Genomic DNA, 111,156 nt, shown 5'->3' on the forward strand with positions numbered 1-111,156 from the left:
TTCATCGTGCCGGGCAGGTATTGCAGGGCCCCCGGCTCCAGTTGCAGGCCAAGGCCCAGCGACAGCGCAATCGCAAAGATCACCATGTTGCGGCGGTTCCAGGTCACGTCCGACAGCATCGAGATACCGGCGGCCACGACCATGCCGAACATCACGATCACACCGCCGCCCAGCACCTCGATCGGGATCGAGGAGATGATCGCGCCGATCTTGGGCACCAGCCCGCACAGGATCAGGAACACCGCGCCGATGGTCACCACATGGCGGCTCATCACGCCGGTCATGGCGATCAGCCCGACGTTCTGGCTGAACGAGGTGTTGGGCAGTGCGCCGAACAGGCCCGAGATCGCCGTGCCGATCCCGTCGGCAAAGGTCGCGCCCTGGATCTCCTTGTCCGTCGCCTCACGCCCCGCGCCGCCCTTGGTGATACCCGACACGTCGCCCACGGTTTCCACCGCCGACACAAAGGACATGGCGCAAAAGCCCACAATCGCCGCGACAGAGAACTCCAGCCCAAAGTGCAGCGGGTTGGGCAGCGCAAAGCTGGCCGCGCGGCCGACGTTGCCCAGGTTGACCTGACCCAGGGCAAAGGCCAGCCCATAGCCGACCAGCAGGCCGATCAGCACCGCCGACACCGACAACATCCCCCGGGCGAAGAACTTCAGCCCCAGCGTCACGATGATCACCGTCCCGGCCATCAGCCAGTTCAGCCCCGAGCCGTATTCCGGCGTGCCGATGGCAGGAACGCCCCCGGCGGCGTACTGGATGCCGACCTTGACCAGCGCCAGGCCGATCATCGTCACCACCAGCCCCGTCACCAGCGGCGGCAGCGCAAAGCGGATCTTGCCGATGAACAGGCCAAGGACCGCGTGGAACAGACCGCCCACGAGGATGCCGCCCATCAGCACGGCGATGGCGTCCACCCCCTTGCCCGCCACCAGCGGGATCATGATCGGGATAAAGGCAAACGATGTCCCCTGCACAATCGGCAGCCGCGCCCCCACCGGCCCCACGCCGATGGTCTGGAACAGCGTCGCGATGCCGGCAAAGAACATCGACATCTGGATCATGTAGATCATCTGCGGAAAGTCGGGCGAGTTCGAGCCAAAGCCGAACCCCGCCGCGCCGCAGACGATGATCGCCGGTGTGACGTTCGAGACGAACATCGCCAGAACGTGCTGGATGCCCAGCGGCACCGCCTTGATCAGTGGCGGCGTGTAATTCGGATCGCGCAGTTGCTCTGGCGTCCCGATGCTTGTGTCAGCCATGATTGGTCCCCTGTTGTTGTCTTTTTTGCGCGCGCCGCCTTATCCCGCCGCGCGGTCGTGTCCTTCGATCAGATACGGGTGGTCGAAAAAATGCTCTTGCAGGTTGGGGCCCGCGCCGATCCGGTCGACCACCGCAAACAGCCCCGGCGCGGCCAGCGGCGCCAGCACCCCGTGCCAGACGCCGCGGTGATAGTTCACCCCCTGCCCCGGCGCGGTGACAAAGGCGATGGGCTGTCCCGGCGCGCCATCCGCGTCCGGGGCCACAACCACCAGGAACGGCTCCAGGCTCATCGGCAGGAACGCCTGGCTGCCCTCGGGGTGACGTTCCATCATGTCCAGCACCAGCGGCAGCGCGCGCGGCTCTGCCTTGAACAGGCTGATCCCGGCGCGGCCCTCGGCAAACTCCAGCACCGCGCGGTCGTGATAGCGTCCGCACAGCCCCTGGTTGATGATCTTGTCCGCATCGCCACTGACGTCCAGCACATCGCCGAACGGGGCAAAGCCCTGCGCCGTCAGCGGCTGCACCGTGATCCGCGCGCTCATGCGCCCAGCTTTTCGATCAGCCGCAGCTCGGCGATGCGCTCGACCTGGCGGCAGGCCTCGGCGAATTCGGTGTCGCGGTCGCTGTCGAGACGGCGCTGGAACGCCGCCATGATCGACGCCTTGGTGTGGTCACGCACCGCGATGATGAAGGGAAAGCCGAACCGGGCGGTATAGGCGTCGTTCAGCGCGACAAAGGCCGCGCGCTCCGCGTCGGTCAGCAGGTCCAGCCCCGCGCCCGCCTGTTCCGCCGTGCTCTCGGCGGTCAGCCGCTTGGCCTCTGCCAGCTTGCCCGCCAGGTCCGGGTGCGCCGTCAGCACGCCCAGTCGCTGTTCCTCGCTGGCAGAGCGGAACACCCGCGCCAGCGCCGAATGCACCCCCGCCGCCGTGTCATGCGCAGGCCCCAGTTCCAGATCATGCGCTCCTTCGGCGATCCAGGGGCTGTGTTCGAACACACCGCCAAAATCGGCGACAAAACCCGCCTTGTCCATCGTTGAGGGCCGCGCGCGCTGTACCGGCGGATGCGCCTGCGCCCAATGATCGGCGATCTCTTCGCGGGTGGCGAACCAGACACCCTCATGGGCCATCATGTGCGCCAGCGCGCGCTTCAACGCCATCGCCCGCCCCGGCCGGCCCGCGATGCGGCAGTGCAGCCCGATCGACAGCATCGCCGGCGCGCCCGCCGCGCCCTCGGCATAGAGCATGTCGAAACTGTCGCGCAGATAGCTTTCGAACTGGTCGCCATTGGTGAACCCCGCCTGGATCGCAAAGCGCATGTCGTTGCAGTCCATCGTATAGGGCACGATCAGCTGGTCCTTGCCCCCCGCGCGGGTCCAATAGGGCAGATCATCGGCGTAGCTGTCCGAAATATAGGCAAAATCGCCCGCTTCTGCCGCCAGATCGACCGTATTCATCGAACAGCGCCCGGTGTACCAGCCGCGCGGGGCCGCCCCAGTCACCTCTGTGTGCAGGCGGATCGCCGCGTGGATCTGCGCGCGCTCCTCCTCGGCGGACATGTCCTTGTGTTCGACCCATTTCAGCCCGTGGCTGGCAATCTCCCAGCCCGCGCCCTGCATCGCCCGCACCTGTTCCGGCCCCCGCGCCAGTGCTGTGGCCACGCCGAACACCGTGACCGGCAGGTCGCCCAGCAGCCGGTGCAGCCGCCAGAACCCGGCCCGCGCGCCGTAGTCATACAGCGATTCCATGTTCCAGTGCCGCTGCCCCGGCCAGGGCTGCGCGCCGGTGATCTCCGACAGGAACGCCTCGGACGCGGCATCGCCATGCAGGATGTTGTTTTCGCCGCCTTCCTCGTAGTTCAGAACGATCTGAACCGCGATCCGGGCGCCCCCCGGCCAGCGCGCCGCCGGTGCGCGGGCGCCATAGCCGGTCATGTCTCGTGGGTAACGTGTCACAGGTGTATCCTTTTTCTCAAAACCATGAATAAACCAGAAAATCCCCGCCGTTTTTCAAGAAAAACAAAAAGGACCATTCGGGCAGAGCGGCTTTGTCTCAGGCGGGGCAGTTGGCCTAAGAGTGCACAGACCCTCAGGAGACGCACATCATGACCGGCTATCTGACCACCCATGTTCTTGACACCGCGCGCGGCTGCCCGGCGCAGGGCCTGCGCATCGAGCTGCTGCGCATCGACGGCGACACCCGCACCCTGCTCAAGACGCTGGTCACCAACGCCGATGGCCGCACCGATGAGCAGATCCTGCCCGCCGATCAGTTCAAGACCGGCACCTATGAGCTGATCTTCCACGCCGGTGCCTATCTCGACGCCTGCGGCACCCCACCCGAAGACCCCCGCTTCCTCGACATCATCCCGATCCGATTTGGCATGTCAGACCCCAGCCACTACCACGTCCCCCTCCTCCTCTCCCCCTTCGGATACGCAACATACAGAGGAAGCTGAACACCCTCACACAGGCCGAGACGTCGCCAGGATCGTCGACGCGATGCGGCGACAACCCATCACCGGGTCACATTAGTTCCCGGCGAACGCTGCATTCGCAGGCACGTTCAGAACCGCATGCCGACGTTCCGCCACAACGCGACGGTTTTCGCCTGACAGTCGTGCGCATTTCGGTTTCCTAGACCGGGCATTCACCCAAAAGGCACCCGCAATGACACCGACGATGGACCGAAGTTTCATCACTGCCGCCGCCCAACTGGGGGCCATTGCCCGCGATGAGCCGCGGGCAGCGGTGGTCGCCCGACTGTGCGATTTGATGCGATGCGCACATGAACAGAGCGCGCGGGTCGTGGTCTTTCCCGAACTGGCACTGACCACCTTCTTTCCGCGTTGGTTCATGGAGGACACTGCCGAGATCGACCCATGGTTTGAAACTGCCATGCCGAACCCGGTGGTGCAGCCATTGTTTGATTTGGGTCGCGACCTGAACATCGCTTTTCACCTCGGTTACGCGGAAAAAACGCCCGGTGGCCGCTATTTCAATACGGCGATTTTTGTCGAAGGCGGACAAGTGACTGGCAAATATCGCAAGATACACTTGCCCGGTCATGCAGACCATCAAGCGTGGCGCCCCTTCCAGCATCTGGAAAAGCGGTATTTCGAAAAGGGCGATCTTGGCTTTCCGGTCTTTGACGGCGCGGGCGGCAAACTGGGCATGTGCATCTGCAATGACCGCCGCTGGCCCGAGACGTGGCGCATGCTGGGCCTTGGCGGGGCGGAGATGGTCATGTTGGGCTATAACACGCCGCTGCATTACCCGCCCGCGCCGGAGCACGATCACTTGCAGTATTTCCACAATGAACTGTCGTTGCAGGCGGGAGCCTATCAGAACGGCATGTGGGTGGTCGCGGCCGCCAAGGCGGGCCGTGAAGAGGGCTGTGACCTGATCGGCGGCAGTTGCATCGTGGCACCCACTGGAGAGATCCTCGCCCGTGCCGCCACCGTATCGGATGAGGTCATCACCGCGCGCGTTGACCTAGACCGTTGCGCCGAAATTCGGCGCAACGTGTTTGATTTTGCCCAGCACCGCCAGCCCGGCGACTACGTTTTGCTGACCCGGACAGAGGGCTAGTGTAGTTCCACCACCGCCTCGACCTCGACCAGGGCGAGTTCCGGCAGGGACGAGACGTTGACGGCGGTGCGTGCGTGGCGACCCGCTTCTCCGTAGAGGTCCATGAACAGCTGTGATGCCCCGTTGACCACCGCAGGCCCCTTGCCGAAATCCGGGGTCGCAGCGACATACCCATTTAGTTTGACCACCTGCGCGACAGAGGACAGCGACCCGGTCACCGCCTTGATATTGTAGAGCAGGTTCAGTGCGCACATCTGCGCCGCAGCATAGCCCTGTTCGATATCCGACGTGGGCGTCATCGGGCCAAAGTACTTTGGCACGCCTTCCCATTCGCAAATATGCCCCGATAGGAACAGCGTCTTGCCGGTAATCTTGCCGTGCAGATACAGCGCCCGTGACGGGGCCGATGGCGGCAGGGACAGGCCCATACCGGCCAGCTTTTCTTCGATAGCGCAGGTCATGCGACGTCCTTCTGCAACGTGATGGCAAGGTGGATTAGCGACAGGTCCGACCCGCGCGGCCCGATCAGCGACAGCCCGTAAGGCGCGCCATCGACCTTGCCCGCAGGAAAGACCACTTGCGGCAGGCCCGCCAGCCCCGCTACGCAAAGCAGCCTTTGCGAGACATGGCGGAAGTCGTCGAAAACCTCGACCGGTGCGTCAAATCGGAACGGCGCGTCATGCACCACCGGCGCAAGGATCACGCCGTCCGCCCCCAACAACGCGTCCACATGCGCGGTGAACGCGGCGCGGGCCGCGCGGGCGGGGGCAATCTCATCCTCGGTCAGCGCCTCGGCGGCGGCGGCGCGCCCGTCGATGCCCCGCACCAACGGCATCCCGGACTGGCGAATGTACGGCACGATATGCTCTTTGGCATCCGCGCCCATAGTGGTCAGAAAGGTCTGATAGACGGTGTCGACCCCCTGCGCGTACAGCCCGACCAACGGCGCGGCGCCCAACTCGGCAAAGCCCGCATCGCAGACCGCGCGCTGCGCCTCGCCCAGTTGATCCATCATCTCGACCGGCCAAAGCAGGCGCGGGATGTCGGGCAAGGGCGCATCATCGCTTTGCAACACCGAATGCGCCCGCAGCAGCGTCTCACCGTCGCGCGCAAACAGCCCACAGGTGTCATAACTGGGGGCAAGCTCCATCACGCCGTCGAGAGGAATCCGACCGTGTGTCGGGCGCAGGCCCCAGATCCCGCAGAAACTGGCCGGCGCGCGCACCGATCCGCCGGTGTCCGACCCGATGGCGATGTCGGCCAAGCCGCCCGCCACCGCCGCCGCAGACCCCGACGAAGACCCGCCAGTGATCCGTCCGGGCGCGGCCGGGTTCTGCACATAACCAAAATGCGCGTTCATCCCGTACATCGACCAAGCCAGCTCATCCGTATGCGTCTTGCCCACAAACGCGGCGCCCGCATCCAGCAGCGCCTGCGCGGCGGGGCAGGTGCTGTCCTTGACCTCGGACATGGCCAAGGCCAACGGGTTGCCATTGCCCGTGCGATAGCCCGCGACGTCGTAGATATCCTTGACCGCCAGACGCAGGCCGCTCAGCGGGCCGTCGCCATTTGGTACCGCGATGGGCGGATAAGGCATGAAACAATGATAGGGGTCTTTGTCGATCAGCATCGGCTCACTCGGCAGCTATGGGTTGGGCGGCACGCAGACAGGCCACGCGGCGGCGGTCGCCGGGGGCCAGCATGGGCGGCAGGTCGGCGCGGCATTCGGGCATCGCCACGGGACAGCGCGGCGCAAAGGGGCAACTGTCGGGCCGCGCCTCTAGCGCGGGCGGCGCGCCGGGGATCGCGGACAACCGTTCGCCGCGCGCGACGTCGTGCAGGTTCGCGGCCAGCAGCCCTTGGGTATAGGGGTGGCGGGCGTCGCGGATGATCTCATGCGTGGTGCCCTCTTCGATGATCTGGCCCGCGTACATCACCGCCACCCGTTCCGAGATCTCGACCGCCACGCCAATGTCATGGGTGACAAAGATCACCCCCATGCCGAATTCCTTTTGCAACTCACGCAGCAACAGCAGGATCTGAATCTGCACCGTCGCATCCAGCGCGGTGGTCGGCTCATCCGCCAGCAACAGGCGCGGGCGGCAGGCCAACGCCAGCGCGATCATCACCCGCTGCCGCATCCCGCCGGACAGTTCGTGCGGGTAGTTGTGCAGGCGCCGGTTGGCGGACGGGATGCGCACTCGGTCCAGCATGTCCAGCGCGGTTGACATGGCGTTGGCCTTGTCCACGCCCTTGTGCCGCATGACGGATTCCGCGATTTGGTGACCGATGGTATACACCGGGTCCAGCGCCAGCGCCGGTTCCTGAAACACCATCGACACCTCACCGCCGCGATAGCGTTGCAATGCGCGGCCCCGCAGCGACATGATGTCGACACCGTTGACATGAATCGACCCGTCGATCTGCGACCGTTTCGGCGGCAAGAGCCCGAGCAGTGTCTTCAGCGTCACGGATTTTCCCGAACCGCTTTCGCCCAACAGTGCCAGCGTTTCACCCTGATCCATCGACAGGGACACGTCATTGATGGCGTGAACCGTGCGCTTGCCTTTGAAGCGCACGTTGAGGTTCTTCATCTCAAGCAGCTTGGTCATTCTGGAACCCCCTGCCCCGCCTTGGGATGGCCGGACTGCGCATCATGCAAATGGCAGGCCACCATGTGATCGCCGTTGCGTGCCAGCCCCGCCAGCTTTGGCACGGCCTCCTTGCAGACCGCACTGGCAAAGCGGCAGCGCGTATGAAACCGACAGCCCGAGGGCGGGTTGATCGGGTTCGGCGGATCACCCGCCAGCGGTGGTTCCTTGGTCCGGTTGTCCGGGTCCATCGACGGCATCGCCGAAAACAACGACCGCGTGTAGGGGTGCGCCTGTTCTTGCCAGATGCTGTCCACCGGCGCGACCTCTACCACTTCGCCCAGATACATCACCAGAATTCGGTCCGAGATATATCGCACTACGTTCAGGTCATGGCTGATGAAGACATAGGTCAGACCGAATTCGGCGCGCAGATCGTTGAGCAGGTTCAGCACCTGCGCCTCGACCGATTTGTCCAACGCGGACACCGCCTCATCCAGCACTACCAGACGCGGTGACATGGCCAGCGCGCGGGCGATGTTCACTCGCTGTCGCTGTCCCCCGGATAGTTCATGCGGATAGCGATGGGCAAAGCGGTCGGGGTCCAGCCCGACCCGGTCCATCATCTTGCGGGCCAGTTCCTCGGGGTTGTCCAACCCCTGCACCTTGGCCCCAAAGGCTACGGAGTCGAGGATCGTCAGGCGCGGGTTCAGCGTGGCATAGCTGTCTTGAAACACCATCTGCACGCCCCGGCGCAGCTCCTTGAGCGACAGGCGTTCTCCCAGCGCATGACCGTCAAAGACAATCTCGCCCTTGTCCTTTTCCACAAGGCCGATCAGCAGCTTGGCGGTGGTGGACTTGCCGCAGCCGGATTCCCCGACGATGCCCAGCGTCTCGCCCTTTTTGACCTCAAAGGACACGCCATCGACGGCCTGCACCTTGGCCTGCGTGCGACCAAGGATGCCGCCGCGAACGGGAAAGTACTTCTGCAAGCCCGTCACGCGGATCAGCGGTTGCGCCGGGCCGCCGGTGTCCGGGGTTGGCTGGTAGGTGTCAGTCACGGACATTCATGGCACTCCTCAGACCGTCGCTCAGCAAGTTCAGGCACAGCGAGGTGACAAAGATCATCACGCCGGGCAGCGCCGACAGCCACGGGTTGACGTAGATAACGGATCGCAGCGTGTTCAGCATCAAACCCCATTCTGGTTCCGGCGGGCGCACCCCGATGCCAAGGAACGACAGACCAGCGGCAAGGATCATGCAAACGCTGGTCAGTGAGGTCGCGTAAACAAAGATCGGGGACAGCACGTTGCCAATCACATGCACCCGGATCACCGTCCAAGCGTTGGCTCCGGTTGCGCGGGCAGCGTCGATGTAATCCAGCTTGCGCACGCCCGATGTCACCGCCTCGGCCACGCGGGTAATTGGCGGGATAAAGACGATGGTCAGCGACACAAGGCTGTTTGTGATCCCTGCCCCCAGCGCGCCGGAAATGGCAATGGCCAGCAGGACGGACGGAAACGCAAAGAACACATCAATCGTTCGCATGATGATGGTGTTGGTCAAACCGCCGACGTAGCCAGCGGTGATCCCCAGAACGGACCCGGCAAAGAAGGCGATGACCACGGGCATCAACCCGATGAACAGCGTCAGCCGCCCACCATAGATCAGCCGGGCCAGCATGTCGCGGCCCTGCTCATCGGTGCCCAGCGGATAGCCGGGTGCGCCGATGGGTTTCAGGCGGGCGATCATCGACCCTTTGTAGGGATCGGCCAGCCCTAGGTAGGGCGCAAAGGCCGCCGACAGGATCAGCGCGGCGACCACTGCAAGGCAGAACATGGTCAAAGGGTCACGGACCAGCCGGTGACCAACGCCGGACCAGTAGCCTTTTGATTTTTCGACCTTCTCAGGGGTGGGGAGCGTGGTGGAGTCAGCCATGGCCATGCGTCACGTCCTCTGGATACGGGGGTCGATGGCGGCCTGCACCACATCGACAATCAGGTTCATCGCCACAAAGAACAGCGCAAGGATCAGGATTGTCCCCTGCAACAACGGCAAGTCGCGCTGGAAGATGGCGTTCGACAGCAAAAAGCCAGAGCCGGGCCAGTTGAACACCGTCTCGATCAGGATCGAGCCACCCAGCAGATAGCCCAGTTGCAGCCCCATGACCGACAGCGCGGTGGCGGCTGCATTGCGCGCGACGTGGCGCAATACGTCGGCGCGGCTCATGCCCTTGGCATATAGCGCATCAACGAAATCCTGGGACAGGATGTCCCCGGCCAGTGCACGCACCGTGCGTGACACGATACCGATGGGGACCACTGCCAAAGTCACCGCAGGCAGGACAAGGTGGCGAATATGCGCCCAGTCCCAGGCCCAGCTTTGCGACCCGCCCGGCCCCGCACCCATGGATGGCAGCCAGCTAAGATTGACGGAAAAGATGATGACCAGAACGATGCCCAGCCAGTAGTTCGGCACCGACACGCCCGTGATCGACAGCGCGGTCACCGCGCGGTCGATCCATGTGTCGCGGAAATAGCCAGCAAGGAAGCCTAGGAAAATGCCGATGGGAAAGGCGATCACAGCCGCCGACACCGCCAGAAGCAGCGAGTTTTTCACCGCACCAAACACTTCGGCGGCAACCGGGCGTCCAGTGGCGATGGATTTGCCCATGTCGCCCTGGACCAGATTGCCGATCCAGATGGCGTATTGAATGGGCAGCGGTTTATCGAGGCCATAGGCGGCGCGCATGGCGGCCTGTTCTTCGGCGGTGGCGTCAATCGCCATGATTGCGGTCAACGGATCGCCGGGGGCGATCTGGACCAGCAGAAAGCAGATCACCGACACGCCAAAGGCGACAGGCAGGACCAGCAGAATACGTCGGATGAGATAGCTGAGCACGGGGGTGGCTTTCTATGTCCAAAGGCCCCCGCCACATAGCGCGGCGGGGGCTGCGAGCCTTAGTCGGCCATCGAGATTGAAGAGAAGTTCTGGTACCAGTTCTGCGCCTGAACAAAGCCTTCGACCTTGGGGCTCAGCGCGCGGGGCGCCACGTCATGGGTCACAAAGAGGAACAGCGCGTCGTTGACGTATTTCTCATGCGTCGCTTGCAGAACGGCGGTCTGTGCTTCGGGATCAAAGGTGGTTTTGATCTCTTCGAACAGCGCCTGCATTTCCGGGTCGATGTAGTGACCCCAGTTGGTGCCGTTGGGTGCGATCAGACCTTCGTCAAGGTGACGGATCAGGCCGGTGAACGGATCCTGGATGAAGTAGGTAAAGTTGATAGACTGCGCGCCATCCACTGCCTCATCCGCCGCACCTGCACGCCACAGGTTGATCATCTGGTTCCATTCCACGACCATGAAGTCCACGTCGATCCAGACCTCGGCAAGGCTCTGCTGGACGTATTCGTTCATCGGCAGCGGCAGCATCTGACCAGAACCCGAGGGAGAGATCAGCGCCTTGACCGTCAGGCGGTTGTCAGGGCCATAACCGGCCTCTGTCATCAGCGCCTTGGCCGCTTCCAGATCATAGGATGGGTCAAACGTCGGTGCGCCGAACCACTGCGACGATGGCGGCAGAAACCCTTTGGCCGGGACCATCAGGCCGCCTAGCAGCGGCATCATGCTTTCGCGGTCGATCGCCATGTTGGCGGCCTTGCGCACGCGGATGTCATTCCAGGGTGAGCCTTCCAGGCGCGACAGGTGCCATGTCCAGTTGTGCGGATAGGCGTTGGACGAAATGACAAAGCCGTTGCCAGTCATCGCCGGGATGGTGTCGGGCGCAGGTGCCTCGATCCAGTCGACCTGACCGGACAGCAGTGCAGCGGCGCGGGCGTTGGGTTCCGGCAGCGGGATCAGGACCATCTTGTCCAGCTTGGGGATGCGGGTTTCGTCCCAATAATCCGCGTTCGGCACCAGTTCGGCGCGCTCACGCGGGACAAAAGCTTCCAGCTTCCAAGGGCCGGTGCCAGAGGGCGCCATCGCGACCTTTTCCCAGTCCTTGTCCATCGCCTCCCAGTTGGCCTTGGAGGACATCAAAATCCACGCAAGCTGATAGGGCAGCGTCGCGTCAGGAACCGTGGTTGTGATGGTCAGCGTCAGATCATCGACGGCCTCATAGGACGCGACGGCGGGAATTCGGCTTTTGCCTTGGGCCGACTGGCGCGGGTCATATTGCTCGGCTTCGCTGTCCAGCAGTTTGTCGAGGTTCCAGACGACCACTTCGGCTGTCAGCGGCGATCCGTCGTGAAAGGTCACGTCTTCACGCAGGGCAAATGTCCATGTCAGCTCGTCTTCGCCCACCGACCATTCTGTCGCCAGGCCGGGGATCAGGACCGACGGTTTGTCAGCGCTGGTCAGATCCCATTCGATCAGTGAATCGTAGACTGTATAGCCCATGAAACGCATGCCTTCGCCGCCCTGATCGGTCTGGCCGGTCGTCAGCGGAATGTCGGCTGCGGTCATGCCGACACGCAGCACGCCTTGGGCGTTGGCGAATGTGGCACAGGACAGCGTGATCGCTGTCGCAATGGCCACCGCGCCTTTTAGAAATCTAGGCATTGATACCCCCTTAGGTTGCCAAGTCATTGTTTTACCTTCATATTATCGGTCAATCTGACGTTTATCCTGTTTCGAAGAACTGTGGCGGGGGCCTTGCCTTGCAGCCAGCGGGAACGTTATTTTGCCGAAGATGTTTTTCTGCACTGCAGCGAAATGCCTAATTTTTGACCTGTCGGTCAGCAGTTGACGCCTCTTTCTGCGGCGGATGAATGGCGTGATTGGGTCAGAGGCAGTCGCGCATTTCGGCACAGGCCGCGCGAATCGGCGAAATCAGCGGCACCGGGCTAATCGCAGACAGCCGTTCTGCCGCTGCGCCAAGGGGGCCACCGCCAATGATGACCACCTCGGCGCCGTCATCGGCAGCGCGCAGGATGGCCCGTGTCAGGGCCGCATCCAACCGCCCGGGATGCGCCATCAAGGCCAGCGGATCGTCCGAGGTCATGTAACAGCCAAGATAGCCGCCTACCGGCGTCATCAGCGCATCGATTGGCCCAGCCAGCCCGGGCGTGGTCGTCGCCACGGCAAAACGCCGCCCCGCCACCGCCCGGGCAGAGGCGGCGCCGATCCCGATCACCGGACAGGCCAGCCGCGCTGACAACGCCGCGCGCCCCGGATCGCCGAAGGCAGAGACGATCACGCCCGCGACCCGGGGCAATTGTGCCTCGGCCACCTGGCGCCCTGCGACCTCCAGCGCCGCCGCATCGACGATCATCTGCGGGCCTTTCGGGGCGGTCCATCCGGTGATCTCTGGCAGGATTTGACGTGCAATGGTCAGCATTGCCTCGGTCGTGGCCGCGTTTGCATTGGGGTTCATCAACAGCACGGTCATGCCCGCTGCTCCGCGTCCAATGTCGCGGCAAGGCCCAATAACAGGGGCTCTGCTCCTGTATCGCCGATCAGTTGCATCCCGATGGGCAAGGCGTTGCCACGGCCTGCTGGAAAGGCCAGCGCCGGCAGGCCGGTCGCGTTGACCCAGCCGGTATAGACCGCGTGGCCCCGTGGCCCCACGTCTTGCCCGTCGATCATCGGTGGATAGGCTTGATCCGCAGGCCAGGGCATCGCAGCCGCCGTCGGCATCAGCACCGCATCATACCCCCAAAGACCGCGCACAGCCTCGCGCAGGGCAAAGATCCGTGTCATGGCCTCATACAGCTCGACCGCATTGGCCTTCGACCCGGCGCGCGCCATCGCGCGGTACTTCTCGGCTGCGTGTTGCAGCAACGCGGGATCATTGCGGCACAGATGCGCCAGACCAACCTCGGCGATGCTTGACCAGACCGCGTTCAGCGGCTCCAGATCCAGCGGTAAAGCGCCTTCAACCACCTCATGGCCCAGCGCACGAAACCGGTTGACCATCCCGGCAAAGCTGTCGCGGATTAGCGGATCACACGGCGCATCCCCCAGCAGCCCAACCGCCAGAATGCGGCAGGCGCCCGGCGCTTTTGCCCCCTGCCCCGTCAGAACCCGGTGAAACAGTTCTAGATCACGGGCGGATCGTGCAATCGGCCCGACGACCTCAAGATCCAACAGCACTTGCGGCAATCCACCCCCGCGTCGCACCACTCCGATCCCCGGTTTCAGCCCCCAAAGCCCGGTGTAGCCCGCTGGTCGCCGGATGGACCCGCCCCCATCGGTCGCCAACCCCGCCACCGCCATGCCAGAGGCCACAGCCGCCACAACTCCGCCGGATGAGCCTCCGGGTGTCAGTGCCGGGTCAAACGGATGCCGGGTCGGACCAAAGGTGATGTTGTCGGTATAGCCATCCACCGCAAATTCCGGCGTGTTGCCCTTGCCAAGGATCACCGCCCCCGCCGCACGCAGCGCCGCCACCGGCACCTCGTCCCGCTCGACCACGCGCTGGGCCAGTTCCGCGTTGCCCCATGCTGCGGGCATCCCTGCGGCGCACAGGTTGTCCTTGATGATCACCGGCACACCGTTCAGTGGCCCCGCCGCGCCACCTGCCCGCAACTTCTGCCTCGCATCGCGCGCCTCGCGCAAGGCCGTGCCCGACAGCGTGCTGTAGGCGTTCAGCCTGCCATTTTCTGCGGCGATCCGGTCCATATGCGCGCGCGTCACCTCGACCGGGTCGATGCGACCATCGGCATAGGCCGCTTGCAGCGCAGTGGCATCCATCTTTGTCACGGGGAGATCGCTCATCGGCGCGCGACCCGCCGCCGCGCGGACATCAGGGCCGGGATCAGCCAGAGCATCGCCGCCAAGATCGGGTCACCGCCGGTCAGACCGGCAGACCCGCCCCTCCGCGCTCTGAAAACCGTCCCGCTCTGTCGTAAAAATGCGCCGTGCATTCGCCCAGTCCTGTCGCGATTACAGAAGCGACAACCTGACGGGCAGGGGCACGCCCTGCAAAATAGGTGCGGCCGCATTCCCGGGCCGGAACCGGAAGACCGGCGCGGTTTGCACGAAATTTCACCGCACGCCACGCCCGTTGCCGCAAGTCAAGGCGGCCTGAAATCCAGGTGTCAGACAAAGGCGAATCCTGACCCGAAGCAATCAACCCGCCGACTCCCTTGGCGGGGCTGTCGCCGGATCTCAGACGGCACGAACAGCCGACCCGCTCAGCGCGGAACCAGCGCCGCCTTGACCTCACCAAAACCCGCAACCTGCGCCTGAACCACGTCGCCCGCCCCAAACCACGGCAGACCGCAGAGCGACCCGGTAATGATGTGCTGGCCCGGCTGAACGCCGCCGCAATGGTCACCCAAATGATCAAGGCACAGTTGCAGGTTGGCCAACGCGGACCCGCCCGGCACTTCGGCCGCACCATCCAGAATCACGCGATCCGCCCCGGTCATCCGCGCCTGTACCGTGCCGAAATCCGACCCATCCCAGCTGTCCAGAACCGGCCCAAGAACCAGACCGTCGTTCAATTGCATGTCGGACATCTTTTGCATCGGGTCCAAAGAGTCACCCGAAAACCGTGTGTCGACCAGTTCCATCACCAGACGCGGACGGAACAGCTCCCCAATCGGTGCATCCGAAAAGGGCTGCATCAGTTCAAATGCGATTTCCAGTTCAACCCCGGCCATGTTCGGCGACGGAATAGCCACGCCGTTGTCAAAGACGCGATGCGCCGAAATCGGTGCCAGAATCGGCGGCCCTTCGGGCCGCGCCGCGACCTTGAAGCCTGCCACAGCCCCCAGTTCGGTTTGAATCGCGGCCTGGATGGCAATTGCCTCTGAATAGGTAGGAATTTCCCCCGGCGGTACAATCTGCTTGCCGGTAGTGCGGGCGGCCTTCAGGGCTTCGGAATAGGTGGCGATCACGTCAAGGCGCATCATGGTCTCCATTGCTGCATGGGCCAAGCCCGCCTGCCAGTTCCTACAGACTACGCGGCAAGAGGTCGAGCCGGGTCAGGCCCGTGCAAAAGGTTCAATCAATATCCGATGGCCTGCGGCGCGCCGATTGCGGCCCATACCAATGTCACGCCAATCGGATTTTTCTGTTTGAGAGATACCAGCACCGCCGGTTTTCTCTAGCGCTTCAACGCCCTACCAAGAGGTAGTGGCGGACCGAGGAGGATTCGAACCCCCGACCCCTTGATTCGTAGTCAAGTACTCTATCCAGCTGAGCTATCGGTCCGTGAGGGCGGGATTTACCTATGGAGTCCTGCCAATGCAAGGGGCAATCACAGGTTTTCTTTGTCACGAGCGGCCACGAGTCCCAAAACGCCCCACTGCCCCCGGCCTCAACTCACGTCGCCCATCGGCAACCGGATTTCGAAACAGGTGCCGGCGTCGTCGCTGTGGGTCAGCCGCAGGCTGCCGCCGTGGCCGCGCACCAGTTCGGCGACGATGGCCAGACCCAGCCCCGACCCGCCCTTGCGCACCCCGCCCTGAAACGCCTGAAACAGATGTTCGCGCGCCTTGGGCGGCAGCCCCGGCCCGGTGTCGGACACGGTGATCACCCAATCCTCATCCTCGGCATGGGCGGCCACGTTGATCTCACCGGGCTGGCCGGTGGCGACAATGGCCTGCCGGGCGTTGCGGATCAGGTTGGACAGCGCGCGGTAGATCTGTTCGGAATCGGCGCGCACCGTCATGCTGGCGGGGATGTCCTCAGACAGGCTGACGTCGTGATCGTTCAGCGCCAGCCGCTCGGCCTCCAGCACCTCGTTGGTCAGTTCCGACAGGTTGAACAGCATCAGGCTGGGAGCCGGTTCCTCTGCCCGACCAAAGGCCAGCGTGTTCTCGCACAGCGAAATCGCGCGGGTGATCGAATTGACCAGCTTGGGCGCCATCCGCTGCACCGCCGGGTCCTCTGACATCTCGATCCGGTCGGTGAACAACTGGGCCGATGTCAGGATATTGCGCAGATCGTGGCTGACCCGGGCCATCGCCCCACCCAATTGCGCCAGCCGGTCTTTCTGCCGCAGCGCTTGGGTCAACTGCGTCTGCAGCAACTGCAACGATTCCTCTGCCTCGCGCAATTCCCGCACGGTGGCCGAGGGCCGGATGATCCGGCGCGCGTCCTCGGGTGCCTCGGCGTATCTCTGGATGTGGCCCACCACCCCCTTGATCGGTTTCACCAGCAGGCGGCGCACCGCAAGAAACAGCAGCATCGCCGTGATGATGGAAATGACCGCCGACAGCAGCAGGATGCGCAGACCGTAATCAATCATGGCCGCGCGCAACGGGGCGCTGTCCATCGTGACCTCGATCAGCTCACCGCCATCTCGCAACGGCGCGCCCATCACACGGATCACCTGCGGGTCGCTCTCCACCAGACAGGCCAGCGCGTCCCGCATCAGCTCCCACGCAGGGGCATCGCGCAAATCGAAAGAATGCGACACCTCGCCCGGGATCGGAGAGGACAGCACCAGCTGCCGGATCTCGTCGCGCCTGAGCACCACGTTGTAGACCCCCGCATTGGCCAGCAGTTCGACCTCCAGCTCCGGCTCGATCATGTCGTCCGCCAGCAGAGCCAGCGACGCGATCTGCGCCCGCTCCAACCGCGCCAGCAGGTAATCCTCGCGGAACCGCGCCACCGACGGCATAAAGATCAGCACTTCGGCCATCATCACGAAGATGACGGTCAGGATCAAAAAGCGGCCGGACAGGGTGTTGAGCATGGGGCGCTATCGCATTCAGGGCAGCCAGCGCTGGACCAGCCTGACCACTTTCTTGACGGTGTCGTTCTCAAACAGCTTCGGAGAGAAATAGGCCCCCGCGACGCGCTTGTTGATCTCTCCAATCGTCGGATAAGGTGAGACCATGTTGGAAACCGCGCTCATCTTCAACCCGTTGGCGATGACAAGCGACCAGAGATTGATCAATTCGCCCGCCTGATGGCCCGCGATGGACACGCCCACCGGCCTGTCCCGGACCACCATGACCTTGATCAGGCCCGTGGTCTTGCGCTCGGCAATGGCGCGGTCGTTGTGGCTGTATTCAAAGCGGACCACCGTCAGCCTGTCACCGTGTTCCTCACGCGCCTGCGCCTCTGTCAGGCCGACCTGTGACAGTTCCGGCTGGGTATAGGTGGCCCAGGGGATATGCGCGGTCTTGGTCTTGGCGGGCAGGCCGAACAGCGCGGAGCGGATGACAATCCCGGCATGATAGCCCGCCACATGGGTAAATTGCAGGCCGCCTGCCGCGTCGCCAATGGCATAGACGCGCCGGTTGCTGGTTTTCAGGCTGTCGTCCACCTTGACGCCTGCCTTGGTCGTCTCGACCCCCGCCGCGTCAAGGTTCAGCTTGTCGAGGTTGGCCTTGCGCCCCACCGCCACCAACAGGTGAGAGCCCTTGAAGACGCGGCCATCCTTGGCCTCGACTTCTATCGCGCCCGCCGCGCCGCGCACCTCTTGCGCCAGCGCCTCTTCGGCGATCTCGATGCCCTCGGCGCGCAACTGGTCCAACACGATCTGCGCCAGTTCGGGGTCGTCCTTGCCCAACGCCTTGGCCCCTTCGATCACTGTCACCTGTGAGCCAAGCCGCCGGTGCGCCTGCGCCATTTCCATGCCGATGGGGCCGCCACCGATAATCAGCAGGTGGTCGGGCCGCTCGCGCAGATCCCACAGCGTTTCATTTGTCAGATAGGGTACAGCGTCCAGACCGGGGATCGGCGGCACCAGAGGCGACGACCCGGTGGCAATCACAATCCGCCGCGCGGTGATGCGATACCCGCCCGCCTCGACCACCCGGTCAGAGGTAAACCGCCCGTAGTCGCGGATCACGCGCACGCCGAACCCCTCAAACCGTTCCTGACTGTCGACAGGTTCAATCTGCGCGATCACATCCGCCACATGGGCCTGTGCAGCAGCGTAATCCACCTGCGGCGCGGCATCCGCGACGCCGTAGACCTCTGCATGGCGCATCGCATGGGCGGTCTTGGCGCTGGCGATCAGCGCCTTGGACGGCACACAGCCATAGTTCAGGCAATCGCCGCCCATCTTGTGACCCTCCAGCAGGATCACGTCGGCACCCATCTGGCTGGCTCCCGCAGCCACGGACAGGCCACCCGATCCGGCACCAAGAATCAGCAGATCACAGGTCAGGTTTTCCATCTCAAAGCCCCTTCTTGCCGCGCAGGGCCTTGATCAGAATCGGCAGGACAGACAGCGCCGCAAGGCCAAGGATCGGGCCGATGATATGCGGCTCGAACAGGATGCTCAGGTCCGGGGTTTCACCGCGTTCGAACACCTCGCCCAGCCCGGCGCCGACAGAGGTATAGACCACCGTGCCCGGTATGATGCCCAGAAAGGTCGAAATGACAAAGCGGTGCAGCGGCACCTCAAGGAAGGCAGGGACCAGATTGGCGATAAAGAACGGCACCGCCGGAACAAGACGGATCAGGAACAGCATCGACCACTGATTCTCGTCGATGCCGTCCTTGATCTTCTTGACCATGCCTTGTGAGGTTTCCAGCCGCTCACCCAGCTTGGCGCCCAGCCCCCAGCGCGCCGCCAGAAAGATGGCGGTCGCGCCTGCCGTCGCGGCGGCGACGTTGAACAGACTGCCGGGGAAGGTGGCAAAGAGAAAGCCGCCGGTCAGGGTGGCGATGGTCGCGCCGGGCAGGGAAAAGGCCACGATGGCCACATAGACCAGCAGAAAGACCGTCAGCGTCGCGATGTAATGCGAATCGCGGAAGGACAGCAGCGCCTCGCGGTTGTCGGACAGCGTCTGAAAGCTCAGGACATCCCCCAGCGCGAAATAGCCCGCGACGGCGGCGGCGGCGATCACCATCAGCGGAAGATGCCGTTTCAGGCCGGGCGGTCGGTCGGTTTGGGTCATGTCACTCATCTGCTCGGGCCTGTTGTTTGGGCGGGGTGGGTGTAACATGCGGCCCCCGTCCGTGACACAACAGGGGTCTCACGGGCGCTTGATCTCTGTCCCGCCAAAGCGTGAGGATTCCGGGGCGGAAAGGCCAGACTGAAACATTTCCCGCCCCGTTGCGCGGGTCGTTTGTTGCAATGCAGGTGGAGGATGCGGGTCTTTTGACGCGGGCGGGTGGCTTGACCGGCGCGGGCAAAGGTGAAGAAAGTGTTAAAACGTCTCTGTAAGCCATTGATTCTGCGTCGGCGACGGTCTGTCCACGCGTGGACAGGTCATTTTCGCCCTGTTTGGCTGACGTGGGCGAAAAAGCATGACTCCCGTTTGACAGCCGCCCCAAGGCCCCCTATAGGCAGGGCTTCGAATTTCCTGTCCCCGAGTCGCTCTGGGGCAATGAACCGGAGTAGCCGCGATGAAACGCACTTTTCAGCCGTCCAACCTCGTCCGCAAGCGTCGCCACGGGTTTCGTGCCCGTATGGCCACCAAAGCAGGTCGCAAGATCCTGAACGCACGCCGCGCCCGCGGCCGCAAGAGCCTGAGCGCCTGAGCCTCACGCCTGACGCAGCGGAGCGGAACGTGACCACCGCAAAAGCCGCCACGGAGCAATCCGAGGCGGCCTTTTTGCCGTTGACCGTTCTCAGCAAGCGCGCCGATTTCCTGCGCGCCGCCCGCGCCCGCCGCGCCCCCTGTGAGGGTTTTCTGCTGCAAGGCCGCCAACGCGCGCCGGGCGAGGCAGAGGGTATCCGCGTCGGCTATACCTGCTCGAAAAAGGTCGGCAACGCCGTCGCCCGCAACCGCGCCAAGCGCCGGCTGCGTGAAATCGCACGCCTGATCCTGCCTGACATGGGTGTCGACGGCTGGGACTACGTCCTGATCGGACGGGCGGAAAAAACCGCATGGCGCGACTTTGCCGCGCTCCAGACCGATCTGCGCCACGCCCTGCGCAAGATCCACGGCCCCCAGTCATGACCCCGCTGGCCCATATCGTCGCGCTGCCGGTCCGCGCCTACCGACTGCTCCTCAGCCCTTGGGTCGGTCACGGCTGCCGCTATCACCCGACTTGTTCGGTCTATGCACTTGAGGCGTTGGAAAAGCACGGCGCCATCAAAGGCAGCTTGCTGGCCGCCCGTCGGATCGCCCGATGCCATCCTTGGGGTGGGTCCGGCATCGACAACGTCCCCGACTGAGCCGGGCCCTCCGGTATTCCCGACCCTGCGCGCTCTAGGTTTTCGGCGGGGAATCATGTATGATCTGCCGCAGGTTCAACACATGACAAAGGAGGCAAACATGATGATCATTCGATCGCTCCCCCTTGTTCGGGTCGCTTGCCTCTGTGGTGACCTGCGCGGGTAAGCGCACTTTGGCCTGATATCTCAGGTCTCTCCAATTTCCTCCTGATTTCGGGGCCGCCCGTCCTTGTCCGAGCATGTCGTCTTGGACCCTGTCGCGCTGCTTCGTTCGATTTGAAAGGCCGGACCCTGTCCGGGCGATAGACATGACACATTTCAAAACGCTCTTCCTCCCCGCAGCGGTCGCCCCGCGCCCTGCTTTCCTGTCCGCGCTGTCGGGTCTGTTCCGCTCCGGCCCCGCACACCACGACCCGCCGACGTCGCCTGCGCTGAGCGATCACCTGCGCCGCGACATCGGGGTCGCCCCGGCGGGTGCTGCAATGCCCTCAACCGGCACCGCAATGCTGAACAGCCTGCGCTGAAGGCGCGGGGCGGGCACGCTCTGCCTGCCCCCCCCGCTACACCCGTTGCCGCCCGTTGCCGCCCGTTGCCATGGCACCGCCTTGCCGCTATGTGCAGCCCATGCTGGACGATGCCGACGACATTCACCCGCTCTTTTACGGAGCGCCCAAATCCACCGAGTTCAAGAAACTCCGCAAGCGGATCGTGCAGAATGTGCGCGAGGCGGTGGAGCAATATGGCATGGTCGAAGAGGGCGCCAGATGGCTGGTCTGCCTGTCCGGCGGCAAGGACAGTTACACCCTGCTTGCCATCCTCCATGAGCTGAAATGGCGCGGTCTGCTGCCGGTCGATCTGCTGGCCTGCAATCTGGATCAGGGGCAGCCGGGCTTTCCCGCGACCGTCCTGCCCGAATTTTTGGAAAAGATGGGTGTCCCGCACCGGATCGAGTATCAGGACACCTATTCCATCGTCGTCGATAAGATCCCGCAGGGCCGCACCTTTTGCGCGCTTTGTTCGCGCCTGCGCCGGGGAAACCTGTACCGGGTCGCCCGCGAAGAGGGCTGTTCGGCGGTGGTGCTGGGCCATCACCGCGACGATATTCTGGAAACTTTTTTCATGAACCTCTTTCATGGCGGACGGCTGGCGACGATGCCGCCGAAACTGGTCAATGAAGAGGGTGATCTGTTTGTTTACCGTCCGCTGGCGCATGTGGCAGAAGCCGATTGTGACCGATTCGCGCGGGCGATGAATTATCCTATCATTCCTTGTGATCTATGCGGGTCGCAGGACGGTTTGCAGCGGCAGCAGGTCAAGCAAATCCTTGACGAGTGGGAGAAAAATTCACCCGGACGGCGGCAGGTCATGTTCCGTTCGCTGATGAATGTCCGCCCGTCTCACATGCTGGACCCCGGCCTTTTCGATTTTGCCGGCCTCATGCGCGACAAAGTTTCGCCCAAATCGTGAAAAACCGGAACCGGCGTTAAGTTTCGAGTTACCGACGTGGCCTAGTGTCCCTGTTATGAAGAGCAAGGATACGGGCATGTTTGCGTCACTTCGCGCGCTTCCAACCAGGCTGCGCACCGCGGTACGGCGCGGTTTTCACGGACCACAGGCGCTGGCCTTTCTGCCGGCAGCCGCGCTTGCGGCCTTTTGGCTGGGGGGCGAACCCTTGTTGCTGGTCGTGGCACTGGGGACTCCGGCGCTATTGCTGTTGTCCGGGTTCAACGTCGGCGCCGGGGCGAACCGTCCCGAGGGCGATCATGCCGATATCGTTGATTCCATCGCCGCCGCACGACTGGTGCAACAGGCGTTGGATCGGGCCCAGGCGGCCAATCTGGCCACGGCCTGCATGGTGATAGAGATAGATGGCCTGGCTGAAATTGCCCGACAGGCGGATGAATCGACCGTCGACAACCTGCGCGAACTGACGCTCGCCCGTTTGCGCAAAACGCTGCGTCGGGACGACGCGGCGGTGCGCTACGGTGAAAACCGCTATCTTGTCCTGCTGGCGCCCTCTCTGCGTCTGGACCTCGAGGCGCTGCTGCAACTCGCCGGACGCCTGCAAAACGCGATCGAGGAACCCACATCCGTTGATGAGACCATGCGCTATCTTTCGGCCTCCATCGGTTTTTGCGGCAGCCTGCGCCTGAAGAACGAGGCCACCGGAAAGCAGTTGCTCGACGCCGCGCAGATTGCCCTGGACGACGCGACGGCCAAGGGGCCGTCCGCAATCCGTGCCTGGTCCGAAAACATGCGCCAGACCCATATCGAACAGAAAACCCTGCGCAATGAGGTGGATCGCGCCCTGTCCAACGGCCAGATCCAGCCATGGTTTCAACCACAGGTGTGCACGTCGACCGGGGCGATCAGCGGGGTCGAGGCGCTGGCGCGCTGGATACACCCCGAACGGGGCATCGTCCCGCCCGCGCAATTCCTGCGCGTGCTCGAAGATGCGGGTCGGATGGAATACCTCAGCGAGGTCATCCTCCAGCACTCGCTGACTGCTTTGCGCAGCTGGGATCAGGCCGGGCTGGATATCCCGCGTGTCAGCGTCAACTTTTCCGATCCTGAATTGCGCGACCCCCGGTTGGTCGAACGCATCCAGTGGGAACTGGATCGGTTTGGGCTGACTGCCGAACGGCTGGGGATCGAGGTGCTGGAAACCGTGATCGCCGGTGCGCCAGAGGGCATTGTGGCCCGCAACATCGTCGAATTGGGGCGGATCGGCTGCCACATCGATCTGGATGATTTCGGCACCGGCCATGCCTCGATCACCTCGCTGCGCCGGTTCAAGGTCCATCGGCTGAAGATCGACCGCAGCTTTGTCACCCGTGTCGATCGCGATGAAGAACAGCACCGGATGCTGGCTGCCGTTCTTGGCATGGCTGACCGGCTGGGACTGGAAACCATCGCAGAAGGTGTCGAAAGCGTTGGCGAACACGCGCTGTTGTCACAATTGGGCTGCGACCATGTTCAGGGGTTTGGCATCGCCCGCCCGATGCCGGCGGACAACCTGATCGACTGGGCAAAAGACCACGTCATCCGCATTGCCGAGGCTCAGAAACTTGGGCGCGGCACCGGCTGACAACGCGCCCCGCGAATGATGCCAGTTCCAGCACCTTGTGCGTCCAGCCGCGCCCGTCCCGCGCAACCACCGCATTTTGGTCGGCGCACCTGTGCCACACCGCCCCTGAAAGGGGGATTCCGCTTGACCTTTGCAGCGCGGACCGTTTGAACCCAGCGGTGACTTTCAACGGATAGGTGGCCGCCCTCATGGACGATCAGAACAAGAACCTGCTTCTCGCGACCGCGCTCAGCATGGTTGTGATCCTTGTATGGTTCCTGCTGTTTCCGCCGCCGGATCCGGTCGAGGATCCCAACGCGCCCGTCGCAACGGAAACCGACACGCCGCTGTCGCCCGACGGCGTCGCCACGGCTCCGCGCGCGGCACCGCCCGTCGCAGGCGGCGTGCCGGCCGGTCAGGATCCCGCATCGGCCAGTGCTGACACGACAGAGGCGCCGCGCTTGCCGCTCGACACCGCACGCCTCGAAGGGTCGATTTCGCTGACCGGGGGGCGCATCGACGACCTGCGGCTCAAGGACTACCGGGACGAACTGGGCCCCGACTCGCCCATCGTCCAGATGCTGGACCCGGTCGGCAGCACCAACCCCTACTACGCTCTTTTCGGCTGGGCGCCCGGCAACGGACTGGCCTTTGAGGATGTTCCCGGCGCCAACACGGCCTGGACCGTCGAATCGGGCAAGACCCTTGGCATCGACGCGCCCGTGACCCTGCGCTGGGACAGCCCGGCGGGTCTGGTGTTCCGGCGGACAATCTCTGTCGATGAGGACTTTATGTTCTCGGTCACCCAGTCGGTGGAAAATTCCGGCGGTGCGACGGTGTCTCTTGCCCCCTACGGCATGCTGGCCCGCCACGGCGAACCCGAGGATCTCAAGAACTTCTTCGTCCTGTTCGAAGGCGCGTTGCAGATGTCCGACGGCATCCTTGAACAGACCAAGTACAAGAAAATGCCCGACCTCGATGTCGTTCCCGCCGAGGGCACACAGGCGATCGTGCAGCGCGTCCAGGAAACCGGCTGGATCGGCTTTACCGACCACTACTGGATGGCCACGTTGATCCCCGACGTAGGAACACCGTTCAAGTCGGTGGTGAAATACGACGCCCGCCGCGACATCTACCAGACCGAGGCGGTGTTGCCGACGGTTCAACTGGCACCCGGGGAGACCCGTGAGGTCAGCTCCAAACTGTTTGCCGGTGCAAAGGAATGGGAAACGATCCGCGCCTACCAGAAGGCCGGCATCGACCGGTTCCTCGACTCGATCGACTGGGGCTGGTTCTTTTTCCTGACCAAGCCGATCTTTGCCGTCCTGCACTGGCTGAATGCCCAGATCGGCAACATGGGTGTCGCAATTATCGCGCTGACACTGCTGCTCAAGGCGATCCTCTTTCCGCTGGCGTATAAATCCTACGCCTCGATGGCAAAGATGAAGGAACTCCAGCCGGAGATGGAAAAGATCAAGGAGCGCGCCGACGGCGACCGTGAAAAGCTCCAGAAAGAGATGATGGGTCTCTACAAGAAGGAAAAGGTGAACCCGGCTGCGGGCTGTTTGCCGATCCTGTTGCAGATCCCGATCTTTTTCAGCCTTTACAAGGTGATCTTTGTCACGCTGGAACTGCGGCATGCGAACTTCTTTGGTCCGTTCAACGACCTGTCCGCGCCTGACCCGACCTCGATCTACAACTTCTTCGGTCTGCTGCCCTGGGCCTCGCCCGATCCGCAGTCGATCCTTGCGCTGGTCTTTATCGGTATCCTGCCGCTGATGCTGGGCGTTTCGATGTGGCTTCAGCAAAAACTGAACCCGGCGCCTGCCGACCCGACGCAGCAGATGATCTTTGCCTGGATGCCATGGGTGTTCATGTTCATGCTGGGCGGTTTTGCCAGCGGCCTGGTTGTGTACTGGATCACCAACAACGTGATCACCTTTACGCAGCAGTACCTGATCATGCGCAGCCACGGGTATTCCCCTGACATCATGGGCAACATCAAGGCCAGCGTGAAAAAGAAAGACAAGGAGCAGGGAAAGAAATGACCCGGCAGTTGACTGCGATCTGGCGCTTTCCGATCAAGAGCCACGGTCGGGAAGAGCTGGACGCGGTCACCTTGGCCGCTGGTCAGACCCTGCCCTGGGACCGCCACTGGGCCGTGGCGCATGAACAGTCGCAAGTGGACGGCGCTGAATGGGTGCCCTGCCAGCATTTCTCGCGCGGGTCCAAGGCGCCCGCGCTTGCCGCGATCTCTGCGCGTCTCGATGAGGACAGCGCAACAGTCACGCTGTCCCATCCTGACCGTGACGACCTGGCGTTTCAGCCCGATACCGAAGGCGACAGGCTGATTGACTGGGGTCAGGGCCTTGTCCCCGACAACCGGGCACAATCGGCGCGCGTGGTCCGGGGGCAGCAGCGCGGCTTTACCGACAGCGATTTCCCGTCAATCACGCTGTGCAATCTGTCGTCCCACCGCGCTGTGGAACAGCGGGTGGGTCAAGCGCTGTCGATCCATCGCTGGCGCGGTAACCTGTGGTTCGACGGCGGCGCGCCATGGGAAGAATTCGACTGGATCGACCGTGAGATCCGCATTGGCGAGGCCGTCCTTATCCCGCGTGAGCGCACGGATCGGTGCCTTGCGACCCATAACAATCCGGACACCGGCACGCGGGATACCGACGTGCTAAGCGCGCTCGACAGCTGGGACCACCGCGACTTTTCCGTCCGGGCAGAGGTCCTGCGCGGCGGTCGGATCGCCACCGGCGACAGTGTAGAGGTACTCTGATGCAACTGCCCTTTCCTCTCGCCGAAGAGCCCGATGATGAAACCCGCGAGGCCGTGCGAAAACTGTTCGTCGGCGACGTCGATTTTCTAAAAGGCGTCGTTGCCATGGACGGCCTGCCCCCGGATGATCGGGCCGAGGTCTGCTTTGCCGGGCGCTCCAACGTCGGCAAGTCCAGCCTGATCAACGCACTCACCGGGCGCAAGGGTCTGGCGCGCGCGTCCAACACGCCGGGGCGGACGCAGGAAATCAACTATTTCATGCTGGGCACCGAACGGTTCCTTGTCGATCTGCCCGGGTATGGCTTTGCCAATGCGCCGGTTGCGGTGGTCGCCAAATGGCAGGCGCTGCTGAAATCCTATCTCGCGGGCCGCGTCAGCCTGCGCCGCGCCTTTGTGCTGGTCGATTTCCGTCACGGGATCAAACCCGTCGACGATGAGATCATGACCCTGCTGGACCGCTCTGCCGTCACCTTTCAGGTGGTCCTGACCAAGGCGGACAAGGTCAAGGCCGCGGAACAGGACGCCATCCTGGCCCAGGTGCGCGAACGGCTGTCGAAACATCCCGCCGCCTACCCGGAAATCGTGGTCACCAGCAGTGAAAAAGGTGAGGGGATCGCCAGCCTGCGCGCCATCATCGCCGGTCTCACCTGACACGCACGATCAGACGGCAAAACCACCTGTCCCTCTGGTCTTTGGGGCGGCAAGCGGGCATTCTGGTCCCCGGCCGCCCTGTGAGAGACCTCAGATGAGACAGCAAAACATGAACAGAGACTGGATCGCCACTGCCCGGACCCTCTCCGAGGCCCTGCCCTACCTGCAACGCTATACCGGCGCGATTGTGGTGGTGAAATTCGGCGGCAACGCCATGGGCGACGACGACGCCATGGCCGCCTTTGCCCGCGACATCGTGCTGATGCGTCAGGTCGGCGTGAACCCTGTGGTGGTGCACGGTGGCGGCCCGATGATAAACGATCTGCTGAAACGGCTGGGCATCGAAAGCCGCTTTGTGCGGGGCAAGCGTGTCACCGACAAGGCCACCGTCGAGGTGGTCGAAATGGTGCTGACCGGCCTCGTCAACAAACGCATCGTTCAGGCCATCATGGACGAAGGCGGCCGCGCCGTCGGCCTGTCCGGCAAGGACGATGATCTGATGGTTTGTGAGCCCGACGATCCCGAGCTGGGCTTTGTCGGTCGCCCGATCGAAATGAACGTACAGGTTCTGCGCGACCTGTTCACCGCCGGGATCATCCCGGTTGTGGCCCCCGTCGGCACCGGCACCGAAGTCACCGAAACCTACAATGTCAACGGCGACACCGCCGCCGGTGCGATCGCGGGCGCGCTCAAGGCGGACCGCCTGCTACTGCTTACCGATGTGCAAGGCGTCAAGGGCACGGACGGCAATGTGCTGACCGCCCTCACCCCCGAAGACGTGCGCCGCCTGACCGCAGAGGGCGTGATTGCGGGGGGCATGATCCCCAAGACGGAAACCGCGCTCAAGGCGATCGACGAAGGCGTGCGCGCCGTGGTCATCATAGACGGACGCGTGCAGAATGCCTGCCTGCTGGAGCTTTTCACCGAACACGGTTCGGGCTCAATGATCCGCTCGGACAACCGCCCGCCGTTGGCGGAATGACCCCGCAGACCCTGCGTGAGGCCGATCTGACGGCGGCCTGCGCGGGCCTGCGGGTGCGCGGCGCGCTTCAACCCGGCGCGGATGATGGCGCGCCCCAAGGCACCGGCACGCTGCTGCTGCTGGGCCCGGATGAACCGGGCTTTTGGCCGCTGTTCTCGTTTAGCCCGGAATACCTCGACGGCAGGCCCGACCCGCTGGACCGCTGGTCAAAACGCATCGTGTCCGCCCTTGCTGGAGATTGGGGCGGCAGCGCCCTTTTCCCCTCGGACGGCCCGCCCTACGCGCCCTTCCTCGGCTGGGCCCTGGCCTCAGGCCGCGCTTGGTCCTCTCCTGTGGGTATGCTTGTGCACGACGCAGCGGGCCTTTTCATCAGCTACCGGGCCGCCATCACCCTGCCTGGGCGGCTGGCTCTGCCCGCCCCTGCCACCAAACCCTGCGACTCCTGTCCTCAGCCTTGTCAGACCGCCTGCCCCGTCGGCGCGCTGACCCCCGGTCAGGCCTACGACGTCGCACGCTGCAAGACTCACATCGCATCAGAGGCGGGACGAACCTGCCGCACCGCGGGCTGCCTAGTGCGCCGCGCCTGCCCAGTGGCCAAGGATTTCTCCCGCCGCCCCGAACAATCCGCCTTTCATATGCACGCCTTCCACGGAGACGCTGCCCCATGAAACAGCTCATCTTGATCCGCCATGCCAAATCGGACTGGGGGTTTGATCGCCCGGACCATGACCGCCCGCTGAACGCGCGCGGTCGTCGCGCGGCGTCGGCAATCGGCGCATGGCTGCACGACAACGGACACCTGCCGGATGAGGTGCTGTGTTCCACATCGGCCCGCACCCGCGAAACGCTGGCCTTGCTTGACACCCAAGTGCCGACCCGGTTCGAGCGTGCGCTGTACCACGCAGCCCCGGACACGCTGTTCGAGGTTCTGAACTCTGCGCATGGCATCAGCGTCATGCTGCTCGCCCACAACCCCGGCATTGCCACGATGGCCGCGTCACTGCTGACGACCCCGCCAGAGCACCCACGCTTTGACGCCTATCCCACCGGCGCCACGTTGGTGGTCCACTTCGACATCGACACCTGGAAAGACCTGCGCACCGGAACCGGCACAGCCCACGCCTTTATCGTCCCGCGTGACCTGACGGACTGACACGCGCCCCGATTTCTTCTGTCCAGAAATATCCCGTGGGGTCGCGCAGCGGCGGGGGCAGCGCCCCCTCCCCGGCCTGACCCAAGCTCAGACGTCAGCGGAACGGCGGGCTGTAAAGCAGACCGCCATTGGTCCATTGCAGGTTCAGGCCGCGCGACAGGCCAATCGGTGTCGTCTCACCAATGTTGCGGGCAAAGATCTCACCATAGTTGCCACCGGCCCGGATCGCCCGGACGGCCCATTCTGCGTCCAGCCCCAGCAACTCGCCCATTCGGCCCTCGGTGCCCAGCAGCCGTGCGATTTCCGGGTTGTTGGTGCTCTCGCGCATCTCGTCGATATTGACCGACGTCACGCCCAGTTCTTCTGCCGTGATCAGCGCGTTGAGTACCCAGCGCACCACATCGGCCCAGTCGTCATCGCCTTGGCGGACCACGGGACCCAGGGGCTCTTTCGAGATCACATCGCCCAGCAACAGATGATCGCCTGGCGCCTTGAAGGCCGCCCGGATCGCCGCAAGGGATGAGGCGTCCGCGGTGAACACCTCACATTCGCCTTCAAGATAGAAGGTCTGCGCCTGGGCCAGGTTTTCGACCTCGATGCGTTCATAGGTGATGTTGTTGCGGGCGAAATACTCATCAAGGTTCATCGCCGTCTTGGTGTCTGGCTGCATGCAGATCCGCTTGCCGCTCAACTCTGTCGCGGAAGAGACCCCCATCGTCTTGGGCACCATGAACCGCTGGCCATCGTAATAATTGATCCCCGCGAAATCCAGTTTCAGCCCGACATCGGTCGCAAAGCTCCATGTCGTGTTGCGCACCAGAACGTCCAGTTCCCCGGACAGCAGCAAGGTAAAGCGCGTGGCATTTGTGGTCTCGACAAAACTCACCGCCGTGGGATCACCCAGAACCGCCGCTGCAAGCGCGCGGCACAGATCGACATCAAAGCCGGTCCATTCGTTCCGCGAATCCAGCGAGGCGAAGCCGATCAGCCCCGCATTGACGCCGCAGCTCAACTTTTCGCGCTGCTGCACATCCTCCAGCGTGCCGGCAGAGGCCGCACCAGCGGCACAGGCCAGCAAGGTCGCCGCGCAAAGTAGTACCCTCAGCATGCCGTTCCATTTCCTCGGATTTCGCGTCCCACCAACCGGCACACCGAACCGGGCACACCACAACAGAGGGGCTGATGTTCTACTGCCCCTCGCGTCGGGTCAATTTGGGCGGATTCCCGCCCAAAGGTCAAGCAAGGATGCCAATCAGACGTGCGTGGGGGCAAACGGCGCGACACTGCCTAACCCTCCGACATCGAGTGAAAAACCGCCGCGTGTTGAAACTCACCGCTTTTTCTTTGGGCAAGTGCCGCAGCGTCTTCATCGACGCCCCATTGCTCTTCCTGCCAGGTCTCGTCGATCCGCGACAGCGCCCAGGCCGCTGCGGGATCGCGTTCACCCCGGATCACCGCCAGCGCCAGCACCAATGACCCGGACATGGAGACGAGGTCATGAAAGGCCGCCAGCGCAAAGGCGGACTGGCCATGGACCTGCGCCGTCAGGCGGGCCAGCGCGCCGGGGTCTTGTGGGCGATGCATCACACCGACAACCGGCATTAGCCGTGCGCCATAGGCCGCCTCTGCCCAGTCCAGCAGGGGATCCCATCCCGCCTTCTGCCGGTCCACCAAACTCGCCGGACTACCAGCGCGGTAACACAACAAATCGCTGTCGCCGTAGGCGGCCAACATATCGGCCACGGCCGCATGCTGCGGCGCGACCTTGTCCAGCGCGGAATTCGCCATTCGGGTAAAGGGCATGGTGGCCGGGTTCACACGGTCCTGCTGTGCTTCCCATTCGGCGGCGATCTCGCGCGCTAGCGCCTCTGTCGGCACCACCAGCGGCGTCTTGGCGGGCGTCTTGACGCCGCGCCCGTCCAGCGTGACCGCATAGCCGAGATCGGCCTGCGCCACCTCGGCATTTTGCCAGAACCGCTTGGGGGCCCATTCGCTCATGACATCTCTCCCAGGATGTTCCCGATGGCACGCTCCAGCGCGGCGGCGTCATCGACGACATGCTGCGCATCTACCAGCGCCTCACGCGGGTGATAACCCCAAGTCACGCCGATCCGGGCGATCCCGGCGGCGCGCGCCATTTCCATGTCATAGCTGGTGTCACCGATCATCATCGCATGTTCCGCCTCAACCCCGGCCTCTTCGATCGCGGTATACAGCATGGCGGGATGCGGTTTCGACGGGTTGCCGTCGGCGCATTGCCGGGTGACGAAAAGCTGTGTCAGGCCTTGGCTTTCCAACAGCGCCGTCAACCCGCGCCGCGATTTGCCCGTTGCGATCCCCAGCAACACGTCGTCACGCGCCGACAGCCTGTCCAGCAGCGCCGGAATTCCGGGATACAGCGGTGACGCCTCTGGCCCGCCGGTCATGCGAAGACCGGCGTAGGCGTCCTTGTACCCCTCGACCAGCCGCGTGCGTTGCACCGCACCCAGATCGGGGGCCAGCACGGAAAATGCCTGTGGCAGGGACAGGCCGACGATGGACAGGATGGCCTCACGCGATGGGCGTTCCATCCCCTCCGAGGCATAGGCCGCGCTCATCGCACCCAGAATATCGCCCTGGCTGTCGACCAGCGTGCCGTCGACGTCAAAGATCACCAGCCGCAGGGTCATTGCAGTTCCTCGAACGGGTCATCCGCGGCAAAACTCTCTTCCCAGCCCAGCGTGTCCCAGCTGTGCGCCATGTGCGTGGGCAGCGGGGCGGTCACGGTCAGCGGCTTGCCGGTAAAGGGGTGTTTGAAGCTCATCGAGCGCGCGTGCAGGTGCAGCTTGCGCGAGATGTCCCCGCCCAGTTGCGCGCCCCAGCCATCGCCAAGGTTTTCCTGACCAGAGCCACCGTATTTGCCATCCCCGATGATCGGGTGCCCAATCTCTGCCATATGCGCGCGCAACTGGTGCGTGCGCCCGGTCAGAGGCTCCAGCGCGACCCATGAGGCGCGACTGGCGACCCGGTAGAGCGTGGCATACAGCGTATGCGCCCGCTTGGCGCCCTCGGTCGAATTCATGTCGCGCGGGTGGACGCAGAGCATCTTTTCGCCCTCGCCGTGGTGGCCGTGGCCCGGCGCCTTGACCAGACCATAGCGGATCTCTCCCAGATAGGGCACCGGCACACCGGCGACGAGCGCCCAGTAGATCTTGCGCGTCAGCTTGTGCCGGATCGCGTCGGTCAGCGCCTTGGCCGCCTCACGGGTGCGGGCCAGAACCAGAACGCCAGAGGTATCCTTGTCCAGCCGGTGCACAAGACGCGGCTTTTCGTCAAAGCCGAACTTCAGCGCCTCTGACAGGCCGTCGACATGGCGGGTCTGCTTGCTGCCGCCCTGCGTCGCCAGACCGGGCGGCTTGTTGATCACGATCAGGTGGTCGTCGCGGTAGATCACGCAGGACTGGATCAGCTCTGCATCCTGATCGGACACCCGGGGCTTGACCGGGGCGCTTTCGACCTCGCCCGGTTCGGGCAGCGGCGGGATGCGCACCTGCTGGCCGACCTCGACCCGGGTCGAGGCCTTGGCCCGCGCGCCATCCACCCGCACCTCACCCTTGCGGCACATCTTTTCGATGCGGCCCTGGGCGACATGCGGGAAATGACGCTTGAACCAGCGGTCAAGGCGCTGATCGCCGTCCCCCGGCCCCACAGTGACAGTTTGTACCCGGCTCATGTGGTGACACTCCGCGCTAGCGCCAGCCCGGCAAACAGGGCGGCAATGGACAGGACAACAGAGGCCGCGACATAGCCCGCAGCCACCCCGACCTGCCCGCGTTCATACAGCGTGACCGCGTCCAGCGAAAACGCCGAAAACGTGGTGAAGCCGCCCAGCAGGCCGGTCATCAGGAGCGGCGCAAAACGGTTGGCGGAAAGATGCAGCAGCGCCACGACGAGCACCCCCATGAGGAAAGAACCAAGGATATTCACCGTCAACGTGCCCCAGGGAAACCCCTTGCCCAGCAGGCGCGCAGCCGCGATCCCGGTCAGGTAACGGGCGGATGCGCCGAGGGCGCCGCCAAGGGCGACTTGCAGAATGGGTGCCATGCGCGCGGACATGGCGGTGTGGCGTGCGGAAGTCAAGCGGCGTACCGGTTTGCGGGCCTGCGGGACCTGACGTTCCATGCTATACCCGACATGCGCACACGCCGCAAAAGCCACACGAGGGAACAAGCCGTGTTGCATCATGTCACCATGGGAGAGGGCCTGCCCCTGCTGATCCTGCATGGCACCCCGTTGGATCATCGCTACATGGTCGAGGCGATCGAGCCTGTCTTTGACGGGCTGGACGGGTGGGAGCGGATCTATCCGGATATGCCGGGCTACGGGCAAAGCCCTGCACGCGATGACATCCGCAGTCAGGATGACTTGTTGGCCGCAGTGCTGGCATTCGTCGACGAGCGGCTGCCCGGAGCGCGCTTTGGTGTCGTCGGATTGTCGCGCGGCAGCTATATCGCCCGCGGCATGGTGCATCTGCGGCCACAGAGGATCGCCGGCGCGGCCCTGCTCTTGCCGGGCGGCAACCCCTCGGCAGACCCTTCCCGCCTGCCCCGGCATCAGGTGATAGAGCCGGACCCCTCGATGGAAGCCGAACTTGCCCCGGAAGATGTCTGGCGGTTCGAGAATTTCATGGTGGTACAGCGGCGCGACATCCTTGAAAGAGCCCGCCGCACCGTCGGCCCCGCCCGCGCGCTATGGGATGAGGCGCAGGAGCGCCGGGTCATGGCCAACTTCGATTTCGGGTTTCACCAGCGCGGCGAAGCGACGGTCTTTGACGGGCCGAGCCTGATTGTCGCGGGGCGTCAGGACAGCCTGTCAGGCTACCGCGATGCCATGGACCTGACAGAGCAGTTTCCCCGCGCCACGCTGGCCGTACTGGATGCCGCGGGCCATGGCTTGGCTTTTGAGCGGCCCGCGCTGTTGCAGGCCCTGATGCGGGACTGGCTGGCGCGATTGAGACATGGATGGCCGGGGCCCGCGTGACGAAGGGAATGGGGGCGCTGCCCCCAGACCCCCGGGGGTATTTTCGCAGAAAAGAAGCCGGGGCGTCAGTCTTCAGCTCTTTGGCTGCGCAGGCGGGCGAAATAGTCGACGCGCTTGCGCAGGTCACGTTCAAAGCCGCGTTCGACCGGGTCGTAGAAGGTGGCGCGGTCCATGTCGTCAGGAAAATAGTTCTGGCCGGAAAAGCCGTCCTTGGCGTCGTGGTCATAGGCATAGCCCTTGCCGTAGCCCTGATCCTTCATCAGGCCGGTGGGGGCGTTCAGGATGTGCTTGGGGGGCATCAGGCTGCCGGTTTCTTTGGCGGCGCGGCGCGCTGCCTTGTAGGCGGTATAGGCGGCGTTGGATTTCGGGGCGAGCGCGATGTAGACCAGCGCCTGTGCGATGGCCAGTTCCCCTTCGGGAGAACCGAGGCGTTCATAGGTTTCCCAACTTTGCAGGCAGACCGCCTGTGCCTGTGGATCGGCCAGGGCGATGTCCTCAACTGCCATGCGGGTGATGCGGCGGGCAAGGTATCGCGGGTCTTCGCCCGCCTCCAGCATCCGCGCGTACCAGTAGAGCGCGGCATCGGGATCGGAGCCGCGCACCGATTTGTGCAGCGCCGAGATCAGGTTGTAATGCCCGTCGCCGGATTTGTCATAGACGGCGGCGCGTTTCATCAACCGGGTTTTCAGGCCGTTGACGTCGAGGGGCGCGTCCAGCCGCCACGAGGTGACCTGTTCGACAAGGTTCAGCAGCGCCCGGCCGTCCCCGTCAGCCATATCCAGCAGCGCCGCACGCGCGCCCGGTTCCAGCGGCAGCGTGCGGTCCAGCGCAGCCTCGGCCCGCGCCACCAGCGCCTCAAGATCTTCGGACCCCAGCCGTTCCAGCACCAGCACTTGCGCGCGGCTGAGCAAGGCGGCGTTCAGTTCGAACGAGGGGTTTTCGGTGGTCGCCCCCACCAGCAGGATTGTCCCGTCCTCCATATGGGGCAGAAAGCTGTCCTGTTGCGCCTTGTTGAAGCGGTGGATTTCATCGACGAAGAGCAGCGTGCCTTGTCCGGTGCGGCGGCGCTGTTTGGCCGCCTCAAAGACCTTGCGCAGTTCCGGCACGCCGGAAAAGATCGCGCTGATCTGGACAAAAAACAGATCGGTGGCATCGGCCAGCAGCCGCGCGATGGTGGTCTTGCCGACCCCCGGAGGACCCCAGAAGACAATCGACCCTAAAGTGCCCGCGGCCAGCATGACGCCCAGCGGCGCCTCTGGCCCCAGCACCTGACGCTGGCCAATCACCTCGGCCAGCGTCTTTGGGCGCAGTCGGTCCGCGAGCGGGCGCGGCGCGGTGTCAGCCCGTGCCTGTGCCTCGGCTTCGGCGCCCGGTGTATCGAAGAGATCGGCCAACCGCTCAGGCCCGGAACCGCAGAAGAAGGCGGCGATTGCCGCGCAGCACCTCAATCTGTATCCGCCCGCCACCGCCGCGCAGCATCTGGTCGACATCGCGCGGCGCGTCGATTCGGCGTCCGTTGATGCCCAGCACCCGGTCACCGGTCAGCAGGCCGACCTGGCTGCCGTAGGGACCGGGATCCAGCACCACCACGCCGTCAGCGTCATGCGGCAGACCCAGTTCCGCGATCACTGCCGGGTTTGTCCGTGCCAGCCGAAGGCCGGGCAGCATGCTCAACTCTCCCAGATCGACAGTGTCGCGCGGCGGCGACTCGGGCGGGGCGATCATGTCGACCAGTGCGATCTTTTCCTGACCCTGCCGGATATAGATGACCTCTGCCGCGCGACCGATGCCGCGTACCGACATGCGGAACAGCATTTCGGCCGGTGTGTTCACCGGCGCGCGATCAACCCGCACCACCACGTCACCCACCCGCAGTCCGGCCGCGTCAAAAGGGCTGCCGGGGCGCAGTTCGGCGATCACCACCCCGCCTGGCACCGTGAGGCCCAGGCTGTCGGACAGTTCGGCGTTCACCGGCTGACCAACCATACCCGCCCAGGGCCGTTGAAACCGGCGGTGGCCGTCCTGCGCCTGTTCGACGAACTGCGCGACCAACGCGGAAGGAATGGCAAAGCCGATGCCGTTGGACCCGCCAGAGCGCGTCAGGATTGAGGTGTTCACCCCGATCAGCCGCCCCGCCACGTCGATCAGCGCCCCGCCCGAGTTGCCCGGATTGATCGGCGCATCGGTCTGGATGAAATAGCCGCGCGCATTGCCGGTGGCCGTGCCCGACCGCGCCAGACCCGACACAATCCCCGAGGACACGGTCTGACCCACCCCAAAGGGGTTGCCGATGGCCAGCACCAGTTCGCCTACCTCAACCGTGTCACTGTCGCGCAGCGTCAGGTGCGGCATGTCGCTGGCCCCGGCCAGCCGCATGATGGCAAGGTCGGATTCCTCATCCGCCAGCAGTATCTCGGCGTCGTATTCACGCCGGTCGTTCAGGACGACGTGAATGTCGGTCGCCTGCCCGACGACGTGATAGTTTGTCACCACGATCCCATCCGCCGACAGGATCACTCCCGACCCCAGCGAGTTCTGCACCCTCGGGCGCGACTGAAACTCGCGGAAGAGATTGCCAAAGACCGGGTCGTCGGCAAACGGGCTGCGCGCGTCGACGATCCGACGGGCGTAAATGTTGACCACGCCGGGCGCTGCCTGTTTCACCAGCGGCGCGAAACTGAGTGAAATCTCTGCCGGGCTTTGCGGGACGCGCGGTTCCTCGGCACCCGCAGGCAGGGCCAGCAAAAGGAAACAAACAAATGCTCTGAACATCAAATCTCTCCGACTTGCTCCGGACTCCTAGGATATGTCCCCCACCCCGCCGCGATGCAAGCCGCACGACACGCCGGGACAATTGCAACCCTCGCGCATTTGCGCCATGACGGTTCCATGACGCCCCGTATCAAACCCGAGACAAGCGCGCTTTCCGTCCATCTATTCACGGCGACCGGCGCGGTTTTTGCCATGCTGGCAATGCTGGCTGCGGTGCGGGAAGAATGGTCGCTGATGTTCCTGTGGCTGGTGGTGGCGTTCGCGGTGGACGGTGTCGATGGGCCGTTGGCGCGAAAATTTGACGTCAAGACCCATGCGCCCCGGTTTGACGGGGTGCTATTGGATCTGATCATCGATTATCTCACCTACGTTTTCATACCCGCCTTTGCCCTGTTTCAATCCGGCCTGTTGCCGGGGTGGACCGGGTGGTTTGCCATCATCCTCATCACCTTTTCCAGCGCGATGTATTTCGCCGACAACCGGATGAAGACAGCGGACAATTCGTTTCAGGGATTTCCCGGCTGCTGGAACATGCTGGTGTTGGTGCTGTTTGCCATCGAACCCGGATTCTGGGTGATCCTGGTGCTGGTCACCCTGTTGGCGGTGGCGATGTTCCTGCCGTTGAAGTTCATTCACCCGGTGCGCACCGATCGCTGGCGCGCCGTGTCGCTGCCGGTGGCGCTGGCCTGGACGATCTTTGCCGGATGGGCGGCCTGGGTGGACTTTCACCCGGCCAGCTGGGCGCATTGGGGGCTGTTGGTGACTTCGGTCTACCTGTTGTTCGCCGGCATCGCGCAACAGGTCATTCCGGCGCGCGCCTGACGCGCGGACGCAGACGGCCTATTCCTTGGGCATTGTGAGCACGTCACGGACAAGGGCGATGTCACGATCCTTTTACTGTCGGCGAAAAAATGTTTGGGTGGGAAGACATACGGGCTCTGCACCGAAGGCTCCCGCACCGGCGGCCAGGCAGGGCGCGTTTAAGGAGCCGCCACATGCACCTTCGCCTGGGATGCCAGATTTCCTTTGAGGTTGCGGCCCCGACGCCGATGATCTTTTTGCTGAACGTCCATTATTCCCGGGCCAGCGATCTGGAACGGCCCGACCTGCTCCGGACCGATCCTGCCGTCCCGACAGAGGCATACCGCGACGGTTTCGGCAATTGGGCCACGCGGCTTGTCGCGCCGCCCGGGCCGATGACCGTCTCGACCGAAGGCGCGCTGTTCGACGCCGGATTGTCCGACCCGGTCAACCTGGATGCCCCCCAGACTCCGGTCGAATACCTGCCCAGCGGGGAGCTCAGCTTTCTACTGCCCAGCCGCTACTGCGAAAGCGACGTGCTGTCGGATTTCGCGTGGGATCGGTTTGGCCAGACCCCGCTGGGCTGGGCGCGGGTGCAGGCGGTCTGCGACTTTGTGCATAATCATATCCGGTTTGGCTATGAACACTCGCGGCCCACACGCACCGCCGTCGAGGCCCTCAACGAGGGGGTCGGCGTCTGCCGGGATTTCACCCATCTGGCGGTTGCGCTGTGCCGGGCGCTGAACATCCCGACGCGGTATTGCACCGGCTATGTCAGCGACATCGGTCAGAGCACGCCGATCCGGCCAATGGATTTCGCAGCCTGGATGGAGGTCTACCTGGGCGGCCAGTGGTGGACCTTTGACCCGCGCAACAACGACACACGATTTGGCCGGGTGTTGATCGCACGCGGCTGCGATGCGGCAGATGTGCCCATGGTCCACAGTTTCGGACGGCACGAACTGACCGGGTTCGAGGTCTGGATCGACAGGGTCGACGCATAAGGCGGGGTTTCCCCCGCCCCCCATTCAGGCAAACTCTCGGACAAGACCGTCAGACAAAGCGGTTAACCCAGTTTTCCAACCGCTCTTGCCGACCAGAGCGCGGCTCGGGGTTGATGCCCTCGGCCAGCACGCGGGCCTGAATGGCCCCCAGATCGCTGTCCAGCATCGCCTGCGCCCCGGGCGCGTCCCAGCCCGCATACCTGTCGGTCAGCGCCGTTTCCAGCCCGCCGTCCTCCAGCATGGCCGCCGCCGCCTTGAGGCCCCGCGCGCAGACATCCATCCCGCCCACATGGGCCGCAATCAGATCCTCGGCGTCCAGCGACTGGCGCCGCAGCTTGGCGTCGAAATTGGTGCCCCCGGTGGTGAACCCACCCATCTTCAGCACATGATAATAGGCCAGCGCCACCTCGGGTACGTTGTTGGGAAACTGGTCGGTGTCCCAGCCGGACTGGTAATCGTTTCGATTCATGTCGATCGACCCCAGCATTCCCTCGGAGGCCGCCAGCGCCAATTCGTGTTCGAACGAATGCCCCGCAAGGATCGCGTGCCCCTGTTCGAGGTTCAGCTTGATCTCACCTTCCAGGCCGTACTTGCGCAGGAAGCCGATACAGGTCGCCACGTCATAGTCATACTGGTGTTTTGACGGCTCCTGCGGTTTCGGCTCCAGCAGGATCGCGCCGTCAAAACCGATCTTGTGCTTGTAGTCGACCACCATCGACAAAAAGCGCGCCATGTTGTCGGCCTCGCGCCCGAGATCGGTGTTTAGCAGCGTTTCATAGCCCTCACGCCCGCCCCAAAGGACGTAGTTCTGCCCGCCAAGTTTCTGCGTGGCGTCGATGCAGCCCTTTACCGTGGCCGCGGCGAAGGCAAAAACCTCCGGGTCCGGGTTTGTCGCCGCCCCGGACATCCAGCGCCGGTGCGAAAACAGGTTCGCCGTGCCCCAAAGCAGCCGCGTCTTCGACGCCTCCTGCTTGGTCCCGATATAGTCGGTGATCTCTTCCAGCGTCGAAAGGTTGTCGGCATAGTTGCCCTGTTCGGGCCGAATATCGGCGTCGTGCCAGCAATAGAACGGCTGGCCCAGCAGATCGAACATCTCGAACGCCACATCTGCCTTTTGCTTGGCGCGTCCCATGTCGTCCTGCGGGTGCCAGGGCCGGACAAAGGTCTGCCCGCCAAAGGGATCTCCGCCCTCCCAGGCAAACGAATGCCACCACGCTACGGCAAAGCGCAGGTGATCTTCCATCCGCTTGCCCATGACCACTTCGTCCGGATTGTAGTGGTGATAGGCCAGCGGGGTGTCGCTGTCCGGTCCCTCATAGCGGATCGGCGCGATGCCGTCGAAAAATCCCGTGCTCATGTCAGCCCCCTCATTGCTGGATAAATCTGATGCCACGACGCATAGGCCGCGTCATAGGCCGCCGTCAGCGCCGCATTTGGCGCGATGGTTTCTCGGATTGGTGGCGGCGCCATGACCTCATCGACACTGCCCGCGCCTGTGCCGACCATGGCCAGCCGGGCCGCGCCCAGCGCCGCGCCAAAGTCACCCTTTTCGGGCAGCGCCAAAGGCACGTTCAGCACCGTTGCCAGCAATTCGACCCAATAGCGCGACTGCGCCCCGCCGCCGATGGCCAGCATCTGGTCCAGCCGCGCGCCCGACGCCTTCAGCGCCTCGGCGCAGTCGCGCAGGGCAAAGGCAACGCCCTCCATCACCGCGCGCGTCATGTCGCGCCGCGTCGTGCCGACATCTATGTTCAGGAACCCGCCCCGGATGTCGCTATCATTGTGCGGCGTGCGTTCGCCGGACAGATAGGGCAGGAACCGCAGGTCTCCCGGACCGTCCAGTGCATCGCCCACCTCTTGCGACAACTCGGCCGGTGTGGCCCCCGTGACCCGCGACAGCCAGTTCAGACTGTCGGTCGCGGCCAGAATGACGCCCATCTGATACCACTGCCCCGGCACCGCGTGGCAGAACGTGTGGACCGCACTTTCGGGCAAGGGCGCATAGCCGTCCCTCCCGGCCAGAACCACGCCAGAGGTGCCCAAAGAGACAAAGCCCGTGCCCTCGCGCATCGCTCCCACGCCGCAGGCAGACGCCGCGTTGTCCCCCGCCCCGCCGACCACGATCACGTCGCCGGGCATGCCCCAGCGCGCCGCCAGATCGGACCGCAACGTGCCGCCCGCCTCGCATCCCTCGACAAGGCGCGGCATCTGGTCGGCGGACATTCCCGACATCTCCAGCAGGCGCGCCGACCAGTCGCGCGCGCCCACATCCAGCCAGACAGTGCCGGCGCTGTCGGACATGTCGGCAAACCGCGCCCCCGTGAGGTGAAAGTTCATGTAGGCCGCCGGCAACAGGACAGAGGCGACACGGGCAAACACCTCCGGCTCATGCCGGGCCACCCATAGCAATTTCGGGGCCGTGAAGCCGGGAAAGACAATATTGCCAGACAGCGACCGCACCCCGTCCGTGGCGTCTAGCTCTGCGGCCTCAACCGCGCTGCGGGTGTCGTTCCACAGGATACAGGGTCGCAGCACCGCACCGCTGTCATCCAGCAAGGTCGCGCCGTGCATATGGCCGGACACGCCGATGCCACGCACCTGTGCAATGGCCTGCGGATGCGCGGCGGCCAATTCAACCAGTGCGGCATCTACCGCCGCCACCCAATCCGCCGGATCTTGCTCGGACCAGCCGGGATGCGGGTGAACCGGCGCATAGGCCCGCTGTGCGCTGCCCAGCGGCACGCCCGCGCCATCGATCAGCAGGGCGCGCAGCCCCGAGGTCCCCAGATCCAGACCGACAAACATAACCATCCCTCCATTGCTGACGTTCACGAGAACCAACATGAGGGCAGAGTGTCAAATCGCCGGCACGAAAAAACCCGCAACCTTGCATCGTTGCAAGCGTCACGGGCCGCTTTCAGATTTCTGAGAGTTTTCCATCACCGCTGGCCAAAGGCGCAACGGCCAAGGGACGGCGGGCGGGGCGTCGTTCCGGCCAAAGGCCGGGACCAGCGTCGTCCGTCGAACCGGACGCAAAATCAAAGTCCGTCGACCCGGACGCAATAAACAATGTCCGTCGACCCGGGCGCAGTCTTCCGCCCGATGCCCCGGACAATCAGGCCTCAGCCCTTGTCCAGCGCGTCCAGCCGCGCCTTCAACGCCTCGTTCTCTTCGCGCGCCTTCTGCGCCATGGCGCGCACCGCGTCGAACTCTTCGCGGGTCACAAAATCGCGATCCGCCAGCCAGCGGTCCACCAACGACTTCATCGCGGTCTCTGCCTCGTCCTTGGCCCCCTGCGCCACGCCCATGGCGTTGGTCATCAGCTGGCTCAGATCCTCGAAAACCTTGTTACGCGTTTGCATGGGTCACTCCGCCGTTGCATTCCGTTCATATATGGTCCCCCAAGGCGCAACCCTCAAGGTTGACTTTGCCGCCACACAAGAGGCAACAGGACGCATGCAGGCAGTGATCCCTTTCCCCGACCTCTCATCCGAGGTCTTTTCAATCGCGCTCTTCGGCTTTGAATTTGCGCTACGCTGGTACGCGCTGGCCTATATCGCGGGCATCCTGATCGGCTGGCGGCTGGCCGTCTGGACGGTCAAGCGCGCCCATCTGTGGGCCAATGACACCCCGCCCATGACCCCGCGCCAGATCGAGGATCTGCTGACATGGGTCATCCTTGGAATCATCCTTGGCGGGCGACTGGGTTTCGTTTTCTTCTACATGCCCGGCTATTACGTGGCCAACCCGCTAGAAATCCCGATGATCTGGCAGGGCGGCATGGCCTTTCACGGCGGGCTGCTGGGCGTGGTCTTTGCGGTCTGGATCTTCTGCGCGCGCAACAAGGTGCCGCAGGCCTCTGCTGCGGACATGCTGGCGCTGGCCACACCCGTGGGCCTGCTGCTGGGCCGTATCGCCAATTTCATCAATGCCGAGCTTTGGGGCCGCCCCTCGGACCTGCCTTGGGCGGTGATCTTTCCCGGCCAAATGGCGCAGGATTGCGGCCAACCGCTGGGAGAGCTTTGCGCCCGCCACCCCTCGCAACTCTACGAGGCGACGCTGGAGGGGCTTTTGCTGCTGATCATCCTGCTGGTGATGGTGCATCGCGGATGGCTGAAACGCCCCGGCGCGGTCGCGGGGACATTTTTCATGGGCTACGGCATCGGTCGGTTCATCGTCGAGTTTTTCCGCCAGCCCGACGCACAATTCCAGGCGGTCGGCAACCCGCTGGGCCTTGCCCTTCATGTGAACGGCTATGGCCTGACCATGGGCCAGTTGCTGACCCTGCCGATGATCGCAGGCGGCGCGCTGGCGATCCGGTTCGCCCTGCGGCGCGCCCGCAACGCCCCCGCCGGGGCCGACCAGACAACGTGACCACGCCGCTCGCCGATATCCTCGCCCGCCAGATTGCAACCACCGGGCCGATGACGCTGGCCGACTACATGGCGGCCTGCCTGATGCACCCGCAGCACGGCTATTACAGCACCCGTGACCCGCTGGGCGCAGGGGGCGATTTCACCACCGCGCCCGAAATCAGCCAGATGTTCGGTGAAGTGCTGGGCCTGTCGCTGGCGCAAAGCTGGCTGGATCAGGGCGCGCCCACGCCTTTTATACTGGCGGAACTGGGACCGGGGCGCGGCACGCTGATGGCCGACATCCTGCGCGCCACCGCCCGCGTCCCCGGCTTTCACGCCGCCGCCCGCCTGCATCTGGTCGAAACCTCGCCCAGCCTGCGCGCCGAACAGGCCAAACGCCTGCCACAGGCCACTTGGCACGACGCGGTCCAGACCCTGCCCGACGGCCCGCTGTACCTTGTCGCCAACGAATTTTTCGACGCCCTGCCGGTCCGCCAGTTCCAACGCGACGGTGAGGACTGGCGCGAGCGCGTGGTCGGCCTGCACGACGATCACCTCGTGCTGGGTCTTGCCGCCCCGGCACCGCAACCCGGTCTGATCCACCGGCAGGACGACACCAAAGACGGCGACCTTGTCGAAACCTGCGCCCCCGGTCAGGCCATCGCCGCCGTCCTTGGCGCGCGCATCGCGACACAGGGCGGCATCGCCCTGCTGATTGACTATGGCGACTGGCGATCCCTCGGCGATACAATACAGGCGCTCAAGGGCCACGCGCCCGTCGATCCCTTTGCGCTGCCGGGCGAATCGGACCTGACCACCCATGTGGATTTTGAGGCACTCGCCCGCGCCGCCACCCCCGGTGCACACACGCTACTGACCCCGCAGGGCGTCTTTCTGGAACGCCTCGGCATCACCCAGCGGGCGCAGGCACTGGCCAAATCGCTCAGCGGCGCGGCGCTCGACAGCCACATTGCCGCACATCGCCGGTTGACGCACCCGGACGAAATGGGATCACTGTTCAAGACACTCGCCCTGCTGCCGCAGGGTGCCCCGCCACCCCCCGGACTGGAGCTGCGCCCCACGCCATGACGCTCGAGATCATCACCTCGAACAGCCTCGCACCGTTCCGCCACGGGTTCTTTACCCGCAAGGGCGGCGCGTCGTCGGGCATCTTTGCCGGGCTGAACTGCGGCACGGGATCGACCGACCAGAGCGAAATCGTCGCGATCAACCGCGCCCGCGTGGCCGACGCGGTCGAGGTCGTGCCAGACCAGCTGGCAACCGTCCACCAGGTGCATTCCGCTGACGCCATCACCGTGGATGGCCCGCTGCCCGATCCGCGCCCCAAGGCGGACGCGCTGGTCAGCGCGACGCCAGGTGTGGCGCTGGGAGTGCTGACCGCCGATTGCCAGCCGGTGCTGTTTGCCGATCCCGACGCAGGCGTTGTCGGCGCAGCCCATGCGGGATGGCGCGGCGCGCGCGACGGGGTGCTGGAGGCGACGATTGACGCGATGGTGACCCTTGGCGCCACCCGCGACGGCATCCGCGCCGTCATCGGCCCCACGATCAGCCAACGCGCCTATGAGGTCGGCCCCGAGTTCTTTGAGGATTTCGTCGCCGAAGATCCCGCCAACACGCGCTTTTTCGCGGGCGGATCAGACGACCGGATGATGTTCGACCTGCCCGCCTACGGGCTGCACCGCCTGCGTGAGGCCGGGGTAGAGGCGGAATGGACACGCCACTGCACCTATTCCGACCCGGATTTGTTCTACTCCTACCGCCGCGCCACTCACGCGCGTGAGGCGGATTATGGCCGGCTGATCTCTGTCATTCGGCTCTAGCGACCGCGTCAGCCTGCCCTTGGGAAACAATCCGCCTTTCCACACGGCATTGTCCCAATACTGCCGCAATTCGCTGCGATTTGTATGGACAGCCCGTCGGTTAAGGTAAGAGGAGCCCCCATGAAACCGCAACGCCGCTTTGTCGCATCCATCATCGCCACCGCCAAATCGGGCGCACCCTGCCTGCCGTTTGAACGCGGCGCACCGCGCGCGCAGATGATCGCCCGCCGCACGGATGCCGCACAATCCCAGCCGAAAACCGCAAAACGCGCCTGAGGCGCGGCACCGCCGCCCTTCACTCCCCGGCCACTCCCCCCGCCACTCCCCGGCGAGGCGCTGCACCAGCGCCTTGCCCCACGACACGAACGACACCAAAGTCCAAAGCCAGAGATTCGCCACAACTTGCCGGTGAATGTGGCGGAATCGTCCCTGCGTGCCCGACAATCCCGCACAGGCTGCCGCATTGTCACGCGAAACCATGCCCCCCTTGCGCCAATTTTGACAACATCTGCCAATTGCGGCCAGATTGGCACCAGTCAGATGCGTTGTTTCAATCGTCCGTCTGTCGTTGTTGGTGGGGGCCAACACGGATGTGACCCTTTGCCGGGGTGTTCACATGACACGTCTCCACCGTGGCCTCTCGGGAATTGCCCCGATGGCCGATACTGCTCTCTCTTCTCCCGTCCTGCCGGACAGGGAGATCTCTCCGGACGGGCGACCTCGTCGCGCAGGCTCTCTCATGCGCAAATACGAGGTCGCCGCCCTGCTCCCTGATCTCACGGTCTCTTTCACGCAACACGTCGCCCCCGCGTCCTCCCTGTTCGAGGAATGCGCCACCGCCCTGGCGCGCGGCACGCTGATCGAAACAGTGCGCGGCGCCGTCGCGATCGAGGACATCGTCCCCGGTGACTACATCGAAACCGCGCGCGGCGCCGTGCCGGTCACCTGGATCGGCTCGACCACCTATGTGCCGGGCCATGACCAGTCGGCCACGACGCTGACCCATATGACGCGGATCACCAGCGACGCCTTCGGCATGGGACATCCGCCGATGGACCTGCTGCTGGGCCCCGCCGCCCGCATGGTGGTACGCCATCCACGGCTGGAGGATCTTCTGGGCAAGGATTGCGTGCTGGCACCAGTGCGCGACTATATCGACGGCGACCGCTATTTGCAGGTGACGCCGATGGGGACCGTGCAACTGTTCCACCTGATGGTGCAGCGCCACACCACCATCCGCATCGGCGGCGTGGAATTGGAAACCTATCACCCCGGAAACACCGCCGGTCAGGCACTGGGCCAGAACATGCGCGCCCTGTTTCTCAGCATGTTCCCCAACATCACCGATCTCGACGACTTCGGACAGGTCGACATGACCCGCACCGCGCGCGAGGTGGTCGACCGGCTCGTCACTGTCTGAGAGGTCAACGCCGATGTTTCTTCTGGCCGCAAATATCCCGGGGAGCGCGAGGGGCTGGCCCCTCGCTCCTGCGCGTCACGCGGAGCGGCTCAACCGTTCCTCCAGCACCTCAAAGGGCACGCCGGGATCGTCCTTGGCATTGCGGATCACCAACGAGGTCTTGACGCTGGCCACATTGGGTGCGGTCAGCAGATCGCCCGTCAGAAAGCTCTGGAACGTGGACAAGTCCGGGGCCACGCATTTCAGGATGAAATCCACCTCGCCGTTCAGCATGTGACACTCGCGCACCAGTGGCCAGGCGCGGCACCGTTCTTCAAAGGCCGACAGGTCCACCTCCGCCTGGCTTTGCAGACCGACCATGACAAACACCTGTACCTCGAACCCCAACGACCGGCTGTCGACATCGGCGTGGTAGCCACGGATATAGCCCTGCTCCTCCAGCACCCGGACGCGGCGCAGGCAGGGCGGGGCCGAAATGCCCACGCGTCGGGCCAGTTCGACATTGGTCATCCGACCATCCGCTTGCAGTTCTGCCAGAATCTTGCGATCGATCGGATCAAGCCGGTGACCTGCCATCGTCTCCCCCCATCATATTCGCGATTGTTATAGCAGCCCACCAGTCTTGCGCAATAATATTTCAACAAAGCGCAAGATTCTTTTGCGTCCACGCCCGATCCTGCGGCACGGCGCGCGCCCTCTTTTTTCATCGCCCCGACGCGGCTATATGACGACGGCACCGCCGCTTAGGAGAACTTTCATGTCCCAGACACGCCATACCAAGGTCCTTATCATCGGCTCCGGCCCGGCCGGCTACACCGCCGGCGTCTACGCCAGCCGCGCGATGCTGGACCCGATCCTGGTGCAGGGTCTGGAACCGGGCGGCCAGCTGACCACCACCACAGAGGTCGAAAACTGGCCCGGCGACACAGAGGTGCAGGGCCCCGACCTGATGGTCCGCATGGAGGCGCACGCCCGCGCCATGGGGACAGAGATCATCGGCGACATCATCTCGAAGATCGATTTTGACCAACGCCCCTTTGTCGCCAGCAGCGACAGCGGCACCACCTACACGGCGGATGCGATTATCCTTGCCACTGGCGCGCGCGCCAAGTGGCTCGGCCTGCCCTCTGAGGAGGCGTTCAAGGGCTTTGGCGTCTCGGCCTGCGCCACCTGTGACGGCTTTTTCTATCGCGGCAAGGAAATCGTCGTGATCGGCGGCGGCAACACGGCGGTCGAAGAGGCGCTGTTCCTGACCAACTTTGCCTCCAAGGTCACGTTGATCCACCGCCGCGACGAATTGCGCGCCGAAAAGATCCTGATCAACCGCCTGATGAAGAACCCCAAGATCGAACCGCTGTGGTTCCACCAACTTGATGAGGTTGTCGGCGATGACATGCCCAAAGGCGTGACCGGCGTGCGCGTCAAACACGTCAAGACCGGCGAGATCACACAAATCCCCTGCGCCGGTGTCTTTGTTGCCATCGGCCACGCGCCCGCCAACGAGTTGGTCAAGGACGTGCTGGAAACCCACATGGGCGGCTATGTCGTGACCAAACCCGACAGCACCGCCACCTCGATCCCCGGTGTGTTTGCCGCTGGCGACCTGACCGACCACAAGTACCGTCAGGCGGTCACTTCGGCAGGCATGGGCTGCATGGCCGCGCTAGAGGCAGAGCGCTGGCTGGCCGAACAGGGCGAAGCCGCGGAACCCGCCCCTGATGCGGCGAACGAACCCGAAAGCGCCTAAAGCCCCGAACCCTGACCGCAATAAAGCCCGACACCCCAAGTGCCGGGCTTTTTTCATGGGATCGCAACCGGACCTCCCCCGCCCTCCAGCAATGCGCCCGCTGCATCACGGCATTTCGGCAACAATGCTCTCATGCACCAGTTTTGGGGTTTCTGCATTTGCGAAACCGTGTATTGCGTTCAGCATTGAACACACTTTGAGTCGCCTGACATGCCCGCCGCCACACTGCCCTCCAACCTGCCGGAAGAAGACCAGCTCTTTCGCCTCCTGCGTCAGCTTGACCGCGCGCCAGAGGCCTCGCAGCGGGTGACGGCAGGGGCATTGGGCATCTCGCTGGGGCGGCTCAACACCTACCTGCGCGTCGCCTCGGACGCAGGTCTCGTCAAGATCACCGAACGGTCCGGCCCCGACCGGCGTCAACGCTTTGCCTATGCGCTGACCCCCTATGGCAACGATGAAAAGACCCGGCTGGCCGACACCTTCCTCGCCCGCAAATTCGCCGAATACGATGCGCTTCATGCCGAATTGACCGGCACCGCAAGCGGTCTGATCCCCTTGAAGTACAGGAGCAAACTTATGCAAAACAATCTCGCCCCCATTCAGGAGCTGTATGTCTCGTATGACAGCGCGCAAAAGCTCAAGGTCGAAGCAGCTGACCTGACCAGCCACGACTTGACCCCGCGCCAGATCTGCGATCTGGAACTGCTGATGAATGGCGGCTTCAACCCGCTCAAGGGCTTCCTGTCCGAAGAGGATTACAACGGCGTCGTGGAAAACATGCGCCTGGCCGACGGCACGCTGTGGCCGATGCCGATCACCCTTGACGTCAATCAGGCCTTTGCCGACACCGTCGAAATCGGTCAGGACATTGCCCTGCGTGACCAAGAGGGCGTGATCCTGGGCACCATGACCGTCACCGACAAATATGTGCCGAACAAATCGCGTGAGGCCGAAAAGGTCTTTGGCGCCGACGATCTGGCCCACCCGGCGGTCAACTACCTGCACCACACCGCAGGCGAAGTGTACCTCGGCGGCCCGGTGACCGGCATCCAGCAGCCCGTCCACTATGATTTCCGCGCCCGCCGCGACACCCCCAACGAGTTGCGCGCCTATTTCCGCAAGCTGGGCTGGCGCAAGGTCGTCGCCTTCCAAACCCGCAACCCGCTGCACCGCGCGCATCAGGAACTGACCTTCCGCGCCGCGAAAGAGGCACAGGCCAACCTGCTGATCCACCCCGTTGTCGGCATGACCAAACCGGGCGATGTCGATCACTTTACCCGCGTGCGCTGCTACGAGGCGGTGCTGGACAAATACCCGGCCTCGACCACAACCATGTCGCTGCTGCCGCTGGCGATGCGCATGGCGGGCCCGCGTGAGGCGGTCTGGCACGGCCTGATCCGCAAGAACCACGGCTGCACCCACATCATCGTTGGCCGCGACCACGCAGGCCCCGGCAAGAACTCTGCCGGTGAGGATTTCTATGGCCCCTACGATGCACAGGACCTCTTCCGCACCCATCAGGAAGAAATGGGCATCGAAATGGTCGACTTCAAACACATGGTCTATGTGCAGGAACGCGCACAGTACGAACCCGCCGATGAGATCGCCGACAAGGACGATGTCACGATCCTGAACATCTCGGGCACCGAACTGCGCCGCCGTCTGGCCGAAGGTCTGGAAATCCCCGAGTGGTTCTCCTTTCCCGAGGTGGTCACCGAACTGCGCAAGACCAAGCCGCCGCGCTCCAACCAAGGCTTTACCGTCTTCTTCACCGGCCTGTCCGGCTCGGGCAAGTCGACAATCGCCAACGCCCTGATGGTCAAGCTGATGGAAATGGGCGGTCGCCCGGTCACGCTGCTGGACGGGGACGTGGTGCGCAAACACCTGTCGTCGGAACTGGGGTTCTCGAAAGAGCACCGCGACCTGAACATCAAGCGGATCGGCTATGTCGCCTCCGAGATCACCAAGAACGGCGGCATCGCGATCTGCGCGCCCATCGCGCCCTACACCGCGACCCGCCGCGCCGTGCGCGAGATGATCGAACAGTACGGCGCCTTTACCGAGGTCCACGTCGCCACCTCGCTGGAGGAATGTGAACGCCGTGACCGCAAGGGCCTGTACAAGCTGGCGCGCGAAGGCAAGATCAAGGAATTCACCGGCATCTCTGACCCGTATGAGGCGCCCGTGAACGCAGAACTGATCGTCGAGACAGAGAATGTCGACGTCGACAACTGCGCTCATCAGGTGATCCTGAAGCTGGAGTCGATGGGCTTGATCGCCGCGCAATAAGCGAACCATCACGATAAACGAAAGGCCGGGCGCTCTGCCCGGCCTTTTTTCGTGCGCGACAGTACCCGGCCCTTGACCACTTGTGCAGGCGGTTGATTCGCAACGGGCTACAGCCCCCGGTCTCGACTCAATCGCCTGGCGGCGCTACGCTTGGCGCCATACCCGTTTCCGTCAGCCCGCAATCGGTCTGGCGGTCAATCGCGACATGAGAGTCCGGGGGGTCACATTGCACAAACTCTGCCTCGTCCTTTTGTTTTTCGGACTTGCCACCCCGGTCCTGGCCGAGCGCGAAGTGCATGTTATTGCCGTTGGCCGGGGCCACCAGACTGCCGATTACTATGCCCTGCCAGAGGCGCGCGTGCGGGTGGATCGTCCGGGTCAGGACGTCAGCCTTGTGTTGCTCGACGATGGCATCTTGCACTGGAAGATCGAAACAACAGCCGGGACCATCATCAGCGAAATTGTCCGAAGCGGCCCATCCCCGAAAGACAGCAAGGTGTCCCTGTCCGGGATTCCCATGATCGGGGTGCAGGTCACGGGCCTGCCACTGGTTTTCCGCCCCTCGGGGCGCAAGTTTCGCGGGCTGATCGGCGCTGTGACGGACAGGTTCGGAACAGACCGCATCAGCAGCTTTCAGGCCGCGCACAAGGCAAACCAGACCTCGCTACGGGTTGATCGCGTCGACACGACTACTGCCGGTCTTGCGCGGGACTACCTGTCGCAATTCTCGCGGGCCTACGACGATCTTTCGCCAGACATCCGCGACTGGATCGAAACAGGCGGCGGCGACAGGCCGTTTGCCGTGGCTTTCGATGCGGGCGGGGTCATCCTGACGGGACCAACCGGCGACCGGCGATTTCCGGTGACACCGGATGTCCCCGGGATACTTTTGCCGGTTACGGGCGTATATGATCCCGCCACACAGATGATCTACTGCATCACGATCGGTGCCGAAGGCTTCCTGTACTCCGTCGATGTGCGGACTGGACACTGGGCCGTTGTGACCAGTCTGGACGAATATGACGCGGCGGGGCTGCTCTATGATGCGGACAATCGCCAACTGGTTCTGACCGGCGCGTTTTCCCGACCGGGCGACATCAGGCTTTTCGGATTGGACGGCGGCCGCTCTTCGGTCTTTATTCCGACCACGGGGTTTCCCGGACTGACCGACCTGTTCGACTATGGCAACGAACACGGGCCGCCACTGACTCCGCTCGTTTTCAGTGACGGCTGGCTGCTGCTCGAAGCGCGTGCAGGCAATGACAGCGCGGACCCGGCCAACGCGCAGCATCGTCTCTACGCAGTGCAAATCGCAACCGGCGAGGTCCGTTTGCTGCGCTTTGGCCCCCGCTGAGAGCGCCGCCCGCGCTTACCCGCGTACCCGCGCGCCGTGGCCCGGCCGGGTCGGCCCGAACGATTTGGCGCGCAGCACATCCGACCCGTAAGGCGCCTCCGCGCGGGCGAATTTCACCAGCTTGGTCAAATCGTGGCGCATGTCCTCGAACAGGTCTTCGAAGTCATCCAGCCGCATGTCGTACACCGCTTCGAACGCGGCATCCCAATCGTCCTCTTCGCCCACCGCGCGCCAGAAGGCGACCATGTGATCCTCGCCAAAGCGCAACGCCAGCAGCGCCACCGCAAGGTTCGAGGCAGAGTATTCCGCATCGCTGCGCACCGATTGCTTCTTGCGAATGAAATCCAGCGGGATCGGGTCCTCGGCATCGCGCGACCGCAGCGACACCAGCATCGGCACCGACACCTCCCGCGTGGGGCCTGCGCGCGACTTGATCTGCGCCAGATAGGCGCTGCCCTCGACCATCCAGGACGGCCCCATGGGGCGACGCCCGTACCCGTCAAAGGGCACCTTGTCATAGCTCATCTCGCGCTGAACATGGTGCATGTATTCATGCAGCATCACATACTGATAGCGCCCCTGCCAGATCTCGTATGAGGTGACGCTGGCCTGATCGCCCGACGGCATGCACAGCGCGATGCGGTTGCGATAGGCGCTGCCCATCACCCGCTCGACCCCGACGCATAGATCCTCTGCCGTCTCTTCCGCCGCCGCGGGCGACAGATCGTCGATCCCCGGCACCGACAGGCGCAACAGGTCTTCCAGATCATCGCGGCCAAAGGCCACGATCAGCACCGGCTTGCTGGCCGTGGCAATGCCGAAATCCTGCGCAAAGGTCTGGCGCGCCTCCTCATATGAGCGTTCGATATAGCCACGGATCTCCGGCGTGATGCTGTCCTTGGTCAGGATCAGCGGTGGCTCTGCCGAGGGCATGACCTCTGCCGCCTGCGGGGAAAACGACCCGATCTCACGGCACCAGCCGACCGCCGCGCGCTCGGAAAACTCCGGCAGCGCGTCAAACACCGCATGGGCCGCGTCGCCCTCCAGCCGCTGCACAAATTCCGCCACCGCGCGGCGCGTCTGCACCCCGGTGACGCCATCCGCCTCGCCCGGGTCCAGGCCCAGCCGCGCCAATTGCTGCTGCACGCAGGTCACATGGGTGTCAGAGGCCTGCGCGGCCCCCGCAGTCGCCCCCAGACACAGGGTCAGCGCTGAAATCAATCGTGTGATCGTCATGGGTTTGGTCCCCCGATGCAATATGGCACCAAACCTAAGAACAGATCCCGAATCGGGCAAGTCAGGGGAATCGTACCCTGCACCGTCCTTCACTGCTCCAGTTCCGCTTCCGTCAACGGGCGGTGCGCAAGGATCTGATCGCCGTTCATATCCCGGTCCGCCAGGAACTCGCGCTGCGCCATCTTGTCGTCGCGCAGCGTGACATACAGCGCCTCGAACGCCTCGACCGTCATGCCATAGACCTGCTCAAAGGCGGTGAACCAATTGTCGGTCTCTCCCACGACACGCCAATACCGGAACAGCGTCTCTTCGCCATACCGCTCCACCAGCATCGCCACACCATAGGCCGACACGTCATAGGCCGCCGCCTCGCGCACCTCGCCCGCCAGCCGGATCTGGCGCAGGGTCAGATCCGACCCCGCCGCCAGCGTGCGCATCGCGTGCAATCCGGGCACAAACCGCCCGTATCTCTCCTCCATAAAGGCCTGCTCGATCACCTGCGCCGACCCCTCGACCATCCAGGCAGGGCCCATGCGCGGCCGCACACTGTCCGGGTCGTTGACCCAGCGCGGCACCTTGTCGAAACTCAACTCGCGCTGAACATTGTGGACCACCTCATGCGTCATCGTGACCGACAGCACCATCCGGTACAACTCGCCCAGCGCCGGGGTCCGCAACGCCAGCGTGGTGCCGCAAAACGACAACCCATCGCGTGAGGCGCTGGCCCCCAAACCAAACTCGGTCTCACAATCGCGCCGCCCCCGCGCCCGCACATCGGCCCAGGCCTGCAACTCCATCGTGCCCGCCTCTTGCACCAACCGCTGCCAGGCGTCGGCATTGGTGGCGACGATGATCTTGACCTGACTGGCGACCTGCACGCCATAGCGGCGATACAGAAACGCTTCCGCCTCCAGAAAGGCGGTCATGACATGGTCGGCAATCTCGGGATGCACATCCGGCCCGACAAAAATCTGCGGCGGCGTGGCCGAGGGCATCAGCGGCGCCGCAACTGGCGCGCTCAACCCGATCTCGCGGCACCAGCCAACGGAACTGCGGGCGTCAAACCCCGGCAAGGCGTCAAAAACCCCGCGCCGCGCCACGTCCAACGAATCCACATAGGCACGCAAGGCCGCGCGGGTGCGCGGCCCGCTCACCCCGTCCACCGGCCCCGGTTCCTGGCCCAGCGCCACCAACTGCCCCTGCACACAGGCCACATGCACGTCACGCGCCTCGGCCCGCAACGCGGGCAGCAACAGGCACAGAACCGCCAATGCGGCCGCTCCCCATCGTGGCATCCCGGACTCCAATCTGCTGACTGCAATCCACCCAGTGACGCCCAGCGGCGTGCAATCTGTCAAGACCGCGCCACGCACCCCGCCACGGGCCCGGACCCAAACCCTTGGGGCATCGGGATTCTTGGCAGGATGAAATTGCGCGGAACATTTGAAGACGGCAGCACGGATCACATCCAGCGCCCGCTTGCCACCTCAGCGGCCTGCGATGATTCCGCCCCCCATGGCCACCGCCCCGGTTTCTTCTGGCCAAAAATATCCCGGGGGGAGACGACCGCAGGGAGACGGGGGGCAGGCCCCCCTACACCCTCAGTGAACCGTCACCGGCGCCAGATCGTTCTGCCGCGCCAGCACAAAGGCCAAAGAGCGGTCCTTGACCAGCGCCAGCCGCTCACCATCGGCGCGGTGCACCGCATACAGCGTATCCTGCCCGGCCACTTGCTCGCGCAGTTCATCCGGCAGATCGGCGGTTTTCACCGGGCGCACATAAACGGTCTTGCCTGCGACCAGCTTGTCAAAATCATACTTGGCATGCATAGAACTCACCCTTTTCTTATGCTGATCGTTTGCACCACGGTCTCTGGCCGCGTCATCGTCAGATCGACGTGCAGCAGCCCGTTTTCCATGACCGCCTCGCCCACCTCGACGCCCTCGGCCAGCACGAAAGAGCGCTGGAACTGGCGCGCGGCGATTCCGCGATGCAGGAAAATCCGTTCGGACCCGTCATCGACCTGGCGACCGCGAATGACCAGTTGCCGGTCCTCCACGGTGATCGACAGATCGTCTTCGCAAAATCCGGCCACGGCCAGGGTGATGCGATACGAATGGTCCGAGGTCTGCTCGATATTGAACGGAGGATAGCCCTCGCTGGTCTTCGCCGTGCGTTCCAGCAGGCGCTCCAGCTGTTCAAAGCCAAGCATGTGGGGATAGGATCCCAGGGTCAGTTTGCTCATCGACACGTCCTTTGCACAAGCGACCGTCACGCCCGGCCCCACGATAGGCAGCCGCGCCCCTGAAATATGGGCACCCGGCCCAAAACGCGCAAGGGGCTTTGCGCAAAGCATTCGAACAGCTATCGTGTGGGTCGGACGACCGACAGGGGAATTGGCACATGAACGCGCCCACCGATATCTCGATGAAAAACGACGACGTCCTGCGGGTCGAGCTTGAGGTGTTCCGCCGCGAGCACCGTGATCTCGACGACGCCATCCGCGCACTGCAACAGACCGGCACCGCCGACCAGCTGACCCTGCAACGGCTGAAAAAGAAAAAGCTCAAGCTCAAGGACAAGATCGCCATCATCGAGGACCGGCTGTTGCCGGACATCATCGCCTGAACGCCCCGGATCGCTCACCCCGGGCCGACCCCATTGCACCCCCCTCCGCATCCCGTATAACGCAATCTTCCCAACGCGGAGGCACAGATGGACAGCCCCAAGGTCGGCATCATCATGGGCAGTCAGTCGGACTGGCCCACAATGGTCGAGGCCGCCGATGTTCTCGACGAACTCGGCGTCGCCTATGAAACACGCATCGTCTCGGCCCACCGCACCCCGGACAGGCTCTGGGACTACGGCAAGACCGCCGTCGACCGCGGCCTTCAGGTGATCATCGCAGGCGCTGGCGGTGCCGCGCACCTGCCCGGCATGATGGCGTCCAAGACCCGTGTGCCGGTGGTCGGCGTCCCGGTCCAGACCCGCGCCCTCAGCGGCGTCGACAGCCTCTACTCCATCCTCCAGATGCCGCGCGGCTACCCGGTCGCCACCATGGCCATCGGCGCAGCAGGCGCCAAAAACGCAGGCCTCATGGCCGCCGGTATCCTCGCCCTGCAGGATTCCGCGCTGGCCTCCCGCCTTGACCAGTGGCGCGCAGACCTCTCGGCCTCCATCGCCGAGGAACCAACCCGCGACTGACCTTGTCCCAAACGCAGGTACACCCATGACCGCCCCCCTCCCCCCCGGCAGCACCATCGGAATCCTTGGCGGCGGTCAGCTTGGCCGCATGCTCTCGGTCGCCGCCAGCCGCCTCGGCTTCAAGACCTGCATCTTCGAGCCGGGCGCCGATTGCCCCGCCTCCCACGTCGCCAACCACCACCTCCAGGCCGGTTACGACGACACCAAGGCGCTGGAACACTTCGCAAATTCCGTCGACACCATCACCTATGAGTTCGAAAACATCCCGACGACAGCACTCGACATCCTCGAAACCCTCCGCCCCATCCACCCGGGCCGCGAGGCGTTGCGCATCAGCCAGGACCGCCTGACCGAAAAGACCTTCCTGCAAGACATCGGCCTGCACATCGCCCCCTTCGCCGCCGTGACCGACGCCGACAGCCTGACCCGCGCCATCGCCACCATCGGCACCCCCTCGATCCTGAAAACCCGCCGCTTCGGCTATGACGGCAAGGGGCAAAGCCGCCTGACCTCCCCCGCCGACGCCGAAAAAGCCCTCGCCGATCTCCAAGGCGCCCCGGCCGTGCTCGAAGGGTTCATAGACTTCACCGCCGAAATCTCGGTCATCGCCGCGCGCAGCCATGATGGCCGCGTCGCCGCCTTCGACCCAGGCCAGAACGTCCATCAGGACGGCATCCTGCGCACCACGACGGTGCCCGCGCCGCTGCCCAACAGCACCCTCACCGACGCGGTGCTGACCGCAGGCCGCATCCTGAACGCGCTCGACTATGTCGGCGTCCTCGGCGTGGAATTCTTCGTCACCCCCGGCGGGCTGCTCATCAACGAAATCGCCCCCCGCGTGCACAATTCTGGCCACTGGACGCAAAACGGCTGCATGATCGACCAGTTCGAACAACACATCCGCGCCGTCGCGGGCTGGCCGCTGGGCGATGGCAGCCGCCACAGCGCCATCCGCATGGAAAACCTGATCGGCGATGACATGGACCGCGTCTCCTCCCTCGCCGCCGACCCCACCTGCGCCCTGCACCTCTATGGCAAGGCAGACACCAAACCGGGACGCAAGATGGGCCACGCCAACTTCCTCACCCCGCAGACCTGACCCCCGCAGATCTGCCCCCACGCTTCTTCTGGCCAGAAATATCCCGGGTGGAGTTTGAGGAGGGCAGCGCCCTCCTCAAGGCCTGCGTGGCCCGAACGCAAACCACCCTGCGCGCACAGCGCCCCGCTAAGCGATAAACCGCGCCGCCACAGGGCCGCTCATATACGCCACCTGCCCGCCCGCAATCACCGCCGCGATGCGCCGCGTCTCGCGCTCCATCACCACCACGTCGGCCCGCAACCCAGGCTCCAGCCGCCCGCGATCCGTCAGGCCCAGCACCCGCGCCGGTCCCTCGGACACCAGTGCCCAGGCCGCCGCCTCCTCCATCAGGCCCAGCTCTACACAGCGCCACGCCGCCCGCGCGGGGGACGGATAGTGATAGTCCGATGCCAGCGCATCGCACAGCCCCGCGCCGATCAACTCCAAGGCCGACACATTGCCCGCATGGCTCGCCCCGCGCACCACATTGGGCGCGCCCAGAACCACCGGCTCGCCCGCATCCCGCGCCGCCTGCGCCGCCTCCAGTGTCTCGGGGAACTCCGACACGCACACCCCGCGCCGCCGCCAGTCTGCGCGGCCCTCGGCGGTCTGGTCGTCATGGCTGCCCATGCGCACATCCCGCGCCGCCAGCCGGGCGCACAGCGCGTCCAGCGCCTCCGGCACCTCGGCCCGTGCGTCGTACAGCCGTTGCATCAGCGCCAGATGCGTCTGAGGGCTGCGCCCCGATTTCAGCGCCTGCCCGGTCAGGCGCGGCGGCGTGCGCCCCTCGGACAGCCGCTTGTGCGGCAGGTGGTCGTTGAACACCACATACCCGATGCCCCAACGGTCCAGCGCCGCCTCCGCATCGGCAAAACTCTCGGGAAAATGGGTCTCCAGCCGCATCTGCACCCGCAGATCCACCGGCACACTCGGGGCCACCGCATCAACGGCGGCAAAGACCTCCTGCGCAAACTCCGGCCCGCGCATCCCGCCTTCCCATGACCAGAACTGCGCCAGCACAGCGGTTGTGATGCCGCAGGCCCCCAGTTCGGCGGCCACGGCCACCATGCCGGAATCCCGTTCCCGCAATGCGCCCCGGCGCGGGGCCATGTGGCGTTCAAACCCGTCGCCATGCACGTCCACGATCCCCGGCAACAGGTCATAGCCTGACAGATCAACGGTGCGCCCCACCGGCCCATCCGCAATCACACCGCCCGCCAACGACAGCGGCGCGGCGTCCCAGCCACCGGGTCGCATTACCCGCGCGCCGCGCAGATCCAGGTCAATCGGCATCGCAGTCTCCCAACAGACACGACAGCAATTCCTCGTCCAGCAGAACGCGCCAATCGACGTCGCTGTCGAAATGCCCCGTCTCAAGGAAAAGCACCACCTGCACCATCGCTTCCGGCGCCTGCATCATGAAGGTATGCGTGACCGGCAAGACGATGTGATCGCGCATCCCCAGCACCCGGGTCGACTCGACGGACACCTTGCCGTCATCCTGTCCCGGCAACATCGAACTGGTCACAAGGTTCAGCGTCCGCGACCCGGCAATCACCCCCAGCGGAAAATCCACCGCCGGCAGCCGCGCGGCCAGGCTTTCCGGCCCGGTGCCCAGCTGCAGCCCCGCAGGCCCGTTGTACCACTCGAAGATCTCCCAGCCGCCCATCACGTCGACCAGCTCGCTGCCGCCATTGGGCGGCCCCATCATCACCACCCGGCCCAGCCGCTCTGGCCGGTGATCCTGCAACCAGTAGCGCAGCAGGATACCCCCCATGGAATGGGTGACAAAATGCACCCTCTGCGTACCGCATTGCGCCACCGCCTGCGGCAACGTTTCATTGGCCAACCGCTCAACACGGTCGGACGTGGACGCATAGCCCGGCGTGATCACCCGGTGTCCCCGCGCCTCCAGAACCAGCCCCAGAACCGCCATCGAATATTCGGTCCGCGCCAGCCCGTGCAGCAGGATCACACAGTCCCCGGCACGCGCCGCAACCGGGAACAAGGTCAGGAGTGAAAGCAAAAACCATTTCATGCCGCTGGCATAGCGCCGGTCCAGCCCCTAGAAAAGGACCAAAGGAGCGTCCAATGCCCAGCCCCCGCATCGCCACCCGTGCCGTGATCCTGCATGAGGACCGGCTGCTGCTGGTCAATGCGTGGCGCGATGTGCAATCCGATCTGTGGTGCGCCCCCGGTGGCGGCGCCGAACGCCACGCCAGCCTGCCGGACAACCTGATCCGCGAAGTGTATGAGGAAACCGGCCTGACCATCGCCGTCGGTGCGCCCTGCCTGATCAACGAATTTCACGACCCCAAGGGCCGCTTTCACCAGGTCGAGGTGTTCTTTCGCGCCACGATCACCGCCGGGGCGCTGTCGGACCTCTGGAAAGACCCCGAAGGCATCGTCCACACCCGCTGTTTCTTCACCCGGGCGGAGGTCGCCAAACTGCGCCTGAAACCTTCCAGCCTGCCCGACGTGGCCTGGGGAACCGGACTTGTCTACGACCCGCTGGAACCGATCCTGCGCTAGGCCGCAGCAGGTCAAAGACCTAACAAAAGGTAAAACCGCCTCTGTAACCCCTTGATCTATAACACGCGCACTCCTGTCCACGCGTGGACACCCTATCTCCGCAGCACCGACAGCGCGACCCCGCCCAGCACGACCATGGACGCCACCATAAAATCCGCCGTCACCGCCTCACCCAGAAAAATCATGCCCCCCGCCATCGCAATGACCGGCACGGTCAGCTGCGCCACCGCCGCGATACTGCCCGTCACCTGAGGCAACACATGATACCACAGCGCATAGCCCAGCCCCGAGGTCACCGCGCCAGAAATCACCGCCAGAACGATGCCCGACACCTCCGGCGCCACCGCCTCCGGACTGACCGGCAAGGCCAGCCCCAGCAGGAACCCGATCGGCGCGGCCAGCACAAAATTCGCCCCCGTCGCCAACAGCGGATCGTCGGCACGCCGCCCGGCCAGCGAATAAATTCCCCAACCCACCCCCGCCAGAACCATCGCCGCGCCATGCACCAGACTCAACTCCAGCCCCCCACCCGGCCAAAGCAACCAGATCAGCCCGCCAAAGGCCATCGCCGCCCCCATCCAACGCAACAGCGGCGGACGCTCGCCCCCGATCAGGCTGCCACCAAACATCGTCACCTGCACGGTCCCGAACAGGATCAACGCCCCCAGCCCCGCATCCAACGCGACATAGGCCACCGAAAACCCGTAGATATACAGAACCAGCCCCAAGACTCCGGCCACCCGACCCGGACCGCCCAGCACCACCCGCCCGCGCAGCAGCAAGCCCAGCAAAACCAATACCACCGCCCCGGACCACAGCCGGATGCTCCCAAAGCTCACCGCATCAATCCCGCCCGCCGCCAGCGCGGCCCGGTTCAGCACGGAATTGGCGGCAAAGGCCACCATGGTCAGCGCGATCAAGATAGGGAGACGCATCGGCACTCTCTGGCTAAGTCACAAATCTCAGGGCCGGACGACAAACCGCGTCCGCAACGCATCATCAACCCCAGACGCGCTTGCCGTCTACATGACGTAAAAAACGCTACGCGAAAACCCGCAGCCGACACCCTCGGCAAAGCGCATTTCTTTCGGCACCCCGCCCGCACTCGGGGACTCCCCCGTGTTTCTTCTGTCCGAAAATATCCCGGGGGAGGCGCCACAGGCGACGGGGGTCATGCTGCAAGCATGCCTTCGGCATGACGCCCCCTCAGGCCACCAGGCTCTCGGCGCGCTTGAGATCGACCGAAACCAACTGGCTGACACCCTGCTCCTGCATCGTCACGCCAAACAAGCGGTCCATCCGCGCCATCGTCACCGCGTGGTGGGTGATGATCAGAAACCGCGTGTCGGTCCGGCGGCACATCTCGTCCAGCATGTCGCAGAAACGGGTCACGTTGGCATCGTCCAGCGGCGCATCCACCTCGTCCAGCACGCAGATCGGTGCGGGATTGGCCATGAACACCGCAAAGATCAGAGCCAGACAGGTCAGCGTCTGCTCCCCCCCCGACATCAGCGACAGGGTTGACAGCTTCTTGCCCGGCGGCTGGCACATGATCTCAAGACCCGCCTCCAGCGGATCATCGCTTTCGACCATCATCAGGCTGGCCTCGCCACCGCCAAAGAGATGGGTGAACAGCATCGAAAAGTTGCTGTTCACTTGCTCGAACGCCGTCAGCAGCCGCTCGCGCCCCTCACGGTTCAGGCTGGCAATGCCCGAGCGCAGCGTCTTGACCGCTTCCTCAAGGTCCGATTTCTCCGACACAAGTGTGTCGTGCTCGTCCTGAACCTCTTTGGCATCTTCCTCAGCGCGCAGGTTCACCGCACCCAGCGCATCGCGCTGGCGTTTCAGGCGGGACACCTCGGCCTCGACCTTGTCAGAGGCGGGCATCTCGTCCGGATCGGTGTCCAACTGGGTCAGCAACGCAGCCGGGGTCAGGTCCATTTCGTCCGAAATCCGCCCCGCCGCCGTCACCACTGTTTCGTGCGCGGCCTCGGCACGGGCCTCGGCGCGGGCGCGGGCCTCACGCGCCTCACCCGCGTGCCGTTCGGCGTCCCGCTCGGCGGCAATGGCCTCGCGCAGCGCACCCTCGGCAACTGACAGCGCATCACTTGCCTCTGCCTTGCGCGCCTCGGCGGCCTCCATCGCGTCGGTCAGGTCGCCGCGCTGATCCTCCAGCGCGCCGGGAACATCCTCGGCCTCGGCCAGTTCCGCCTCGCTGTCGGCCTTGCGTTCGGCCAGTTCGGTGGCGCGTTTCTCGGCAGTCTCAAGCCGGTGCCGCCAGCCGGACAGATCCTTGGTCACCTGCTGTGAGCGCCCCTTGCGGGCGTCGCCATCACGCCGCAATTCATCATGGGCCGACCGTTTGGCCATCATGGTCATGCGCGCCGCCTCGACCGTCATCTTGACGTCTTCGGCCTGCGCGCGCGCCTCTTCGAGATCGTCCAGCGTGTCGACCGCGCGCTGCGCCTCTGCCAGTTGGCCGCGTGCGGCACCGGCCTCATCCTCGTAGCGTTTGACCGACAGCGCCGCGCTTTCAACCTTGCCCTCGGACATGTCGCGTTCGGCCTCTGCACGGCTGAGCGCGCGGGCCGCATCGGCCACCGCCTGATCCGCTGTCCTGCGGGCCAGACGCGCGGTCTTGTCCGCCTCTGTCAGATCCCGCAACTGCGCAACCAGCGACTCGTGCGCCGCCAGCGTGCCGTCCAGCCGGGCCGAGGCCTCTGCCATCTCCTGCTTGAGCCCCTCCAGCCGGTTCAGCTGTTCCAGCCGCAGCGCCGCGGTCGAGGGCTGATCCTCGGCCCAGGCCCGGTAACCGTCCCAGCGCCACAAATCGCCCTCCAGCGTGACCAGCCGCTGCCCCGGTTTCAACAAGGCTTGCAGGCGCGGGCCGTCGTCGGCGTCAACCAGACCGATCTGGCTGAGGCGGCGCGACAGCACGTCGGGAACCGACACATGCCCCGCCAGCGGGCTGGCCCCCTCGGGCAAGGGCTGCGTGTCGTCATAGGCGGCCAGCACAACCCAGCCGGTCGGTCCGTCGCCCTCGACCTCGGGCGCGCGCAGGTCATCCGCCAATGCGGCCCCCAGCGCCTTTTCGTACCCCTGTTCCACCTGAAGCCGGTCAAGGATCTGCCCGCCCTCGGCGGTATCGCGGTCCAGCAACCGGGCCAGCGCCGTCACCTCGGCCCTCAGGGCGTTCATCTGGCCCTCGGCCTCGGACCTCTCACCACGGGCTTCGGCCTCACGCGCCTGCGTTTCGGTGCGGGCTGTTTCGGCCTCGGTCAGGGCGTCCTCGGCCTCTTCCGCCGCGGCGTGGGCCTCTTCCAGTCGGTCCTGCGCCAGTTCTGCCGCCTCGCGCGACAGCGCCTGAGACTCGCGCGCGGTGTCAACCATGGCGCGGGCGCGCACCGCGTCGGCCTCATTGCGGTCAAGCGTCTTGCGGCAATCCGCAAGAAAGCGCTGCGCTGACTGGTGCCGCGCCGCCAGCCGCGCCACATCCTCTGTCTGTTGTTCAAGGTCGGCTTCGCGTGCCTGCAAGATGCTGGATGCCTCTCCCGCTGCCTCATGTGCCTCTGCCAGCCGCTCATCATGCCCTTCAGAGGCTTTTTGCAGCTCGCGTGCTTCCCACTCCAGCCGCTCGATCGTCTCTCCGGCGTCGCGGTTCAACCCGGCCTCGCGGTCCATGTCGCGCACCAGTTGGGCGATACGGCTCTGCAAGGTCTCGATCCGGGCAAACGCCTGCTTTTCCTGATCGGTCAGGGTGTCACGCTGCACGATCAGTCGTTGCAGCACAGCGGCGGCGATGGCCTCTTCCTCGCGCAGCGGCGGCAAAGCGTCCTCATAGGTGCTGCGCGTCTTTTCCGCTGATCGGGCCGCAGTCTCGGCCTGCGCGGCCTTTGTCACCGTCTCGCGCAGCGCGGCATCCGCCACGGCGCGCGCCTCATCCGCCTCGCGCCAGCGGCGGTACAGCAGCATCCCTTCGGCCTGCCGCAGTTCCGTGCCGATGGCGCGGTAGCGCGCCGCCTGCCGCGCCTGTTTGGCCAGTTGCGACAGTTGCCCCGCCAGTTGTTCGACCACGTCATCGACGCGCAGCAGGTTGGTTTCGGTGCTTTTAAGTTTCAGCTCTGCCTCATGGCGGCGCTGGTACAGCCCGCCGATCCCGGCGGCATCCTCAAGGATCTTGCGGCGGTTCTTGGGCTTGGCGTTGATCAGTTCCGAGATCTGCCCCTGCCGCACCAGCGCAGGAGAGTGCGCGCCCGTGGCCGCATCGGCGAACAACATCTGAATGTCGCGCGCGCGGGTGTCCTTGGCGTTGACCTTGTAGGCAGAGCCCACGTCGCGGGTGATCCGGCGCACGATTTCCAGGTGGTCGCTGTCGTTGAACCCCGCAGGCGCCAGCCGGTCAGCGTTGTCGATGTGCAGGCTGACCTCAGCAAAGTTGCGGGCTGGGCGTGAGGACGCCCCGGCAAAGATCACATCCTCCATCCCGCCGCCGCGCATCGCCTTGGCCCGGGTTTCGCCCATGACCCAGCGCAGCGCCTCAAGCAGGTTTGATTTGCCGCAGCCGTTTGGCCCCACCACCCCGGTGAGGCCGGGATTGATGATCAGATCCGTGGGATCCACAAAGCTTTTGAAGCCAGTCAGTCTGATTTTGGAAAAGCGCAAGGTGCCGGTCCGATTCCGTCGTGGACCTTCAGGGTGCTCTGTCGAGGTGGCGTGAGTCAAGAAAGGCGTGGCTCATGTGGCGGGCTTCTGCCAGTTCTCCACAAGATATTGGGTCGCTACCGTCCTGTTCGGCAGGTGAGGGCCCCGGCATGAATGCCAGCCCTCTGGTTGTGGTCTTCAATGTCGCAATAGATCGTTCTGGGCCGTCGCATCCTTTTTGGCGCGGGCCCGCCATCGCAAGACAGGCCGATCCACATCATCGCCGGGTCGCCCTCGACCCAGTCGGCGCGGCATCCGCTTTGTATTTGCGCGGCGATCCCGGCCTTGCGGGCGACATCCTCAAACCGGGGCAGCCATTCGGGAGATGTGCGCGTTGCCTCGACCAGATTCCCCCGGAAGCGCAGGGCAAAGCGTGATCCGTCGACGTCTTGCACGTGTTTCTCTGCCGCATAAAAACCTGGCCCCGCCGCATCACATGCAGCGAGGCCAAGCAGGAGGAGAACACATGGTAACCAACGCATAACCCGAGCCTGCCGCAAACTGGTTACTCGGAGGTTAAAAACAATGCGTTCAAACAAAGTTATAGAAGGTTTTTCTTTACATTCCCATTCCTGAATGTTTATAACATTCCATCTTTAGAATGTTTTCGAATGGCACAGGAGGCTCCCATGGCCCAACCAGCACAAAGACCCGCCGACACCTACTCGCCACTCTATTTTCTCGGCTCCCTTGGCGCCGGCGGCATTGTCGTCACCTTTTTCATGTTTCTGATGTTCTGGGTTCCGCACCCGACTCAGCCCGTTCCCGTGTTCGAGGACATCTTGGCCGCATGGTCAGGCGGCGCTCTTCCCAAGCAGGTGGCCATCGCGGTTGCCATGTCAGGGATCGCATTCTTTGCCATTCTCAATATCAAGGCGCTGATCTGGAACCTGCAATCTTACAGCGTGTTCCGGAAAACCACCGCCTACCCTGCCCTGCGCAACTCCAACGCGGAATCGACCCTGCTGGCGATGCCGCTGGCGCTGGCCATGACGGTCAACGTAGGGTTTATCCTTGGGCTGGTCTTTGTCCCGCAACTCTGGGCCGTGGTCGAATACCTGTTTCCCCTTGCGATGGTCGCCTTTGCCCTGATCGCCGTCATGGCCTTTCGCCTCATCGGTGACTTTCTGGGCCGCGTGTTGTCCAAAGGGGGCCTGTTCGACGTCACCGCGCATAACTCCTTTGCGCAACTCACCCCTGCCTTTGCCGTGTCGATGGTAGCCGTCGGCTTTGCCGCTCCGGTCGCGATGAGCACCAACCCCACCACCGTAGGTGTCGCCATGGTTCTGTCGACCCTGCTTGGCACCATCGCCATCGTCTACACTGTTGTTGCGGCGATCACCGCGTTCGGGTCGATGTTGCAACACGGCACCGCTCGTGAGGCCGGCCCGACCCTGATGATCATCGTCCCCATCGTCACAGTTCTGGGGATCATGTTCCTGCGGCAAGAGCACGGGCTGCACACCACCTACGACTCGCACGCCAATGCGGGAGAGACGATGGTCTTTCTGGCCCGCCTGATCGCCATCCAGCTGGCCTTTCTGGGTCTTGGTGCGGTCGTTCTGAGGGCACAGGGCTATTTCAGTGACTTCGTCGTGGGCACCAAGACGTCGCCCGGATCCTACGCGCTGGTCTGTCCCTTTGTGGCGCTGTCCGTGATGCTGCAATTCTTCATCAACAAGGGGCTGGTCGCCGCCGATGTGATTGCGAAATACGACGTTGCCTATTGGGGTCTGACCGGACTTGCCATCGCGTCGCAGGTTGTCGCCATCGCGTTGGTGCTGCGTCTGAACCGCCAGCACTTTGGCCACACAACCGCAAACGCCATTCCGGCCGAGTAACGTCCCTTCCGTTGCCAGGCCGATCCTTGGGCCGGACCTGTTGGTCCGGCTCCTTTTTTGTGGTCCTGTCAGAAATTGACCTCAACGCCGGGCAGTTTCAGCGATTTGATCAAGTCGCGCACCTCTTGTCGCGCCGCGATGTTCGACAGGCTGAGACTGCGCACACCGATGTCGCGCAGATCCAGAAGTGTCAGGCCACGCGGAAACAGCTCACGGAACACCACGCGTTCGGAGAATCCCGGCCCGACGCGAAAGCCGATGCGCTTGGCCAGTGTGGCAACCGCCTTTTCCATCTTGGCCTTGTTGATCATCTGTTGCGCCCCGACCCTATTGCGCAGAACAATCCAGTCCATCGGGGACAGCCCCGCCTGCGCGCGCAACTGGCGCGCCGACCAGACCATCTCGGCGTAGACGGACGGACCAAGGATCTTTTCCCCGTCGCCCTCGATCCGCGCCAACAGGTCGAAATCGACAAAACTGTCATTCAGGGGCGTGATCAGCGTATCGGCCAGCGAATGCGCGACCTGCGCCAGCCGGGTGTAGGAGCCGGGGCAGTCTATGATGATGAAATCAGACTTTTCTTCCAACTCGGCCACCGCGCGGTTCAGCCGGTTGTCGGCGGACTGCTCTCCGGCCGCGACCGCAGCCGGGTCGGCATCGGGCAGCTGCATGTAGCCCGGTAACGGCAAGTCGCGCTCTTCTTTTTTCAACCACGCGCGGCGGTTGGACAAATAGCGGCCAAGGCTCTGCTGTCGCAGGTCGAGGTCCAGCGTCCAGACCCGGTGATCCATCCGCGCCAACGCGGTGGCGACGTGCATCGCGATGGTCGACTTGCCCGCGCCGCCCTTTTCGTTACCGACAACGATGATATGTGCCACGCCTGTGCCTCTTGTCCATTGCGCCACGGCTGTCCCGTGGTCAGTTGTTTTCTGCTTTAGGGCCCTTGCAAAGGCCCGGAACGCGCAAGGCCCGGCGCAGTGGCCGGGCCTCGCCTTGATTCCTGAGACCTGCCGTCAGTGCAGTTTGGCGCCCACGTCGGCAATAGCGTCGTCGATCAGCTTGCCAGCGCTGTCTGCGGTCATCTGCTCAGCCACAACGCTGCGCGCGGCGGCAATGGCCAGGGACGCGGCGCGGTCGCGCACCTCCCGGATGGCCGCTGCTTCGGCAGAGGCGATCTGGCTTTCGGCGGCAGCAAGGCGGCGGGTGATCGACTGGGCGATCTCTGCCTTGGCCTGCTCGGCGGCCAGTTCGGATTCCTGCTTGGCGTGCGCGATGATGCGATCCGCCTGCGCCTGCGCCTCACGTTGCTTGCGCTCATAGCTGGCCAGCAAGGTCTGGGCCTCTTCGCGCAACTGGCGTGCTTCGTCCAGTTCGTCCTGAATACCCTCAGCCCGCTTGTCCAGCAGACCGGCAAGCATACCCGGCACCTTGAAATAGATCAGCACCGCGATAAAGAGGATAAAGCCAAGCAGCACCACGAAGTCCGTGTTGCCCAGCGAAAAGAACGGACCAGAGGCCGCCGCCGCAGGTGTGGCCGACAGGGCGGCCAGAACGGGAAGGATGAGTTTCTTCATGGCCTTACCCTTTCAGCTGCGCGTCGACCGCGCTTGCGATCTTGGCGTCGTCAGCGACACCACCCAGCGCGGCCACGATGGCCCCGGCGGTATCCTTTGCCACGGTCTCGACATGGGCCATGGCGCTTTCGCGGATCTCGGCGATTGCCTTCTCCGACTCGACGGCCTTGGCTGCGATTTCCGCGTCGGCCTTGGCGATTGCATCGCCCAGATCGGCCTTGATGTCGTCACGCGCCTTTTGCGCAATGGTCTGGGCCTCGGCCCGAGCATCGGCAAGCGCCTTGTCATAAGCGGCTTCGGCGTCTTGTGCCTTGCGCTTGAGATCTTCGGCGGCGGCGATGTCGTTTGTGATGGTCCCCTGACGTTCCGCCAGAACCGCGGCGATGCGCGGCAGGGCGATACGGGCCAGCACAAAGTAGATCACGATCAACGTGATCACCAGCCAGAAGACCTGGTTTCCGATCCAATCGCCGCAGAGCTGCGGCATCCCGACGGCGCTGCCGCCGGCGTCAACGCATGCGCTGACAGGCTCGGACCCGTGAGTTTCGGTCGCCATGTTGTCCTCCGTCGGAACTTGTCTCTACATCGGGCGGTCAGGGTTGCCTGACCGCCCGCGCGTAAGGATCGTTAAGTTCCGTGGTTTAGACGGCGAACATCAACAGCAGCGAAACGAGGAAGGCAAAGATGCCCAGCGCTTCTGCGAATGCGATGCCGATGAAGAGAGTAGCAGTCTGGCCAGCGGCGGCCGAGGGGTTGCGCAGGGCGCCAGACAGGAAGTTGCCTGCAACGTTACCCACCCCGATAGCGGCTGCGCCGGAACCGATTGCTGCCAGGCCTGCGCCGATGTGTGCGAGATCGCCTTCCATTGAGATTCTCCTTACGATTGGAAGTTGAGTATTCGGGTTGTTCAGTCGGTAGGCCGGGCTTCAGCCCGGCAACCGTATCAGTGATGCGGGTGCAGTGCGTCCTTGAGGTACACACAGGTCAGGATCGTGAAGACATAGGCCTGGATAAAGGCCACCAGGATCTCCAGCCCGTACATGGCGGTGATCGCGAGGATCGAGAACGGCGAGATCAAGCCGATGGCTGCAAACCCGGCGAAAACCTTGATCACCGCGTGTCCGGCCATGACGTTACCGGCAAGACGAATGGAGTGGCTGACCGGGCGCACAAAGTACGAGATCAGCTCGATCAGGGCCAGAACAGGGCGCAGCGCCAGCGGCGCACTTGCCACCCAGAACAAGCTCAGGAACCCGGCACCGTTCTTGACAAAACCCAGGATGGTCACGGTCAGGAACACCGCCATCGCCAGCACCACGGTCACGGCAAAATGCGAGGTGGTGGTAAAGCTCATCGGCAACAGGCCAAGGAAGTTGGCGAAGACGATGAACAGGAACAGGGTCATGATGTAGGGGAAATACTTCAGCCCGTCCTTGCCCGCGACATCCTCGACCATCTTGTAGACAAAGCCGTAGGCGAGTTCAGCCACCGACTGCGACCGCGACGGCACGATGGCGCGCTTGGACGTGCCCAATACCATCAGCAGCACAACCGCCACGATGGACAGGAACAACCACAGCGTCACGTTGGTGATGGTGAACATGCCCACCGTGCTGGCGTCGCCGAACAGCGGCTTGACGATGAACTGGTCCATCGGGTGGAACACCAGGGCGCCGCTTTCCGCGGCATGATCTGCACCGTGCGTCTCAGTCGCCATGTTTTTTCCCCTCATCCGCTCCGGTGGCCCGGGCGCTGTCTTCATCGCCCTCGCCGGGGCTTTTGCCTGCGCCCCCGCCGGGGCCTGTCCCGGACGCGCCGGGGCTCATACTCGCCTGCACCTCTTTTGCCGTGCGCAGCATCACCTTGATGCCCGCGGCGACGCCCAGAAGCGCGAACACCACCATCAGGAACGGCTTGGTGCCCAAGAGGACGTCGAGGCCGAAACCGATCCCGAAACCGATCCCCAGACCGGCCACCATTTCCGTCACCATGCGCCAGGCGATATTAGCCTGACTGTAGTGCTCTTCCTGATGGGCTTTGTCGACTTTCCGGCCCGCCTTGTAGGCGGTCAGCTTGGCGTCCAGGTCGTCCAGCTTACGCTTGGGATCTTGGTCGCTCACGTCGTCGTTGGCTCCACTCAGGTTCGCCTTGGTGCTATGTTGCGGCGCGTCTTGAGTCAACATGCGTGAACGACCGGGGAAACCACCTCTATGCCATTGCTATAAAACGCAAAAAACAAACGCCCCCGCCCGACTGCCATTCCGCCGCAGGCGCCGACAGCGCCCGAGACGCTGCAAATGCACATTCAACTTTGCGGTTGAGTTTTCTTTCCACCCCGCCCACACCACTGCAAACCGCTACAGGAGACACCCATGCGCCCCATCCTTTGCCTGAGTTTCTGCCTGGCCCTGCTTGCGGCCCCGCTGGCTGCCGAAGAGATCCAGATCACCCGGCCCGACGTTCTGCTACAGGGGACATACCTGACGCCCCAGTCTGCGGAGGCTGTTGCCCTGATCCTGCCCGGATCGGGGCCGACGGATCGGCACGGCAATTCTGCGCAGGGGCTGTCGACCGATGCCTACCGCCTGCTCGCCAAGGCGCTGGAGCCGCAGGGCATCGCCACCATCCGCGCCGACAAGCGCGGCATCGGGCAAAGCACCGGCGATGCCAATGCCGTGACGCTTGCGCTGTATGCACAGGACGCGGCCCCTTGGATCGACCTTGCCAAGGAGCGCAGCGGCTTGGCCTGCATCTGGCTGATCGGCCATTCCGAAGGCGGGCTGGTCGCATTGGAGCTGGCGCAAGTCCGCGATGACATCTGCGGCCTGATCCTGCTGGCCGCACCGGGCCGCCCGGTCAGTCAGATCCTGCTGGAACAACTGCGCGGTGTGCCCGCATTGGCGCCTCATCAACAGGCGCTGGAAAAAGCGATGGTCTCACTGATTGCCGGAACACCCGTCCCGCCCGACGCCCTGCCCGGCCCGCTGATCAACGTCTTTGCGCCGCTGGTTCAGCCCTTTCTGATGGATCTCTTTGCCGTCGCTCCTGCGGAGCAGGCCCGCGACATCGACCTGCCCGTGCTGGTCGTACAAGGCACCGCCGACCTTCAAATCACCGAAGGTGATGCCCGCGCCCTTGCCGACGCCTTTCCACTTGGGACGCTTTATTTGGTCGACCGCATGACGCACACACTCAAGAGCACCAAGGACGACACCCGGCAGGCCAATCTTGTCACCTATTCCGACCCGGCGCTGCCGCTGGCCCCCGGGTTGGCAGAAAAGATCGGCGCATTCATCCTTGGCCAGCGATGAACGATCCGCTGGACACCGTCTTTGCCGCGCTTGCGGACCCCACCCGCCGCCGCATCCTTGCAATGCTGCTGGAGGATGACATGGCCGTGACGGACGTGGCCCACCCGTTCGAGATGTCGCTTGCCGCGATTTCCAAACATCTGACCGTGCTCACAAACGCCCACCTGATCAGCCAGGAAAAGCGCGGCCGGGTAAAGTGGTGCAAGCTGGAACCGGACGCCCTGCGCGCGGCCTCTGTCTGGATGCAGGGCTTTGGCCAGTTTGAACCGGTGAACCTTGACGCCTTTGAACGGTTTCTGGAACAGGAACTGCCCACTCTGGTCGAGCCACCAGAGCAACCACCAGAGGCCTGATCACGCCAGCCCGCCGACCGCCAAGGCATCCAGCAGCCGCGCCCGCTCTGCTGCCACCGGATAGGGAAACATCCGCGCCGCATGGGCCAGCGAATATTTCGGCGCAAACTCCCGGATCTTTGCCACCTCCGCCGTGGCCTCCGCCGCCAACCCCTGCTCCACCAGCGCCCGCACCAGTTGCACCCGCGCCGGAATGAACCTGTCGACCCGCGCCAGCACGGACCGGAAATGCGCCACCGCCGCGACGTGATCCCGCACCAGCACCCGCGCGTGGCCTTTTGCAAACTCCCAACTGGGCGGATGGAAACTGTCCAGCGCAAAGGCGCGTTCCAACAGCGCCTCTGCCTGTTCCGGGCGCGCCAGCCGGTTCAGCGTCTCGCCATAGGCAAGGCACACCTCGGCATTGGCCGGGTCCAGCCGCAGCGCCTCTTCAAGGCTGGCAATGCAGTCGTCCACCCGCCCCAGATAGCCCAGCACCCAGCCCAGCCGCGCATGGCCCAGACTGTCCTGCGCATCAAGCGCGATGGCCGCGCGCGCCAGCGCCTCGGCCCGCGCCAGTGTCGGATCGGCCCCCGGCATTCCGAAAACATGCAAGGTACACCGGCAATAGGCTTGCTGCGCCAAGGCGGCTGCAAATTCGGGGTCCAGCCGCGCCGCCGCTTCGAAATGCGCCAGCGCCTCGGCAAAGGCCTGCGGGGCGTAGCGAAAATAGGCATAGCGCCCCTGCAAGTAACGGTCATAGGCGCCCGCGTGCCGGGTTCCGGCCCGGCGCGGTTCGGGCGCGGCCCCCGGTGCCAGAACCTCTGCCACGCGCAGGCCGATGCGGTCCTGCGCCGCCAGCAGGGTCTCGGCCGTCACGTCAAAACGTTCCGCCCAGACCTGCCGGTCGCCGCCCGCGTCCAGAATGGCAACGGTGATCCGCATCGTGGCCCCCATCCGGCGCAGGCTGCCCTCGACCAGATGGCTCACCGGCAGCGTCTCTGGCGGGGGTTTCCCGCCCAGCGCGCGGCTGGTGTTATAGGACAGCACCGTCAGTGACGGATGTCGTGACAGATCGGTGATCAGGTCCTCGGTCAGCCCGTCCACCAGATAGGCATCCTCTGCTGCGCTCTCCGGACAGCGGAACGGGCGTACCAGAACGGCGGGTATGGCGGTCTCTGGCGCCGTGTCGCGGGTCAGTTCCGCGACAAAGCGAAAGCCGCGGGAATGCACCGTCCGGATAATCTGCCGTTCGGAATCGTCCAGCACGGCGCGCAGGGCCTTGACCGCCGCAGAGATCGCCCAGTCGCTGACCGCGCGTCCCTGCCACAGGTCCTGCTCCAGATCGGCGCGCGTCACCACCCGGTCGCGGTTCTCGATCAGCACCCGCAACAGCCGCAGGCTTTGCGGTTCCGCCTTGACCGGCACACCGTCCCGGCACAGTTCGAACCGCGCCGCGTCAAAGACGAAGCCCGCAAAGCGCCAGACCGGCGGTTTGTTGGTGGTGGCCGCCATCTCCTCTCGAAATCCTCCAGAAAACCCCCGGGCCTCCCCTTGTCCCAGTCAAGCACCCCGGCGGCGCGAAGGATAGCCTGCAAGGGCCAACATCACAAAAAGGGAGACCCACAATGAACCCGCTCAGACCCCTCGCCGTCGCCACGTTCCTGATCCTGACCGCCGGAGCCGCCATGGCCGACCGCATCAACATCGCCAGCGCCCATGACGTCGACCGGTCCGCCGCGCGCCTGACCAGCGCGGTTCAGGCCGCCGGGGCGCGGGTCTTTGCCACGGTCGATTTCCGGCAGGGGGCCGCGTCGCAGGGCGAGGATCTGCGCCCGACCACGCTGGTGATCTTCGGCAGCCCAAAGATCGGCTCCGCCGCGCTTCAGACCGGCCAGACGATGGCGCTGTATCTGCCGCTGCGGGTGCTGTTCTTCGAGGACGCTCAGGGGCAGACATGGGCGCTTTACGATGATCCGGCAGGGATTGCACCCTCTCACGGGCTGGCCGCCGACGATCCCGCCGTCACGCGGATGCAGGCCGCGCTTGACCGTTTTGTCACCATCGCCACGGGCGACTGACGCCCCGCCGCACCGGGCGGGACCGGGCCGATCCAGACAGGCGCGGGCCTCCCCGTCCGCGCCCCGTCCTGTCGGCCCATTTCCTAACAGATCGTAAAACCGTCCCTGTAAGCCTTTGATTTATAACAGCCGCAAACCTGTCCACGCGTGGACACCCCGTCAGACCGCACCGCTTTTCAGGTCTTCGACAGCACCACGGGCTTTTCCTCATCCTTCAGCAGCAAGAGCAGCGAAAGCGCCGTCAACGCCACCCCCGGCAGGATCATCGCCGTCGGCACGCCCCGGCCCAGCGCCAGCTCCCACAGGATCACACAGCTTGGCACGATATAGGTGTAGGCCATGACCTTGGCCGATGGCAGGCGCAGCGCCGCATAGCGCAGGATCAGAAAGGTCACGCCGGTTGCCGCCAAAGAGACGTAAAGGATGGTCCACCAGACAATTGCCGGCAACGCCGCCCAGTCCATCGCGATCAGCGCAGGCCCCGCCCAGATACACAGGATCACCGACCCCGCCGTCAGGATTCCCGCGTTAAAGGCCACGCCCGATTCCCCCCGGCTGAGCCGCCGCAACATCGGGGCATATAGCGCGTGCGCCACACAGCCCCAGAAATAGATCGCCTCACCGCGTCCGACCTCAAACCGCGACAGCGCGGCAAGGTCGGCGTCAAAAATCACCCAAAGTGCACCAACGCCCCCCACAACAATCGCCAGCGCCATGCGCGGGGTCGTGATCTGGCGCACCACGAAATAGCCGAAAACCGCCGTCAGCGCCGGGTTCAGGGTAAAGACCGCCGCCATGCTGACGGGCTCTGCCGTCTTCAAACCCTCGAACATGGTCACGAAATAGACGGCAAACAGTCCCGCCAAAACGAAATACCGCCACGGTGCGGCAAACACCGCCCGGTCCACCTTGCCCGTGGCCACCGCCACCGCCCAGAGCACCGTCCCGGCAATGACAAAGCGGATCGCGTTCAGGGCAGCCGGGTCGATATGCGGCGCGGCCAGCGCGCCCAACGAAAAAGACCCCGACACCAGCATGGCAAAGCCCAGCATCGCAAGGTGCCCGCGTCCCGCCTCTGTCATCGCGCCGACGCCTCGCCACAGAACTCCTTGAGGTGGCTCAGGAACGCCTGCACCTTGGCGGTGCGGTGCAGATCCACATGCGTCACCAGCCAAAGCGGCGCGGTCCACTCTTCGCGCGGGGGCATGATCTGCACCAGATCCGGGTGCAAGGACGCCTCGCGCGTGCCCAGAAACCCGATACCTGCCCCGTCAATCACCGCCGTCTCGCTGACGCGCGAGTCGGTGGTGCGGAACACGATCCGGTCATAAGGCACCCTGGCCGTCAGCCAGCGCTGAAACGGCGCGCGGCTGTCGGGATCGTCATGGCCGACGAAAAAATGATCCTTCATCGCCGCTTCGTCCTCGGGTATGCCGTGCGCCTCGACGTAGTCGCGGTGCGCATACATCGCGATATCCTGCCGAGAAAAGGCCTGCACCACGTTGTCGGGCTCCTGCGGGGCGGGCCCCGCGCGCAATGCCACATGGGCCTCGCCGTATTCCAGACGGAACACCCGGTCATCGGTCAGAAACCGCACGACCACATCCGGATAACGCGCGCGAAACGTCCTCAACGCCGGCACCATGAGCGGCGCAAAAGAGATGAGTGAGGTCACCAGAAGCTCTCCGGCAACTTCATTGCCGCGCCCCCTGATCCGCCCTTCGAGCTGCTGCAACTGGTCGTCCGTGGTCTGCGCCACCCGCATCAGGTCGGTGCCTGCCTCGGTCGCGGTATAGCCGCGCGCATGTCGCTGGAACAGTTTGACGCCCATTCGGCCCTCCAGCGCGTCAATATGGCGGATCACCGTTGCATGGTGCACCCCCAGCACTTCGGCCGCGCCGCTGACGGTCCCCAGCCGCGCCACCTGAAAGGCCGTGCGGATCTCATCCCAATTGTCCATGTGACATTCCCTTAAATCCGCTGCGCGAATGCGCACACCACCTGCGCTTTGTCCGCAATTGCGTTCATATTTGCAATGGTCAATTGATCACCGTGAAAGACATCTTCCCCGAAAGGATCCGATCCATGACCCAAACCGTCCTGCGTATAGACGCCTCTGCCCGCACCGAAGGCTCAGTCACCCGTCAACTGGCGGACACCGTGATCTCACGCCTTGACCCGGCGCAGGTTGTCAGCCGCGACCTGACCACCAGCGTCCCACAGATCGACAGCACCTGGCTGGCGGCAAACTTTACCGCCGCTGACGAGCGCACAGCAGAACAGCAGGACGCGCTTGCCCTGTCTGACGTCCTGATCGACGAGGTTCGCGCCGCCGACACCATCGTGATTGCCACGCCGATCTACAACTTCGGCGCACCTTCCAGCCTCAAGGCCTGGTTCGACATGATCGCCCGGGCGGGCATCACGTTCAGATATACCGAAACCGGCCCCGTCGGCCTGCTGGACGGCAATCGCGTGATCCTTGTCATCGCCTCGGGTGGCACAGAGGTGGACGGCCCCATCGACTTTGCCACCCCCTGGCTGCGGCATGTCCTGGGCTTTGTCGGCATCACCGACGTACAGGTCGTGCGGTCGGATCGTCTGATGGTCGATGCCGAGGCGTCCAAAGCACGCGCCGACGCGGATCTTCGGAATTTGGCCGCCTGACCGCATCAGGTCTGCGCGCCATCTGGACATCGCGCAGACCGCCCCCTAGTGCGGCCCAAACGACGGGCCAACACGACAGACAGCCGGTCCGGGAAAACGCCGCGTCCGCCCGATCAGCTCGACGCAAAGCCCCTGGTGGCCTGCCCCAACAGCCCCCGAACCTCAATGTCCACGGGGTCAAGATCCAAAAAGCGCAATGCGGATTCGGGATCGCGGAACACGTCCACCGGATACGGTAATTTTGCCTGAACCGCATCGCGGTAAAGCTTGCAAATGCCGTAGTTCACTTTTCCGGGGGCAAAAATCGAGGACCGCGCGCGCGGGTCACGCGCCTCATGGTACGGCCTTAATCGGTTTGCCAATCGCGCCGTTTCGGCAAAGAAGCCGTCAGGAAAGGTGCAGTCCATGACATCCAGCAACGTGTGTTGCCCACCATCGAACAACGGATCAGACCGATACCGAAGCAGCGTCTCGACGTTCTGATCCACAGTGATATCGCCCCGGAACAGGACCAGCACAATATTCAACTGAGGCAGGACGCGATATGTGGCGGGCATGGTGTAAGATGATCCCTGTGAAATACATCGAATTACTGGCGTCTCTGACACGGTTTTGACTGCATCGGCAACTGCGGCATGTGGCCATGTTCTTGTGCCGCAACACTAGCCGCGACATGACTAACAGACCCTTACCCTCCGCAGACTTGACTCGGCGCGTGCCATCCTCTAATCGACCTGGAACCCCGGAAGCCGCCTTTGTCTTCCGGTCCCATGGGCTATGCCCGGGATCGCCCTCCGTCAGCGCGTTGCGCCCACGGGGGCGCACCCGCTTGAAAAGAGCCCGCCGGGGCGCTTGTGCATTGTCCATCCGCGATTGAGTCACCGGCCGCACGTCCCTACCTTGCAGGGGCACAGATAGAAGAGAAGGAGGGCCAGCCCTCATGTTCGAAAATCTCTCGGAACGCCTTGGCGGCGTCTTTGACCGGCTGACCAAACAGGGCGCCCTCTCTGAGGATGACGTCCGCACCGCCCTGCGTGAGGTGCGTGTGGCGCTGCTTGAGGCGGACGTGTCGCTGCCCGTGGCGCGCAACTTCATCAAGGCGGTCGAGAAAAAGGCCACCGGCGCTGCCGTTACCAAATCCGTCACGCCGGGCCAGCAGGTCGTCAAGATCGTCCATGACGAGCTGATCGCCGTACTGGCTGGCGACGAAGGTGCCGACCCCGGCAAGCTGCGCATCGACAACCCGCCCGCGCCGATCCTGATGGTCGGCCTGCAGGGGGGCGGCAAGACAACCACCACCGCCAAACTGGCCAAACGGTTGAAAGAGCGCGACGGCAAAAAGGTCCTGATGGCCTCGCTGGACGTCAATCGCCCCGCCGCCATGGAACAGCTGCAAATCCTCGGCACCCAGATCGGCGTCGACACCCTGCCCATCGTCAAGGGTGAGGACCCCATTGCCATCGCCAAACGCGCCAAGACGCAGGCAGGCATGGGCGGCTACGATGTCTACATGTTGGACACCGCCGGGCGCCTCTCCATCGACGAAGAACTGATGGCCCAGGTCGCGGCGGTGCGCGATGTCGCCAACCCGCGCGAAACCCTGCTGGTGGTCGATGGCCTGACCGGTCAGGACGCCGTCCATACGGCGGAGAATTTCGATACCCGCATCGGCATCACCGGCGTCGTGCTGACCCGGATGGACGGCGACGGGAGAGGCGGTGCCGCCCTGTCGATGCGCGCTATCACCGGCAAGCCGATCAAATACGTCGGCCTTGGCGAAAAGATGGACGCGCTTGAGACGTTCGAGCCAGAGCGTGTCGCCGGCCGTATCCTTGGCATGGGCGACATCGTGGCCCTTGTGGAAAAGGCGCAACAGACGCTGGAGGCCGAACAGGCCGAGCGCATGATGAAGCGTTTCCAGAAGGGTCAGTTCAACATGAACGACCTCAAGACCCAACTGGAACAGATGATCAAGATGGGCGGCATGGAGGGCATGATGTCCATGATGCCCGGCATGGGAAAAATGGCCAAGCAGATGGACGGCGCCGGCATCGACGACAGGATGCTCCGGCAACAGATCGCCCTGATCCAGTCGATGACCAAAAAGGAACGCGCCAATCCGCAGATCCTTCAGGCCAGCCGCAAGAAACGCATTGCCAAAGGCTCTGGCATGGATGTGTCCGACCTCAACAAACTGCTGAAAATGCAGCGCCAGATGTCCGACATGATGAAAAAGATGGGCAAGGGCGGCATGCTGAAACAGGCCATGAAGGGCATGTTCGGCGGCAAAGGAGGCATGCCCGCCGGCATGGACCCGTCCCAGATGGACCCAAAGGCGCTGGAGGCGGCCGCCAAACAGATGGGCGCCAAGGGCGGCATTCCCGGCCTGCCCGGCATGGGTGGCGGCGCCCTGCCCCCCGGCCTCTCCGGTTTTGGCAAGAAAAAGTAACAGGAAAGGACCCGACCCTGCGCTTCTTCTTTGCGGCAAATACCCCCGCCGGAGGCATCCGCCCCCACCAATAGCGCCAAGGCCCGACACGACACCATGCCCGCCCCGACCCTGCATACCCCGCGCCTGACGCTGCGCCCGCATGTCCTTGGTGACATGGATCCGTTCTGGGACTTTCACCAGAGCGATCAGGCGGGCTATGTCGGACGTCCGAAAACCCGGACGCATCAGTGGTACGGTCTGGCCTCCGAGGTCGGCAGCTGGGATCTGATGGGCCATGGCGGATGGGGCGTCGATCTGCACGATGGCCGTTTCATCGGACAGGTCGCCATCACGCAGCCACCGCATTTCCCCGAACGCGAAATCGGCTGGATCTTCTTCAACGGCTATGAAGGCAAGGGCTATGCCACCGAGGCCGCAACCGCTGCGTTGCTCTGGGCATGGTCCGATCTGGGGGCCGACACGTTGGTCAGCTACATCCACCCGGACAACGCGCGCTCTATCGCCCTGGCGACCCGGCTGGGTGCGCAACATGATCCCGACGCGCCCTTGCCCACAGGCGAAACTACCGGGGAAACACTGGTCTACCGGCACAGCCCCGACACTGACGGCAACCCGGAGGCGTACGCATGAGCCTGACCAATGCCCCCCGCATCGAAACCGACCGGCTGATCCTGCGCGGCCCTGAAAAGGCCGACGCCGAAGCGGTCATTGCCTTCCTGCGCGATCCGCTGCGGTCTGAGGGCTTTGGCCACATCCCGCTGCGTGGCGACGCGTGGCGCTGGTTCACCATGAACGTCGGCCACTGGCACTGGCACGGGTACGGCTATTTCGTGATCGAACTGAAAGACACAGGCGAGGCCGCCGGGATCTGTGGTATCTGGAATCCCGAAACCTGGCCCGAACCGGAACTGGGCTGGGTTGTCTTTGACGCGTTTGAGGGCAAGGGCATCGCGCGTGAGGCCGCCGAGCGCGCCCGCGCTTGGGCCTACGACGATCTGGGCATGACCACGCTGACCTCCAACATCGTGCCCGGCAACAGCCGCTCCGCCGCATTGGCCCAGCGCCTTGGCGCAACCTATGAACGGACCTACCACAACGAAAACATGGGTGAGGACGAACTCTGGCGCCATCCGGGACCGGAGGCGCTGGCATGATCCCGCAAATCACCCTGACCACTGCCCGTCTGACCCTGCGCACCCCGCTTGAAGAGGATTTCGCGCCAGTCGCCGCCTTCATGGCCTCGCCGCGCGCGCGCTTTGTCGGTGGTCCGGTCGAGGATGAGTTTGCCCAATGGCGTGGCTTTCTGTCCGGCTTTGGGCACTGGGCCTTGCGTGGCTACGGGTTCTTCATGGTCCTGCACGACGGGCAAAAGGTTGGCCGCGTCGGTGTGGTCAATCATGTCATGTGGGACGAGCCGGAACTGGGCTGGCACATCTTCGACGGGTTCGAAGGCAACGGCTACGCGACAGAGGCCGCTGCCTGCGTGCGCGACTGGGCCGCAACCGACCGCGGTCTTGGCCCCCTCATCTCGTACATTCACCCTGAAAATGACGCCTCGCGCCGTGTCGCAGAACGGCTTGGCGCCAGTTATGAACGCGACCAGACCCTGTTGGACCACCCCGCACAGGTCTGGCGCCACACCGGGGGGCCGTCATGACCGCGCCCTGCGAACGTCACACTCCCGGTCCCGGTGCCCGCGCCGCCGCCCGTCTGGGGGGCCGCCTGCCGGTGCTGGACACGCGGCGGCTGCAATTGCGCGGGCCGCGCATCTATGATTTCGACGCCTATGCCGGTGTCCTGTGCTCTGACCGCGCCATCCATATGGGTGGCCCAGTCACCCGTGACGCGGCCTGGGCGGAATTCACCAATTACACCGCCTGCTGGCTGCTGCACGGCTTTGGCCTCTGGACCATCGACGCCAGCACCACGCCGTCTGCCGGGTTTGCGCTGCTGGGGTTCGAATATGAGGATCCGGAACCGGAAATGGGCATCTTCCTCACCGCAGAAGTCGAGGGACAAGGCTATGCCTTCGAGGCACTCGAAGCGGTCCGCACCCATGCGTTTGAGGTTCTGGGCTGGGACAGCGTCGTCTCCTACGTCGCGCCCGAAAACGCCCGCTGCATTGCGCTGATGACCCGTCTTGGCGCTCGCCGCGATGCCGTGGCAGAGGCAGAGCTGACCGACCAGACCCATGTTTATCGCCACATCAAAGAGGCCGCCTGATGGGTCACCGCGACATTCCCGTACTGGAAACCAAACGGTTGGTGCTGCGCAGCCCCCAGCCAGAGGACTATCCCGACTTCAAGGCAACCTTTGCCTCGTATCGCTCGCGCTTCATGGGCGGTCCGCTCAATGCCTATGAGACCTGGATGCTCTATGCCGCCGAGATCGGGCATTGGGAAATCCGCGGCTTCGGCATGTGGATGGTCCACCTGCGTGAAACCGGCGATACCGTGGGCATGGCCGGCGGCTGGTTTCCGGCCAAATGGCCGGAGCGTGAAATCGCCTGGATCATCTGGCCGGATCAGGCGGGGAAAGGCTATGCGCTGGAGGCAACCGACCGGGTGCGGCGGCACCTTTACCGGGATCGCGGTTGGACCACCGCGGTCAGCTATATCGACCCCAAGAACCTCGATTCCATCCGACTGGCCGAACGGCTTGGCTGCACCAAGGACAATGACGCTCCGACAATTGACGGCAGCGACGCGGTCTACCGCCATCCCTCGCTGGATGACTTGTCTGGACAGGTGGGCCATGGCGTCGACATGGAAATCGCCCACTACCAGGACCCGCTGTTCAAACCGAAAGGTTGGGCCATTGACTGATACCGTCACCCACGCCGCCGCTGTCGCCATCGACCTGCGCCTCCCGTGCGCATCGGATGTGCATGCGTTGCGCATGGCCTGTGCATCGCCCAAATCGACCCAAAGGATTGCCCGATGACTGACCCCGTTTCCCTTGCCGCCGATCTGCTCAAGGAACACCGCGAGTCCATTGACCGTCTCGACGCGATCCTCGTTTTCACGCTCGCAGAGCGGTTCAAGCACACGCAGGCCGTGGGCGTCCTAAAGGCGCAGCACGACCTTCCCCCATCCGACCCCGCTCGCGAAGACAAACAGATCGCGCGGCTCCAGGATCTGGCACTCCAGGCCGATCTCGACCCGGAATTTGCCAAGAAATTCCTGAATTTCGTCATTCAGGAAGTCATCCAACACCACAAGCAACACAAATCCTGACGGGCCTCCCGTCGACCAAGCCATCCAAAGGAGAATACAAATGGCAGTTAAAATTCGTCTCGCCCGTGGCGGCTCGAAAAAGCGCCCCTTCTACCGGATCGTGGCAGCGGACAGCCGCATGCCCCGTGACGGCCGCTTTATCGAAAAACTCGGCACCTATAACCCGCTGCTCGCCAAGGACAGCGAAGACCGCGTCAAGATGGACATCGAGCGTATCCAGTACTGGCTGAGCCAGGGCGCCCAAGTGACCGATCGCGTGTCGCGCTTCCTTGAAGCGGCCGAGATCATTGAGAAAAAAGAGCGCAGCAACCTCAAAAAAGGCACCCCGGGCAAGAAAGCCCAGGACCGCGCCGAAGAGAAAGCCGCCAAAGCCGCTGCAGCAGCCGAAGCAGCAGCAGAGCCCGCCGCGGACTAATCGGGGCGTGCAGGTGTTCCGGCACAGGCACCCCCTGGTTCCGGGGCCTTTCCACTGGAAAGACCCCGCGCCGTTCTGGTGCCGCGCCGGACGCCGGTGGACGGGTTGGCGGGCGGGCGATGTGCGACAGCACGAGTCCCGTCCCGCCAACCCGGCGACGTCATGTTCCGCCTGATCCGCCTCATCATCCTTCTGGCCGTGGCGTTCGTCACGGGATTTCTGTATTCCGAGATAACGTGGCATGACCGCTGCGAAATCCGGGGAGGCGAGGCACGCGGTGGCGTCTGTTTCGACATATGACAATGACTGACACGATTTGCGTCGGCGCAATTGCGGGCGCATTTGGCGTCCATGGCGAAGTGCGGCTCAAGAGCTTCACCGCCGATCCCTATGCCGTCGGCGACTATGCTCCGCTGACAACCGAAGACGGTTCTCGCAGCTTTGAGATCCAGATCCTGCGCGAGATCAAGAACGGCTTCGCCGCCGAAGTCTCCGGCGTCACCACCAAGGAACAGGCCGACGCCCTGCGCGGCATCCGTCTTTTTGCGCCGCGTGACCGGCTGCCCAACCTGCCGGATGACGAATACTATCATGCCGATCTGATCGGCCTTTCGGTTTTCGATACCGGCGGCGCACCGCTGGGCAAGGTGCACGCGGTCCACAATCACGGCGCGACGGACCTTCTGGAGCTTCAGGTGCCCGGTGTGTCCCGCACCGTCCTGTTGCCCTTTACCATGGCCGCCGTCCCCACGGTCGATCTGACGGCTGGACGCATCGTCGCCGATCCACCCGAAGGGCTGTTCGACGAGGTACAGGCCCCCGACTAACCCTAGACCTGTATCTCCCGAAAACTTCACAACCCTGAATATTGCCACGAATCTGTCTGGATCTTGCCATCTGGACAGATCCACTTTCCGGACGCCCCCGCGACTTGAGCAGGTGAGGAAACAGACCCAGTAAATCCCACTCACTGTTCGCAAAATTGCAGCCAACCCCGTCAACTTTGCAGTCTCCAGACCACTTTGCGGCCATAATTTTTGTCTAATTTTAGCCGCAATCGAATTGGTTTGAGAGGGTTTCCATGGACGTTCTGGTTTATCGCCTGGTCCTTGCGGCAGTGGCGCTTGGCCCCGCTGCCGTCTTGGCTGCGGTGCCGACCTCGACGGCCTTCCTGCCCTTGGGAATCGTCATCGGAGGTGCGGGCGGCCTGTTTGCGCTGGTGTCCTCCTTTCGCAGGGAAAAACCGCGCCGCCGTGGTCCCGCGCTCTTGCGTCGCGCCGCTTTGCGCCGCCCTGGATCAGATCTGCCCACGCTCGACAACCAAAGGCTGGCCATCGCCAATGCGCTTGGCGCGGCGGTCGATTTGCGCGCCGAACCCGACGCGCCTCCAACCCGGGACACCGCCGTGGGCCGCATCCTGTCGCGTATCCTGGACAGTTGGAACGTAACCGACATCGCGGCGCTTCCGCGCGACCTGACGCTTGCCCTGACCCTGCTGAAGCAATGCCTGAACGCGCCACCGGGCGAAGCGGGCCGTATTGCACAGATGTTCCAGCGGCCCGACGTTGTGCTGGGACTGCGCCAGGAAATCGACACGATCGCGAAGGCACGCGCGACCTACGATCAGGCGCTTGCCGCCTTTCTGGCAACGCAAGAGATTCAGGCGACTGGCACCGCTCCCCGCACCCTGACCCAAGCCCTGCGTGCGATGAGCGCCCCCGACATCGATCTGTGGCACCACATCGTGACACAACATGACCCAACGGACCCCGCCCAAAGGGATGCCGCCCTTTGGTGCGCAGCCCAGCCCGAGTGTGATCACGCGAGTGTCGCCGTCTACCTGTCGCGCCTTGCCGATGGGGCGCAGCTCCAGAACGTGTACATCGACGCGGACAGCACGTTTCTCGATCAGGTGCGCGGCATCTTTGCCAACTGCAACGCAGGTATCTATCGGCACCGGGGTCTGGTCTATGTTCCCCCTGCGGACGCCACCATACGGCTAAAGGCCGAACTGGACGCGCTTGCCAGTCTCAGCGACAAAGCCCGCTGGCCGGACCCTCAGTGTGTCTTTACGGTGCTGGAGGGGCGCAAACCGCACCCGCGCCCGGCATGGGATTTGTCCAGCGGCCGTCTTGTTGCGGCCCCAAATCGTTCGGATTATCTCTGACAGCGGGTCGCTTGCCCCGCGCCCATGCCTCGCGGTAACAGGGCAGGGAACAGCAGGACACCCCATGTCAGACAAGACTCCCCCCAGCCGGTCACATGGCCGCAAGGCCATCCGCCCCACGCTGCAGCCACGCGACCTGATGGAACAGGACCCGGAACTGGCGCGCGCCTTTCGCGCCCAGATCATCACGCTGTTCCCAGAGGCGTTTCCCGGCACGCTGGGCCTGTCGCTGACCGGCAAGGCGCTGAAGGAAGGCAAGTGGCAGTTGAACACCGTGCCGCTGCGGACCTTTGGTGAGGGCAAGCACAGGAACGTCGATGACACGCCCGCAGGCGGTGGCGCAGGCATGGTGCTGCGCCCCGATGTCATGGCCGCCGCAATTGCAACCGCGCGGGCCAGCCAGCACGCCGGTGCGCCGCTGATCTACCTGTCGCCGCGCGGCCGCCCGTTCACGCAGGACATGGCCCGCGATCTGGCCACGCGCCCCGGTGTCACGATGATCTGTGGCCGGTTCGAAGGGCTGGACCAGCGCGTGATCGACCAATTCGACATCGCCGAGGTGTCCATCGGCGACTACGTCCTGACCGGCGGCGAACTGGCGGCGCAGGTGATGCTGGACGCGGTGGTCCGCCTGTTGCCCGGTGTCCTTGGCAACGCCGACTCGACCGAAGAGGAAAGCTTTTCCGACGGCCTGCTGGAACATCCGCAATACACCCGCCCCGCCGAATGGCAGGGCCGCCCGATCCCGCCGGTATTGTTGTCCGGTAACCACGGCGCTGTCGCCGACTGGCGCCGCGCGCAAAGCGAAGCGCTGACAAAGGCCCGCCGCCCCGATCTCTGGCAGGCGTTCAAGGACCGCAAAGACTGACCCTGCATTTCCGATGTGAAGGATTTTCCAGAATGGCTATTCTCAGAAGACTGCTGTGCGCGCTGATGGTTCTGCTGCCGGTCACGACCGCCGCAATGGACGCCGAAAAACGCCCCGATCTTGTGCCGCGCCTGATGCAGTTGCAGTCGATCTATTCAAAAAACTGGGGGCCAGAGCGGTTCAACGAGGGCATTCGTGACGCGACGGTCTTTCACCTGTCCGGGCGGATCAATCCGGGTGACACCGACCGCATCCGCGAGGTGCTGCAATCCACCTGGGGCAAGCTGATCGTGATCGACAGCCCCGGCGGCAGCTTTGTCGAGGGCATCGCCCTCGGTCAGTATCTCAAGGGCATTCTGGAAAGCCAGGACCCGGACATCTACGGCATCTTTGTCCTGCGCGACGGGCCGTGCCTGTCCGCCTGCGCGCTGGCCGTGGCGCTGGCGACCTCTACGCGCGACATTGCCTATGGGGACGATGCGCGCTTTGTCGAACACGGTGCCGAGCTTGGCTTTCACATGGGCCTCTTGCCAGAGGCGCAGGCCACGCAGGCCGTCGAAGCGCGGCAGATGATGAATGTCACCTACGACATCGTACAGGCCTACGCCTCGTTGATCATGGGCGGCGTCGCCCCGCCGATCCTGTTGTCCGAAGCGTTGGAACACCGGGAAGCCAACAGCTTTTTCTACCTGCGTGGCGGCATCCGCACCCATGCCATGCGCCTGACCCCGGTTGGCCCACCGATCCTGTCGCGCCCGATTCACAAATCAGCGCTGATGATGGACACCGTGGCCGCCCTGTGCCGCACCGCCTTTGTCGCCGCGCCTGATGTCCGACGATCCTTTGTCGACTATGAATTCGGCTATATCGAAGGCATCAACCCGGACCCGGTCACAACCAATCTCGAGGACATGACCAACCTGCTGGGCAGCCGCCGCATCGCGGGCAGCCTGAACGGGGCCGCACATTGCGTGGTGGAGCTGTTCGACAACGGCACCATCGGCCTCGACATGATCGCAGGGCCGCCGCCCTGCCAAGCCGACGGTCGGCAGTTTTGTGCTGTCCCCGTCGACAGGTTCCAGCCGCGCTCTGCGCCGGTGGCGCTGTTGGCGGACACATATGGCTGCCATTCCGGCAGCCCGTCGACGAGGGGACAGTTCTGGTCCGGCGATCTGAACGGTGCGTCCGACTACGTCACCGATGTCGACCCGACACAAACCGCCGTCCGAGGCGTCAACATGCGCGCGCAGCCCTCGCTGAACGCCGCCGTTGCCGGTCAACTACGCGCCGAGCAACAGGTCGAGGTCAGCGACTGCCGCATCGTCGACGACGTTCAGGGCGTCTGGATGCAGGTGCGCGCGGGCGGACAGACGGGCTGGGTCAGCGCGCGTTTCTTGTCGCCGTATAGGTGGTCCGACTTGCGCCCGCTGATCGACGGCCCGGCCCCTGGGCGTTAAACCTCGGCGCAGCGGCGGGCGCTCCCTTGTCGGCTGGCCCGCCGCGCAGGCGCAGGCACCTGCGCGCCCCAGCGCGCTTTACAGCCGGGCAGGCCCCGTGCAACGTTTGTCCACCTCGAACGGAGCAAACGCGGTATGAAAAAGATCCTTTCCCTTTGCCTTGCTACCCTGATCGTCGGTTCCCCCGCGCTTGCGTGGGATCGGAGCAAGCAGGGCAACTATGTGACATGGACCTTTCAGGGGGATGAAATCGTTTCTTATTCGGTGACAGAGCCATCTTACAACGAAGATCCCGCCGTCCTGAATGTCTCGCTGTGGAGTTCACATTCCGGGTCCGTTGTTGTGTTGATCGAGGCCGATCTCGGTGTTGGGAATTGCCTCAGCACGCTCTCCCATGCGGCGGGGAACGCCAGCATCGGCGTAACCCTTGTGGCCAACCTGAACGCCACCACGCTGAACGGCGTCACGCTGGATCAGTGTTCGACTTACTAGAGGGCCTGCCGCCTTGCCAACGGCCGCCGAGCAGCGGGCGGGTTGGCCCGTTGCGAGGGGCCTTGGGCCCGAGGCAAAGGATACAGGCAAAGACAGTTGATCCGCGCCTGCTTTGCCCTTGATTTGCGGCGCGCGCGCATCTACACACGCGCATCTTTCGGTGCCGGGGCGACTCGGCGCCGATTGAGTTTGTGGGACCGTTCACGGGACCGCCGCAGAACAAACAAAAGCTGGCACATCTCTTTCCCCGGTTGGGGACAAAGCACTTGCCAGACATCTCCGCGGGAAAACCGCGACGCATATAGGAGAAGGTCAGATGAACCTGATCGCACAGCTTGAGGCGGAGCAAATCGCCTCGCTCGGGAAGACAATTCCCGATTTCAAACCCGGCGACACCGTTCGCGTGGGTTACAAAGTGACCGAAGGCACCCGCACCCGGGTCCAGATGTACGAAGGCGTCTGCATCAGCCGCAAGCACGGCAAGGGCATCGCCGGGTCGTTCACGGTCCGCAAGATTTCCTTTGGCGAAGGCGTGGAACGTGTGTTCCCGCTGTTCTCGACCAACATCGAAAGCATTGAAGTCGTCCGTCGTGGCCGCGTCCGCCGCGCCAAGATGTACTACCTGCGCGCGCGCCGTGGCAAATCGGCCCGGATCGCAGAGGACACAACCTACAAGGCGCTCAAGACCAAGAACGCCGGCGCAGACGCGTAAGGAACCCGTGACATGAAAAAGAACCTGCACCCCGAATACCACGTCATCAACGTCAAGATGACCGACGGGACCGAATATCAGACGCGTTCGACCTGGGGCAAAGAGGGCGACACGCTTGTTCTCGACATCGACCCCACGGTTCACCCCGCGTGGACCGGCGGCACCGGCCGCATCCTTGACCAGGGTGGCCGCGTTTCGAAGTTCAAGAAAAAGTACGAAGGCCTGGGTTTCTGATCCAACGCTTTTCGGTTTTAGAACGCCGCCCCTCGGGGCGGCGTTTTTTGTTTCACGCGCCGACTCTGGGCCGATTCAGCGACAACGCGCACCCGGCGCGTTCAGCATCCCGAACAGCGCGGCGTCAGTGACCTCGGGGCTGGTCATCACGCCCCGGTTGCCCTTGCTGAAGGCGCGCAGGGCGCGGCGGCTTTTCGGCCCCCACTTTCCGTCGGCCGTGTCGTTCAGACAGCCCCGCGCCACCAGTTCCGCCTGAAAACTGTAGTGCCGGACCATGTCCCGCAACGCGCCTGCCTCTTTCAGGATATGCGTGCCGGGACAGGACGTGGCAGCGTGGTGCTTGTGCGGCTGGATCTGCGCTGTCGGCACCCGGTAGGCGCGCTGCGCCTCTGACATCACCCGAACATAGGCCAGACGCCCCGCCGGTGTCAGCGCCTCGTGGTTGAAATCGCCCAGTGCCATGACCGCGAAATGCCCGTCGAAGTCGGCCAACTTTCGCGATCCGATCTCTGTCGACCGGGTCGAGGGTTTCAGCGACACGGGCCGCCCCTTGGCAATATTGCCCGCCTTGTCGACCGCGTAGTGATAGGCAAACATGCCCAACCCCGCGTCCCCGGCGTGATAGGCGTGTATATTGCGGACCCGCTGGTCGATGGTCTGCCTGTCGCGTGCCGCACTCGCTCGGCGGAACAGATCCGCATCTGTCCCGGCAAAGCCTTCGTGGTGAAAGGTGATATGGGTGATCCGGTTCTGCGCAAACCCGCGCAGAGCGGACTGATCCACGCCCTTCAACGGCACGATGATCTCTCCGGGAACGGTGAGCGGCGCGGGTTCTGCCCCTGCCGAAACCGTCCCGGCCAGCACCGAGAGAAAAGCAAGAACAAGGCGCATGAGGTCACTCCTGAAAGCCTGTACAAGGCGACCCTAACACGGCGTCGGTCCATTCCCCCAACCCGTTTGCCGTCCGGCCAGCGCCATTTCCCCGCCTCCCTCTGGACAGCCCCTTCGCCCCCTGCCAGATTTGATCAAAATCTACAGCGGAGTCGCGCCATGAAGGACGAGAACTTTCTCAAGGAAAACAATGCCCGTCAGCTATGGCACCCGATGGGCCATCCCGGCGATGCGCAGGCCAACCCGCCCAAGATCATCAAGGGCGCGGCAGGCAGCACCATCACCGACATCGACGGCCACAGCGCGGTGGACGCGGTGGGCGGGCTGTGGTGCGTCAACCTTGGCTATTCCAACGACAAGGTAAAGCAGGCCATCGCCGACCAGCTGTTTGAACTGCCGTATTACTCGGCCTTTGCAGGCACCTCAAACCCGCCCGCGATCGAGGCGGCCTATAAGGTGCAGGAGTTCTTTGCCCCCGACGGGATCGAGCGGGTGTTTTTCACCTCTGGCGGGTCGGATTCGGTTGAAACCTGCCTGCGGCTGTCGCGGCAGTACCACCGGCTGCGGGGCGAACCGACGCGCACCAAGTTTCTCAGCCTGAAAAAAGGCTACCACGGCACCCATTTCGGCGGCGCATCGGTGAACGGCAACAATCGCTTTCGCATCGGCTATGAGCCGCTCTTGCCCGGCTGTTTCCACATGCCCGCGCCCTATACCTATCGCAACCCGTTCAATGAGACCGACCCGGCGGCGCTGGCGCAACTGATCGCGCAGGCGATGGAGGATGAAATCCAGTTTCAGGGCGCTAACACCATCGCCGCCTTTATCATGGAGCCAATCCAGGGCGCAGGCGGCGTGATCGTGCCCGACGCGACCTTCATGCCGCTGATGCGCGAGATCTGTGACCGGCACGGCATCCTGTTGATCTCGGACGAGGTCATCACCGGCTTTGGCCGCACCGGCGACTGGTCAGGCGCGCGGCACTGGGGCGTCAAACCGGACATGATGTGCACCGCCAAGGGCATCACGTCGGGGTATTTTCCGGTTGGGGCCGCGCTGATCTCCGGCAAGGTTGCGGAGGTGTTCGAGACGTCAGGCGCAGAGGGAGCCATCTATCACGGCTACACCTATTCGGCGCATCCAGTGGGCGCAGCGGCGGTCATCGCCTGCCTTGAGGAAACTCTGCGGCTAGACACAAAAACCAACGCCGCCGCGCGCGGCACGCAACTGCACGAAGGCGTTTTGAAGCTGGCTGAGAAACACGCAATCATCGGCGATGTGCGCGGCGGACACGGGCTGATGACGGGCATCGAGATTGTCAGCGACCAGACCGCCAAGACCCCAATGGACAACGACACCATGAAACGCATCCACCAGACCGCCTATGAGGCGGGCGCGATGGTCCGCCTTGGCGCGCACAACGTCCTGATGTCGCCACCGCTGACCATCACCGCTGAAGAGATCAACACCATCCTGAGCGCGCTCGACAAAGGGTTCGCGGCGGCCTGATCGCGCGTGAGGTTCCGGGACAGGCCCGGAGCCTCACAATCCGTTCAGACGCAACCACCCTCCCTTTTCAAGCCGCGCCTGAACGCGCCGCCTGTAGCGCCGAGGGTCGAGCGGCTTTTTCGCCGCGTGTCGGGTCCGATTGCAAAAAAGGCAGGCGGCAACGATGTTGTCGTCGACATCTCCGCCTCCCTCTGATCGGGCCGTCAAATGCTCTGCGGTACACTGGAATTTTTGGGTCAGACCCCGAGTCACGCCGTGTTCGCGCTGAAAGGCGTCCGCGTCATGCTCCCACATGAGTTGACCGCAATAGTAACACCGCCCTTTCTGGGCCGCCCACTTCTGCTTTCGCAGTTTTTTGATCTTTTTCGTCATCCAAACGCATCTTTGTTTTGGGTTTCAGTCCAAAACGGATGCGCACCGGACAAATCCCGGCCCCGGATAGGAGGCAAACGCCCGCGCAGGAAAATGGTCGAGTTGAACTCTTTCCACCGCCCCGCATTTCCACGGCTTGCCCAGACACTGCCGGCCCGGACCGTCGCGACACTTATCGCCGCGACCGCGCCCTGCATAAATGAGGGCACCACCTGATAGAGATTTAACAGAATCCGTATCGCGCTGGCAAGGCGTCCGCCGGACAACAAAAGGGGCCGCCATGTAGCGGCCCCTTTCCGTTTCTCTCCACACTATATCAGTGCGTAAATTTCTTGATCTCACCCGACTTCAGCCGCGACAGATAGCTGTCCACCTCGCGCTTGACGATCGGCATCAGGAAGTACAGGCCAAAGACGTTCACAACCGCCATGGCAAAGATCGCCGCGTCGGAGAAGTCGATCACCGGGCCAAGGCTGGCCGAGGCGCCAATAATGACAAAGATGCAGAAGATGACCTTGAACGTGATCTCCTTGGCCTTGCCTTCGCCAAACAGGTAGGTCCAGGCCTTCAACCCGTAGTAGGACCAGCTGATCATGGTCGAAAAGGCAAAGAGGATCACGGCAATCGCCAGAATTGTCGGGAACCAGCTGAAGGCGCTGCCAAAGGCCGCTGCCGTCAGGCCAACGCCCGATGTGTCGCCTACCGTCTTGATCGCCGTACCAGCCTCATTCAGCAGGTAGACACCTGTTGCCTCATCAATCACCAGTTGCTGGGTGATGATGATGACCAGCGCCGTCATGGTGCAGATCACAACCGTGTCGATGAAGGGCTCCAGCAGGGAGACAAAGCCTTCGGTGATCGGCTCTTTGGTCCGCACAGCAGAGTGCGCGATGGCCGCCGAACCGACGCCCGCCTCATTCGAAAAGGCCGCCCGCTTGAACCCCTGGATCAGCGCGCCGACCATGCCGCCCGCAACGCCCAGCCCGGTGAACGCCCCGGCAAAGATCTGGCCAAAGGCCCAGCCGATCATGTTGGCGTTCATGATCAGGATGATCAGCGCCGACCCGACATAGATGGCCGCCATGAAGGGCACGACCTTTTCGGTCACAGAGGCAATCGACTTCAACCCGCCGACGATCACGACAAAGACGACAATCGCAAAGATCACGCCGGTGATATAGCCGGGAAACTCGCCCAGCACGCCGGTGAGCGCCTGATGTGCCTGATTGGCCTGGAACATGTTGCCGCCACCAAAGGCACCGAGGATACAGAAGATCGAGAACATTACCGCAAGGATCTTGCCCCCCGGCAGGCCGCGTTCTGCAAAGCCTTTGGTCAGGTAATACATCGGACCACCCGATACGGTGCCGTCCGGGTATTCATTGCGGTATTTCACGCCCAGCGTACATTCGGTGAATTTCGACGCCATGCCCATCAGACCGGCAAGGATCATCCAGAACGTCGCGCCCGGACCGCCGATACCGACAGCCACCGCGACCCCGGCAATATTGCCCAGACCCACGGTGCCCGATAGCGCGGTTGCCAGCGCCTGAAAGTGGCTGACCTCACCGGCATCGTCCGGGTCGGAATAATCGCCTTTGACCAGCGCAATGGAATGCCCGAAACCGCGAAACTGGATAAACCCGAAGTAAACGGTAAATACCGTCGCCGCGACCACCAGCCAGGCCACGATCCACGGGAAACTGGTTCCCGGAAACGGGCTGAAGATAAAGTTCACGAACCAGCCGGTTGACCCGGCAAAGATGTCGTTGATCTTTTGGTCGATAGAGGTTTCCTGCGCGGCCACTGCGCTGGCCATCAGGGTTGGAGCCAAGGCGGCAAACGCCAGGCGGGATGCAAATCTTGTCATGTGTCTGTCCTGTTCTGGTCGGCGCTCAAGGGACGATGGTGCAGGGCACGGGGGCCGTCTGGACCAAGGATCCGGCGACGGATCCGAACACCCGGCTGCCGAACGGTGAGTGGCCGTTGCGTCCAATGAACAATTGCGCAGCGTTTTGCTTTTTCGCGACATCGCACAGCGTATCGGCGATGTGACCATAGCGCAGGACCGTCTCGACCGGCACACCACGGCCTTCGACCGCCGCCTTGGCAGGGGCAATCAGCGACTTTTCGGCGCGGTCCAGTTCTTCGGTCCGGCGCTTGTGGCGCTCTTCGATTTCCGTCGGCGTCAGAAAGGAATAGGGAGACCATTCCAGCACATGCGCGATCACCACCGTCGCCCCCTGCGCCGCCGCGCGTTCCAAAGCGAAATCCAGCGCGCGTTGCGCCGCCTCGCTGCCGTCAAATCCGACGACAAACCTGTCCGTCATTCTTGTTTTTCCTTCTTCCCTGTTCCGCCTTTCGGCTGCGAGAAGGCTAACAGCAGCGCCGCGGGCAATTTCACCGAATTGCCCCGGCTGACCGTCCGGTTTGCCCGGATTTTTGCTGTTGATGTAATATTTTCGTCAAATTTGCGCAGATGCGCCTTTTTTCGCGCATCGCGCGGTCGCCCTGCGACCCTCTGGCCCATCACGCATTCAATGTATCGAATGTATATCTTTGGCAATCCTGATTCCCGCCTGCCGGAGGAGCGCCCCATGGAATTCCGCAAGATCACCGAAGATATCACCGTTTCGCCCCAGATCACCGCTGAGCACCTGCAAGAGATCGCCGATGCCGGGTATCGGTCGATCATCTGCAACCGTCCCGACGGCGAAGGCGCTGACCAGCCGACCTTTGATGAAATCGCCGATGCGGCGCGGGCCAGGGGGCTAGAAGCGCGCTATCTGCCCATCGTCGGCGGCAAGGTCGAGGATGCGGATGCCGCCAACTTTGGCAAACTGATGCGGGATCTGCCCGGCCCGGTCTTTGCCTACTGCCGCAGCGGCACGCGGTCCGCCACGCTCTGGTCGCTGAGCCAGGCCAGCACGCAGTCCCCCAGCACCATCCTCGCCGCGACCAAGGGCGCGGGCTATGACATGGCGGGTGTCGTGCGGCGCATCGTCAACGGTGGCAAGACACCCACCGATGAGGGCGACGCAAAATTCGACGTGGTCATCGTGGGCGGGGGCGCGGCGGGCATCGCGGTGGCCGCTAGCCTCAAGTCCCGCAAGGCATCGCTGGACATTGCCATTCTGGACCCGGCAGATGTGCACTACTACCAACCCGGCTGGACGATGGTCGGCGGCGGCATCTTTGAGGCGTCCACAACCGCGCGCACCATGGCCAGCCTGATCCCCAAGGGTGTGCATTGGATCAAATCCGCAGTCGCGGCGTTCGAGCCGCAGAACAATGCCGTCATCCTGGATGGCTGCCGGGTGGTGAAATACGACCGGCTGATCGTCTGTCCGGGGCTCAAGCTGGACTGGCACGGGGTCGAGGGGCTGGTAGACACGCTGGGCAAGTACGGCGTCACCTCCAACTATCGCTACGACCTCGCGCCCTACACTTGGGAACTGGTCAGCAAGATGCGTGAGGGCCGGGCTCTGTTCACCCAGCCGCCAATGCCGATCAAATGCGCGGGCGCGCCGCAAAAGGCGATGTACCTGTCTGGCGATCACTGGTTCCGCACCGGGCGGCTGAAAAACATGGACATCCAGTTCATGAATGCGGGCGGCGTGTTGTTCGGGGTCAAGGATTATGTCCCCGCGCTGATGGACTACGTCAAGAAATACGACGCCACGCTGAACTTCTTTCACACGTTGATCGCGGTGGACGGCTCGGCGAAAAAGGCCACCTTCAAGGTGGCCAAACCAGACACGGACCCGAGCGAAGTCACCGTCGATTTCGACATGATGCACGTCTGCCCGCCGCAGATTGCACCGGATTTCATCCGGGTTTCTCCCTTGGCCGATGCCGCCGGGTGGGTCGATGTCGATCAGGCGACCCTGCGTCACAAGACCTATGACAATATCTGGTCGCTGGGCGACGTCACCAATGCGCCCAACGCCAAGACCGCCGCCGCCGCGCGGATGCAGGCCCCCGTGGTGGCCGAAAACGTGGTGGCCGACACCCGTGGTCTTAGCCCGCATGCGGTCTATAACGGCTACGGATCGTGTCCTCTGACCGTAGAGAAAGGCAAGATCGTGCTGGCAGAGTTCGGCTATGGTGGCGCGCTGCTGCCGTCTTTCCCGACATGGCTGCTGGACGGCACCAAACCCACCCGCGCCGCTTGGCTGCTCAAGGAACAGATCCTGCCGCCGGTCTACTGGAAGGCCATGTTGCGCGGTAAGGAGTGGATGGCCAAACCCGAAAGCGTCAGCGCCCGCTGATCTGTTGAGGGGCCGGCCCAAAGATGGCGTCCGGCCCTTTCAAATTCTACTTTGTGAATGTATATGAGGTTCAAACGCGACTCGGGGGCCACCCCCGACCCGGACCCAGGAAACGCCATGCCCCGCATTTCGGCCCAGACCTTTACCCAGTACCTGCCCATCCTGACATGGGGCAAAGAGTACAACCGCGACACCGCCTCATCCGACATTCTGGCCGCCGTGATCGTGACGATCATGCTGATCCCGCAGTCGCTGGCCTATGCGTTGCTTGCGGGGTTGCCCGCCGAAATGGGGCTCTATGCGTCGATCCTGCCGCTGGTCGCTTATGCGATCTTCGGCACCAGCCGCGCGCTGGCCGTTGGCCCCGTCGCCGTCGTGTCGCTGATGACCGCCGCCGCTATCGGCAACCTTGGCCTGTCGGACCCCGCGCAAATTGCGCTGGCCGCCGGCACGCTGGCCTTTATCTCAGGGGTCATTCTACTGGTGCTGGGGGTGCTGCGGCTGGGCTTTCTGGCGAACTTTCTGTCGCATCCCGTCATTGCCGGATTCATCACCGCCTCTGGCGTGCTGATCGCGGCCTCACAGCTTAAACATATCTTCGGCATCGAGGCGCATGGCCACACGTTGATCATGGTCATCGGCTCACTGGTCGAGAACCTGTCGCAGACCAGTCTCATCACCCTCGTGATCGGCACCAGTGCCACCGCTTTCCTGTTCTGGGTCCGTAAGGGGCTGAAACCGCGCCTGCTGGCCCTTGGCCTGAAACCGCGCCTGGCGGATGTTCTGGCCAAGGCCGGGCCAGTGGGGGCCGTGGCGGTCACCACGCTGGTCACATGGCTGTTCGGCCTGCAAAACGCAGGCGTCAAGATTGTCGGAGAGGTGCCCACCGGCCTGCCGCCGTTGACCATGCCGTCACTGTCGCCGGACTTGTGGAACCAGTTGTTCCTGTCCGCCGTGCTGATCTCGATCATCGGTTTTGTCGAATCCGTCTCCGTCGCGCAGACGCTGGCCGCCAAGAAACGCCAGCGCATCCAGCCGGATCAGGAACTGATCGGCCTTGGCGCGTCGAACGTCGCCGCCGCCGTGTCAGGCGGCTATCCGGTCACCGGCGGCTTTGCCCGGTCGGTGGTGAACTTTGACGCAGGCGCAGAGACACCCGCGGCGGGCGCCTTTACCGCCATCGGCATCGGCATCGCCGCCTTGCTGCTGACGCCGCTGCTGTTCTTCCTCCCCAAGGCCACGCTGGCCGCCACGATCATCGTCGCGGTGCTGGGTCTTGTCGATTTCTCCATCCTGAAAAAAGCCTGGGGCTATTCCAAGGTCGACTTCGCCGCCGTCTTTGCCACCATCGCGCTAACCCTTGGGTTTGGCGTGGAAATCGGGGTGTCTTCGGGGGTTCTGATCTCCATCGGGTTGCACCTGTACCAGACATCGCGCCCCCATGTGGCCGAGGTCGGGCTGGTGCCCGGCACCCATCATTTCCGCAATATCAAGCGCCACAAGGTCGAGACCCATCCGCACCTTGTCACCCTGCGCGTCGACGAAAGCCTGTATTTCGCCAATGCGCGGTTTCTTGAGGATTATGTGCTGGGCCGTGTCGCCGGTGATGCGCCGATAAAACATGTGGTGCTGATGTTCCCCGCTGTAAACGAGGTCGACATGAGCGCGCTGGAAACGCTGGAGGAACTGAACCGCCGCCTGTCGGAAATGGGCATCCAGATGCACCTGTCAGAGGTCAAAGGCCCGGTGATGGACCGCCTGCAACGGTCGCATTTCCTGGATGATCTGACGGGGCAGGTGTTCCTGTCGCAGTACGATGCCTGGCAGGCGCTGGAACAGCCGCCCGCGCCCGATCCCTCAGAGACGGACGCGGCCTGACGGCTCCAGCGCAAAGATCTCATCCGCCTCGAAAACGGCAATGGACATCGGGCGGCCATACCCGGCCCCGGTGTCCAGATTCAGGCGGTTTGGTTTCAACTCGGGGGCTTTGACCGGCGTATGGCCATGCACGACCAATGCGCCGTGGTCCCGCGTGTCTTTGAGGAACTCTTGCCGGATCCACAGCAGGTCTTCTTCGTCCTGCTCCGCCAGCGGCACGCCCGGCCGCACCCCCGCATGGACAAAGAACTTGCCCATCTCGCGGTGCGACAGTTGCAGGCCCTGCATGAATTCCAGATGCCCCTCGGGTAGCGCCGCCCGAAACTCGGCCGCCAGTTCCTTTTGCCGGATACGCTCAGGCACATCGACACCGTAGGACTGCGCCGTCTCTAGCCCGCCGATGTTTTCGTGGAACCAGTGATAGCCCACCAGCAGGTGGGAATCCTGCCGGGGTTCGGGTGGGGCGACAAACCATTCGAACAGCCGGTCGTGATTGCCCTTGAGACAGATCCAATTGCGGCCCTCGGCCAATCCTTGGCGAAGGCGTTCGATCACCCCGCGCGACTCTGGCCCCCGGTCAACATAATCGCCCAGAAAGACGATGCGCGCGTTGGGACCGCCGTCCCGCGCGATGCGGTCCAGAGCGTCTTCCAGCATGGCCAGTTGGCCGTGAATGTCGCCGATGGCGTAGAGTGTGTCGGTCATGAACGCCGGTTAGCATGATCGCCCCCGCACGACCAGACCGCGCCGTTGTCCGCCGCAGCCGCAGCCACTTTTTCGGGCGAAAGACTCGGTCATGCTGGATCGTGCGCAGGACGGCGCATAGGCTGCGGCATCACACCGACATGGAGACCATCATGCCCGCCCCCACCCTGCCCCTCACAGGATCCTGCCGCTGTGGCCGCGTCCACATCCGCATCACCGCGCCGCCGCTGATGACCGCTGCGTGTCACTGCCGGGGCTGTCAAAAGATGTCGTCCAGCGCCTTTTCCCTGACCGCCATGGTCCCGACCGGCGCACTGGAGGTCACGCAGGGAGAGCCGGTTGTCTGCGGCACCCACGGACCGGATCAGGACCACATGGCCTGCCCCTATTGCATGACGTGGATGTTCACCCGCGTCACCGGCTTTGATGGCTTTGTGAACGTGCGCCCGACGATGTTTGACGACATGGCGTGGTTTGCGCCCTTCATCGAAACGATGACCAGCGCAAAACTGCCCTGGGTCCACGTCCCGGCTCAGCACAGCTATGACGCATGGCCGCCGATGGACCAGTTCGAAACCCTGATGGCGGACTACGCAGCACGGGGCTGACCGCAGGGCAAAGAAAAACCCTCTCCCGCCGAGCGGGAGAGGGCTGCAGCGATCCGGCGACGGATCGCAAATGTCAGACCACGTCGAATTGCAGCGGTTTGATCTGCTTGAACAGGCCGGTTTCGGCCAGTTGCGCGCGGGCCTCGGCCGGGACCGGCTCATCGACGTACAGCAGCGCAATCGCCTCACCGCCCGCATCCTTACGACCGAGGGTAAAATTGGCGATGTTCACGCCGTTGCGGCCCATCGTGTGACCCAGCGCGCCGATGATCCCCGGCTCATCGTTGTTGGTGGTATACAGCATGTGCGCGCCGACCTCGGCATCGATGTTGATGCCCTTGATCTGGATGAAGCGCGGCTTGCCGTCGCTGAACACCGTGCCCGCAATCGACCGCTCGCGCTTGTCCGTGACAACCGTCACCTTGATGTAGCCCTCAAACGCGCCCGACTGGGCCTGATTGGTGGTCGAGATCTTGATGCCGCGCTCTTTGGCGATGATCGGCGCGGACACCATGTTCACGTCAGAGCTCATCGGTTTCATGATCCCGGCGATGGCGGCGCAGTTCAGCGCCTGCAGGTTCATGGTTGCGGCCTCACCATCGTACAGGATGTTGATCGCCTTGATCGGCTCATCGGTCATCTGGCCGATAAAGGCGCCCAGATGTTCGGACAGCTTGATCCACGGGCCCATGACCTTGGCCTCTTCGGCGGTCACGGACGGCATGTTGAGCGCGTTTTGCACAGCGCCGGTCATCAGGTAGTCGGACATCTGCTCGGCCACTTGCAGCGCCACGTTTTCCTGCGCCTCAGAAGTCGACGCGCCCAGATGCGGGGTGCAGACCACGTTCGGCAGACCGAACAGCGGGTTTTCCTTGGCCGGTTCCTCGGCAAAGACGTCAAAGGCGGCCCCGGCGACATGGCCCGACTTGATCAGTTCTGCCAAAGCGGCCTCATCGACCAGACCGCCACGGGCGCAGTTGATGATCCGCACGCCCTTCTTGGTCTTCTCAAGGTTTTCCTTGGACAGGATGTTGCGGGTCTGGTCGGTCAGCGGCACATGCAGGGTGATGAAATCGGCGCGCTTGAGCAGTTCATCCAGATCATCGACCTTGTCGACCTGCATCTGCTTGGCCTTTTCCTCACTCAGGAAGGGGTCATAGGCCACGACCTTCATTTTCAGACCGCGTGCACGGTCACAAACGATGCCGCCGATGTTGCCCGCGCCAATCACGCCCAGCGTCTTGCCGGTCAGTTCCACGCCCATGAACTTGGACTTTTCCCATTTGCCCGCATGGGTGGAGGCACTGGCCTCGGGGATCTGCCGCGCCACGGCAAACATCATCGCGATGGCGTGTTCGGCGGTGGTGATCATGTTGCCGAACGGCGTGTTCATCACGATCACGCCTTTCTTGGACGCGGCTTCCTTGTCGACGTTGTCGGTGCCGATACCCGCGCGGCCCACAACCTTGAGCCTGGTGGCGTGCTCAAGGATCGTCGGCGTCACCTTGGTGGCAGAGCGGATGGCAAGGCCATCATACTGGCCAATGATCTCTGCCAGCTTGTCCTTGTCCTTGCCCACGTCGGGCAGGAAATCCACGTCAATGCCACGATCACGAAAGATCTGGACGGCGGCGTCAGAGAGTTTGTCAGAGATGAGAACTTTGGGTGCGGTCATTGTGATACATGCCCCGGACTTGATCCGGGGCCTCCTGAAAGGGAAGATTGGGAAAGAGGCCCCGGGTCGGGCCCGGGGCGCATCGTTTCAGGCCGCCTGTGACAGCGCCTCGATCTCGGCGTGGAACGCGTACTCCAGCCAGGGCAGCATCGCCTCGACGTCAGCGGTTTCCACCGTACCACCGCACCAGATCCGCAAACCGGCCGGCGCGTCACGATAGGCGCCCACGTCCAGCGCCACGCCTTCAGCCTCCAGCCGCTTGGCCACAGCCTTGGCAAAGACCGGGCCGTCGGTGATGCGCGCATCTGTGAACTTGAGGCAGACCGAAGTGTTCGACCGTGTCGCCGCATCGACAGCAAGGTTGTCGATCCAGTCGCGCGCGTCGCAGAAGTCCCAGATCGCCTGCGCATTGGCATCGGCCCGCGCGATCAGCCCCTTGAGGCCGCCGACGGAGCGCGCCCAGTCCAGTGCAACAAGGTAATCCTCGACCGCCAGCATCGACGGCGTGTTGATCGTCTCACCGACAAAGATGCCCTCGATCAGCTTGCCGCCTTTGGTCAGGCGGAAAATCTTGGGCAGCGGCCATGCGGGGGTGTAGCTTTCCAGCCGCTCGACGGCACGCGGGCTCAGGATCAGCATCCCGTGCGCCGCTTCACCGCCAAGCACTTTCTGCCAAGAGAAGGTGGTCACATCTAGCTTGTTCCACGGCAGGTCCATCGCGAAGGCGGCAGAGGTCGCATCGCAAATGGTCAGGCCTTCGCGGTCCGCCGGGATCGCGTCGCCCGAGGGCATCCGCACGCCAGAGGTGGTGCCGTTCCATGTGAAGACAACGTCGGTGTTGTAATCCAGCGCCGCCATATCGACGATCTCGCCGTATTCGGCGGTCTTCACTTCGGCGTCGATCTTCAACTGCTTGACCACATCCGTGACCCAGCCCGCGCCAAAGCTTTCCCAAGCGACCATCGTCGCCTTGCGTGCGCCCAGCAGCGACCACATCGCCATCTCGACGGCACCGGTGTCCGAAGCGGGCACAATCCCGATCCGGTAGTCGGCGGGGATGTTCAGCAGGGCGCGCGTCTCTTCGATCGCGGCTTTCAGCTTGTCCTTGCCGATCTTCGCACGGTGCGAGCGGCCCAGCGCGGCATCCGCCAGCTTATCGAGCGTGAATGTGGGGATCTTGGCGCAGGGGCCAGAGGAAAAACGCGGGTTTGCCGGCCGCGTTGCCGGTGCAGTCATTGTCATATCTGCTAACCTTCCAGATAGATGCCCCTCGTTGGGGAGGGGTGTCCCACGAAGGCGTCTACGCCACGACACGGGTCGCGACAAGACAGATTCATGTCGGGTTCCGCGACCATTGTGTCGGATTTCATCCCCTGCCTCCCGCGCCCGACGCGCATCGGAAACAAACCGCCCGTCCCGGCGCGCCATCAGCGAATCCCTTATCGAACGCGCCGCGTGTGTTAGGCTGTGGTCCTATGCCTTTTCCGGAGGTCTTCATGACACGCATTTTTCTGGCTCTATTGTTCTCATCCCTTGCGGCCTCGGCCCAGGCCTTTTGCGGCTTTTACGTCGCCAAGGCAGACGGATCGCTGTTCAACGAAAGCTCAAAGGTCGTCTTTGTGCGCGACGGCGACAGGTCCGCAATCACCATGTCCTCGGACTACCGGGGCGCGCCAAAGGACTTTGCCCTGATCGTGCCCACGCCCCGCGTGCTGCTGCGCGACCAGATCCGCACCGTCGAGGCGGAGACCGTCCAGCATCTGGACGACTACACCGCGCCGCGCCTTGTCGAATATCATGACCGCGACCCTTGCGCGCCGATCCCGCTGCCGATGATCTCCATGACCGCCGTCGTGAATGAGGCCGCGCCGCCGCTGGCCGTGCGCGCGCGGTCGCTGGGTGTCACAATTGAGGCGGAATATGCCGTGGGCACCTATGACATCCTGATCCTCGGGGCAGAGCAATCCGACGGGCTGGTCACCTTTCTGACCGGAGAGGGCTACAACATGCCCGAGGGCGGCGAAGAGACGCTTCAGCAGTACATCGACGGCGGGATGAAGTTCTTTGTCGCCGGCGTGAACCTTGAACGCCACGCCGAGGCCGACACCAAGGAACTGCCGCCGTTGCAGATCGAATTCACCTCCAAGGATTTCATGCTGCCGATCCAGCTGGGCAAGCTGAACGCCGACGGGCCACAGGATGCGCTGTTCTTCATGCTGTCGCGCACGGGGCGCGTGGTGCCGACAAACTATGTCCCGGTGCAACTGCCCAGCAACATGGACGTGCCGCTGTTTGTCGAAGAAGAGTTCGGTGATTTCTACCGCGCGCTCTTTGCGCAGGCCGCACCGGATGAGGGCGGGATCGTGGTGGAATACGCCTGGGACATGGCCTGGTGTGACCCCTGCGCCGCCGATCCGCTGACCAATGCGCAACTGGCTGAACTGGGGGTCGACTGGCTGCCCGAAGAGACCGGGACCGGACCGCTGTCCGGGCAAAACGTCTATGTCACGCGGCTGCACGCCCGCTATGAAGGCGACCAGATGGCCGAAGACGTCTTTTTTCGCGCCACCGAAGACCGGCAGAACTTTCAGGGACGTTACGTGATGAACCACCCCTACACCGGGGAAACGACCTGCGAGGCGGGCAAGGACTATGTTTTGCGCACCCGCGCCCGCGTTCAGGATGAGGCGCGCGCGCTGGCCCGTTTGACCGGCTGGGACGAGGCCGAGATGCTGGAAAAAGCCCGCGCCTCGGTCCCGTCAGAGTTTCGCTGAGCCAAAAGTCCGGCGCCCCGGATCGCGGGGCGCCGACACCTTACTCCTTGGGCCGGTTGTCGACGATCCGCACCGCCTTGCCCTGACTGCGCTCAACCCCACCGGGTGAGGTGACATCGACCTTGACCGATACACCGACCACCTGCTTGACCCGCGCCGACAGATCGCGGCCCGCCTGATCACCCAGTTCAACGGTGTCGGGCAGCGTCTCGACCTTGACCCGCATCTCGTCCTTGTGGCCAACCCGGTTCAGTTCCAGCTGGAAATGCGGCGCCAGTTCACGCACCTTCATCAACTGTTCTTCGATCTGGGTCGGGAAGACGTTGACGCCGCGCAGGATGATCATGTCATCCGACCGGCCCGTCACCTTTTCCATCCGCCGCATCGTCCGCGCCGTCCCCGGCAACAGCCGCGTCAGATCCCGCGTGCGGTAACGGATCACCGGGAACGCCTCTTTGGTGAGCGAGGTAAAGACTAGTTCGCCCAACTCACCATCCGGCAGGACCTCTCCGGTCTCGGGGTGGATGATCTCTGGATAGAAATGATCCTCCCAGACGTGCAAACCGTCCTTGGTCTCGACGCATTCGCTGGCAACACCCGGTCCCATGACCTCTGACAGGCCGTAGATATCGACCGCGTGCATATCAAAGGCGTCCTCGATCTCCAGCCGCATGGCGTTGGTCCAGGGCTCCGCGCCAAAGATCCCCACCTTGAGCGGCGATTTGCGCGGGTCCAGCCCCTGTGCTGCATATTCATCAATGATCGACAACGAATAGGACGGCGTGACGGTGATCCCGGTGGCGCCGAAATCCTCGATCAGACGCACCTGCCTTTGTGTCATGCCGCCAGAAATCGGCACCGTCGCAAGGCCCAGCTTGTCCGCGCCCAGATGGATGCCCATCCCGCCGGTGAACAGCCCGTAGCCGTAGGCGTTGTGCAACACGTCCCCCGGTTTCAGGCCCGCCGCGCGCAGCGACCGCGCGACAACCGTACCCCAATTGTCCAGATCACCGGCGGTATAACCCACAACCGTCGGCTGCCCGGTGGTCCCGGAGGAGGCGTGGATGCGCCGCACCTGATCGCGCGGAACGGCGAACATGCCAAACGGATAGGTCGCCCGCAGGTCGTTTTTCACCGTAAAGGGAAACTTCGCCAGATCCTCAAGCGAATTCAGATCATCCGGATGCACGCCCGCCGCGTCAAAGCTGTTGCGGTAATGCGCGACATTTTCATAAGCGTGGCGCAACGACCATTTCAGGCGATCCAGCTGCAAGGCCGAAATTTCATCGCGCGACGCGATCTCGATCGCGTCAAGGCTGTCCTTGGTCGGGGTCAGGTCTTCCATCGGGTCTCCTCCGGGATGGGATCGGCGGGCGCCTCAGGCGCCGTCTTGCGCGGTCAATTCGTCTTCGGGAAACAGGTGGCCTTTCACGGTGCGCGACAGGCCCCGCATCAGCGCCACCTTGCGACCGTCGCCACCGGTCACAGTCACGTCATAAACACCGGATCGCCCGCTCAGCGCCTGCTCCTGCGCCGTTGCGGTCAGCCGCTCACCGGGCTGGCCGGGGGCCAGAAAGGTGATCTGGTTTTCCTGCGCGACGGTCAGGCGGTTGTAGCTGTTGCAGGCAAAGGCAAAGGCGCTATCGGCCAGGGTAAAGATGAAACCGCCATGACAGATCTTGTGCCCGTTCAGGTGATGCGGCTGCACCTCCATCGACAGGACGGCACGGCCCGGCGCGATCTCATCAATGCGCATACCCATCTGCTGACTGGCGGCGTCCTCGGCCCACATGGCCTCTGCCGCGCGTGTGGCGCGTTGTTGCGGTGTCATCGTGCCCCTCCCTCGATGGCGCGACACTGCCTAAAACCGACCGCGCGGTCAAGTAAATTGAGCCCCCTCCCCTAGCCCCTTGATTTATGGACCGAACAGCGCAACTCTGGGGGTATGAACAGCCTGACACCCTTCCCCGGACAGGGGCCCGCACCACAGGTGGTTGCCTTTCAGCGGGCAGAGCTCAACGTTATCCTTTCCCTGTACGGGCGCATGGTCGCCGCCGGGGAATGGCGCGACTACGGCATTTCCTCACTGCGCGAGGTGGCGGTGTTTTCCGTCTTCCGGCGTACGGCGGAAAACCCGCTGTACCGGATCGAAAAACGCCCCAAACTGCGCAGCAAACAGGGCGAGTATGCGGTTTTCGGAATGGAGGGTCAGGTGCTGAAACGCGGGCACGACCTGCGTGCCGTGTTGCGAGTGCTGGAACGCAAACTGATCCGCGCGGTCAAGTGAGAGACGATTTTTCGACGAAAAATCGCCCCACCCGTCAGCGGTTCGCCGGAGACAGCATCGCGCACAGCATCTCGAACATGATCGACACTCCGAGGAAGGCTGTGTTGCCGCTCTTGTCAAAGGGCGGCGAGACCTCGACCAGATCCGCACCGACGATGTTCAAACCATTGAGTTCGCGGCAAACCTGCAGCGCCTGATAGCTGGTCGGCCCGCCCACCTCTGGCGTGCCGGTGCCGGGGGCAAAGGTCGGATCGACGAAATCAATGTCATAGCTGACATAGGTTGGCGCAGCGCCCACGATGGCGCGTGCCTCTTGCATGACATCCGTGATCCCGCGCTCAAAGAACTCTTCGATGCTCACGATGCGGATGCCATTGGCGGCGGCAAAGTCACGATCCTCGGTGTCGTACATCGTGCCGCGAATGCCGATCTGAATCACCCGTTTCGGGTCCAGCAGCCCCTCTTCGACCGCGCGGCGGAAGGGCGTGCCGTGGGTGTACATGGTGCCGCCGAAATAGCTGTGGAACAGGTCCGTGTGACTGTCAAAATGGATCATGCCCAGCGGTCCGTCCTTGGCCAACGCCCGCAACACCGGGAGCGAGGTCAGGTGATCGCCGCCCGCGGTCAGCGGCCGGATGCCCGCCGCGACGACCTGCGCGTAAAACGCGGTGATCCTCGCCATACTGTCCTGAATATCCGCCGGATTCGGCCCGACATCGCCCAGATCGGCGCAATTGACCGTCTCGAACGGACGCATCCCGCTGGCTGCATGTTGCGCGCGGATCATGGTCGAGGCATCGCGCATCTGGCGCGGGCCATGTCGCGGTCCGGGGCGATTGGTGGTGCCACTGTCCCAGGGCACGCCGATCAGGCCGATCTGCACATCGGCAAACCGGGGGTGATCCGCCGGAACATGGGGCAGGCGCATAAAGGTTGGCACACCGGCAAAACGCGGCAGGTCGAAGCCGGAAACGGGATGGAAAAACGGATCAGACAAGGTGTGCTCCTGATGGTTCGGGACAGCGAGGGGCCAGCCCCTCGCGCTCCCCGGGATATTTTCAGCCAGAAGAAGACAGGCGCGCGTGGCGGATGACAAGTCCGTCGCCCTGCGATTCGATGCGGGCCACGGCCTGAGTGATGGGTTCATAGGCAACCGCCATGGCGTGCGCGTTGGCGTGCAAGATTGTATCCGGGTCCGCGACCCAGGCCACATGGCCTTTCCAGAACATCAGGTCGCCGCGTTCCGGGGGCGTGCCGGGCGGCAGCGCCGTGCCCAGCGCCTCTTGCATGTCGCTGTCCCGTGGACAGGTTTGACCGCAGCTGTACAGCGCGATTTGCACCAGCCCGGAACAATCAATGCCAAAGCTGCTGTCGCCGCCCCACAGATACGGCGCGCCGACCAGTCGTTCCGCCACGGCAACCGGATCGCTGTCCAGCGTGTCGATGGGGACAAGATGCTGTCCGGGGACATAAAGATCCTGTGGTGTCGCGCCGCGCGACCAGGCCACCCGCGCCCAGCCGTCCACCTCTTTGAGAACTGTCAGCCGCGTGCCCAGCGACAGCGGTGTGATCTGCCCCATTGCCTTGAGGCCCGGCGTGGTTTTGCCATAGCTGTGCGAGGCGGTGATCCGATGCGTTTGCGCATCGGTCAGTGTGTTGGTCAGATCGCCTGCGTTCATCCAGCCGCAATAGCCGTCCTTTTCGGCGAAACCGAAGGCCAGGCCGCCCTGCACGTCCAGCACACGAAACACCTCTCCGTACATCAGTTGCCGGTCTCGACCGCCGCCTGGCGCGGACAGGATATCGGCGACGGGGCGGGCAATCCTGTGCAACTCCCCGTCGACATAGCTTTCTGCTTCGACCTCTCCGCGCAGCGACACATGAGCGACCCGGCCATTTGAGGGCGTCAGGCGGCGATCTCTCATAGCCCCAACACCTGCGGCAGGGCCCCCAGAATGGCGCGCGGACCCTGCATCAACCCGCCTTTGGAGCGGCCCGGTTCCGGTTTGGGTTGCCAGGAATAGATGTCAAAATGCACATAACGCGCCGCCTGCCCGGTGAACCGGCGCAAGAACAGCGCCGCGGTGATCGACCCGGCGAACCCGCCGGCGGGCGCGTTGTCCAGATCGGCAATCCCCGGTTCGATCATTGGCTCATAGGGATCATGGAACGGCATCCGCCAGACTGGATCGGCAGCGCCGGGGGCCGCCTGCGACAGGGCAGCGGCGAAATCCTCGGCATCGGTATAAAACGGCGCAAGGTCCGGGCCAACCGCCACCCGCGCCGCGCCTGTCAGGGTCGCCATCGAGATCATCAGATCGGGCTTTTCCTCATCGGCATAGGCCAGCGCATCGGCCAGCACCAGCCGCCCCTCGGCGTCGGTGTTGTTGATTTCAACCGTCAGCCCCTTGCGCGAGGTCAGGATATCGCCGGGGCGGAAACTGTTGCCCGCAACGCTGTTTTCCACCGCCGGGATCAGCAGCCGCAGCCGTACCGGCAGGCCAAGTGTCATGATCGCCTGTGCAAGGCCCAGCGTGTTGGCCGCACCGCCCATGTCCTTTTTCATGATCCCCATGGAGGCACCCGGTTTCAGGTTCAGCCCGCCGGTGTCGAAACAGACCCCCTTGCCGACCAGCGTCAGCATCGGCCCCGTGTCGCCCCAACGCAGGTCGATCAACCTTGGTGCCTGGTCTGCGGCGCGGCCCACCGCGTGGATCATGGGAAAGTTCCGGTCCAGCAGGTCGTCGCCAGTGATCACCTCGATCGACGCGCCATGCGTCTTGGCCAGATCGCGCGCCGCCGCCTCTAGCGCCGCAGGCCCCATGTCAGAGGCAGGCGTGTTCACCAGATCACGGGTCAATCCCTCGGCCGCGGCCAGAACCTCGATCCGGGCGGCATCGACGCCGTCGGGGGCGATCAGCGCCTTTGTCGCCGGGCTGTCCGAAACGTAGCGGGTGAAGCGATAGCCCGCCAAAAGCCAGCCCAGCGCCTCTGTCGCGGCGGCGTCGGACGGCAGGCCCGACGCGATGCGATATGTGCCAGGTGCCAATCCCGGCAGCGCCCCGGCCAGCGCAAATCGTTGCCGTGCGCGCTGGGCCGCCGTCCCGTAGCCCACCAGCGCCGCCTCGGGTGTGCCATCCGTCCCCGGCACCATCAGCGCCGTGTTCAGCGCCCCGGCAAAGCCGCTGGCCGTGACCCAGGCGCGCACCCGCGCGACCTGCCCCTCTAGCCAGGTGTCCAGAGAGCCGGGTTCGATCAGGTGCAACGGAAAGGCGGGCGCGTCGGGCGCGGCAAAACGGTCGGGCATGAAGGCTCCATAAAACAGGGTCCCCTTACCGTATTGCCTGCACGCCGCGCCGCAAGCGGATTTCACCGCACAAGCGGACCCGCCCTAGACCGTGAACTCATTGACGTCCCACAGCGCCGTGAGCGACCGTTCCCCGATACGAGCGAGACGGGCCAGTGTCGCCGCCTCGGCCACCGCGTCGCCCATTTCGATACAGGCCGCCACGTCATGCGCCACCATGCTGAGCGAACACAGACCGATCTGATCCGCAATCGCCGCCAGCGCGCGCAACCCCTTGTGCATGTCCTCGCGCGGACCGGACAGCGCCTGTTCCTGCAATTGGCACATCCGTTGTGCCAATTCTTCCATCGCGCGGCACACCACACCCTCTGCCGCGCTCCGACCCAGATCGGTACACAACGTCTCTATTTGCGCAGTGTCCATCGCCGGCCGTTCCGCCGGTGCCAGATACGTTACCTGTTTCACGTCTTACCCCATTCATGTGCTCCCACGCGGGGGCAACATGACCGAAACCGGGTTCCCAAAAGGTTATCCCGGATCGGCGTTTTCGCTCGAATTTCCTCTGTATTCGTCGTACTTGGGACAATCAGAACCGACGACCGGAGACCTAGATGGAATTCGCCCGCCCCCTGCCCGGCTTTCTCGTGCAACGCTACCACGGCTGGAAAGCGACAACTCACGCCGAAAACAGCGCGTGGTATCGACGCCTTGCCACCGAGGGGCAGCGCCCGCGCGCCATGGTGATTTCGTGCTGCGATTCCCGCGTGCATGTCACCTCGATCTTCGGCGCAGATCAGGGAGAGTTCTTTATTCACCGCAACATCGCCAACCTTGTGCCGGTCTACGAACCCGACGGCCAGCACCACGGCACCTCGGCGGCGGTGGAATATGCCGTCATGGCGCTCAAGGTGGCGCATCTGATCGTGCTGGGGCATTCCAACTGTGGCGGCGTTCAGGGCTGTCTGGACATGTGTGAGGGCCGCGCCCCCGAACTGGAGGAAACCGCCTCTTTTGTCGGCCGCTGGATGGACATCCTGCGACCGGGTTATGAGACCGTCAAGGGCCACGCCGACATGCCGCATGCACTGGAAAGAGAGGCGGTGTCAGTCTCGCTGCGCAACCTCATGACCTTTCCCTTTGTGCGTGAGGCGGTGGAATCCGGTCAGCTCAGCCTGCATGGTCTGTGGGTCGATATCGGTGAGGGCGGGTTGCACACGCTGGACGGCAAGACCGGGGCGTTTGTGGCGATCTAGACCGCTCTTCCGGGATGCTCGAAACCCACATCGGGAAGCCACTTTTTCCGCCCGGACCCTTGATAACTGAACAAGTGTTCATAAAATAGAGATCCAGCCACCCCAACCTTTTCACCGAGGGCTGCCATGCTGGATCTTGCCGCCGACAACCTGCTGTCGCCAATCGTGTTGTCCTTTGTGTTGGGGCTGTTCGCGGCGCTGGCTCGATCCGACCTGTCCGTGCCAGAGGCGGTCGCCAAAGGCATATCGCTCTACCTGCTGTTTGCGATCGGGTTCAAGGGCGGCGCCGGGGTCGCCGCGCATGGGCTGGACCCGCGTCTGGCCGCGACGATCCTTGCCGGGCTTGTGCTGTCCTTTGCCCTACCCTTTGCCGCCTTCGGATTGCTGCGCGTGCTGTCGGGCATGTCACGCATCGATGCCGCCGCCGTGGCGGGGCACTACGGGTCAATCTCCATCGTCACATTTGTCGCGGCAACGACGCTGCTGGCCAACGCCGGGCTGACGGCCGAGGGCTACATGGTCGCCGTCGCCGCCGCGATGGAGGCACCGGCGATCCTGTCGGCGCTATGGCTGCTGTCGCGGGGCGACGGCAACACCAAGATGGACAGCGACCTGTGGCGGGAAATCCTGCTCAACGGGTCCATCGTGCTGCTGCTGGGGGCGTTTGTGATCGGGATGGCGACCGGGCAGGACGGTCTGGACAGCATCGCCGCGTTCATCGTCAGTCCGTTTCAGGGGGTGCTGTGCATCTTCCTGCTGGACATGGGCCTGATTGCCGGGCGCGGGCTGCGCTCTGCCGGGGTACTGGATCGCGGCGCGGTCGCCTTTGGCCTTGTGATGCCACTGGTCGGCGCGCTGGCGGGACTTGGCGCCGGGATGCTGCTGGGCCTGTCGACCGGCGGCGTGATGCTGATGATGACGCTGTCGGCCTCGGCCTCCTACATCGCGGTGCCTGCCGCCATGCGCGTTGCCGTGCCAGAGGCGAATCCGTCGATCTACCTCACCCTGTCTTTGGCAGTGACCTTTCCCTTTAACCTGACCCTTGGCCTGCCGCTGTATCTGGCGGTGGCGCGGATCATGACCGGAGGCTGACCCATGCAGACCCACAAGGCAAAGCGCGTCGAGATCATCATCGAACGGGTGATGGAACGCCGTCTGACAGAGGCGATGACACGCGCCGATGTCACCGGCTGGTCGGTCCTGCCGATGCTTGGCGGATCGGGACGATCCGGCGAATGGAGCCGTGAGGGCCAGATCAGCCGGGGCACCGGGCTGGTGCAGGTGGTCTGCATCATCCGCCCGGAAAAGCT

The 111,156-nt window shown here is 63.9% G+C and carries 119 protein-coding genes and 1 tRNA gene (1 of these 120 only partly in view); 59 read left to right on the plus strand and 61 right to left on the minus strand.

Annotated features, from left to right (window positions below):
• The 3 genes from CHB90_RS04620 to puuE form a co-directional block, all read right to left on the minus strand.
• The coding region (locus tag CHB90_RS04620) for a uracil-xanthine permease family protein (RefSeq protein ID WP_089276691.1) at positions 1–1,268 on the minus strand (1,268 nt) is incomplete at its 3' end.
• A gap of 39 nt (positions 1,269–1,307) precedes the next feature.
• Positions 1,308–1,811, minus strand: coding sequence for an ureidoglycolate lyase (locus CHB90_RS04625; protein WP_089276692.1), 504 nt, complete (start codon positions 1,809–1,811; stop codon positions 1,308–1,310).
• Positions 1,808–3,220 (minus strand): allantoinase PuuE, encoded by a 1,413-nt coding sequence (gene puuE, locus CHB90_RS04630; RefSeq protein ID WP_245823165.1) that lies wholly within the window; start codon positions 3,218–3,220, stop codon positions 1,808–1,810. The genes CHB90_RS04625 and puuE overlap by 4 nt, the downstream gene beginning before the upstream one ends.
• A gap of 149 nt (positions 3,221–3,369) precedes the next feature.
• Between puuE and uraH the strand changes: the two genes are divergently transcribed.
• Entirely contained in the window at positions 3,370–3,723 is a 354-nt protein-coding gene (gene uraH, locus CHB90_RS04635) for a hydroxyisourate hydrolase (RefSeq protein WP_089276694.1), read from the plus strand.
• Positions 3,724–3,946: 223 nt separating this feature from the next.
• A complete protein-coding gene (locus CHB90_RS04640; RefSeq protein WP_089276816.1) occupies positions 3,947–4,855 on the plus strand; it encodes an N-carbamoyl-D-amino-acid hydrolase in 909 nt (302 codons plus the stop codon).
• On the opposite strand, the gene CHB90_RS04645 is transcribed toward CHB90_RS04640, so the two are convergent.
• The 14 genes from CHB90_RS04645 to CHB90_RS04710 all read right to left on the minus strand — a co-directional run bounded on the left by CHB90_RS04645 (position 4,852) and on the right by CHB90_RS04710 (position 19,267).
• The gene (locus CHB90_RS04645) at positions 4,852–5,316 is read right to left on the minus strand and encodes a RidA family protein (protein WP_089276695.1); all 465 of its coding nucleotides are present in this window, start codon (positions 5,314–5,316) and stop codon (positions 4,852–4,854) included. The two genes, CHB90_RS04640 and CHB90_RS04645, sit on opposite strands and share 4 nt — an antisense overlap.
• Positions 5,313–6,485, minus strand: a complete 1,173-nt coding sequence (locus CHB90_RS04650; protein WP_089276696.1) for an amidase — start codon at positions 6,483–6,485, stop codon at positions 5,313–5,315. Before CHB90_RS04650 ends, CHB90_RS04645 begins: the two co-directional genes overlap by 4 nt.
• Positions 6,486–6,489: 4 nt before the next feature.
• Positions 6,490–7,467: an ABC transporter ATP-binding protein gene (locus tag CHB90_RS04655; protein WP_089276697.1), complete on the minus strand. Its 978-nt coding sequence runs from the start codon at positions 7,465–7,467 to the stop codon at positions 6,490–6,492.
• A complete protein-coding gene (locus CHB90_RS04660; RefSeq protein ID WP_089276698.1) occupies positions 7,464–8,513 on the minus strand; it encodes an ABC transporter ATP-binding protein in 1,050 nt (349 codons plus the stop codon). Before CHB90_RS04660 ends, CHB90_RS04655 begins: the two co-directional genes overlap by 4 nt.
• Positions 8,500–9,390, minus strand: a complete 891-nt coding sequence (locus CHB90_RS04665) for an ABC transporter permease (RefSeq protein ID WP_089276699.1) — start codon at positions 9,388–9,390, stop codon at positions 8,500–8,502. Before CHB90_RS04665 ends, CHB90_RS04660 begins: the two co-directional genes overlap by 14 nt.
• A 3-nt stretch (positions 9,391–9,393) precedes the next feature.
• Positions 9,394–10,347 (minus strand): ABC transporter permease, encoded by a 954-nt coding sequence (locus CHB90_RS04670; protein ID WP_089276700.1) that lies wholly within the window; start codon positions 10,345–10,347, stop codon positions 9,394–9,396.
• Positions 10,348–10,406: 59 nt separating this feature from the next.
• Entirely contained in the window at positions 10,407–12,008 is a 1,602-nt protein-coding gene (locus tag CHB90_RS04675; protein ID WP_089276701.1) for an ABC transporter substrate-binding protein, read from the minus strand.
• 223 nt (positions 12,009–12,231) lie between these two features.
• The gene (locus CHB90_RS04680; RefSeq protein WP_245823166.1) at positions 12,232–12,837 is read right to left on the minus strand and encodes an aspartate/glutamate racemase family protein; all 606 of its coding nucleotides are present in this window, start codon (positions 12,835–12,837) and stop codon (positions 12,232–12,234) included.
• A complete protein-coding gene (locus tag CHB90_RS04685; RefSeq protein ID WP_089276702.1) occupies positions 12,834–14,165 on the minus strand; it encodes an amidase in 1,332 nt (443 codons plus the stop codon). Before CHB90_RS04685 ends, CHB90_RS04680 begins: the two co-directional genes overlap by 4 nt.
• A 419-nt stretch (positions 14,166–14,584) precedes the next feature.
• Complete coding sequence (locus CHB90_RS04690; protein ID WP_141135803.1) at positions 14,585–15,331, minus strand: hydratase; 747 nt, start codon at positions 15,329–15,331, stop codon at positions 14,585–14,587.
• Positions 15,332–15,531: 200 nt separating this feature from the next.
• A tRNA-Arg gene (locus tag CHB90_RS04695) sits at positions 15,532–15,608 on the minus strand.
• 106 nt (positions 15,609–15,714) lie between these two features.
• On the minus strand, positions 15,715–17,097 hold the full coding sequence (locus tag CHB90_RS04700) for a sensor histidine kinase (protein WP_089276704.1): 1,383 nt from the start codon (positions 17,095–17,097) through the stop codon (positions 15,715–15,717).
• Between the two features lie 15 nt (positions 17,098–17,112).
• Positions 17,113–18,531, minus strand: a complete 1,419-nt coding sequence (locus CHB90_RS04705; protein ID WP_089276705.1) for a dihydrolipoyl dehydrogenase family protein — start codon at positions 18,529–18,531, stop codon at positions 17,113–17,115.
• A gap of 1 nt (position 18,532) precedes the next feature.
• Positions 18,533–19,267, minus strand: coding sequence for a TVP38/TMEM64 family protein (locus CHB90_RS04710; protein WP_089276706.1), 735 nt, complete (start codon positions 19,265–19,267; stop codon positions 18,533–18,535).
• A gap of 442 nt (positions 19,268–19,709) precedes the next feature.
• Here CHB90_RS04710 and rpmH point away from each other — a divergent pair, with 442 nt between their 5' ends.
• The 12 genes from rpmH (at position 19,710) to CHB90_RS04770 (ending at position 29,124) form a co-directional block, all read left to right on the plus strand.
• Positions 19,710–19,844 (plus strand): 50S ribosomal protein L34, encoded by a 135-nt coding sequence (gene rpmH / locus CHB90_RS04715; protein WP_012177012.1) that lies wholly within the window; start codon positions 19,710–19,712, stop codon positions 19,842–19,844.
• 29 nt (positions 19,845–19,873) lie between these two features.
• A complete protein-coding gene (rnpA, locus tag CHB90_RS04720; RefSeq protein WP_089276707.1) occupies positions 19,874–20,266 on the plus strand; it encodes a ribonuclease P protein component in 393 nt (130 codons plus the stop codon).
• The gene (yidD, locus tag CHB90_RS04725; RefSeq protein WP_089276708.1) at positions 20,263–20,484 is read left to right on the plus strand and encodes a membrane protein insertion efficiency factor YidD; all 222 of its coding nucleotides are present in this window, start codon (positions 20,263–20,265) and stop codon (positions 20,482–20,484) included. The genes rnpA and yidD overlap by 4 nt, the downstream gene beginning before the upstream one ends.
• 308 nt (positions 20,485–20,792) lie before the next feature.
• Positions 20,793–21,008: a hypothetical protein gene (locus tag CHB90_RS04730; protein WP_089276709.1), complete on the plus strand. Its 216-nt coding sequence runs from the start codon at positions 20,793–20,795 to the stop codon at positions 21,006–21,008.
• Between the two features lie 100 nt (positions 21,009–21,108).
• On the plus strand, positions 21,109–21,951 hold the full coding sequence (gene ttcA, locus CHB90_RS04735) for a tRNA 2-thiocytidine(32) synthetase TtcA (RefSeq protein WP_089276710.1): 843 nt from the start codon (positions 21,109–21,111) through the stop codon (positions 21,949–21,951).
• Positions 21,952–22,027: 76 nt separating this feature from the next.
• Positions 22,028–23,572 (plus strand): putative bifunctional diguanylate cyclase/phosphodiesterase, encoded by a 1,545-nt coding sequence (locus CHB90_RS04740; RefSeq protein WP_089276711.1) that lies wholly within the window; start codon positions 22,028–22,030, stop codon positions 23,570–23,572.
• A gap of 188 nt (positions 23,573–23,760) precedes the next feature.
• A complete protein-coding gene (gene yidC / locus CHB90_RS04745; protein WP_089276712.1) occupies positions 23,761–25,599 on the plus strand; it encodes a membrane protein insertase YidC in 1,839 nt (612 codons plus the stop codon).
• On the plus strand, positions 25,596–26,339 hold the full coding sequence (locus CHB90_RS04750; protein WP_089276713.1) for an MOSC domain-containing protein: 744 nt from the start codon (positions 25,596–25,598) through the stop codon (positions 26,337–26,339). The genes yidC and CHB90_RS04750 overlap by 4 nt, the downstream gene beginning before the upstream one ends.
• A complete protein-coding gene (gene yihA, locus CHB90_RS04755) occupies positions 26,339–26,989 on the plus strand; it encodes a ribosome biogenesis GTP-binding protein YihA/YsxC (RefSeq protein ID WP_089276714.1) in 651 nt (216 codons plus the stop codon). Before CHB90_RS04750 ends, yihA begins: the two co-directional genes overlap by 1 nt.
• 94 nt (positions 26,990–27,083) lie before the next feature.
• Positions 27,084–27,971 carry an acetylglutamate kinase gene (gene argB, locus CHB90_RS04760; RefSeq protein ID WP_089276715.1) on the plus strand — a complete coding sequence of 296 codons (888 nt, stop codon included), beginning with the start codon at positions 27,084–27,086 and terminating at the stop codon, positions 27,969–27,971.
• Positions 27,968–28,639 (plus strand): ferredoxin, encoded by a 672-nt coding sequence (locus CHB90_RS04765; protein WP_089276716.1) that lies wholly within the window; start codon positions 27,968–27,970, stop codon positions 28,637–28,639. The genes argB and CHB90_RS04765 overlap by 4 nt, the downstream gene beginning before the upstream one ends.
• A complete protein-coding gene (locus CHB90_RS04770) occupies positions 28,636–29,124 on the plus strand; it encodes a SixA phosphatase family protein (RefSeq protein WP_089276717.1) in 489 nt (162 codons plus the stop codon). Before CHB90_RS04765 ends, CHB90_RS04770 begins: the two co-directional genes overlap by 4 nt.
• Positions 29,125–29,218: 94 nt before the next feature.
• Here the strand turns inward: CHB90_RS04770 and CHB90_RS04775 are convergent, their stop codons facing one another.
• The 5 genes from CHB90_RS04775 to crcB form a co-directional block, all read right to left on the minus strand.
• Positions 29,219–30,232, minus strand: coding sequence for an amino acid ABC transporter substrate-binding protein (locus tag CHB90_RS04775; RefSeq protein WP_089276718.1), 1,014 nt, complete (start codon positions 30,230–30,232; stop codon positions 29,219–29,221).
• Between the two features lie 179 nt (positions 30,233–30,411).
• The gene (locus CHB90_RS04780) at positions 30,412–31,122 is read right to left on the minus strand and encodes an ATP12 family chaperone protein (RefSeq protein ID WP_089276719.1); all 711 of its coding nucleotides are present in this window, start codon (positions 31,120–31,122) and stop codon (positions 30,412–30,414) included.
• Positions 31,119–31,793, minus strand: a complete 675-nt coding sequence (locus CHB90_RS04785) for an HAD-IA family hydrolase (protein ID WP_089276720.1) — start codon at positions 31,791–31,793, stop codon at positions 31,119–31,121. The genes CHB90_RS04780 and CHB90_RS04785 overlap by 4 nt, the downstream gene beginning before the upstream one ends.
• Complete coding sequence (locus tag CHB90_RS04790; RefSeq protein ID WP_089276721.1) at positions 31,790–32,836, minus strand: RluA family pseudouridine synthase; 1,047 nt, start codon at positions 32,834–32,836, stop codon at positions 31,790–31,792. The genes CHB90_RS04785 and CHB90_RS04790 overlap by 4 nt, the downstream gene beginning before the upstream one ends.
• Entirely contained in the window at positions 32,833–33,207 is a 375-nt protein-coding gene (gene crcB / locus CHB90_RS04795; RefSeq protein ID WP_089276818.1) for a fluoride efflux transporter CrcB, read from the minus strand. Before crcB ends, CHB90_RS04790 begins: the two co-directional genes overlap by 4 nt.
• Positions 33,208–33,336: 129 nt before the next feature.
• Here crcB and CHB90_RS04800 point away from each other — a divergent pair, with 129 nt between their 5' ends.
• Positions 33,337–34,143 (plus strand): alpha/beta fold hydrolase, encoded by an 807-nt coding sequence (locus CHB90_RS04800; protein WP_170940983.1) that lies wholly within the window; start codon positions 33,337–33,339, stop codon positions 34,141–34,143.
• A 65-nt stretch (positions 34,144–34,208) separates the two neighbouring features.
• On the opposite strand, the gene CHB90_RS04805 is transcribed toward CHB90_RS04800, so the two are convergent.
• Together CHB90_RS04805 and CHB90_RS04810 are read right to left on the minus strand one after the other, a co-directional pair.
• Positions 34,209–35,537: a replication-associated recombination protein A gene (locus CHB90_RS04805; RefSeq protein ID WP_089276723.1), complete on the minus strand. Its 1,329-nt coding sequence runs from the start codon at positions 35,535–35,537 to the stop codon at positions 34,209–34,211.
• A 4-nt stretch (positions 35,538–35,541) separates the two neighbouring features.
• Positions 35,542–36,915 carry a trypsin-like peptidase domain-containing protein gene (locus CHB90_RS04810; protein WP_089276724.1) on the minus strand — a complete coding sequence of 458 codons (1,374 nt, stop codon included), beginning with the start codon at positions 36,913–36,915 and terminating at the stop codon, positions 35,542–35,544.
• A gap of 117 nt (positions 36,916–37,032) precedes the next feature.
• Between CHB90_RS04810 and CHB90_RS04815 the strand changes: the two genes are divergently transcribed.
• Positions 37,033–37,737 carry a CDP-alcohol phosphatidyltransferase family protein gene (locus CHB90_RS04815; RefSeq protein ID WP_089276725.1) on the plus strand — a complete coding sequence of 235 codons (705 nt, stop codon included), beginning with the start codon at positions 37,033–37,035 and terminating at the stop codon, positions 37,735–37,737.
• 173 nt (positions 37,738–37,910) lie between these two features.
• On the plus strand, positions 37,911–38,720 hold the full coding sequence (locus tag CHB90_RS04820) for a transglutaminase-like domain-containing protein (protein ID WP_089276726.1): 810 nt from the start codon (positions 37,911–37,913) through the stop codon (positions 38,718–38,720).
• A 49-nt stretch (positions 38,721–38,769) separates the two neighbouring features.
• Here CHB90_RS04820 and xylA read toward each other — a convergent pair whose 3' ends face one another.
• The 3 genes from xylA to CHB90_RS04835 all read right to left on the minus strand — a co-directional run bounded on the left by xylA (position 38,770) and on the right by CHB90_RS04835 (position 42,082).
• Entirely contained in the window at positions 38,770–40,077 is a 1,308-nt protein-coding gene (gene xylA, locus CHB90_RS04825; protein ID WP_089276727.1) for a xylose isomerase, read from the minus strand.
• The gene (gene xylB / locus CHB90_RS04830; RefSeq protein ID WP_089276728.1) at positions 40,074–41,525 is read right to left on the minus strand and encodes a xylulokinase; all 1,452 of its coding nucleotides are present in this window, start codon (positions 41,523–41,525) and stop codon (positions 40,074–40,076) included. The genes xylA and xylB overlap by 4 nt, the downstream gene beginning before the upstream one ends.
• A gap of 317 nt (positions 41,526–41,842) precedes the next feature.
• Positions 41,843–42,082 carry an accessory factor UbiK family protein gene (locus tag CHB90_RS04835; protein WP_089276729.1) on the minus strand — a complete coding sequence of 80 codons (240 nt, stop codon included), beginning with the start codon at positions 42,080–42,082 and terminating at the stop codon, positions 41,843–41,845.
• A 94-nt stretch (positions 42,083–42,176) separates the two neighbouring features.
• Between CHB90_RS04835 and lgt the strand changes: the two genes are divergently transcribed.
• From lgt to CHB90_RS04855, 5 genes are all read left to right on the plus strand, one after another.
• The gene (lgt, locus tag CHB90_RS04840) at positions 42,177–43,094 is read left to right on the plus strand and encodes a prolipoprotein diacylglyceryl transferase (RefSeq protein ID WP_089276730.1); all 918 of its coding nucleotides are present in this window, start codon (positions 42,177–42,179) and stop codon (positions 43,092–43,094) included.
• Between the two features lie 50 nt (positions 43,095–43,144).
• Complete coding sequence (locus CHB90_RS04845) at positions 43,145–44,164, plus strand: class I SAM-dependent methyltransferase (protein ID WP_089276819.1); 1,020 nt, start codon at positions 43,145–43,147, stop codon at positions 44,162–44,164.
• Positions 44,161–44,916, plus strand: a complete 756-nt coding sequence (gene pgeF, locus CHB90_RS04850; RefSeq protein ID WP_089276731.1) for a peptidoglycan editing factor PgeF — start codon at positions 44,161–44,163, stop codon at positions 44,914–44,916. The genes CHB90_RS04845 and pgeF overlap by 4 nt, the downstream gene beginning before the upstream one ends.
• Positions 44,917–45,036: 120 nt before the next feature.
• Positions 45,037–45,192: a hypothetical protein gene (locus tag CHB90_RS26470; RefSeq protein WP_170940985.1), complete on the plus strand. Its 156-nt coding sequence runs from the start codon at positions 45,037–45,039 to the stop codon at positions 45,190–45,192.
• Positions 45,193–45,655: 463 nt separating this feature from the next.
• Positions 45,656–46,336, plus strand: a complete 681-nt coding sequence (locus tag CHB90_RS04855) for a Hint domain-containing protein (RefSeq protein ID WP_245823167.1) — start codon at positions 45,656–45,658, stop codon at positions 46,334–46,336.
• 75 nt (positions 46,337–46,411) lie between these two features.
• Here CHB90_RS04855 and CHB90_RS04860 read toward each other — a convergent pair whose 3' ends face one another.
• Positions 46,412–46,912: an Lrp/AsnC family transcriptional regulator gene (locus tag CHB90_RS04860; RefSeq protein WP_089276733.1), complete on the minus strand. Its 501-nt coding sequence runs from the start codon at positions 46,910–46,912 to the stop codon at positions 46,412–46,414.
• Positions 46,913–47,093: 181 nt separating this feature from the next.
• Here CHB90_RS04860 and trxB point away from each other — a divergent pair, with 181 nt between their 5' ends.
• The 3 genes from trxB to CHB90_RS04875 all read left to right on the plus strand — a co-directional run bounded on the left by trxB (position 47,094) and on the right by CHB90_RS04875 (position 51,726).
• Positions 47,094–48,083 (plus strand): thioredoxin-disulfide reductase, encoded by a 990-nt coding sequence (gene trxB / locus CHB90_RS04865; RefSeq protein WP_089276734.1) that lies wholly within the window; start codon positions 47,094–47,096, stop codon positions 48,081–48,083.
• Between the two features lie 210 nt (positions 48,084–48,293).
• Entirely contained in the window at positions 48,294–50,372 is a 2,079-nt protein-coding gene (locus CHB90_RS04870; protein WP_089276735.1) for a bifunctional sulfate adenylyltransferase/adenylylsulfate kinase, read from the plus strand.
• Positions 50,373–50,598: 226 nt separating this feature from the next.
• On the plus strand, positions 50,599–51,726 hold the full coding sequence (locus CHB90_RS04875) for a hypothetical protein (RefSeq protein ID WP_245823168.1): 1,128 nt from the start codon (positions 50,599–50,601) through the stop codon (positions 51,724–51,726).
• Positions 51,727–51,741: 15 nt separating this feature from the next.
• Here the strand turns inward: CHB90_RS04875 and CHB90_RS04880 are convergent, their stop codons facing one another.
• From CHB90_RS04880 to CHB90_RS04895, 4 genes are all read right to left on the minus strand, one after another.
• Entirely contained in the window at positions 51,742–52,962 is a 1,221-nt protein-coding gene (locus CHB90_RS04880) for a peptidoglycan-binding domain-containing protein (RefSeq protein ID WP_089276736.1), read from the minus strand.
• A gap of 89 nt (positions 52,963–53,051) precedes the next feature.
• Entirely contained in the window at positions 53,052–54,257 is a 1,206-nt protein-coding gene (locus tag CHB90_RS04885; RefSeq protein WP_089276737.1) for a gluzincin family metallopeptidase, read from the minus strand.
• Positions 54,258–54,563: 306 nt separating this feature from the next.
• Positions 54,564–54,791 carry a DUF1150 family protein gene (locus CHB90_RS04890; protein WP_089276738.1) on the minus strand — a complete coding sequence of 76 codons (228 nt, stop codon included), beginning with the start codon at positions 54,789–54,791 and terminating at the stop codon, positions 54,564–54,566.
• Positions 54,792–54,796: 5 nt separating this feature from the next.
• Complete coding sequence (locus CHB90_RS04895; protein ID WP_089276739.1) at positions 54,797–55,207, minus strand: Hsp20 family protein; 411 nt, start codon at positions 55,205–55,207, stop codon at positions 54,797–54,799.
• Between the two features lie 158 nt (positions 55,208–55,365).
• Here CHB90_RS04895 and CHB90_RS04900 point away from each other — a divergent pair, with 158 nt between their 5' ends.
• From CHB90_RS04900 to CHB90_RS04910, 3 genes are all read left to right on the plus strand, one after another.
• Positions 55,366–55,590, plus strand: a complete 225-nt coding sequence (locus CHB90_RS04900; RefSeq protein ID WP_089276740.1) for a YdcH family protein — start codon at positions 55,366–55,368, stop codon at positions 55,588–55,590.
• An 87-nt stretch (positions 55,591–55,677) separates the two neighbouring features.
• Positions 55,678–56,166 carry a 5-(carboxyamino)imidazole ribonucleotide mutase gene (gene purE / locus CHB90_RS04905; protein ID WP_089276741.1) on the plus strand — a complete coding sequence of 163 codons (489 nt, stop codon included), beginning with the start codon at positions 55,678–55,680 and terminating at the stop codon, positions 56,164–56,166.
• Positions 56,167–56,191: 25 nt separating this feature from the next.
• On the plus strand, positions 56,192–57,265 hold the full coding sequence (locus CHB90_RS04910) for a 5-(carboxyamino)imidazole ribonucleotide synthase (RefSeq protein ID WP_089276742.1): 1,074 nt from the start codon (positions 56,192–56,194) through the stop codon (positions 57,263–57,265).
• A 126-nt stretch (positions 57,266–57,391) separates the two neighbouring features.
• On the opposite strand, the gene CHB90_RS04915 is transcribed toward CHB90_RS04910, so the two are convergent.
• Together CHB90_RS04915 and CHB90_RS04920 are read right to left on the minus strand one after the other, a co-directional pair.
• On the minus strand, positions 57,392–58,537 hold the full coding sequence (locus tag CHB90_RS04915) for an alpha-D-ribose 1-methylphosphonate 5-triphosphate diphosphatase (protein WP_089276743.1): 1,146 nt from the start codon (positions 58,535–58,537) through the stop codon (positions 57,392–57,394).
• Positions 58,527–59,282: an alpha/beta hydrolase gene (locus CHB90_RS04920; RefSeq protein ID WP_089276744.1), complete on the minus strand. Its 756-nt coding sequence runs from the start codon at positions 59,280–59,282 to the stop codon at positions 58,527–58,529. Before CHB90_RS04920 ends, CHB90_RS04915 begins: the two co-directional genes overlap by 11 nt.
• A gap of 53 nt (positions 59,283–59,335) precedes the next feature.
• Between CHB90_RS04920 and CHB90_RS04925 the strand changes: the two genes are divergently transcribed.
• A complete protein-coding gene (locus CHB90_RS04925) occupies positions 59,336–59,776 on the plus strand; it encodes an NUDIX domain-containing protein (RefSeq protein WP_089276745.1) in 441 nt (146 codons plus the stop codon).
• A gap of 92 nt (positions 59,777–59,868) precedes the next feature.
• On the opposite strand, the gene CHB90_RS04930 is transcribed toward CHB90_RS04925, so the two are convergent.
• The 3 genes from CHB90_RS04930 to CHB90_RS04940 all read right to left on the minus strand — a co-directional run bounded on the left by CHB90_RS04930 (position 59,869) and on the right by CHB90_RS04940 (position 64,872).
• Complete coding sequence (locus tag CHB90_RS04930; RefSeq protein WP_089276746.1) at positions 59,869–60,711, minus strand: DMT family transporter; 843 nt, start codon at positions 60,709–60,711, stop codon at positions 59,869–59,871.
• A gap of 271 nt (positions 60,712–60,982) precedes the next feature.
• Positions 60,983–64,438 (minus strand): chromosome segregation protein SMC, encoded by a 3,456-nt coding sequence (smc, locus tag CHB90_RS04935; RefSeq protein ID WP_089276747.1) that lies wholly within the window; start codon positions 64,436–64,438, stop codon positions 60,983–60,985.
• Between the two features lie 116 nt (positions 64,439–64,554).
• Positions 64,555–64,872: a hypothetical protein gene (locus CHB90_RS04940; protein ID WP_089276748.1), complete on the minus strand. Its 318-nt coding sequence runs from the start codon at positions 64,870–64,872 to the stop codon at positions 64,555–64,557.
• Positions 64,873–65,106: 234 nt separating this feature from the next.
• Here CHB90_RS04940 and CHB90_RS04945 point away from each other — a divergent pair, with 234 nt between their 5' ends.
• Entirely contained in the window at positions 65,107–66,318 is a 1,212-nt protein-coding gene (locus CHB90_RS04945; protein ID WP_089276749.1) for a TsoY family (seleno)protein, read from the plus strand.
• 68 nt (positions 66,319–66,386) lie between these two features.
• On the opposite strand, the gene CHB90_RS04950 is transcribed toward CHB90_RS04945, so the two are convergent.
• From CHB90_RS04950 to CHB90_RS04975, 6 genes are all read right to left on the minus strand, one after another.
• Complete coding sequence (locus CHB90_RS04950; RefSeq protein ID WP_089276750.1) at positions 66,387–67,196, minus strand: division plane positioning ATPase MipZ; 810 nt, start codon at positions 67,194–67,196, stop codon at positions 66,387–66,389.
• Positions 67,197–67,331: 135 nt separating this feature from the next.
• On the minus strand, positions 67,332–67,892 hold the full coding sequence (locus tag CHB90_RS04955; RefSeq protein WP_089276751.1) for a F0F1 ATP synthase subunit B: 561 nt from the start codon (positions 67,890–67,892) through the stop codon (positions 67,332–67,334).
• Between the two features lie 4 nt (positions 67,893–67,896).
• Positions 67,897–68,448, minus strand: a complete 552-nt coding sequence (locus CHB90_RS04960) for a F0F1 ATP synthase subunit B' (RefSeq protein ID WP_089276752.1) — start codon at positions 68,446–68,448, stop codon at positions 67,897–67,899.
• 85 nt (positions 68,449–68,533) lie between these two features.
• The gene (locus tag CHB90_RS04965) at positions 68,534–68,758 is read right to left on the minus strand and encodes a F0F1 ATP synthase subunit C (protein WP_089276753.1); all 225 of its coding nucleotides are present in this window, start codon (positions 68,756–68,758) and stop codon (positions 68,534–68,536) included.
• A gap of 77 nt (positions 68,759–68,835) precedes the next feature.
• The gene (locus CHB90_RS04970) at positions 68,836–69,609 is read right to left on the minus strand and encodes a F0F1 ATP synthase subunit A (protein WP_089276754.1); all 774 of its coding nucleotides are present in this window, start codon (positions 69,607–69,609) and stop codon (positions 68,836–68,838) included.
• Positions 69,599–70,012, minus strand: a complete 414-nt coding sequence (locus CHB90_RS04975; protein ID WP_089276821.1) for an AtpZ/AtpI family protein — start codon at positions 70,010–70,012, stop codon at positions 69,599–69,601. Before CHB90_RS04975 ends, CHB90_RS04970 begins: the two co-directional genes overlap by 11 nt.
• A gap of 252 nt (positions 70,013–70,264) precedes the next feature.
• Here CHB90_RS04975 and CHB90_RS04980 point away from each other — a divergent pair, with 252 nt between their 5' ends.
• Complete coding sequence (locus CHB90_RS04980) at positions 70,265–71,203, plus strand: alpha/beta hydrolase (RefSeq protein ID WP_089276755.1); 939 nt, start codon at positions 70,265–70,267, stop codon at positions 71,201–71,203.
• Positions 71,200–71,556, plus strand: coding sequence for an ArsR/SmtB family transcription factor (locus tag CHB90_RS04985; protein WP_089276756.1), 357 nt, complete (start codon positions 71,200–71,202; stop codon positions 71,554–71,556). The genes CHB90_RS04980 and CHB90_RS04985 overlap by 4 nt, the downstream gene beginning before the upstream one ends.
• On the opposite strand, the gene CHB90_RS04990 is transcribed toward CHB90_RS04985, so the two are convergent.
• Entirely contained in the window at positions 71,557–73,050 is a 1,494-nt protein-coding gene (locus tag CHB90_RS04990; protein ID WP_089276757.1) for a winged helix-turn-helix domain-containing protein, read from the minus strand.
• Between the two features lie 113 nt (positions 73,051–73,163).
• On the opposite strand from CHB90_RS04990, the gene CHB90_RS04995 reads away from it, so the two are divergent.
• Positions 73,164–73,616, plus strand: a complete 453-nt coding sequence (locus CHB90_RS04995) for a DUF302 domain-containing protein (RefSeq protein ID WP_089276758.1) — start codon at positions 73,164–73,166, stop codon at positions 73,614–73,616.
• Between the two features lie 176 nt (positions 73,617–73,792).
• On the opposite strand, the gene CHB90_RS05000 is transcribed toward CHB90_RS04995, so the two are convergent.
• Together CHB90_RS05000 and CHB90_RS05005 are read right to left on the minus strand one after the other, a co-directional pair.
• A complete protein-coding gene (locus CHB90_RS05000; RefSeq protein ID WP_245823169.1) occupies positions 73,793–74,698 on the minus strand; it encodes a DMT family transporter in 906 nt (301 codons plus the stop codon).
• Positions 74,695–75,576, minus strand: coding sequence for a LysR family transcriptional regulator (locus tag CHB90_RS05005; protein WP_089276759.1), 882 nt, complete (start codon positions 75,574–75,576; stop codon positions 74,695–74,697). Before CHB90_RS05005 ends, CHB90_RS05000 begins: the two co-directional genes overlap by 4 nt.
• 125 nt (positions 75,577–75,701) lie before the next feature.
• Here CHB90_RS05005 and CHB90_RS05010 point away from each other — a divergent pair, with 125 nt between their 5' ends.
• A complete protein-coding gene (locus CHB90_RS05010; protein ID WP_089276760.1) occupies positions 75,702–76,283 on the plus strand; it encodes an FMN-dependent NADH-azoreductase in 582 nt (193 codons plus the stop codon).
• 113 nt (positions 76,284–76,396) lie between these two features.
• Here the strand turns inward: CHB90_RS05010 and CHB90_RS05015 are convergent, their stop codons facing one another.
• On the minus strand, positions 76,397–76,840 hold the full coding sequence (locus CHB90_RS05015) for a hypothetical protein (RefSeq protein ID WP_089276761.1): 444 nt from the start codon (positions 76,838–76,840) through the stop codon (positions 76,397–76,399).
• A gap of 383 nt (positions 76,841–77,223) precedes the next feature.
• Here CHB90_RS05015 and ffh point away from each other — a divergent pair, with 383 nt between their 5' ends.
• The 16 genes from ffh to rpmE all read left to right on the plus strand — a co-directional run bounded on the left by ffh (position 77,224) and on the right by rpmE (position 88,316).
• Positions 77,224–78,732, plus strand: coding sequence for a signal recognition particle protein (ffh, locus tag CHB90_RS05020; protein ID WP_089276762.1), 1,509 nt, complete (start codon positions 77,224–77,226; stop codon positions 78,730–78,732).
• 96 nt (positions 78,733–78,828) lie between these two features.
• A complete protein-coding gene (locus tag CHB90_RS05025; RefSeq protein WP_089276763.1) occupies positions 78,829–79,365 on the plus strand; it encodes a GNAT family N-acetyltransferase in 537 nt (178 codons plus the stop codon).
• Positions 79,362–79,889, plus strand: a complete 528-nt coding sequence (locus CHB90_RS05030; protein WP_089276764.1) for a GNAT family N-acetyltransferase — start codon at positions 79,362–79,364, stop codon at positions 79,887–79,889. Before CHB90_RS05025 ends, CHB90_RS05030 begins: the two co-directional genes overlap by 4 nt.
• Positions 79,886–80,392, plus strand: coding sequence for a GNAT family N-acetyltransferase (locus CHB90_RS05035; protein ID WP_089276765.1), 507 nt, complete (start codon positions 79,886–79,888; stop codon positions 80,390–80,392). Before CHB90_RS05030 ends, CHB90_RS05035 begins: the two co-directional genes overlap by 4 nt.
• Complete coding sequence (locus tag CHB90_RS05040) at positions 80,389–80,958, plus strand: GNAT family N-acetyltransferase (RefSeq protein ID WP_089276766.1); 570 nt, start codon at positions 80,389–80,391, stop codon at positions 80,956–80,958. Before CHB90_RS05035 ends, CHB90_RS05040 begins: the two co-directional genes overlap by 4 nt.
• On the plus strand, positions 80,958–81,560 hold the full coding sequence (locus tag CHB90_RS05045; protein ID WP_089276767.1) for a GNAT family N-acetyltransferase: 603 nt from the start codon (positions 80,958–80,960) through the stop codon (positions 81,558–81,560). The genes CHB90_RS05040 and CHB90_RS05045 overlap by 1 nt, the downstream gene beginning before the upstream one ends.
• Before the next feature lie 114 nt (positions 81,561–81,674).
• Positions 81,675–81,971: a chorismate mutase gene (locus CHB90_RS05050; protein WP_089276768.1), complete on the plus strand. Its 297-nt coding sequence runs from the start codon at positions 81,675–81,677 to the stop codon at positions 81,969–81,971.
• A gap of 40 nt (positions 81,972–82,011) precedes the next feature.
• Entirely contained in the window at positions 82,012–82,386 is a 375-nt protein-coding gene (rpsP, locus tag CHB90_RS05055) for a 30S ribosomal protein S16 (protein ID WP_089276769.1), read from the plus strand.
• A gap of 162 nt (positions 82,387–82,548) precedes the next feature.
• On the plus strand, positions 82,549–82,686 hold the full coding sequence (locus tag CHB90_RS26475; RefSeq protein WP_170940986.1) for a hypothetical protein: 138 nt from the start codon (positions 82,549–82,551) through the stop codon (positions 82,684–82,686).
• 2 nt (positions 82,687–82,688) lie between these two features.
• The gene (gene rimM, locus CHB90_RS05060; protein ID WP_089276823.1) at positions 82,689–83,213 is read left to right on the plus strand and encodes a ribosome maturation factor RimM; all 525 of its coding nucleotides are present in this window, start codon (positions 82,689–82,691) and stop codon (positions 83,211–83,213) included.
• Positions 83,214–83,467: 254 nt separating this feature from the next.
• Complete coding sequence (locus tag CHB90_RS05065) at positions 83,468–84,553, plus strand: hypothetical protein (protein WP_089276770.1); 1,086 nt, start codon at positions 83,468–83,470, stop codon at positions 84,551–84,553.
• Positions 84,554–84,617: 64 nt separating this feature from the next.
• The gene (trmD, locus tag CHB90_RS05070) at positions 84,618–85,421 is read left to right on the plus strand and encodes a tRNA (guanosine(37)-N1)-methyltransferase TrmD (RefSeq protein ID WP_089276771.1); all 804 of its coding nucleotides are present in this window, start codon (positions 84,618–84,620) and stop codon (positions 85,419–85,421) included.
• Positions 85,422–85,453: 32 nt separating this feature from the next.
• The gene (locus CHB90_RS05075; RefSeq protein ID WP_089276772.1) at positions 85,454–86,878 is read left to right on the plus strand and encodes an SH3 domain-containing protein; all 1,425 of its coding nucleotides are present in this window, start codon (positions 85,454–85,456) and stop codon (positions 86,876–86,878) included.
• Positions 86,879–87,013: 135 nt separating this feature from the next.
• The gene (locus CHB90_RS05080) at positions 87,014–87,370 is read left to right on the plus strand and encodes a hypothetical protein (protein WP_089276773.1); all 357 of its coding nucleotides are present in this window, start codon (positions 87,014–87,016) and stop codon (positions 87,368–87,370) included.
• A gap of 316 nt (positions 87,371–87,686) precedes the next feature.
• Complete coding sequence (gene rplS / locus CHB90_RS05085) at positions 87,687–88,082, plus strand: 50S ribosomal protein L19 (RefSeq protein WP_089276774.1); 396 nt, start codon at positions 87,687–87,689, stop codon at positions 88,080–88,082.
• 12 nt (positions 88,083–88,094) lie between these two features.
• Positions 88,095–88,316, plus strand: a complete 222-nt coding sequence (gene rpmE / locus CHB90_RS05090; RefSeq protein WP_089276775.1) for a 50S ribosomal protein L31 — start codon at positions 88,095–88,097, stop codon at positions 88,314–88,316.
• A gap of 75 nt (positions 88,317–88,391) precedes the next feature.
• On the opposite strand, the gene CHB90_RS05095 is transcribed toward rpmE, so the two are convergent.
• Entirely contained in the window at positions 88,392–89,207 is an 816-nt protein-coding gene (locus CHB90_RS05095) for a peptidoglycan recognition protein family protein (protein WP_089276776.1), read from the minus strand.
• A gap of 159 nt (positions 89,208–89,366) precedes the next feature.
• On the opposite strand from CHB90_RS05095, the gene CHB90_RS05100 reads away from it, so the two are divergent.
• Complete coding sequence (locus tag CHB90_RS05100; protein ID WP_089276777.1) at positions 89,367–90,716, plus strand: aminotransferase class III-fold pyridoxal phosphate-dependent enzyme; 1,350 nt, start codon at positions 89,367–89,369, stop codon at positions 90,714–90,716.
• A gap of 33 nt (positions 90,717–90,749) precedes the next feature.
• Here CHB90_RS05100 and CHB90_RS27525 read toward each other — a convergent pair whose 3' ends face one another.
• The 4 genes from CHB90_RS27525 to CHB90_RS05120 all read right to left on the minus strand — a co-directional run bounded on the left by CHB90_RS27525 (position 90,750) and on the right by CHB90_RS05120 (position 93,618).
• Positions 90,750–91,088, minus strand: coding sequence for an HNH endonuclease (locus tag CHB90_RS27525; RefSeq protein WP_089276778.1), 339 nt, complete (start codon positions 91,086–91,088; stop codon positions 90,750–90,752).
• 316 nt (positions 91,089–91,404) lie between these two features.
• Positions 91,405–92,958, minus strand: coding sequence for an alanine/glycine:cation symporter family protein (locus CHB90_RS05110; protein WP_089276779.1), 1,554 nt, complete (start codon positions 92,956–92,958; stop codon positions 91,405–91,407).
• A 25-nt stretch (positions 92,959–92,983) separates the two neighbouring features.
• Positions 92,984–93,418, minus strand: coding sequence for a universal stress protein (locus tag CHB90_RS05115; RefSeq protein ID WP_089276780.1), 435 nt, complete (start codon positions 93,416–93,418; stop codon positions 92,984–92,986).
• Positions 93,415–93,618, minus strand: coding sequence for a hypothetical protein (locus tag CHB90_RS05120; RefSeq protein ID WP_089276781.1), 204 nt, complete (start codon positions 93,616–93,618; stop codon positions 93,415–93,417). Before CHB90_RS05120 ends, CHB90_RS05115 begins: the two co-directional genes overlap by 4 nt.
• A 67-nt stretch (positions 93,619–93,685) precedes the next feature.
• Here CHB90_RS05120 and CHB90_RS05125 point away from each other — a divergent pair, with 67 nt between their 5' ends.
• Complete coding sequence (locus tag CHB90_RS05125; protein ID WP_089276782.1) at positions 93,686–95,359, plus strand: bifunctional protein tyrosine phosphatase family protein/NAD(P)/FAD-dependent oxidoreductase; 1,674 nt, start codon at positions 93,686–93,688, stop codon at positions 95,357–95,359.
• A 117-nt stretch (positions 95,360–95,476) separates the two neighbouring features.
• Positions 95,477–97,237 (plus strand): SulP family inorganic anion transporter, encoded by a 1,761-nt coding sequence (locus CHB90_RS05130; protein ID WP_089276783.1) that lies wholly within the window; start codon positions 95,477–95,479, stop codon positions 97,235–97,237.
• Here CHB90_RS05130 and CHB90_RS05135 read toward each other — a convergent pair.
• The gene (locus tag CHB90_RS05135) at positions 97,217–97,942 is read right to left on the minus strand and encodes a metallophosphoesterase family protein (RefSeq protein WP_089276784.1); all 726 of its coding nucleotides are present in this window, start codon (positions 97,940–97,942) and stop codon (positions 97,217–97,219) included. The two genes, CHB90_RS05130 and CHB90_RS05135, sit on opposite strands and share 21 nt — an antisense overlap.
• 152 nt (positions 97,943–98,094) lie before the next feature.
• Here CHB90_RS05135 and CHB90_RS05140 point away from each other — a divergent pair, with 152 nt between their 5' ends.
• The gene (locus CHB90_RS05140; protein WP_089276824.1) at positions 98,095–98,550 is read left to right on the plus strand and encodes a GFA family protein; all 456 of its coding nucleotides are present in this window, start codon (positions 98,095–98,097) and stop codon (positions 98,548–98,550) included.
• Between the two features lie 73 nt (positions 98,551–98,623).
• Here CHB90_RS05140 and serA read toward each other — a convergent pair whose 3' ends face one another.
• Positions 98,624–100,225: a phosphoglycerate dehydrogenase gene (gene serA, locus CHB90_RS05145; RefSeq protein ID WP_089276785.1), complete on the minus strand. Its 1,602-nt coding sequence runs from the start codon at positions 100,223–100,225 to the stop codon at positions 98,624–98,626.
• 87 nt (positions 100,226–100,312) lie between these two features.
• A complete protein-coding gene (locus CHB90_RS05150; protein ID WP_089276786.1) occupies positions 100,313–101,467 on the minus strand; it encodes a phosphoserine transaminase in 1,155 nt (384 codons plus the stop codon).
• Positions 101,468–101,721: 254 nt separating this feature from the next.
• Between CHB90_RS05150 and CHB90_RS05155 the strand changes: the two genes are divergently transcribed.
• Positions 101,722–102,999 (plus strand): DUF2330 domain-containing protein, encoded by a 1,278-nt coding sequence (locus CHB90_RS05155; RefSeq protein WP_089276787.1) that lies wholly within the window; start codon positions 101,722–101,724, stop codon positions 102,997–102,999.
• Positions 103,000–103,039: 40 nt separating this feature from the next.
• Here CHB90_RS05155 and paaK read toward each other — a convergent pair whose 3' ends face one another.
• Entirely contained in the window at positions 103,040–104,344 is a 1,305-nt protein-coding gene (gene paaK / locus CHB90_RS05160; RefSeq protein ID WP_089276788.1) for a phenylacetate--CoA ligase PaaK, read from the minus strand.
• A gap of 33 nt (positions 104,345–104,377) precedes the next feature.
• The gene (paaI, locus tag CHB90_RS05165) at positions 104,378–104,830 is read right to left on the minus strand and encodes a hydroxyphenylacetyl-CoA thioesterase PaaI (protein ID WP_089276789.1); all 453 of its coding nucleotides are present in this window, start codon (positions 104,828–104,830) and stop codon (positions 104,378–104,380) included.
• Between the two features lie 114 nt (positions 104,831–104,944).
• Here paaI and CHB90_RS05170 point away from each other — a divergent pair, with 114 nt between their 5' ends.
• Positions 104,945–105,286: a DUF2794 domain-containing protein gene (locus CHB90_RS05170; protein ID WP_089276790.1), complete on the plus strand. Its 342-nt coding sequence runs from the start codon at positions 104,945–104,947 to the stop codon at positions 105,284–105,286.
• Between the two features lie 34 nt (positions 105,287–105,320).
• Here CHB90_RS05170 and speB read toward each other — a convergent pair whose 3' ends face one another.
• The 4 genes from speB to CHB90_RS05190 all read right to left on the minus strand — a co-directional run bounded on the left by speB (position 105,321) and on the right by CHB90_RS05190 (position 109,058).
• Positions 105,321–106,283, minus strand: coding sequence for an agmatinase (gene speB, locus CHB90_RS05175; protein ID WP_089276791.1), 963 nt, complete (start codon positions 106,281–106,283; stop codon positions 105,321–105,323).
• Between the two features lie 61 nt (positions 106,284–106,344).
• Positions 106,345–107,211 (minus strand): C40 family peptidase, encoded by an 867-nt coding sequence (locus tag CHB90_RS05180; protein WP_089276792.1) that lies wholly within the window; start codon positions 107,209–107,211, stop codon positions 106,345–106,347.
• Positions 107,208–108,593 carry a leucyl aminopeptidase family protein gene (locus CHB90_RS05185; protein WP_089276793.1) on the minus strand — a complete coding sequence of 462 codons (1,386 nt, stop codon included), beginning with the start codon at positions 108,591–108,593 and terminating at the stop codon, positions 107,208–107,210. The genes CHB90_RS05180 and CHB90_RS05185 overlap by 4 nt, the downstream gene beginning before the upstream one ends.
• A gap of 84 nt (positions 108,594–108,677) precedes the next feature.
• Positions 108,678–109,058, minus strand: coding sequence for a hypothetical protein (locus tag CHB90_RS05190; protein WP_245823170.1), 381 nt, complete (start codon positions 109,056–109,058; stop codon positions 108,678–108,680).
• Between the two features lie 146 nt (positions 109,059–109,204).
• Here CHB90_RS05190 and CHB90_RS05195 point away from each other — a divergent pair, with 146 nt between their 5' ends.
• The 3 genes from CHB90_RS05195 to CHB90_RS05205 all read left to right on the plus strand — a co-directional run.
• Complete coding sequence (locus CHB90_RS05195) at positions 109,205–109,846, plus strand: carbonic anhydrase (protein ID WP_089276794.1); 642 nt, start codon at positions 109,205–109,207, stop codon at positions 109,844–109,846.
• A gap of 126 nt (positions 109,847–109,972) precedes the next feature.
• The gene (locus CHB90_RS05200) at positions 109,973–110,938 is read left to right on the plus strand and encodes a sodium-dependent bicarbonate transport family permease (RefSeq protein ID WP_089276795.1); all 966 of its coding nucleotides are present in this window, start codon (positions 109,973–109,975) and stop codon (positions 110,936–110,938) included.
• 3 nt (positions 110,939–110,941) lie between these two features.
• A protein-coding gene (locus CHB90_RS05205; protein ID WP_089276796.1) for a P-II family nitrogen regulator crosses the window boundary here: on the plus strand, positions 110,942–111,156 show its 5' portion. 97 nt of this gene lie beyond the right edge of the window; the window shows 215 of its 312 coding nt (coding positions 1–215); it begins with the start codon at positions 110,942–110,944; its stop codon lies off the right edge, out of view.

It is taken from the genome of Antarctobacter heliothermus (assembly GCF_900188425.1).
GTDB lineage: Bacteria > Pseudomonadota > Alphaproteobacteria > Rhodobacterales > Rhodobacteraceae > Antarctobacter > Antarctobacter heliothermus.

Coding starts and splice junctions, on each gene's coding strand:
- CHB90_RS05185 (WP_089276793.1), bottom strand. CDS start 108,593: ATGCCCGACCGTTTTGCCGCGCCCGACGCGCCCGCCTTTCCGTTGCAC.
- yihA (WP_089276714.1), top strand. CDS start 26,339: ATGCAACTGCCCTTTCCTCTCGCCGAAGAGCCCGATGATGAAACCCGC.
- CHB90_RS04890 (WP_089276738.1), bottom strand. CDS start 54,791: ATGCATGCCAAGTATGATTTTGACAAGCTGGTCGCAGGCAAGACCGTT.
- CHB90_RS04625 (WP_089276692.1), bottom strand. CDS start 1,811: ATGAGCGCGCGGATCACGGTGCAGCCGCTGACGGCGCAGGGCTTTGCC.
- CHB90_RS05170 (WP_089276790.1), top strand. CDS start 104,945: ATGAACAGCCTGACACCCTTCCCCGGACAGGGGCCCGCACCACAGGTG.
- CHB90_RS05045 (WP_089276767.1), top strand. CDS start 80,958: ATGGGTCACCGCGACATTCCCGTACTGGAAACCAAACGGTTGGTGCTG.
- rpmH (WP_012177012.1), top strand. CDS start 19,710: ATGAAACGCACTTTTCAGCCGTCCAACCTCGTCCGCAAGCGTCGCCAC.
- CHB90_RS04780 (WP_089276719.1), bottom strand. CDS start 31,122: ATGAGCGAATGGGCCCCCAAGCGGTTCTGGCAAAATGCCGAGGTGGCG.
- CHB90_RS04995 (WP_089276758.1), top strand. CDS start 73,164: ATGAACCCGCTCAGACCCCTCGCCGTCGCCACGTTCCTGATCCTGACC.
- CHB90_RS05100 (WP_089276777.1), top strand. CDS start 89,367: ATGAAGGACGAGAACTTTCTCAAGGAAAACAATGCCCGTCAGCTATGG.
- CHB90_RS05080 (WP_089276773.1), top strand. CDS start 87,014: ATGAAAAAGATCCTTTCCCTTTGCCTTGCTACCCTGATCGTCGGTTCC.
- CHB90_RS04815 (WP_089276725.1), top strand. CDS start 37,033: ATGACGCCCCGTATCAAACCCGAGACAAGCGCGCTTTCCGTCCATCTA.
- CHB90_RS04835 (WP_089276729.1), bottom strand. CDS start 42,082: ATGCAAACGCGTAACAAGGTTTTCGAGGATCTGAGCCAGCTGATGACC.
- trxB (WP_089276734.1), top strand. CDS start 47,094: ATGTCCCAGACACGCCATACCAAGGTCCTTATCATCGGCTCCGGCCCG.
- CHB90_RS04740 (WP_089276711.1), top strand. CDS start 22,028: ATGTTTGCGTCACTTCGCGCGCTTCCAACCAGGCTGCGCACCGCGGTA.
- CHB90_RS04640 (WP_089276816.1), top strand. CDS start 3,947: ATGGACCGAAGTTTCATCACTGCCGCCGCCCAACTGGGGGCCATTGCC.
- CHB90_RS04990 (WP_089276757.1), bottom strand. CDS start 73,050: ATGGCGGCCACCACCAACAAACCGCCGGTCTGGCGCTTTGCGGGCTTC.
- rpmE (WP_089276775.1), top strand. CDS start 88,095: ATGAAAAAGAACCTGCACCCCGAATACCACGTCATCAACGTCAAGATG.
- CHB90_RS04885 (WP_089276737.1), bottom strand. CDS start 54,257: ATGCCACGATGGGGAGCGGCCGCATTGGCGGTTCTGTGCCTGTTGCTG.
- CHB90_RS04955 (WP_089276751.1), bottom strand. CDS start 67,892: ATGAAGAAACTCATCCTTCCCGTTCTGGCCGCCCTGTCGGCCACACCT.
- CHB90_RS05150 (WP_089276786.1), bottom strand. CDS start 101,467: ATGACAATGACTGCACCGGCAACGCGGCCGGCAAACCCGCGTTTTTCC.
- CHB90_RS27525 (WP_089276778.1), bottom strand. CDS start 91,088: ATGACGAAAAAGATCAAAAAACTGCGAAAGCAGAAGTGGGCGGCCCAG.
- CHB90_RS05130 (WP_089276783.1), top strand. CDS start 95,477: ATGCCCCGCATTTCGGCCCAGACCTTTACCCAGTACCTGCCCATCCTG.
- CHB90_RS26475 (WP_170940986.1), top strand. CDS start 82,549: ATGTTCCGCCTGATCCGCCTCATCATCCTTCTGGCCGTGGCGTTCGTC.
- CHB90_RS04870 (WP_089276735.1), top strand. CDS start 48,294: ATGCCCGCCGCCACACTGCCCTCCAACCTGCCGGAAGAAGACCAGCTC.
- CHB90_RS04880 (WP_089276736.1), bottom strand. CDS start 52,962: ATGACGATCACACGATTGATTTCAGCGCTGACCCTGTGTCTGGGGGCG.
- CHB90_RS04810 (WP_089276724.1), bottom strand. CDS start 36,915: ATGTTCAGAGCATTTGTTTGTTTCCTTTTGCTGGCCCTGCCTGCGGGT.
- CHB90_RS04945 (WP_089276749.1), top strand. CDS start 65,107: ATGGCCCAACCAGCACAAAGACCCGCCGACACCTACTCGCCACTCTAT.
- CHB90_RS26470 (WP_170940985.1), top strand. CDS start 45,037: ATGAAACCGCAACGCCGCTTTGTCGCATCCATCATCGCCACCGCCAAA.
- CHB90_RS04900 (WP_089276740.1), top strand. CDS start 55,366: ATGAACGCGCCCACCGATATCTCGATGAAAAACGACGACGTCCTGCGG.
- CHB90_RS04920 (WP_089276744.1), bottom strand. CDS start 59,282: ATGAAATGGTTTTTGCTTTCACTCCTGACCTTGTTCCCGGTTGCGGCG.
- CHB90_RS04705 (WP_089276705.1), bottom strand. CDS start 18,531: ATGGAAAACCTGACCTGTGATCTGCTGATTCTTGGTGCCGGATCGGGT.
- rpsP (WP_089276769.1), top strand. CDS start 82,012: ATGGCAGTTAAAATTCGTCTCGCCCGTGGCGGCTCGAAAAAGCGCCCC.
- CHB90_RS04785 (WP_089276720.1), bottom strand. CDS start 31,793: ATGACCCTGCGGCTGGTGATCTTTGACGTCGACGGCACGCTGGTCGAC.
- trmD (WP_089276771.1), top strand. CDS start 84,618: ATGTCAGACAAGACTCCCCCCAGCCGGTCACATGGCCGCAAGGCCATC.
- CHB90_RS04650 (WP_089276696.1), bottom strand. CDS start 6,485: ATGCTGATCGACAAAGACCCCTATCATTGTTTCATGCCTTATCCGCCC.
- CHB90_RS04660 (WP_089276698.1), bottom strand. CDS start 8,513: ATGTCCGTGACTGACACCTACCAGCCAACCCCGGACACCGGCGGCCCG.
- yidD (WP_089276708.1), top strand. CDS start 20,263: ATGACCCCGCTGGCCCATATCGTCGCGCTGCCGGTCCGCGCCTACCGA.
- CHB90_RS04700 (WP_089276704.1), bottom strand. CDS start 17,097: ATGCTCAACACCCTGTCCGGCCGCTTTTTGATCCTGACCGTCATCTTC.
- CHB90_RS05120 (WP_089276781.1), bottom strand. CDS start 93,618: ATGGGCCAGAGGGTCGCAGGGCGACCGCGCGATGCGCGAAAAAAGGCG.
- CHB90_RS05000 (WP_245823169.1), bottom strand. CDS start 74,698: ATGACAGAGGCGGGACGCGGGCACCTTGCGATGCTGGGCTTTGCCATG.
- CHB90_RS04910 (WP_089276742.1), top strand. CDS start 56,192: ATGACCGCCCCCCTCCCCCCCGGCAGCACCATCGGAATCCTTGGCGGC.
- CHB90_RS04685 (WP_089276702.1), bottom strand. CDS start 14,165: ATGAGCGATCTCCCCGTGACAAAGATGGATGCCACTGCGCTGCAAGCG.
- CHB90_RS05005 (WP_089276759.1), bottom strand. CDS start 75,576: ATGGACAATTGGGATGAGATCCGCACGGCCTTTCAGGTGGCGCGGCTG.
- CHB90_RS05035 (WP_089276765.1), top strand. CDS start 79,886: ATGATCCCGCAAATCACCCTGACCACTGCCCGTCTGACCCTGCGCACC.
- CHB90_RS05030 (WP_089276764.1), top strand. CDS start 79,362: ATGAGCCTGACCAATGCCCCCCGCATCGAAACCGACCGGCTGATCCTG.
- xylB (WP_089276728.1), bottom strand. CDS start 41,525: ATGTTTGTCGGTCTGGATCTGGGGACCTCGGGGCTGCGCGCCCTGCTG.
- CHB90_RS05110 (WP_089276779.1), bottom strand. CDS start 92,958: ATGACAAGATTTGCATCCCGCCTGGCGTTTGCCGCCTTGGCTCCAACC.
- CHB90_RS04655 (WP_089276697.1), bottom strand. CDS start 7,467: ATGACCAAGCTGCTTGAGATGAAGAACCTCAACGTGCGCTTCAAAGGC.
- CHB90_RS05040 (WP_089276766.1), top strand. CDS start 80,389: ATGACCGCGCCCTGCGAACGTCACACTCCCGGTCCCGGTGCCCGCGCC.
- CHB90_RS04980 (WP_089276755.1), top strand. CDS start 70,265: ATGCGCCCCATCCTTTGCCTGAGTTTCTGCCTGGCCCTGCTTGCGGCC.
- CHB90_RS05050 (WP_089276768.1), top strand. CDS start 81,675: ATGACTGACCCCGTTTCCCTTGCCGCCGATCTGCTCAAGGAACACCGC.
- CHB90_RS05115 (WP_089276780.1), bottom strand. CDS start 93,418: ATGACGGACAGGTTTGTCGTCGGATTTGACGGCAGCGAGGCGGCGCAA.
- CHB90_RS04960 (WP_089276752.1), bottom strand. CDS start 68,448: ATGGCGACCGAAACTCACGGGTCCGAGCCTGTCAGCGCATGCGTTGAC.
- CHB90_RS04965 (WP_089276753.1), bottom strand. CDS start 68,758: ATGGAAGGCGATCTCGCACACATCGGCGCAGGCCTGGCAGCAATCGGT.
- uraH (WP_089276694.1), top strand. CDS start 3,370: ATGACCGGCTATCTGACCACCCATGTTCTTGACACCGCGCGCGGCTGC.
- CHB90_RS04680 (WP_245823166.1), bottom strand. CDS start 12,837: ATGACCGTGCTGTTGATGAACCCCAATGCAAACGCGGCCACGACCGAG.
- CHB90_RS05125 (WP_089276782.1), top strand. CDS start 93,686: ATGGAATTCCGCAAGATCACCGAAGATATCACCGTTTCGCCCCAGATC.
- CHB90_RS04985 (WP_089276756.1), top strand. CDS start 71,200: ATGAACGATCCGCTGGACACCGTCTTTGCCGCGCTTGCGGACCCCACC.
- CHB90_RS05015 (WP_089276761.1), bottom strand. CDS start 76,840: ATGCCCGCCACATATCGCGTCCTGCCTCAGTTGAATATTGTGCTGGTC.
- CHB90_RS05065 (WP_089276770.1), top strand. CDS start 83,468: ATGGACGTTCTGGTTTATCGCCTGGTCCTTGCGGCAGTGGCGCTTGGC.
- CHB90_RS04790 (WP_089276721.1), bottom strand. CDS start 32,836: ATGAGCCGGGTACAAACTGTCACTGTGGGGCCGGGGGACGGCGATCAG.
- CHB90_RS05095 (WP_089276776.1), bottom strand. CDS start 89,207: ATGCGCCTTGTTCTTGCTTTTCTCTCGGTGCTGGCCGGGACGGTTTCG.
- CHB90_RS05010 (WP_089276760.1), top strand. CDS start 75,702: ATGACCCAAACCGTCCTGCGTATAGACGCCTCTGCCCGCACCGAAGGC.
- CHB90_RS04645 (WP_089276695.1), bottom strand. CDS start 5,316: ATGACCTGCGCTATCGAAGAAAAGCTGGCCGGTATGGGCCTGTCCCTG.
- CHB90_RS04770 (WP_089276717.1), top strand. CDS start 28,636: ATGAAACAGCTCATCTTGATCCGCCATGCCAAATCGGACTGGGGGTTT.
- CHB90_RS05155 (WP_089276787.1), top strand. CDS start 101,722: ATGACACGCATTTTTCTGGCTCTATTGTTCTCATCCCTTGCGGCCTCG.
- pgeF (WP_089276731.1), top strand. CDS start 44,161: ATGACGCTCGAGATCATCACCTCGAACAGCCTCGCACCGTTCCGCCAC.
- CHB90_RS05180 (WP_089276792.1), bottom strand. CDS start 107,211: ATGAGAGATCGCCGCCTGACGCCCTCAAATGGCCGGGTCGCTCATGTG.
- CHB90_RS04765 (WP_089276716.1), top strand. CDS start 27,968: ATGACCCCGCAGACCCTGCGTGAGGCCGATCTGACGGCGGCCTGCGCG.
- CHB90_RS04710 (WP_089276706.1), bottom strand. CDS start 19,267: ATGAGTGACATGACCCAAACCGACCGACCGCCCGGCCTGAAACGGCAT.
- CHB90_RS04675 (WP_089276701.1), bottom strand. CDS start 12,008: ATGCCTAGATTTCTAAAAGGCGCGGTGGCCATTGCGACAGCGATCACG.
- CHB90_RS04860 (WP_089276733.1), bottom strand. CDS start 46,912: ATGGCAGGTCACCGGCTTGATCCGATCGATCGCAAGATTCTGGCAGAA.
- rplS (WP_089276774.1), top strand. CDS start 87,687: ATGAACCTGATCGCACAGCTTGAGGCGGAGCAAATCGCCTCGCTCGGG.
- serA (WP_089276785.1), bottom strand. CDS start 100,225: ATGACCGCACCCAAAGTTCTCATCTCTGACAAACTCTCTGACGCCGCC.
- CHB90_RS05195 (WP_089276794.1), top strand. CDS start 109,205: ATGGAATTCGCCCGCCCCCTGCCCGGCTTTCTCGTGCAACGCTACCAC.
- CHB90_RS04915 (WP_089276743.1), bottom strand. CDS start 58,537: ATGCCGATTGACCTGGATCTGCGCGGCGCGCGGGTAATGCGACCCGGT.
- CHB90_RS04925 (WP_089276745.1), top strand. CDS start 59,336: ATGCCCAGCCCCCGCATCGCCACCCGTGCCGTGATCCTGCATGAGGAC.
- CHB90_RS05075 (WP_089276772.1), top strand. CDS start 85,454: ATGGCTATTCTCAGAAGACTGCTGTGCGCGCTGATGGTTCTGCTGCCG.
- ffh (WP_089276762.1), top strand. CDS start 77,224: ATGTTCGAAAATCTCTCGGAACGCCTTGGCGGCGTCTTTGACCGGCTG.
- paaI (WP_089276789.1), bottom strand. CDS start 104,830: ATGACACCGCAACAACGCGCCACACGCGCGGCAGAGGCCATGTGGGCC.
- CHB90_RS05135 (WP_089276784.1), bottom strand. CDS start 97,942: ATGACCGACACACTCTACGCCATCGGCGACATTCACGGCCAACTGGCC.
- paaK (WP_089276788.1), bottom strand. CDS start 104,344: ATGGAAGACCTGACCCCGACCAAGGACAGCCTTGACGCGATCGAGATC.
- purE (WP_089276741.1), top strand. CDS start 55,678: ATGGACAGCCCCAAGGTCGGCATCATCATGGGCAGTCAGTCGGACTGG.
- CHB90_RS05200 (WP_089276795.1), top strand. CDS start 109,973: ATGCTGGATCTTGCCGCCGACAACCTGCTGTCGCCAATCGTGTTGTCC.
- xylA (WP_089276727.1), bottom strand. CDS start 40,077: ATGAGCACGGGATTTTTCGACGGCATCGCGCCGATCCGCTATGAGGGA.
- CHB90_RS05025 (WP_089276763.1), top strand. CDS start 78,829: ATGCCCGCCCCGACCCTGCATACCCCGCGCCTGACGCTGCGCCCGCAT.
- CHB90_RS04895 (WP_089276739.1), bottom strand. CDS start 55,207: ATGAGCAAACTGACCCTGGGATCCTATCCCCACATGCTTGGCTTTGAA.
- CHB90_RS04930 (WP_089276746.1), bottom strand. CDS start 60,711: ATGCGTCTCCCTATCTTGATCGCGCTGACCATGGTGGCCTTTGCCGCC.
- CHB90_RS04665 (WP_089276699.1), bottom strand. CDS start 9,390: ATGGCCATGGCTGACTCCACCACGCTCCCCACCCCTGAGAAGGTCGAA.
- CHB90_RS04750 (WP_089276713.1), top strand. CDS start 25,596: ATGACCCGGCAGTTGACTGCGATCTGGCGCTTTCCGATCAAGAGCCAC.
- CHB90_RS05140 (WP_089276824.1), top strand. CDS start 98,095: ATGCCCGCCCCCACCCTGCCCCTCACAGGATCCTGCCGCTGTGGCCGC.
- ttcA (WP_089276710.1), top strand. CDS start 21,109: ATGCTGGACGATGCCGACGACATTCACCCGCTCTTTTACGGAGCGCCC.
- CHB90_RS04970 (WP_089276754.1), bottom strand. CDS start 69,609: ATGGCGACTGAGACGCACGGTGCAGATCATGCCGCGGAAAGCGGCGCC.
- argB (WP_089276715.1), top strand. CDS start 27,084: ATGAGACAGCAAAACATGAACAGAGACTGGATCGCCACTGCCCGGACC.
- CHB90_RS04820 (WP_089276726.1), top strand. CDS start 37,911: ATGCACCTTCGCCTGGGATGCCAGATTTCCTTTGAGGTTGCGGCCCCG.
- CHB90_RS04855 (WP_245823167.1), top strand. CDS start 45,656: ATGCGCAAATACGAGGTCGCCGCCCTGCTCCCTGATCTCACGGTCTCT.
- CHB90_RS04775 (WP_089276718.1), bottom strand. CDS start 30,232: ATGCTGAGGGTACTACTTTGCGCGGCGACCTTGCTGGCCTGTGCCGCT.
- crcB (WP_089276818.1), bottom strand. CDS start 33,207: ATGGCACCCATTCTGCAAGTCGCCCTTGGCGGCGCCCTCGGCGCATCC.
- lgt (WP_089276730.1), top strand. CDS start 42,177: ATGCAGGCAGTGATCCCTTTCCCCGACCTCTCATCCGAGGTCTTTTCA.
- CHB90_RS04730 (WP_089276709.1), top strand. CDS start 20,793: ATGACACATTTCAAAACGCTCTTCCTCCCCGCAGCGGTCGCCCCGCGC.
- rimM (WP_089276823.1), top strand. CDS start 82,689: ATGACTGACACGATTTGCGTCGGCGCAATTGCGGGCGCATTTGGCGTC.
- CHB90_RS04845 (WP_089276819.1), top strand. CDS start 43,145: ATGACGCTGGCCGACTACATGGCGGCCTGCCTGATGCACCCGCAGCAC.
- yidC (WP_089276712.1), top strand. CDS start 23,761: ATGGACGATCAGAACAAGAACCTGCTTCTCGCGACCGCGCTCAGCATG.